This window comes from Actinoplanes sp. NPDC048796 (genome assembly GCF_040650035.1).
Lineage (GTDB): Bacteria > Actinomycetota > Actinomycetes > Mycobacteriales > Micromonosporaceae > Actinoplanes.
Window position 1 is genome coordinate 211,293 of the sequence record NZ_JBEZGO010000005.1, and the last position, 100,594, is coordinate 311,886.

The window sequence follows — 100,594 nt, forward strand, 5'->3', positions numbered from 1 at the left end:
TCTTTAACCATCCCCCTTCCCCGGCCTTGGCTAGGGCCCCCCCAAAACATCAACCAAGCTTGACGGCTCTTTTGTGGCACCCCCTCCCCTCGGCCGTCCCAGCGCAAGAAAGCAAAAAGCAGGAAAGACGCGTCTCACTCCCCAGGCCGAGGCGGCGTAAGAATCGGCGGGAACCCAGGAAGCGCAGGTTTCGGCACGTCCTTGCCATTGCTGGTCTGGATCGTCACGATCCCGCCCTTGATGGTGCGCCCGCTGGGCGCCGTCCCCGCGACAGTCCCCGGTGGGCACTTAGAGTCCACGTCCCCCCCGACATACACCCGGAAGCCCGCATCGCTGAGCCGGTCCATCGCGTCGCCCAGCGAGTCGCATGTGACGTCCGGGATGCGGCGCTGGTCGCCGTACGCGATCTTTCGGTTCTCCGGTTTCTTGAACTGCACGGACGGCTTGCCCTGCATGTAGTCCCCCAGCGTGCGGTACACCGCCGGGTTCACCTGGGCGTGCCGCATCCGGTCGCGGTGGGCCTGGTAGTCCGGGTTGACCAGGTACCCCGCCACCACCAGTGAGGTCGTGCCCGCGATCAGGGATGCCGTGCGGTCGCGGTCCGTTGTTCCCGTCTTGCCGAAGACCGGATGATCCACCACGTCGTGGGTCTGCGGGGCCGTTGCGCCCTCGCAGCTGCCCAGGCGGGCCGAGTCGCCGACCGGGCAGCGCGTCGCGTCCAGGGCCGCCCGGGCCACGTCCGGGCTGGTCGCCCGCTTGCACTGGGGTTTGCCGATGTCGAGTTTCTGGCCGTCCTTGGTGACGATCTGCTCGATCGGTGTGGGTTCGCAGTACATGCCGTCGCCGGCCAGCGTCGCGTACGCGTTCGCCATGTCCAGCGGGGTGGTCGCCGAGACGCCCAGGGTGAACGCCCCCCACTGGTGGGAGTAGCCCGGTGAGGCCAGTTTGGCGTCGCTCGGCGCCCGGAATTTGATGCCGAAGCGTTTCGCCGCGTCGACCACGCGTTCGGCGCCGATCTGTTCTTCCAGCGGTACGAAGTACGTGTTGATCGACTTGCCGAAGGCCGACCACATGTTGAAGACGCCTTCGCCGCCTCCGCCGGCGTTCTGCGGGCACCAGAAGTGGGTGCCGTCGCACGCCGATTCGCTGCGCGAGCTGATGATGTAGTTCGAGCGGTACTGCTTCTCCGTCTTGATCTGGTAGGCGAGGGGCACTCCCTTTTCCAGCGCCGCCACCATCGTGAACATCTTCATGACCGAGCCGGCCTGGTAGCCGGTGATGTCGCCGCCGCCGGTGAGCAGCGGGTTCGTCGTGTTCGGGTAGCTGCCCCGGATGCCGCGTTTGCGTTTCGCCGGGTCGGAGGACATGGAGTTCTTCGACTCGTCCAGCTTGAACCGGCGGTTCGCCGCCAGCAGCCGGACCTTGCCCGTGCCGGGCTGGACCGCCGCCAGCAGGAGCGCGTTCGTGTCCTTCTCGGAGATGAGCTCGGCGATCCGCTTGCGGGCCTGGCTCTGCGCCTTGACGTCGATCGTCGTCGTGATGCGGTAGCCGCCGCTCTTCAGGCGGCGCTCTCGATCGTACGGCGTCGCTCCGAATTGTTCCCTTTCCATCCACCACCGGTAGAAGAAGTCGCAGAAGAAGCCCCACTCGTTGCGGGAGACCGAGACGCAGCCGTTGCCGATCGGCTTGACCTTGCGCGGGATCGGCTCCTTGATCGCCTTGTCGGCCTGGGCCTGGGTGATCGCGCCCAGCTCGACCATGCCGGGGATGACGTACGCGTCGCGGCGCTGCTTGATCGCCTTGTAGCCCTCGGCGGTGGTCGGGTCGAACGCCGACGGCGCCTTGACGACCGCCGCCAGCAGGGCCGCCTGCCCGACGGTGAGGTCTTTCGGCTTCTTGTTGAAGTAGACCTGGCTGGCCGCGAAGATCCCGTACGTCTGCTTGCCGAACGGCGCGATGTTCAGGTAGCGCTCGAGGATCTGGTCCTTGCTCAGCTCCTTCTCGACCTGCATGGCGTACTTCATCTCGGTGACCTTGCGTTTCGGCGTGTCCTCGGTCGCGTCGACGACCTCCTGCGGGCTGGTCGCCGAGTAGGCGAGCGACATGCGTACCCACTGCATGGTGATCGTCGAGGCGCCCTGTTTGGACTTGCCGTTGTTGTTGTTGACCAGCGCCCGGGCCACGCCTTTGAGATCGACGCCGTTGTGGTTGTAGAACTCGCGGTCCTCGGCGGCGACCATGGCGTCGCGCATGGGCTTCGCGATGTCCTTGAGGCGTACGTCGCTGCGGAACTCGTCGTAGAACTGGGCCAGCTGGGTCTTGTTGTCGGACGCGTAGACCCGGGTGATCTGGGGGGAGCTGAACGCCTTGAGCTCGCCGGGCAGGCTGGCGAACGTCTCACCGCCGGCCTTGGCGGCCAGCCCGGACATGGCCACGACGGGGAAGGCGGCCGCCGCCACGACGACTCCGGCGAGCAGACCGCACAGCAGGAACGCGAACCCGTTGAAGAAGATGTTGTGATCGCGCCGCCGCATCCAGGAACTCACAGAACCACCACCCGGAACCACCACCCGTGACTAGGCGTCGAGCCGCGTCAATCAAACCTCATTTTGTCAAGCTGCGCTTCCCCCGAAAAGGAGCAATTCGGCCGGGTCGAGAGGGGAGGGTGCCGGGTTCGCTCGTACGGACGTGGCCCGCCGCAACCACCCGGTCGGGTGATGTGACGGCCGTGACCAGGGTGGTTGTGATCGAAATGCTTTGCGGTACGCCGTGCGGGGCACTGAACAAGCCCATGACGGGGTGGCGGATGGCGCAGCCGGTAGCCGCCGACGAGGTCGGGCGGTGGACGGTCGACGAGCCGGTGGAGTTACGGATCCTGCGGGCCGAGATGCGCAAAGTGGACACGGGGCCGGCGAGCGACACCCTGCTGGTGGTGGCGACCGAGTTGGCGTCGAACGCGCTGCGGCACGCCCGGTCGCGGGCCGTCGTCGCGCTGCTGCGGACCCCGGACGCGGTGATCATCGACGTGGCCGACCGGGACCCCCGGGGACGCCCGGCCGTCGACGCCGCGCGCCCGCGGAGGTCGGGCGGGCTGGGGCTGCCGCTGACCGAGAAGCTGGCGCTCGACGTCGGCTGGTACCCGGCGGCCGGCGGCAAACACGTGTGGGCCAGGTTCGCACTTTCCGCCTCCCGTCGGTGGGGTCCCTCCAACTAGGGTGGCCTCGTGGGGGCGATGCGTGACGACGAGCGGCTGCGCCGCCTGGAAGCGGTCACCGACGCCGCCCTGTCCCGGCTCGAGGTCTCCGATCTTCTCGACGAGCTTCTCGAGCGGGTACGCGATCTGCTCGAAGCCGACACCGCCGCCATCATGCTGCTCGACTCGCACGCGCGGCAGCTCGTCGCCACCGCCGCCAAGGGCCTCGAGCAGGAGATCCGTCAGGGCGTCCGGATCCCGGTCGGCCAGGGCTTCGCGGGCCGCGTCGCCCAGGGCCGCCACCCGGTGGTGCTGCACGATGTGACCGCTGACGACGTGGCCAGCCCGGTCCTGATCGAGAAGGGCATCCGGTCGCTGCTCGGCGTGCCGGTGCTGGCCGCCGGCGAGGTCATCGGGGTGCTGCACGTCGGCACCTGCTCGCCGCGGCACTTCACCGAGGACGACATCCGCCTGCTCGAGGTGGCGGCCGACCGGGCCGGCGCGGCCGGGCAGATCCGGGCCCGCAAACTCGACCAGGCGGCGGCGCTCGCCCTCCAGCGCAGCCTGCTGCCGTCGCTGCTGCCCGAGCTGCCCGAGCTCAGCTTCGCCGCCCGCTACGTCCCCGGTCACGAGTTCGGGCTGGGCGGCGACTGGTACGACGTGTTCCACCTGCCGTCGGGCCCGCTCGGGCTGGTCATCGGCGACGTCGCCGGCCACGGGCTCGCCTCGGCGGTGGTGATGGGCCGCGTGCGGAGCGCGCTGCGGGCGTACACCCTGATGAGTGACGATCCGGCCGAGGTCCTCACCCTGCTGGACCGGAAGGTCCGGCATTTCGAGGCCGGCAGTCTCACCACGGCCCTGTACGCGACCATCTCCCCCGACCACACCGCGGTGCACCTGTCCTCGGCGGGCCATCTGCGCCCGGTGCTGGCCCTGCCGAACGGCGAGAAGGGGCTGGTCGAGATGCCGGTCGACGCCCCGCTGGGCGTCGGCGGCGAGCGTTCGCGGCGGACCACGCGGATCGACCTGCCGCCGGGCGCCCTGATGCTGTGCTACACCGACGGGTTGATCGAGCGCCGCGACCGGATCATCGACGTCGGCGTCGACGCCCTGATCGAAGTGGTGCGCCCGGCCGCGCCCGAGCGGGTCTGCTCCGAGGTGATGGCCGGCATCGGCCCCGACCAGCCGACCGACGACATCGCGGTGCTGGCGGTTCACCGGCGCTAACCGCTCAGCGACGGCCCGCGACGGCCGATGATTCACCGTGAGGCTCGTGCGCAGGATCAGACCCGCGCTGGTCCCGCTGCTGATCTGGCTGGTGCTGGTGGCGGTGGGCACCGCGGTGCTGTCCTGGCAGCAGTACGACAGCCGGCAGTCGGTGGCGCAGCGCTTCAACCTCCGGGTCGGGCTGATCGGCGACTTCGTCACCAGCTACACCGGGGACCTCATGGAGCGCGAGCGCGTGCAGGCCCGCGCCTCGCTGTCCGATCCCGTCGTCGACGAGCGCGACTTCGCCCGGGCGACCGCCGGTTTCGGCTATCCGGCCGCCGTCCTGCTCGATTCCAAGGGCCGGGCGCTGCAGGTCGTGCCGCACGACGCGACGATCGTCGGCAAGGATCTGGCCTCGCGGTACGGGCATCTGTGGACCGCCCTGCACGAGGGCCGGGCCGCGGTCTCGCCGGTCGTGTCGTCGGTCGTGCGCGGCCTTCCGGTGGTCGCGTTCGCCGTTCCCTACCAGACCACCTCCGGGCGGCGGGTCTTCTCCGGCGCCGTGGAGATCCGCGACAGCCCGCTGTCGAGTTATCTGTCCACCGCCCTGACCTACAGCGGCGCCGAGGTGCAACTGGTCGACGGCAACGGCAGCGTCGTCGCCGCGAACGGGACGCTCGACGGCGCGGTGCCCACTCTGGCCGGCAAGAACGAGCCGCTGGCGGCGGCGCTGCGGCAGCACACCAAGGGCCGGTATCAGGCCGGTGGCCGGTGGTGGCGCTATTCGTCGACCCCGATCGAGGGCACGCCGTGGCGGCTGTCGGCCACCGTCCCCGAGGACGTGCTGTTCGCGACGCTGACCGGCAACGAGCTCGCCGGCCGGGCCGGTCTCGGCGGCGCCGCCGTGGTGGGCCTGCTGGTGGTGCTGGCGGCCGGCCGGGTTCGGCGCAGCCGCCAGCACCTGCGCCTCAGCGAGGACCGGTTCCGTAAGGTGTTCGACGGCTCCCGGATCGGCATGACCTTGACCGACACCGAGGGCCGTTACGTGCGGGTCAACCCGGCCGCGGCCGAGCTGTTCGGCCGGTCCGAGGCGGACCTGATCGGCCGGCGCAGCGACGACATCACCCACCCGGACGACGTGGGCCGGGCCGCCGGGTTCATCCGCGACTGCCTGTCCGGCCGCATCGACGGCTTCGACCTGGAGAAACGGTACGTCCACGCGGACGGCCGGATCATCGACGCGTCGGTCACCAGCGCCCTGCTGCGCGACACCGAGGGCCGGCCGCAGTACTTCGCCATGCAGATCATCGACACCACCGAACGCCGCGCCCTGGAACGGGCCCGGCTCGCCGACCGGGCCGAGCTGGCCGAGCGGGCCGAGCAACTTCAGCAGGTCAACGCCCACCTGGGCGACGTCATGGCGATGTTGAGCCACGACGTCCGCCAGCCCCTGACCCGGATCATCGGTCTCGGCGAGCTGCTGCTGGACGACTGGGAGGAGTCGACGTCGGAGGCCAAGCTTCATGACGTACGGCGGATGACCGCGGCCGGGCACAGCGCCAGCGAGCTCGTCACCGACATCCTGACCCTGGCCCAGCTCGACGCGGGGGCGCTGGTGGCCCGGCCGGTACGGGTCGATCTGCCGCACCTGGTCCGCGCGGCCGTGACCGGCGAGCAGGTCACCGTGGTGGCGCCCGACGAGATCTACGGCTTCGCCGACCCCAAGCACCTCCAGCTGATCCTGGGCAACCTGCTGGCCAACGCCGCCAAGTACGGCGAGCCGCCGGTCACGGTGACGGTGGCCAACCGGCGCGATCACGTCGAGATCAAGGTCGCCGACGAGGGTGAGGGCGTTCCCGAGGCGTTCGTCGAGCATCTTTTCGACCGTTTCGCCCGTGCCGAGAGTGGTGTCGCCACGCGGACCAGCGGTACCGGGCTCGGGCTCTACCTGGTGCGCCAGCTGGCTCAGGCGGGCGGCCTGGACGTCAGCTACCGGCCGAACCAGCCGCGCGGCGCCGCCTTCCTGGTCACGGTCCCGCACGCGTACGAGGCCCCGGCCTTCGACCCCCGCGGTGACGAGACGAAGCGCATGACCTCGCCCCGCCGGACCTCGGCCGGCTGAGCTCCGGCCCCACCGGCCGGTGTTGTCATTCCGGGGTCGTCATTCCGGCGTTGTCATTTCAAGATCCTAATAGGATAATTCGCCCATGGCGAGTCCGGGATTGAATTCCTCGATATCGTACGGATTGATCCTCGTTGCCGTTCTGGCCGTTATTCTGTGGGCCGCCAAGCAATTCTTCGGGCGCTTTCTCCAGGAGATGGGCACCAAGTTCTCCGCGTTGTTCGTCCGGCGCATCTCGGCCAGCCGCCTCCTCAGCGCCCGGGCCCTGCGCGCCTACCGCCGCGCGGTGCGGGCCAATTTCGCCCGGCACCGGCTCGGGCTGGTCAGCGACCAGGCCCCCGGCAGCAGCACCGTGGAGATCCTCAAGGTCTACGTCCCCCTGCAGTACGAGAGTGGTGGCGAGCGCTCCGACGTCTACAACTGGCTTCGGCAGCAACCCCGCGTGGTCGTGCTCGGCCTGCCCGGCGCCGGCAAGTCGATGCTGCTCAAGCACTCGATGCTGATCTGGGCGATCGACGAGTCCTCGTCCGGGATGCGCCTGCCGGTGATGGTCGACCTGCACCGGTGCAACGGCGACGAGGCCCCGCTGCCGGAGCTGATCGAGCAGGAACTCGCCCGCAACGACGTCCGCAAGGGCCCGGCCTTCGTCGAGGAGGCGCTGCGCGCGGGCGAGCTCGCCGTCCTGCTCGACGGGCTCGACGAGGTCGGCCGGGACGACCAGGACCGGGTCACCCGGATGTTGCGCGACTTCGCCCAGAACTATCCGCGCTGCCAGGTCGTCGTCACCTGCCGTACCGCCGCGTACTTCGGGCAGCTGGAGCCACAGTTCCCCGAGCGGGTCTACGTCGCCGACTTCGACGACGCGAACGTCCGCCGCTTCCTCAGCAACTGGCCCGGCCTCACCGAGGAGCAGGCGGACAAGCTCTTTCTCGACCTGCAACACAACCAGCAGCTGATGCGCCTCGCGGCCAGCCCCCTGCTGCTGACCATGATCGCTTATCTGTACGGGGTGGTGCTGGCCCGCGACGGGCGCACCCTGCCCACGTCGCGGGTGGCCTTCTACGAGATGGCGGTCGACCATCTGCTCCGCCGGGACATCGTGATGTCCCGCGACCGGCGCATCTCGCAGTACGACTGGCAGGACAAACTGGCCGTGCTCCAGCGGGTGGCGCTCGCGCTCCAGGAGGCGCCGCCCGGCCGCCCCGACCGCCTCTCGATCGACCGGGCCGGCCTGATGACCATCGTCAACGGCATGCTGCCCGACCTCAACCTCGACGCCGAGCACGCCCGGCCGCTCGTCCAGGAGATCGACGAGCGCAGCCACCTGCTGGTGACGCTCGACCGCAGCAATTCCCGGTACGCCTTTCCGCACCTCACGCTCCAGGAATATCTCGCCGCCATGGAATTGGCGGCGCGCCCGGACACGCTGCTGGAGAGGTATTTCGCCGACCCGGCCGGATGGCGCGAGACGGTGAAACTGTGGTGCGGCGGCTCGAGCCGGGAGTGCACCGAGGTCGTACGCACCATCTTCGACACCGGCGCCGACCACGACCGGATCCTGGCCCTGGAATGCCTGGCCGAGGCCAAACGCGTCGACAACCAGCTCGCCACCAGCATCATCGCCCACTTCCTGCGACGGCTGACCGAGCCCAGCGACCGCCAGGGCGCGGTGGTGAACGCGCTGAGCACGGTCGCCTCGGACACCCGCCCGCGCGGCAAGTACGTCTTCACCGAGCTGGTCAAGCGCAGCCAGCGCGGTCAGCCGATGCGGCAGGTCGCCACCACGGCCCTGGCCAAGACCCGCCTGCCGCAGGCGGTCGAGATCCTGGCCACCATGGCCGCCACCGGCGACGAACACGCCCGGCAGGCGCTGCGCTCGATGGGCGAGCAGGCGATACCGGCCCTGCGCACCCAGATCGCCCACGGCGTCCTGCCGGCCGTCGACGACCTGGCGTTCGTGGGCACCCCCGCCGCCGCGCAGGCCCTGGCCGAGTCCCTCTGGTCCGACGACCCCGAGGCGATCCGCGCCGCCTGGCGGCTGGCCGAGCTCCTGCAGCAGGAGGACATCGAGGCCCATCTGCGCCTGCACGATCCGGCCCCCGGCCTCACCGGAGCCTCGGCGGACTGGATATCCGCGCCGTTCCGCGGCCCGGACGCCGGTCACCTTCCCAAAATCATCGGACGGATGGGTTTCCTGCTGGACCGCAGCCCGGACCATCCGCCCGGCATCGCCCACATCGACGCTCGGCTGGCCATCCCGCTGGGCGTCGTCCGCGGGGCGGAACAGGCGAAGGCCTCGCCGTACGCCCCACCCCGCCTGCTGAAGAACCTCATCCGCGACGTGTCGCCGAACATCACGTACCCGACCTGGGAGGACGTCGACCGGGTCCTGGAGAGAGCGGCCCCGGACGCCCCCACCACCCGCGCGATCTGCGCCGAGGTGCTGGCCACGCACGGCGTGAGCGGCCGGCGCCGCGCCATCATCGGGATGCTCGACGACACCTCGCGGGTCGAGGCCGTCCGCCGGGTGTTCTGCCGCCGCGACCCGCGCGCCTCACCTCAACACTGGTCGACGGTGAACAGCGAGCCCCGGCGACCCACCCTGGCCCTGGTGCTGCTCGTGGCCTGCGCCGCGCCGCTGGCCCTGGCCGTGGCCGGGCTCGGCATCGGCCGGCTGCTCGGCACCCTGTTCGGCTTCTGGCCGCTGGGCCCCGACTGGCTGACCTGGACCCTGCTGGCCGTGATGGTCTCGGTGCCCCTCCTGCTGCTGCTCACGACGTTCTCCGACTCGGTCGGCATCTACTCGCCGGCCCTCGGCCGCTGGCTGAACGCGCTGGAGGAGGGCCTGCTGCCCGAGGCGGTGGTGGCCATCTGGGCGCTCGTCTCGATCTGCGGTCTCGGGGTGCTGGCCGGCGCCACCCTCGGCGGCTGGTTCGGCTGGATGTGGTCCCTCGCCGTCGTCCTCGCGCTGGCCACGGGCACCGTGACGTTCTACGTCATCTGGCGCCGCCACGTCGACGCCCTGGAGAACCCGCTACGCCCCCTGCGCGACCTGGCCGCCCTCAACCTGGGCCGCCGCATGTCCATCATCAGCACCGAGGCGGCGCCCACCTAGCTCTCGAACCGCCAGGTCGAATGCGAAAAAGCCTCGTCCGGCGTCATGGGCTGCCGATGATGCGGCTGGCCCAGCTGCCGTACCGCTGGGCGCGCCGTTCTTCGTGTGACTCGACAAGGAACCATCGTGAGCAGTCTTCCCCGCAAGAGCGCCACCGCGCCCGTACTGTCCGTTGTTGCCGTCGTCGCTTTGATGTCCGGCTGCGGCAGCACCGGCTCGAGCGGGGCCGCCGCCGGCTCGTCGGCGGCGCCGTCGGCATCGGGGAGCCCGTCGGCCGCTGCTGCCTCTCCCAGCGCCGCGGTATCCGCCGGCACCGCGGGAAAAGGCATCCTGACCAGCTCCAACTGGAACGGGACCGTGGTCGACGATGCGGCCAGCACCAAGGCGATCTCCGGCTACAGCCGGCCGGTGTTCGACAAGGCGATCCAATTCGCCGACATGTTCGTCAGCCTGGACCAGGGCAACTGTTCCTGGCTGTCAGGTACCGACAACGGGACCGCCGCGATGTACTCGCTGTTCACTCCGAACACCGTGGACGAGGCGATAAGCAAGAAGTACGGCATCTTCTTGGACGTACGAAAGTCCGGGCTCACGTTCCCGAAGGAGAACTGCGCCGGTCCCAGCGTCACGAAATGGAAGGTCGAGTCGGCCGGAAGCGGGACGGCCAAATCTCCACTACGTGTGTCCGGCTCCACCACCACCGTGCTGTACCCGACCGGTAAGCCGAAATTCTCCGTGACGCAGACGACCACGCTATGGCTGGTCCGGTCCACGTCACAAAACGCTCATCTCGGCTGGCTGGCCAATCAAAGCTACTCGACGAAGCCCGTCACCGACTGGGTCAAGTGACCGCGTTTCGCCGACGACCGAGTTCCCGTTGTCTTCATTCACGGCTTGTGGTTGCACGCGTCGTCGTGGCAGCCGTGGATCGATCTGTTCGAGGAGCGCGGCTATCCGGCCACCGCGCCGGGCCGGCCCGGTGACGCCGCCACCGTCGAGCCGATCCTGATCGGGCACTCGTTCGGTGGGCTGATCGCCCAGAAGCTGCTCGGCGCCGGCCTCGGCGCCGCGACCGTCGCCATCGACGCCGCCCAGATCGAGGTAGTGCTGCCACTTCCGCTGTCGGCGCTGCGGTCGGGTTTCCCGGTCCTGGGCAACCCGACCAAGTCGATCCCCGCACCCGGAAAGCCGCTCTTCGAGGCGGCCGCCGCCAACTTCAACCCGCATTCGCCGGCCGAGGTCGCCACCGCCAACGAGTCCCGCGGCCCGCTGCTGCTCATCTGGTTCGAGTGGCACGAGATCATGCCCGCCCTCGCCGCCCGCTACACCGTCGTCGCGCCCGACCTTCCCGGCGCCGGTGAGAGCGACGCCCCCGCCGGCGGCTACGACAAGAAGACGATGGCCGCCAAAATCCATGGCCTGCTCGTCTCGCAAGGGCTGAACAGGGACATCCGGCTGGTCGGGCACGACATCGGCACCATGGTCGCCTACGCGTACGCCGCCGCCCATCCGGCAGAGGTCAAACGGCTGGTGCGCAGTGAAGCCCCGATTCCGGACGAAAGCATCTACTCATTCCCGGCGCTGTCGACGGACGGCCCCGGGCCCCTGGCAGTTCGGGTTCTTCCTGCTGTCCAACGGCATTCCCGAGCGGACGGTGAACGGCCGCGAGGAGCAGTGGGATGCCGGTGCTCGACGTCGGCGCCGACCACAGCCTCAAGGACTTCCTCGCCAAGCAGGTCCCGAGCTACGCCACCCGCGTCACCGCCGTGACGATCGCGAACTCCGGCCATTGGATCTACGAGGAACATCCCGCCGAGATGACGCAGCGCCTGCTCGCGTTCTTCCGTTAGCCCCAGATCCGACTTCCTGAGGCGGCTGCTTGACGAATGACCTGAGCACCACCCGGACGCACCGGTCCGAGTGGTGCTCACGGCGATGCGGTCAGGCGGCGCCGAAGGCGGCGCGATGGTCGCGGGCCCACTCTTCGAGGGTGCGGCCGGGCCGCCCGGTGAGGTCGCGCACGCCGCTCCGGACCCGGTCGGGCTCGGCCACCGTGTCCGACCAGTAGTCGAGCAGCATGGCGACGATGTCCTCGGAAATGAACGGGGCGACGTCCGCACGAAACTCGTCCGGGCTGATCTCTACGAGCCGGATGTCGCGTCCGATGCCAGCACCTATCGCGGCAACCTGGTCGATCCGGGTGAGCGACTGCGGGCCGGTCAACGGGTAGATCTGGCCATGGTGCCCGTCACGCAACAGCGCGGCGGCAGCAGCATCCGCGATGTCCGCCTCATGAATCGGCGCCGGTGCGGAGTGGATGAACGGCGCACGGATCGGCATCCCGGCCTTGATGGGCCAGGCCCACGAAAGCAGGTTGTTGGCGAACGTTCCCGGCCGCAGGATGGTCCAGGCGTCGGTTCGGGCCGTCACCGCCCGCTCAACCGCCACGTGGTGGGTGTGGCTGGCCGAGCCGATGTCCCGTGGAAACTCGCCGGCGGCGGCGAGCGATGACAACACCACGAATCGGCCGACTCCACCGGCGACCGCGGCGGCGACGAGATCGTCGACGCCGTGATCGATCGGAAAGACGAACATCCGGTCCACCCCGTCGAACAGATCCGCGGTCAACGACGAGGATGCGGTCAGGTCAGCACCGACGACCTCGACGCCTTCCGGTAGCTCTGCCTCCTTCGGTTGACGACTCACCGCGCGTACCTGCTCCCCGAAGCTCGCCAGAGCACCGATCAAACTACGCCCGACCGCTCCGGTGGCACCGGTTACCAGAATTGTCATCAACGATCCGATCCTCTTCGATGTTCCGAGCGCGGTGCCCGGCCCGAAATTCACGCTACGGATCGATCAGGTCAGTTTTCGGCCGCAATCATTCGTCACGACGCACTTCTAAGAAGCCGACCGGCGCCACGGGTCGAGATGGGTGGCGGCGAGCGCGCACCAGACGATCGCCGCCATGAGAAGTACGCCGATATAGCAACCCCAGCTGACCGTTCCGGAGTTCAGCGCATCCCGGACCATGACGCCAAGTCTCGGCTGGTTCGTCGTAGAGGGCGTGATCGCAAGGGTCGCGTCGGGGCCGTATGACCGCAGCGCGACGGTCAGCCACGTGCCGGCCGTGGTGAGCGTGGCGGCTGCCGCCAGGACGGCCGCACTGATGTCCCGGGCGCGGCGTGACAGCCGGCGTGGCCAGAGCAGCCATCCGGCCGCCGCGACCAGGGCGAGAACGACCCCGAGCGACCAGCCGGTCGATGCGGTCCAGGCCGACGCGGTGCTCGAGTGCTCGATCGTCTGCCCGGTGCCGTATGTCGTCGATGACCATCGAATGGTGTACCAGGGCAGCAGACTGTCAACGATCAGTGCCGTCGCGGCGGCCGTCATGGCCAGTTGCGATCGCCTCACAGTCACGTAGCCGACGCTACTGTGGACGCGGGCGCAGGTTCAGCTGACCCCGGTCCAGAGGGTCGCCGCAGGCCGTGCAGTGGACCTCGGCTATGAACTCGTGGCCGCAAGTGTGGTCGAACAGGACCGGGTCGGGGCCGTTGCGGACGTGTTCGTGGCCCCAGCGCTTCAAGGTCAGCAGGACGGGGGCCAGGGCTCGCCCGGCGTCCGTGAGGCGGTACTCGTAGCGGGGTGGGTGTTCGCTGTACTGCTTCCGGGCTATCACGCCGTGGTCCACCAGCTTGCGCAGGCGGGTGGTCAGGACGTCTCGGGGGGCGCCGGTGTTGCGGGCGATCTCGGTGAAGCGGCGCTCCGCGTAGAAGAGCTCGCGCACCACGAGCAGGCTCCAACGGTCGCCGACGACCTCGAGGGCGTCGGCGATCGTGCAGTCGCGGGGGGTCTTGTCGGCGGGCGCTGTCGGCATTCTCGAATTCTGCTCCCAGTGGGTTGTGATTTCAAACTGAGTCCTGCGAGGATGCGAGTCAGTTTGATTTGCCGACTGACTGGGAGGCGACCATGACCACCACCGCGGCCGCCGATGAGGTGGCGCCCGGGGCGGCCTCCCGGGCCACAGGTCTGCTGTGCACCGCCGCGTTCATGACGATGCTCGACCTGTTCATCGTCAACGTGGCGTTGGCTTCGATCGGCGCCAGCTACCCCCAGGCCTCCCTGCCGGGGCTCAGCTGGGTCCTCAACGCGTACATCGTGGTCTATGCCGCCTGCCTCATCCCGGCCGGCCGCCTGGCCGACCGGTACGGCCGGAAGGCGGGCTTCCTGGCCGGGCTGGGCGTCTTCACGGTGGCCAGCCTCGGTTGCGCGATCGCGCCCAGCCTGGGTTTTCTGGTCGCCTTCCGGGCCGTTCAGGCGGTCGGCGCGGCGGTGCTGACCCCGGCCAGCCTGGGGCTGATCCTCAGCGTCCTGCCGGGGCCGCGCCGGGCCGGCGCGGTGAAGCTGTGGGCCACCAGCTCGGCCTTCGCGGGCGCGCTCGGGCCGGTCATCGGGGGCCTGCTCGCGCAGACCTCGTGGCGGTGGGCCTTCCTGCTCAACCTCCCCATCGGAGTGATCGCCTTCGGGTACGCCCTGCGCCTGCTCCCCCGCGGCGCGCCGGTGAAGAGCGGGCGGATCCCCGATCCGGTGGGCTCGCTGGCCGTCGCGGTCGCGGTCGGCGCCGTGTCGCTGGGTCTGGTCAACGCCGGCGACTGGGGGTGGGGCTCGCCCGCGATTCTGCTGACGGGCGTGACCGCCGTACTGGCCTCAATGGTGTTGATCCATCGGGTCCGGACCCACCCGGCGCCCGTCGTGCCGCCCCAGCTGTGGAAGGTGCCCAGCTTCACCGCCGCCAACCTGACGATCCTGCTCTTCACCGGCGCCTTCAGCGCTGTCTTCCTGAGCGTGTCGCTGTGGCTCGAGATCGCCGCCGGCTACGGGCCGCTGCGCGCCGGGCTGGCGCTCGCTCCCGGCCCGGTGGCCGTGCCGCTGTTCGCGAGTCTCACCCAGCGCTGGGCCGCCGGCGTGCCGGCCCGGTTCGTCGTGTCCGCCGGGCTCGCCGTTTTCGGGGTGGGCGCCCTGCTGACGGCCGCCCAGGGCGCCGAGCACTACGCCACCGACATCCTTCCCGGCTGGATCGTCATGGGCGTGGGGATCGGGATCGCCATGCCCACTCTCATCGCCACCGCGACCGCCGACCTCGCCCCCGCCGCGGCGGCCACGGGCAGCGCGGTCGTCAACACCGCCCGCCAAGCGGGCTACGCCCTGGGTGTCGCGGGAGCCGTGGCCGTCCTGGGCGAGCAGATCGCCTTCCGGAACAGCACGATCGCCGTCGGCGCGGTGGCGCTGGCCAGCGCCGCGACCGCCCTGCGAATCCGCCACTCGAGAAGTCAGGACTCATGATGACGACCGTCGAAGCGACCGATCCCGATGTCCTCTCGCCCGCCGAGGGCGCGGAACTGCTCGCCGGCGCGCCCTGGCGGCGGTTCGCCGTCTTCGGCGACAGCCTCTCCCTCGGCGTCGGCGACGCCACCCCGGGGTACGACGACCTGGGCTGGCCGGCCCGCGTCGAGCGGGTGCTGCGGCGGGTGCGGCCCGGACTCGCGTACCTCAACACGGCGCGGGTGGGCGCGACGACCGCGCAGGCGATGCGCGAGCAGGCCCAGCGCGTCGAGGACTTCGGTCCCGACCTTCTGCATCTCAACAGCGGCGCCAACGACATCATGCGGCGCACCCCCGACTGGGGCCGGATCGAGAAGGACCTTCGATTGATGTACGCCTGGGCGAGCGCCACAGGCGCCCAGTTGAGCGTCTTCACCCTCGGCCGGGCCTTCGTCATCCCGGGCTTCCCCGACTTCAGCGACCGGGTCGCCCGCCTCAACGACCTCACGCGGGAGCTGGCGGCGGAGCACGGCGCGGCCGTCGGCGACTGCTGGGACCATCCGCTGAACGACCGGCCCGACCTGCTCAGCCAGGACCGGATCCACTTCGCCACCACCGGCCAGGCGGTCATCGCGACCGTGTTGATCCAGGCGCTCGGAGCGGCCGTGCGAGGATGAGGCCGTGATCTCCGGGCGGCCCCGTGTCCTGTACGTCAGCGATCTGGGCTATGAGGCCCGCGGGCGCCGCTACTGCGACGAGGACATCTTCCTGACGTCACGGCTGCGCGGCCACTTCGACCTGGCGGTGTGCCATCCCCTGGACGCCCGGGCGCTGATGGGCGACTTCGACGTGGTGGTGGTCCGCAACAGCGGGCCGGTCCTGAACTACCAGGCCGAGTACGAGGCGTTCCGCGCGGCCGCGGCCGAGGCGGGCGTGCGGGTCTTCACCGAGTTGACCGGTAAGGGGGACATGGCCGGCAAGCAGTATCTGCTCGATCTGTTCGCGGCCGGGTATCCGGTGATTCCCACGGTCGACCGGTTCGCGGACGTGGGCCGGCTGCCGCAGACGGATCGATACGTGGCCAAGCCGAAGTTCGGGGCGGACTCGGCCGGGCTGACCGTCGTCGAACGGTCCGCGCTGGACGGACTCGACTACACGGATCTGCTGGTGCAGCCCCACATCGACTTCACGTACGAGGTGTCGTTCTACTTCGTCGGCCACGACTTCCAGTACGCCCTGTACGCGCCCCGGCCGGACCAGCGCTGGGAACTCGAACCGTATGACGCCGACGAGGCCGACCTAGCCTTCGCGCGGCGCTTCATCGACTGGAACGCCGTCGAGCACGGCATTCAGCGCGTGGACGCCTGCCGCACCCGCGACGGCGGTCTGCTGCTCGTTGAGTTGGAAGACCTCAATCCTTTCCTCTCCCTGGACCGGGTGGGTCCGGCCACGCGCGACCGCTTCGTCGAGGCCATGACGGGCGCGCTTCTGCGCTTCGCCACGAGCTGAGGCCACGGCACGGGGCCGGTGCGGGCAGGCGGCCGGCGAAACGCCCACGACGGTACGGAAATCGGCGATCATGTGGGGCTGGTCGAAGGAGCCGGGGCGGCCGATCTCGAACTTGTTCGGGGACGGCGCCCAGGAAATCGCGGACCCGGCGGATGTGGCGGCCGTGGCCGCGGAGGCGCTCACCTCCGGCGGCCACGATCGCCGAGGCGGCGGTGGCCGGGGCGCTGCTGGTCCGGCGCGGCGGCAACGCGATCGTCAGCCCGGAGGTGGGCCGGCCGCTGCCGGGCCTGGGTCATGAAGAACTGGCAGCGGTTCGGATGAGATCGGCGGCGCGTTCGGCCACGGCCAGCACCGTGGCGTTCGGGTTGGCTGAGACGCCGCCCGGGAACACCGAGGCGTCCACGACGCGCAGGCCGGTCACGCCGCGCACGCGCAGGTCGAGGTCGACGGCGGCGTTCATGCGCAGTGAGCCGTACGGGTGCCAGTACGTGCCGGTGGCGTGACGGACGAAGGACGCGAGCCCGTCGGGGGTGTCGACCCAGGGACCGGGCAGGGTCTCGGGACCACGCCAGGCGGTCAGCCGGGGATCAGTCATCACCTGGCGAGCTGTTTGCAGGCCCTCCACCAGTTTGCTGACGTCACGCACGTCGGTGAGCAGGCCGGGGTCGATCCGGGGCGCCAGGCCGGGGTCGGCGCCGGCCAGGGTGACGCGACCGGTGCTGTAGGGCAGGACCACCGAGACGGCGACCAGGGAACCGGGGGCCACCACCGGCAGGCCGGCGGGCTGATACGGCACGGACATGGCGGTGAGCTGGACGTCCGGGCCGCCGGCGGCGGTCGAGGAACGGAGCAGGGCGGTGATCTCCGGTGGGCGGTATCCGGCGGCGGGCGGGTTCGGCCCGTACGCGTAGTTCAGCCCGGTCATCGCGTGATCCTGAAGGCCGCGGCCGACCGCGGGCAGGTCGGCCTCGACCGGGACGCCGGCCGCCCGCAACTCGTCGGCCGGGCCCACACCGGAGAGCAGCAGCAGGTGGGGTGAGCCGATCGCGCCGGCGCTGAGGATCACCTCGCGCTCGGCGCGGACGGCGACGCCGCCGGCGAGCTCGACCCCGCGGCAGGCGCCGTTCTCGATGATCAAGCGGAGGACGAGGGTGTCGGCCCGCACGGTCAGGTTGGGGCGGGCCAGAACCTCGGGCGTGAGGTACGCGTCGGCCGCGCTCTGCCGTTTGCCGTCCACGATCGCGAGGTCATGATGGATCGCCGTGTAGCGGCCGTCGTCGTTCAGCGCGTCGACCAGGGTGGCGAAGAACGGGTTGTCCGGCGGCAGCGGGGCGGGCCGCACCAGGCCGTCGAAGTAGGGCAGCAGATCGGCGTACCGCCAGCCCGCCGGCCAGGCGTCGTAGTTCTCGGGCACGCCGCGGATGTGCATCATCGCGTTGATCGCGCTGGAGCCGCCGAGCGCCTTCCCGCGCGGATACGGCAGCCGCAGGCCGTGCAGCCCCTCCTGCGGGACGGTGGTGAACCGCCAGTCGAGGCCGGTGCCCCGGAGCCTCGGCCAGATGTTGGGATCCTGTACGGCGTCTCGCGGGTTCCCGGTGCCGGCCTCGATCAGCAGCACCGAACACGCCGGATCCTCCGACAGGCGGGACGCCACCACCGAACCGGCGGTGCCGCCACCGACCACTACGACATCGAATCGTTCCATGACGACAACGGTGGCCGCGGCGCCGCCGGCCGCCATGAGCGATTCGACTGGTCAGTTGGCCCTCATTCGGCCCTCATTCCGAGACGACGCGGCCCGAGGCGAGGCGGACGACCCGGCCGGCGATGTCGATGACGCGCTGGTCGTGGGTGGCCACCAGAACCAGGGTGCCGGTGGCGGTGGACGCGGCCAGGGCGTCCAGGACCAGCTGGACGTGCTCGTCGTCCTGGTGGGCGGTGGGCTCGTCGAGGACGGCCACGGCCGGGTCGAGGACCAGGGCGCGGGCCAGGGCGGTACGTTGCTGCTCGCCCAGGGAGGTGTCGCGGGCGGGACGGTCGGCGATCGCGGTCAGGCCCAGACGGTCGAGGTGGGCCGGGCCGGCGGCCGAGCCTCGGAGGCCGGCCGGGAGGAAGACGTTCTCGGCGACGGTCAGGGTCGGCTCGAGGGCGAGCCGCTGCGGGAGCAGCGACACGGTGGCCCAGTCGGGTGACGGGTGGGCGGGCCGGCCGTCGACGAGCACACGGCCGGAGGTCGGGGTCATCACGCCGGCGATCAGGTGGCACAGCGTGGACTTGCCGGAACCCGACCGGCCGGCCAGGACGGCGGTGGTCGCCGCGTCCAGCGACAGGTCGACGCCGTCGAGCACGCGCGTGCCGCCGCGGGTGTGGCTCACCCCGTGCACTTCGATCAAGGCCACGATCAGGCTCCCGTACGGGGGTGGAGCTCCACGTGACCGTCGACCAGGGTGACGACGACCCTTCCCTCGGGGAACAACGGGAGCGCCTCCTCGGGGAGCTGGATACGGCCGAGGCCGTCGATGGTGGCGGTGTGGTCCTCGCCGGCGCTCTGCTCGCCGGAGAGAACCCCGTGGCGCAGGCGCAGCACAGTGTCGGCGGCGGCGACGGCCCGGGCGTCGTGGGTGGCGAGGACGACGGCGCTGCCCTGGTCGGCGCGGGCACGCAGCAGGCGCAGGACGAGGGCGGCCGACTCGTCGTCGAGTTCCGCGGTCGGCTCGTCGGCGACCAGCAGCGCGGGCGGCCCGACAGCGGCCGCGGCCACGGCGAGGCGCTGCTGTTCCCCACCGGACAGGACGGCCGGCCGGGCGCCGGCCCGGTCGCCGAGGGAGACCTCGGCGAGGGCCGCGTCGACGTCGACCGTGACCCCGCGCAGTTGCGCCATCTGAGCGATCTGGGAGCGGGCGTCCAGTTGCGGGAAGAGGCTGTGCGTGGGCCGCTGCGCGACCCACCCGATCTCCCGCCGCCGCAGCCGGTGCAGATCGCGGCGCGAGAGCCCGGCGACGAGACGGCCGCGATGCCGCAGTTCACCCCCGGCCGGCCGCTCCCGCAGGGCGAGCACGGCCAGCAGGGTCGACTTGCCGCTACCCGAAGGCCCGGTGATGGCACTGATCCGCCCACCGGCGATCGTCACGTCGACGCCCCGCAACGCTTGAGTCGCCCCGGTCGGCGCGGCGTACAGCTGGAGCAGCTCACGCCCCTCGAGCAGCGACCCGTCCAGCGTCGAGACCCCACCCAGCGGAACCGCACCACCTCGCGCGGAGCCGCCCGACGCTGAGCCGCGCGGCCCGGAGCGGCCTGGGCCGGAGCCGGTGCCGGGAATGGGGGGCGGGGGCAGGTCAGTCGTCACGGTAGGCGTCCTCCTCCGCGTGTTGTGAGCGGGCGCTGCTCACCCAGATGGCGAGAACCGCCGCGGCGACGGCCGCCAGGGCGGTGATCAGCAGGGCCGGGACGGGCATCTCGAAGGCGAAGCGTGGCAGCAGGCCGGGCTGATCGTCGAGCAGGCGGGGGCCCACGGTGGCGAGCCCGGCCACCCCGGCCACGGCGGCGGCCAGCGCGACGACCGTCAGCAGCAGGAACTCGATCGCCCGGGCCCGGCGTACGCGGGCGGCGCCGAGGCCGACGCGGGCCAGCATGAGGTCGGCGGGTCGACGCAGCGTGGCCGTGCGCTGGGCGTAGATGCAGAGCGTCAGCACGGCCAGCAACGCCAGGTAACCGGCTACCGCGAGTTGATAGCCGCGGGCTCGCGAGGTGGCGACGTACGCGGCGTCCTTGCGAAGGGTGGCCGCGCTGTCGATGCGTGAGGGTTGCGCCTGCACCGGGGCGGTCACGGCCTGGATGGCGGACATGTCGGTGGCGTACAGGTAGGTCTGGGCGAACAGCGGGTTGGGCTGCTGGTTGCGGGGTTTCAGGCGGGGGTCGTCGATGCCGAGCTCGCCGAGCAGCGGGTCGTGGGCGACGACGTACATGGGACGGCCCTCCATGCCCGGGAAGGCCGGCACCCGGGCCGCGATCGTCAGGTCGGACACGGCGTAACCGACGTTGATCCGTACCGAGTCGATCTGGTTGGTCTCCGGGTCGCCGACGGCGATCGCCCGTGGGTGGCCGCTCGCGTCGGCCGGCGCCCGTTCGAGGGTGGCCAGGGCGGCGCGGGCCTTCGCCAGGTCGGGCCCGCTCCCCCACAGGGCCACCTCGCGGAAGCGGGCCGGGTCGATGATGAGCAGGTCCTTCTGGGTGGAGTCGAGCGGCGTTTCGACGTCGGTGCGCCAGACGACGGTGGAGCCCGGGGGCAGGGACGGCGAGTGCACGCCCGGGACCGGGCCGTCCCATACCGGCTTGTTGGGATCCTCCCGCGGGATCGGGGTCGCCGTGGGGTCGATCTCCCACGAGCCCTCGATGGTGGCCACCAGTTCGGCGCCGGCCGCCACGGCGACCCGGTCGTCCGCCGCGACCTGCGTCGACTCGATGGCGGAGAGGGCGAACAGAAGCATGCCGAGACCCGCGGTCATCACCAGGACGGCCAGCCGGCGTTCGGCGCCGGCCTCCCCCAGCCGGCGCCGGGCCAGCCACAGCACCCCGCGACCCGGCGACCCGGGCAACCCGCGCCCCCGGGAAGCACCGCCGGCCGGAGAAGCCGGCGAAACGGAGCCGCCCGAGCCTGGGGAAGCCGGCGAAACGGGGGCGCCCAGGTCAGGGGAAGCCGGCGAAGCGGGGCCGCCGCCGGGGAAGACAGGCACCCGGCCGGGTGCGGACGAACCGCGGGACAGCCGCAGGCGGGCGCGGCCGGCGAGGAGGCCGGGCAGCCAGGCGGCGAGGGCCCCGATGGCGACCAGCACCAGCATGGGCACGAGAAGGTCCACCCCGCCGGTGGCGTCGCCCGCGCCGGCCAGGCCGGCGGCGGCGGTGAGGGCGACGAGCACCAGCATCGTCGTCCACGGCAGCTTGCGGCGTACGGCGACCGGCGGCGCCGGCCGGACGCGTCGGGCCGCCGAGGCCGCGCCCACCCCCGCGACGGCCAGGACCCCGGCCAGGACCGCCACCGAGGAGCCGGCCGCGGCCGGCGCGAACGACTCGGCCAGGCGCCCGGGTGGGCCGAGGCGGGCCACCAGCTGCCAGGCCGTCAGCCAGCCCAGCGCCACCCCGAGCGCCGCCGGCAGCAGGTGTTCGAGGAGCCACAGGCCACCGACGCGGGCCGGTGCGATGCCGACCGCCACCGCGTGGCGGATCTCGCGGTCGCGGCGGCGGGCGCTGAGCAGGGCCACCGCCAGCACCGAGGCCAGGCCGACGGCGATCGCCGCCCACTCGACCGGCCGGGTGCGCTGTTCGACGGCGCCCGACGTGGCCCGGGCGTCCGTCACGATCTGGGTGATGCCGCTGGCGAACCGCATGCTGCGCGGGCTGTCCGGCCCGAATTCGAGGCCGCTCGCGTAGCCCCGGCGCAGGTCCTCCACCTCGTTGGCGGTGCTCTGGGCCTCGGCCAGGGTCACCCCGGGGGCCAGGGCCGCCTCGGCCGCCCAGAAGATCTCGTCGTCGACCTCGAGCGCCAGCTTCTCGATGGTGGGCACGTCGCCGATCAGCAGATACGCCGGCAGGGTCTCGTACTCGGTGTCGGGCGGGGTGTCGCCGCGGCGCAGCGCCCACGACGATCCGGCCGGCAGCCGCCCGCCCGCGTCGACCGCGTACACGCCGTCGACCCGGGCCTTGGCGCTGCGTGACCGCCCTGAGGTACCCACGGTGACCGTAATGGTGATCGTGTCGCCCGGCTTCACCCGCAGTGACGTCGCCATGGGCTGCGGGATCCACAGCCCTCCCCGCCCGTGCGCCTCGCCGTCCAATTCGGAGGCCGGCGAGGTGACGGCGAAAAGGCGCCCGCGCTCGGAAGCACCGCCGAACGACGCCGTCGAGCCCCAGAAGCTCGGCGCCTTGAGCTCGGCCCCGATCGACCCACCGGTCAGGTCGGGCTCGGTCAGGTGCGGGATCCGGCGCAGGTCGTCCAGCACCTGCTGATGATCGTTGCTGGCCCGGCCCACCGGCGCGGAGAGGCGCACCACCGCGGCGTCGGTCTGCCGGGCCGTGGGTGACACCGCGTCGCGCCCGACCTGGAAGGCGGCGTTGTCGGACGCTTCCGCGAAGAAGGGCCCGGCCGCCCCCGCGGCGCCGAGCACGAGAAAGGCGGCCGTGATCAACAGCGACCACGCCCGTTGCCGCACCCCTCCGAGAAGGGCCGCCCCCGTCAAACGATCCATGTTCACGTTAACTATTCGGCCGATCGGACGATTGGTGTCGATCTCTCAACCTGCTTACGGTCCGCAGCGTACTCGTATCCGGACCGCGCTCGGGCCCCGAGCCGGCCCCGTCTGGGCCGATGGCCGGCCGTCCTCGGCATCGGCAAAGGCTTCGCACCGCCACGCCCGTGGCGGCGTGGCGTCACGCCCGAAGGAACGAGGCACCAATGACAGCCACCGTCAAAATGCTCGTCCGCGCCGGGGCCGTGATGCTCCTGGGCGCGGGCCTCGGCTTGGCCGGGGCATCGTCGTCGCAGGCGGGCGGCAAGCCCACCATCAGCAAGGAGGCGTTCGGCAGCGTCGGCGGTCAAGCCGTCGACCGGTACACGCTGACGAACGGAGCTTTCCGGGTACGCATTCTCACGTACGGCGGAATCCTGCAGACCGTGGAGACACCGGACCGCCACGGCAAGCTGACCAATGTCACGCTGGGATTCAAGACGCTTGACGAGTACGTGACCTCGAAGAACCCCGCGTACTTCGGCGCTCTGATCGGCCGTTACGGCAACCGGATCGCCAAGGGCAAGTTCACCCTGGACGGCACGACGTACCAGCTCGCGATCAACAACGATCCGAACAGCCTGCACGGCGGCAACGTCGGCTTCGACAAGCGTGTCTGGAGCGCGACCCCCGTCAAGGGCGGCGACACCGTCGGACTGCGCCTGACCTACGTCAGCCCGAACGGCGAGGAGAACTACCCGGGGACCCTGCGCACCACCGTCACGTACACGATCACCCGTGACAGGGGCATCCGGATCGACTACCACGCGACCACGGACAAGGCCACGGTCGTGAACCTGACCAACCACGCGTACTGGAACCTCGGGGGCGAGGGCACCGGCACCATCGACGACCACAAGCTCCAGCTCAACGCGTCGCGCTACACGCCGGTCGACGCGACCCTGATCCCCACCGGCACGCTGGCCAGGGTCGCCGGCACGCCGATGGACTTCCGCCGGCCGACCCTGATCGGCGCGCGCAACCGCGGCGACTTCCAGCAGATCGTGTACGGGCGCGGATACGACCACAACTGGGTCCTCGACCGGCGCGACACCTCGTACCGCAAGCTGGAGACGGCGGCCAAGGTCAGCGACGCCGCGAGCGGCCGCACGCTGACGATCGCCACCACCGAGCCGGGCATCCAGTTCTACGGCGGCAATTTCCTGGACGGCACGCTCTACGGGACGAGCGGACGGTCGTACCGCCAGGGTGACGGCCTCGCGCTGGAGACGCAGCACTTCCCGGACTCACCCAACCACGCGAACTTCCCGTCGACCGTCCTGCGCCCCGGCCAGGTCCTGAAGTCGACCACGATCTACCAGTTCGGCACTTCCCGGTAGCACCCGATCCGCCCGTGCCCGAGGGATCGGGCACGGGCATGGAGGCTGACATGTCCACCATTCACCCGAAGGTCGAGGAGGCCGTCGAGACCCTGGATCTCCCCGCCACGACGCGCCGCCGGCTGCTGAAAGGCTCCGGGCTGTTCGGCGCGTCGCTCGCCGCCGGCGCCCTACTCAGCGCGTGCAGCGACGACAAGGCCGCGGCCTCCGGCGCCATCGGCAACTTCCCCGAGACCCCGAAATGGAAGTTCACCTTCGTCAATCACGTGACCACCAACCCCTTCTTCACTCCGACGCAGTACGGAATGGAGGACGCGGCCACCCTGCTCGGGCTGGAGAAACCGCAGTGGACCGGCTCGCAGAACTCGATCGTGGCCGAGATGGTGAACGCGACCAACACCGCGGTCAGCGCCAAGGTCGACGGCCTGGCGATAGCCGTGGTCGACAAGGACGCGTTCCGGGCGCCCGTCGATCAGGCGCTCGGCGCCGGCATTCCGGTGGTGTCCTACAACGCCGACGGGGCGCGGGGCGAACCGGGCACGAATCGTCTCGCGTACATCGGCCAAGGCCTTTACGAATCGGGCTATGCCCTGGGCCAGCGGGCGCTGCAGACGGTCACCTCGGGCGACGTGGTCGCGTTCATCGCCACACCCGGCGCGCTCAACATCCAGCCGCGCATCGACGGCTGCCAACAGGCCTTCAAGGACTCGGGCAAGGCGATCACCTTCACCTCGGTGGCGACCAACGCCGACGTCACCAAGGGCCTTTCGATCATTGACGCGTACGCCGTGGGGCACGCCAACCTGAGCGGCATGCTCGCCGTGGACGCGGGTTCCACGTCGGCGGTCGGGCAGGTGGCGAAGAAGTACAACATGCGGTCGAAGAGCCTGAAGGTCGCCGGCGGTTTCGACCTGATTCCGGAGACGCTGACCGGCATCGCCGAGGGCAGCCTCGATTACACGATCGACCAGCAGCCGTACCTGCAAGGTTTCTTGCCGGTCCTGTATCTCTACTTCTACAAGATCTCGGGCGGTTTGATGTCGCCGAGCGAGACGAACACCGGCCTGCTGTTCGTCACCAAAGACAACGTCGGTCCCTATCAGACGACCAAATCGAGGTACGAGGGATCGACGACCGACAAGGTCCTCGTGCCCCGGTCGGGGCCGATCGCGCATGGCTAGATTCGCCGACGCGTTCCTGCGCCGCCGCGAGGCGAGCGTGCTGCTGGTCGCCCTGGGGTTGATGGTCTACTTCCGGGCGGTCAGCGACGTCTTCCTGACCAAGGACAACATCATCAACATCGCCCAGGCCACGGCGCCCACCGCGATCGTCGCCGTGGGCATCGTCCTGCTGCTGGTCAGCGGCGAGATCGACCTGTCGGTGGGCATCGTGGCGGCGTTCGCCCCGTTCCTGCTGCACTTCGCGATCGACTTCTACCACGTGCCGGCGTTGCTCGCGTTCCTGATCGCGCTGGCCGTCTCGGCGGTCATCGGCCTGATCAACGGCCTGATCGTCACGAAGCTGCACGTGGCCTCGTTCGTGGTGACGCTGGGGACGTTCTTCGCGGTGCAGGGCCTGCTTCTGATCACCTCCCACGCGTACCCGGTGGCGATCCCCGCCGCGATGAAGGGCCGCTTGCAGACCTGGCTGGGCGCGGGACCCTGGGCGTCGATCATCTGGGCCCTGATCATCGTGGCGATCTTCCACGTGGTGCTGACCCGGACGCGGTGGGGCCTGCACACGATCTCGGTCGGCGGCAACCCGGTCGGCGCCACCGAGGCCGGCATCCGCGCCTCCCGCATCAAGATCGGCAACTTCATGATCACAAGCGCGCTGGGCGGCCTCGTCGGCATCATGGAGGCGGCCCGGATCAACACGATCGACCCCAACATCGGCGGCGGCACCACGCTCACCTTCTACGCGATCTCGGCCGCGGTGATCGGCGGCACGGCCCTGGCCGGCGGCTCGGGCACGGTCGCCGGCGCGTTCCTGGGCGCACTGGTGCTGGCCGAACTCCAGAACGGCTTCAACCTGATCGGCTACAGCGCCAACACGATCTACCTGATCCTCGGCCTGGCCATCCTGGCCTCGATGATCGCCAACCAGTACCTGTCCCGGCTGCGGCGAGCGGGGAGAACATGACCACGACAGCCCTGGAAGTAACCGGCATCGCCAAGCGCTTCGGCGCCCTGACCGCCCTGCGCGACGTCACCCTGCACGTGGACAAGGGCGAGGTCCTGGGCCTGATCGGCGACAACGGCGCCGGCAAATCCACCCTGATCAAAATCCTCTGCGGGTACCACCGCCCCGACGCCGGCGACATCGTCGTCGACGGCACTCCCGTGGTGCTCCGCTCGGTGGATCACGCCCGCTCCCTGGGCATCGACACGGTGTACCAGGACCTGGCCCTGATCAACGAGCTGTCCGTCTACCACAACATGTTCCTCAACCGGGAACTCGTCCGCTGGCCGTTGCTGAGCAACCGCACCATGCGCCGCCGAGCCTCCGAACACCTGAAGGACATGGGCGTCAACATCCCCGACGTCACCGTCGAGGTGGCCAAGCTCTCGGGTGGCCAGCGCCAGGCGATAGCGGTGGCCCGCTCGGTGTATTCGGACGCCAAGGTCCTGCTGCTGGACGAGCCCCTGGCCGCGATGGGCGCGAAGGAGGGCGCCCTCATCCTCGACCTGATCCGCGACCTGAAACGCCGAGGCACCGTCTCGGTCATCATCATCGCCCACAACTACGCCCAGGTCCTCGACGTCTGCGACCGCGTCAACCTCCTCCAGCACGGCCGCATAACTTTCGACAAACGAGCCACCGACACCTCATTGGAGGAACTGACCGACCTCGTCGTCGCGGAGTACCGCCGCCCTAGATGAGCCGCACCAGAGACCGCATGCTTCCCGGTCGCGCCGACGGTGTCATAGAGCGCCACTCGGCGCCGGTCGCTCCGCACGGACCCCGGGGCCCGGGTGGGTCTATCGTCGGGATCATGGCTGGTTCTTTCGATGTGCCGCCGGAGATTTTGGGGCGGCTGCGGGTGCTCTTTCGGGAGCTGCCCGAGGCGTACGAGGAGCCGGCCTGGATCGGGGTCCGGTGGCGGATTCGGCAGCGGACGATCGGCCACGTCTACGTGCCCGATGTGGAGCGGTTCCCGGTATACGCGCCATACCTGGCCGGGGGTGAGGAACCGGTCGTGATGACGTTTCGGGTGCCGCTCGATGATTTGGACGGGCTGGTCGCCGGGGGCTTTCCGTATTTTCGCGCGCCGTGGGGGCACAACGTCGCCGCGGCTGTGCTCGGTGAGCACAGCGACTGGGACGAAATCGCCGAGCTGGTCACCGAAAGCTACTGCCAGATGGCGCCGAAATATCTCGTCGCGCGACTCAGGTGAGCTCGAAAATTCCGTACCCGAAGCCCTCGACCTGGTCTTCCCCCACGCCTTGGGCCAGCAGAGCGGTGGCCGGGGGCAGGCTGAAAGGTGCGGGCTCGCGGCGGGGGTTGACGACGACGAGGTGGGTGCCGCCGCGTACATAAGCAAGGGGGTAGGTCTCGTTGAGGACCTCGGCGGTGGCGCGGGAACGCAGGGCCGGGGTCTTCTTGCGGAGGGCGATCAGGTCGCGGACCAGGGCGAGGGTGGCGTTCTGCTGGGCGACCGTCGGGCGATTCGGGTCGGGGTCGATGGGGAGGTAAAGCTTCGACGGGTCGGCCGTGGAGAAACCGGCGTTGGGGGTGTCGTCCCATTGCATGGGGGTGCGGCAACCCGCGCGGTTGTAGAGGGGGTTGCATACGGCGCCCTCGACGTCGGGCATGTCCGGCAGGTAACGCATGCCGATCTCGTCGCCGTAGTACAGGCATGGGATGTTGCCCCACGTGAAAAGGAACGTCAGGGCGGCGCCCAATTGCTCGGCGGTGCGCGGGCCGCAGCAGAGGCGGTCGAAGTCGTGGTCGGCGGTGCTCATGATGATGGGGCGCCGCGGGTCGGTTTCGCGGGCCTTGTGCCAGGCGGTCAGGAACGTACGCGTGCTGCCCTTGCCCTCGGCGTCGAAAAAGGGGTCGCGTGGGGGCTGGAAAGGCAGGATGCCGGCGGCCTGATTGTCGAAGAGGCTGGCGTGCTCCTCCTTGATCACCAGGAAGAAGTCAGCGTCGAAGGCCAATCGCTTTCCGGTACGGGGTTCCACGCCCTCCGGAATCAGAATGGCGTCCGGATAGGCGGCGGCCATCCAATCCCTGATCTCGCGCCAGATGTCGGTGGACGCCCGTACCCCTTCGGTGATCTTGTAGTCCTTGACCAGCGAGAACGCCATGTCGACGCGGAAACCGGAGACGCCCCGGGAGAGCCAGAACTCGATGATGTCGCGCAGCGCCCGCCGGTTGCGCAGCGGGCCGGGGGCGTCGACCGGATCGCCGCCGTCGCCGGCGATCCACCCGAAGTTGAGGGCGGGCTGCTCGTCGTAGAAGTTCTTCAGATACCAGCCGGGGCGCGGGCCGGGCGACGGCACCCAGGCCGGAATGCCGGGAATGTCGACGGTCCAGCCCTCGGCCGGCGGTTCGGACCGCCAGATGTAGCGGTCACCCGCGGGGTCGGGGCCGTCGGCGGCCAGTTCACGCTGGAACCAGGGATGCTCGATCGAGGTGTGGCCGGCGACCAGGTCGAGGATGACCCGAATGTTCCGCTCGCGGGCTTCCCGGACAAGCTCGGCCATGTCCTCGTTCGTGCCGTAGCGGGGCGCGATCCGCAGGTAGTCGGCGACGTCGTACCCGGCGTCGACGAACGGCGACGCGAAGCACGGGTTGAACCAGATGGCGTCCACCCCGAGCGACGCGATGTGGTCGAGCTTGCCGATCACGCCGCGCAGGTCGCCGACCCCGTCACCGTCCGAGTCGGCGAACGACTGCGGGTAGATCTCGTACAGGACGGCGTCGGCCAGCCAGTTCTCGCGCATCCCGCCAGGCTATGCCCTGGTCACGGCTTCCGCGCGACGCCGCCGAAGTGCGGCACCGGGCCGGTGGCGTCGTCGGGGCGCCACTGGGAGCAGCTGACCACGCCCGGCTCGACGAGCTCGAGGTCGCCGAAGAGGGCGCGGACCTGGTCGGCGCTGCGCAGGACCATCGGGGCGGACGGGCCCTCGTTCCAGAACCGCAGCGCCTCCTCCATGGTCTCGCCGTTGATCTCGTTGGTCGGGTGCGAGATCGCCAGGTAGCTGCCGGACGGCACCGCGTCGACGAGCCGGGCCACGAGCGCGGCCGCCTCGGCGTCGTCCGGGATGAAGTTCAGGATGCCCAGCATGGTGATCGCCACCGGCTGCCCGAGGTCGAGCGTGCGGCGTGCGCCCTCGATGATCGCGTCCGGCTCGCGCAGGTCGGCCTGCAGGTAGTCGGTGCTCCCCCGCGGATCGCTGGTCAGCAGCACCTGGGCGTGGGCGAGCACGAGCGGGTCGTTGTCCACATACACGATCCGGCTTTCCGGCGCGACCCGCTGAGCCACCTCGTGGGTATTCTCGGCCGTCGGGATCCCCGTCCCGACATCCAGGAACTGCCGGACGCCGGCCTCCCCGGCCAGCCACCGCACGACGCGGCCGAGATAGGCCCGGTCGGCCCGGGCCGACGCCACCATCTCCGGCACCATGGCCAGAATCTGGTCGGCCACGGCCCGGTCGGCCGCGAAGTTGTCCTTGCCGCCCAGCCAGTAGTTCCAGAGACGCGCCGAGTGCGGCACACCGGTGTCGAGCTTCCCCGCTCCATCCACATCGGACATGGCGGCCAGCGTAGCCCACCACCGTCACCCTCGGTAGCCTCGACCCGTGCCCGACGAACGGTTCTCGGCGAACCCGGCCCGGCTCGACCAGTGACAGACGGTCGCGTTCGCGGCGTCCTGCGTCGAAGTACTCTTCCCCGCCTACGCACGCTTCGCAGAGATGGAGCAGGCCGGCGAAAGCCCGTTCGTCCGATCGACGCTCGACACCGTCCGGGCGCGCCCCGCGGACAGCGCGGGCCTCGCGAACAGCGCGGGCCTCGCCAACAGCGCGCGCCTCCCCAACAGCGCGCGCCTCGCCAACAGCGCGAGCCTCGCCAACAGCGCGAGCCTCGCCAACAGCGCGAGCCTCGCCAACAGCGCGCGCCTCGCCAACAGCGCGCGCCTCGCCAACAGCGCGCGCCTCGCCAACAGCACGGGCCTCGCCAACAGCACGGGCCTCGCCAACAGCACGGGCCTCGCGGACGGGAGAAATGGGGCACTTCCGGCTGGCGACGAGGTGCTTCGGCTGCTGCCGCGGGAAGAGGACTGGAACGACTGGACGGCTCAGGCCGAGAACGCCATCGGCGCCTTGCGCATAACGCTCGACCTTCTGCGCGGCCGAGGATCTGTGGCGGAGGCGGCCTACCCGGCGTAAGCAGCCGCGGATGAGCTCGCCAACCGCTAAAGGGACGGCGCAGCAGATACGCCAGCCGCCGAAGAGGACGACCCGGCGGACGAGTCAGCCGCCCCCAGGAAAACGATGCGGCGGACGAGTCGGCCGCCGAGGAAACGACGCGGCGGATGAGTCGACCGCCAAGGAAACGACGCGGCGGATGAGTCGGCCGCCGAGGAAAAGGATGCGGCGGATGAGTCGGCCGTCGAGAGGGAGGTCAGAGGAAGCGGTGCGGCCTCTGTTTGCGGGGCGCCCGAGGACGCGGAGTTGGCTCGGGCGATTCGGGACGAAGCACGTAAGTGGGTGCTGGGTGGTACAGAAGCGCCCGGCTGAGGGTTCTTGGGGTGCTCGTCACAAGCAGTCGATCTACTGATGCGGTTACTTGACCTTTCAAGTCATGATCCACTCATGAGTATGCCCACGGTGCCCGAGGATCAGCGCTGGACCGGGTCGGCGGTGGTGCCGACGCGGCCGCCCCGGCGTCATTGGCGATGGGTGCTGGGCGTTGTCGCGGCGCTGGTCGTGATCGCTGTGGGGCTGGGGGTCGCGTTCATACGGATGTCACCGGCGGTGGCTGACGAGACGTACGTGGCGGGAATTGCCGTTGGTGGTCTTGATGACGCGCAGCTGACCAGCAAACTCGACGGCGCCGTGCGGCAGAAGATCGAGCGGCCGATCACCGTCGAGGTGGGTGACGACGAGCGGTTCGCCGTCAATCCGGCCGAGGCCGGCATCAAGCTCGACGTGGACGCCACCCGCGACGACGTGGAGATGACGCGGCTGCGGCTGCCGGGCAGCAAGTCGCGGCACGACGTGACGCCGGTCATCACCGTTGACGAGAGCGCGGCCAAGAAGGCGCTCGACGCCAAGGTGAAGCCGTTCAACAAGCAGCCGCGCGACGCCTCGGTCAAGCTGGCCCCGCCGCCGACCGTGATCGACGGCAAGGGCGATTTGTCGTACGAGGCCTCCACCAAGGGCGTGACCCTCGACAAAGGCGAGCCCGGGCGCGGGGTGGACACCAGCGACGCGGTGAAGAGGCTCGTGAAGACGGTCCGTGACGGCGGAACGACATTGAAACTGAGCGTGACGACGTTGAAGCCGGGGAACGCCAACCCCAAGCTGGCCGGGGTCGACCAGCTCATCGGCACCTTCACCACGTACCACCCGTGTTGTGCGCCGCGCGTGACCAACATCCACCGGATCGCCGAGCTCATCGACAACACCGTGGTGCCGGCCGGCGGGACGTTCTCGCTCAACGACGCGGCCGGGGAACGGACCAAGGCGAACGGCTTCGTGGCGGCGCCCGCGATCGTCGACGGCGAGCTCGAGGACCAGCTCGGCGGCGGGGTCTCGCAGTTCTCGACCACGCTGTTCAACGCGGCCTGGTTCGCCGGGCTCGACATCGAGAAGCACCAGCCGCACTCGCTCTACATCAGCCGCTATCCCCCGGGCCGTGAGGCGACCCTGGACTGGCGCTCGATCGACAACGTGATCAAGAACGACACGGACGCGCCGTTCGTCATCCGGGCCCGGACCACCGGCACCTCGGTGACGGTCGGCATCTACGGGCACACCGGCGACCGCGAGGTCTCGTCGGTGACCGGGCCGCGCCAGCCGCGCGGCGACAAGGGCGGCTTCCGGGTGTCGGTGACCCGCACGATCAACCAGGACGGCTCGGTCAAGGGTAAGAACACGATCAGCTGGACGTATCAGGGCCTGGACTGATCCCGTCGGCAGTGGGTAGAAATGTGCCGATGAAGACGATGACGCGCGCGGTGGTGGCCGGATCCCTGGCGCTCTCCCTGGCCGGGTGCAGCTCATCGTCCGGAACAGATCCGGCAAATACGAAATCGGCGGAGGCGAGCGGGTCGGAGGCGGGCGCCGCCGAGGCAAGCGCGCAGGCGAGCGGGGCTGGCCCGGGCGGGGCGGGCCCGGGCGGGGCGGGTCCGGGCGGTACGACGGTGGCGAAGGCGATCCCCCTGGTGGCCACACCAGTCCAGGGCGGGAACGGCGAAGCGCCGTTCAACGAGAACCGCGAGCTGAAAGCGCCCCAGGGCTGGACCGTGAGCGTCTACGCCCGCGTCCCGAGCGCCCGCCTGCTCGCCTTCACCCCGGACGGCAAGCTGCTCGTCTCCCGGCCCAAGTACGGCGACGTCCTGTCGGTGAGCCAGGGCGCGCAGACCACCCTCCTGCGCGGCCTCAACCAGCCGCACGGCCTGGCCTTCCGCGGCGACACCCTCTACGTCGCCGAGAGCGACCAGGTCACTTCCTACGCGTACGCCGGCGGCCGCGCCACCGGGAAGCGGGTCGTGGCCGGCGGCCTCCCCGACGCGAAGAGCCCCGAGCTGCGCGGCGCCTACTCGCACGCGCTCAAGAGCGTCGCCCTGGGGCAGGACGGTGCCGTCTACATCTCCATCGGCTCCACCGGCAACGTCTCGGCCGAGGACCGCGACGCCTCCCCCGAGCGCGCCTCCATCGTGCGGGTGCCGCCCGGCGGCGGGCCGCCGGCCACCTTCGCGCGCGGCGTCCGCAACGGCACCGGCCTGGCCGTCGCCCCCGACGGCTCCGTCTGGACCGCCGTGAACAACCGGGACAACATCGCCTACCCGTACGAGGGTGAGAACCAGGGGAAGGTCTTCACGTCGTACGTCAATGACCATCCCCTGGAACCGCTGGCCCGGCTGACCCAGGGCCGCGAGCTGGGCTGGCCCTACTGCAATCCCGACCCCGATCTGAAGACGCCCAGCTACACGAACCGGCCGTTCGTGCGGGACTTCCAGATGAACCCGGACGGGAGCAAGCTCGACTGCGCCCAGCTGCGGCCGGTCGAGCAAGGCATGGGTGCGCACTCCGCTCCGCTGGGCCTGGCCTTCGGCGAGGCCGGCTCGCTCGGACCGGGTGCGCTGGTCGGCATCCACGGCTCCTGGAACCGGCAGCCGCCGCGTGAGCCCGAGGTCTCGTTCTTCGCCTGGCGCGACAACACGCTCGGTCCCCAGCAGACGATCCTGACCGGCTTCCAGGCCGGTGACGGGTCGCGGTGGGGACGGCCGGTCGCGGCCGTCGCCGGTCCGGACAAGGCGTTGTACGTCAGTGACGACAAGGCCGGCGCCATCTACCGCGTGACCACGTCCTGAGTTTGCCGCGACCCCGATCGGGCACCTGAGGGCGCATGCGAGCTCTGGTGCTGGGTTGTTCCCTGAAGTCGTCCGAGGACGAGTCGAGCAGTGAGCTGCTGGGCCGGGAGGTGCTGGCCGCCCTGGCCGACCACGACGTGGAGGGCGAGGTCCTGCGCGTCGTCGACCTGGGCGTCAAATTCGGCGTCAGCGTGGACGAGGGCGCGGGTGACGGCTGGCCCGGCGTACGGGAAAAGCTGCTGAATGCCCAGATTTTGATCCTGGCCACGCCGATCTGGATGGGTCAGCCGTCGAGCGTGGCCAAGATGGTGCTCGAGCGGCTGGACGCGGAGATCTCCGGAACTTCCATGTACGGCAAGGTCGCGGCGGTGGCGGTGGTCGGCAACGAGGACGGCGCCCACCACGTGACGGCCGAGGTGCTGCAGGCGCTGAACGACGTCGGCTTCACGATTCCCGCGGGCGCGTCCACCTACTGGGTGGGCGAGGCCATGGGCAAGGTCGACTACAAGGACGCCGGCCCGAAGCCGGACACGACGGGCGCCGCTACCAAGACCCTCGCGGCGAACGTGGCCCACGTCGCGCGCCTGCTGGCCGACTCCCCGTATCCGTCCTCTTAACGAACGTTTCCGTCCAGCCAGGAACGCAAGGGCTCGCTGGCGCGGAAGAAGCCGACGACGCGCTTCTTGGCGGCGGGCGTGCCGAGCCAGGGCGCGGGCTCCCAGTCCTGCCACGTGGAGAGGCCCTTGTGGCGCAGGAGCTCGACGCGCGGGTGGTCCTTCGGATAGCCGCGTGGGGCCGTCTTGAGGCTGTCGTGGCCGGCGACGCCGACCTTGAGATCAGCGATGATCTTCGCGAGCTCGGGGCCGGTCAGGTCGTTGGCCACGGCCCGGCGGTAACGGTCGAGCTGCTCGGCCTCCATGTGGTAGATCCCCGAGCCGGCGGCCAAGCCGTCCGCCGAGAGCTGCACATAGCCGCCGAACTCCAGCCAGGCGCCGAGATGCGTCTTGTACGGGGTCTTGTCCGTGCTGAAGCGCACGTCCCGGTACGGCCGGAAGATCTTGCCGGGGCCGAACTCCGGTTCGAGCTCGTCCAGCAACGCCTGCATGGGCCCGCGCACCTGCTGCTCGTAGAACTCCAGGTGCGCGGTCCAGTACGTCTTCGAGTTGTCGGCGCTCAGCCCCTCGTAGAACTCGAGCGCCTCACTCGGCCAGCCGTGGAAACTCACGGCCCCAGTTTTTCACTGAAGGATGCGCGCCTTGTAGTTGGGCGCGGTGGTGGTGCCGACAGCTTCGAAACCGACCGGCAGCGGCGTGGTGGTCGAGCCGATGTTCGTCAGGGCCGCGCCGCCCGACGGGTTCACGTTGAAGCCCTTGTGGCTCACGTTGTAGAGACCGAAGAGCCAGACCTTGTACGTGCCGGAGTCGACCAGCACGCTGTCGGTCCAGCACTGGCCCTGGGGCACCTGGGTGAGCTTGATCGAGCTGCCGGTGCTCGTCACCACCTTGGCGTACGCGGTGTAGTTGCCGTGGGCACACACCTGAATCTTCGCGCGGAGCGTGGCCGGGGCGGCGCCGGCCGGCGAGGCGGCGAGCGCGCCTCCGAGCAGGGCGGCGGCCACGCCGATCGAGGCGGTGAGGGTTGTTCGCATGCCCCGTTACAACGCGGCCGAGGCGGCAGAGTTCACCGCGCGGCGAAGAGGGCGGCGTTCATCACGCGGCCGCTTCACCGCGCGGGCGGCTTCAGCCGGCGCGGCTTCGGTGGGCGGCGGCTTCAGCGGGCGGCGGCTTCAGCGGGCGGCGGCTTCAGCGGGCGGCGCTGATGAACAGCTCGATCAGGTCGAGGGTGGCCTCGCCGGTCCAGATGACGGAGGCGAGGGCCAGGGCCACCGGTAGCGCGTACAGGACGCGCGGCGCCCGGCCCGTGCTCGGCTGCAGCAGGCGGGCCACCCGGCGCGGAACGACGCCGCCGGCCGCCGCCGCGTGCAGGTGGGCCGGAGTGCGCGGGGCGACACCGGCCAGGGCCGCCGCCCCGATCGCCCGGGCCACCACGGTGCGGCTGCCCAGCTCGGCCGCGGCCCGCTCGTCGGCCGCCCGCTCGATCAGGTAGTCGACGTGCCGGCCGACCCACCACAGCGCCGGGTGGGCCGCCACCGCCAGGTCGGCCGCCCGGGCCAGCCGGTGGTGCCGCTCGGCGAGGTGTGCGTTCTCGTGCGCGAGCAGCGCCTCGAACTGCCGGTCGGTGAGCGCGTCCCGCATACCGGTCGTGACCACGATCCGCCCCGGCCGCCCGGGCACGGCGAACGCCCGCGCCTCGTCGTCGTCGACCATGACGAGCCCACCGGCGGTGTCACCGGCCGGGATCATCGCCAGCACCCGGCGGTGGCGCCGGAGCCGCCAGACCAGGGCGATCACGGCGTACGACAGCAGCGCGATGCTCAGCCACGGCACGAACGGCACCCGCTCGGTGTCCTGGTAGAAGACCCGGGTCGACCATCCGAACGCGCGGCCGACGACCGGAATCTCGGCCACGGCGTGCAGCGCGAACAGCACCAGGTTGAACGTGCTGGCCGCCGCCACGGCGAGCGCCGACCAGGCCACGGCCCGCGCGGCCGCCAACGGCGCGAGCCGGTCGGCCAGCCAGCGCACCGCCAGCACCACGAGCGGTGGCACCCCGATCACGGACCAGAGGAAGTGGTCCAGCATGACTCTCTCCCCCTTCGCCGGCTCACCCGACTGTACGAGAGAGCCGGTCAGGCAGCCACTGCCGGGAACGTGAGGTGGAGGTCACCGCCGCAGCTCGTCAACCGTCGACTCGCATGCCGTTGATCTTTCCAGGTGACCCGGTATTGACATGCGTGAATTAAAGGCGTAAACCCTTGTTAACGTTCACAGCCGCGTGACTCCCCAGGTGGCGAGAGCTGCTTCGCGCGTACGCGAAAGGGGATCCCATGAAACTGTGGCGAACGGCGGCGGTGCTGCTGCTGACGGCCGGCGGGCTGGTGGCCGGTGGCGGCGCGGCCAGCGCGGCCGGGACCGGGCCGTGCGACATCTACGCCGGCGGGGGCACGCCGTGTGTGGCCGCGCACAGCACGACGCGGGCGCTGTTCGGGTCGTACGGCGGGTCGCTCTATCAGGTGCGGCGGTGGTCGGACGGCGCCACCTCGAACATCGGGGTGCTCAGCGCCGGCGGCTACGCCAACGCCGCCGCGCAGGACTCCTTCTGCTCGGGCACCTACTGCACGATCGTGCGCATCTACGACCAGACCACGCGGCACAACGACCTCACCATCGCGCCCGGCGGCGGGGCCAACCCGACCGCCGACCAGGGCGCCAACGCGGCCGCCCTGCCCGTGACGGCCGGTGGGCACAAGGTGTACGGCGTCTACATCTCGGCCGGCAACGGCTACCGCAACAACGCCACCAACGGCATCGCCACCGGCAGCGCGCCCGAGGGCATGTACATGGTCACCGAGGGCACCCACGTCAACGACCGGTGCTGCTTCGACTACGGCAACGCCGAGACCAACAACATGGACACCGGCAACGGCGACATGGACGCCATCTACTTCGGCAACCTGTGCTGGTTCTCGCCCTGCTCGGCCGGTCCGCGGGTCGCCGCCGACCTGGAGAACGGCCTGTTCGCCGGCGGCAACGGGTCGTGGACGGCCAACACCGGGCGCAACAGCGCCTTCGTCACGGCGGTTCTCAAGAACAACGGCACTTCGACGTACGCCATCAAGGACGGCAACGCGCAGTCGGGCGGCCTGAAGACGCAGTACAACGGGGCGCTGCCGACGCAGTCCGGATACCGCCCGATGACCAAGCAGGGCGCGATCATCCTGGGCATCGGCGGCGACAACAGCAACGGGTCGGTCGGCTCGTTCTTCGAGGGTGTCATGACCAGCGGCTATCCCTCGGACGCGACCGAGAACTCCGTACAGGCCAACATCGTCGCCGTCGGTTACGGCAAGAGCGTCACGTTCCCGGTCAACGGGGCCGCTTACCGCCTGACCAACCTGGCCGCCGGCAAGGTGCTCGACGCGGTCGACTGCGGCACCGCGAACGGCACCGGCGTGCAGGTGTGGCAGTCGCTGGGCAACACGTGCCAGCAGTGGCGTTTCACCAACGTGGGCGCCAACAAGTGGACGATCACCAACGTCAACAGCGGCAAGGTGCTCGACGCCGTGAACTGCGGCCAGGCCCTGGGCACGGCGGTCAACCTGTGGCAGCCGCTCGGCAACACGTGTCAGCAGTGGGCGGTCATCCCGGCCGGCAACGGCCGTTACGAGCTGGTCGTGGAGAACAGCGGCATGGTCCTCGACGACCAGAACTGCGGCACCGCGAACGGCACGAAGGCCCAGCTCTGGATGTGGCTCAACAACACCTGCCAGCTCTGGGCCATCGCGCCTTAGAGGTTCACGCTGGCGAACCGCTTCCCGGACGTGTTGACCACCCGTACGGCCTGAACCGAAGCGGGATCGATCAGCGCGCTGCCGTTGAGGGTCGTGCCGCCGGCCTCACCGGCCGGCGACACGATCCAGCTGCCGGCCTGGACGGCGTACCCGTCCTTGGCCACGACCTCGAGAACGCATCGCTCACCGGCCGGAATACCGGACACCGCGGCCGTGACCCGCACCCAGCCGGGCGCGGGCGCCACGGCCGCGGTGATCCGGGCCCCGGTGGCGGGGTCCACCGACGTCCCGGTCCGCGTCCCCGGAACGTCGGTGGGGAGAACGGACGGGATCGGCGGTTGCGCGACCGGGGCGTCCGGGGCCGTGAGGCGACCGGCGAGCACCCCGCCGCCGATGATCGCGACCGCCACGACCGCGGCGGCCGACGCCATCAGCGCCGTGGACCGGCGGCGCTGCCCGGCGGATTCCTGACGTACCTGACGCAGCGTGCGCTGGAGCAGAAGGTCACCGCCGTCGGGCGGTCCCTCCATCAGCATGGCCTCGGGCACCGCGGCCAGCGCCGTCTGCCAGTCCCGCAGCGATTCGACCTCGTCGCGGCACTGGCCACAACCGGACAAATGTCGTTCGATGTCCCGGCGCTGCTCCGGGCCGAGCGTATCGACGAGATAGCCGGCGAGATCGACGTGCTCGCTCATGTTTCACCTCCCTGCGGACGCTAGAGACACGACGTGCCGACGGTGCCGGTTCATCCTGATCTCGAACCGGTGGTGCCGTCGCACGCCTGTCCCGCGTTCAGGCAGGTCACGACGCGTTTCATCAGGTCGTCGGGCATGAGGTTGACCATGAAGCCGTGGTCGGTGAGCGGGCTGCGGCGCTGCCCGTCGAAGGCGTCGATGCGGTAGCGGCGGCCGGCCGGCACGGCGTACGTCATCGAGATCTTGAGGTGTGGCACGGCGAACGTGCCGGCCGGGCAGCCGCCGCCCGCGGCCGGGAAGACCACCTGCTGCCGATGGTTGGCGCTGTCCAGCTGGCGCCCGTCCCAGCAGCTCGGGAAATCGAAGATCCTGACCACCTCGGCGCCGTCGTCGCAGATCGGGTACTTCATGGTCGTCCGGTCCGGCGTGTTCGAGCAAGACCATTCCGAGCGGGCGGAACCATTTTTATTGGTGTACGCGTACGCGTCGCCGACGGCCGCGACGAGCAGGCGCGGCATCGCCACGACCGGTCCGCGCGGGTTGCCCAGGTAGGTCAGGGTCAGCGACGTCGGCACCAGCGCCGGCCCGTGGTGCTCCTTCGTCGTGCCGAGCCGCAGCACCGGCCAGTAGTACGTGGACGCGTCCCCGTTCGTACAGCTGGTGGACTGGCCGGGAAGATCCTCCAGGCGGGAGTCGGCGCGGACGCCGAGGTTGCCGACGAAGTCGTGCTCGTGGTGGGCCGGACCGGCGACGCCCGGCGAGACGACCGGATTGCCGGTGTTGCGGTGGCCGTTCTGGTTGCGGCCGCAATCCCAGGTGTACGAGCCGGTGGACGCTCCCTCGACCGGCCTCACCGCCGCCGGCACGCGCGCGGCGTCCGACATGGACGTGTAGAAGGCGCGGTCATCACCTCGTACACCCCAATAAGCCACCGAGGCCCCCAGAACGGCCGTCGCCAGCACGGCCTCGACCGTGAGCCAGGGCCGTCCCATCGACATCCCTCTACGGTACGCAGCGCGCCGCCATGGTCACTGTCCGATGCATAACTTTCTCGATGAGAAAACTTGCACGCTGAGCACGTATTGAGGAAACTTGTCTGTGGCATTCATCGAATCCTCAGAAAGGCACGGGCCATGGACGGCGCCACGCAGGCGGTAGCCGAACGCCTGCAGCAACTGCTCAAGGTCACCCGGCTGTTGAAACACCAGCGGTCGGCGGAACGGCCGGCGGTCCCGGCCGGACTGGTCGGCCTGCTCGCCCAGATCGACCGGGCCGCCACCGGCTGCCACGCCCGCGAGCTGGCCATCCACGCCGCGCTCGACCCGTCGACGATCAGCCGGGCCGTGGCCACCCTCGTCAGCGACGGCCTGGTCGCCCGCGAGCCCGACCCGCACGACGGGCGGGCCAGCGTCCTGGTCGTGACCGAGAAGGGTCACGCCGCGATGGCCGAGGCCATGAGCTGGTACGGCCGCCGGATCGAGCAGGCCCTGGCCGACTGGACCCCCGACGAGATCGCGACGTTCAGCCACGGACTCGACCGCTTCACCCAGGCGCTCGGCGGCGCCACCACCTCGCACGTCACCACGGAGGCCGCGGCATGACCACAGCACCACCCGCACCGTCGAACCACCGGCAGACCCTGGAAGCCCTCAGCGGCCTGCTGCTGGTGCTGTTCGTCGCCATGCTCAGCAGCACGGTCGTCTCGACCGCGCTGCCGAAGATCATCGGCTCGCTCAACGGGTCGCAGACCCAGTACACCTGGGTCGTCACGGCCACCCTGCTCACGGCCACGGCCACCACGCCCATCTGGGGCAAGCTGGCCGACCTGTTCAGCAAGAAACTGCTGATCCAGCTCTCCATCGTCATCTTCGTGGCCGGCTCGGTGGTGGCCGGCTTCAGCCAGTCGGCCGGCGCGCTGATCGGCGCCCGCGCCTTCCAGGGCATCGGCGTCGGCGGCCTGCAGGCGCTGGTCCAGGTGGCGATCGCCGCGATGATCCCGCCGCGCGAGCGCGGCCGCTACAACGGTTACCTCGGTGGCGTCATGGCCCTGGCCACCGTCGGCGGCCCGCTGCTGGGCGGCCTGATCGTCGACACGTCCTGGCTGGGCTGGCGCTGGTGCTTCTTCATCGGCGTCCCGGTCGCGGTCGTCGCGCTGATCCTGCTCCAGTTCACCCTGAACCTGCCGGTCCTGCGCCGCGAGAACGTGAAGATCGACTACCTGGGCGCCTTCCTCATCGCGGCCGGAGTCAGCCTGCTGCTCGTCTGGATCTCCTTCGTGGACGACTCGTTCGCCTGGCTCTCGTGGCAGACGTACACCATGGTCGGCGGCACCATCGTGCTGCTCGCCCTGGCCGTGCTGGTCGAGTCGCGCGCCAAGGAACCGATCGTGCCGCTGCCGATCATCAAGGAGCGCAACACGGCCCTGGCCATCGTGGCCAGCCTCGCCGTCGGCATGGCCATGTTCGGCGGCGCCGTCTTCCTCGGCCAGTACTTCCAGATCGGCCGCGGCTACAGCCCGACCGAGGCCGGCCTGCTGACCATCCCGCTGATGGCCGGCGTGCTCGTCACCTCGATCATCTCGGGCCGCCTCATCACCGCCAGCGGCAAGATCAAGCCGTACATCGTGGCCGGCGCGATCGCCCTGGTCGGCGGCTTCGCGGTGCTGTCGCCGATCGACCACGAGACCCCGCTGTGGTACATGGGCGTCGGCATGTTCCTGGTCGGCGCGGGCGTCGGCATGAGCATGCAGAACCTGGTGCTGGCGGTGCAGAACAGCGTCTCGCTCAAGGACATCGGCGCGGCCAGCTCGACGGTGGCGTTCTTCCGCTCCCTGGGCGGCACGATCGGCGTCTCGGTCCTGGGCGCCGTCCTGGCCCGCCGGGTGGCCGACCAGATCACGTCGGGCCTCACGGCGGCCGGCATCCCGGCCACCGGCGGCGGCGACGCAAGCAGCAGCCTGAACCTGGCCGCCCTGCCCGAGCCGATCGTGCGCATCGTCCGCGCCGCCTACGGCGACGCCACCGGCCACATCTTCCTGATCTCGGCCGTCATCGGCGTCGTCGGCATCATCGCCGCCCTGGCCCTGCGCCCGGTCATGCTCCGCACCAGCATCGACCTGCCGGACGAGCTGAAGTCGGCCGCGGTGGCCGCCGACGCCGCCGACGGCTCGGGTCTCGACATCGCCCGCACCCCCGGTCGTTAGTTCACAGGACGGTGGTGAGCACGCCACCGTCGACACGCATGGATGACCCGTTGATCGCGGACGCGACCGGACTGGCCAGGAAGGTCACCGCGTCCGCGATCTCGGCCGGCTCGATGAAACGCCCCAGCAGCGACGTCGGGTTGGCGCCGATGATCGCCGCTTTCATCTGCTCCTCGGGAATCCCCTGACTGCCGGCCAGCCCCTGAACGGTGGCGGCGACGCCGTCGGAGTAGGTGGGCCCGCCGAGCACCGAGTTGACGGTCACGGCGGTGCCCTTGGTGAGCTTCGCGAGCCCGTTACCGACAGCAAGCACGGCCGTCTTGGAAGCGCCGTAGTGAATCATGTCAGCCGGCACGTCGACCCCCGACTCGCTGCTGACGAACAAGACCCGTCCCCACCCCCGCTCGATCATGGCGGGCAGGAGCCGCCGGGCCAGCCGAACCCCGCTGAGCACATTCACCTCGTGGTACAGCCGCCAGTCGTCGTCGGAGATGAGCGCGAAGGGCTTGAGCTCGAAAAGCCCGACATTGTTGACCAGAATGTCGACGCGCGGAAGCCGGTCGCACAGCCGCTCGACATCCGCGGCCACCGCGAAGTCGGCGGCGACCCCGCTGACGGCCACCCCCGGCACTTCGGCGCGCAGAGTTTCGACGGCCTTGTCCAGCTTCCCCGGATCGCGCCCGTTGAGAATCACGTCGACGCCCTCCCCCGCCAGGGCCTTGGCGGTGGCGTAGCCGATGCCTTGACTGGATCCACTGACAAAAGCAGTCTTACCGGCAAGCCGCAGGTCCATACGTCCTCCTCGAGACAGGCCACCACCAGCGGCGGCTCATTCGAGTTCGAGGTTGCCGCGACCGAATGAGCATCCGATGAGCAGCCCGACGGCCAGAGCCGGTCGCTCCGCTGAGCCGCGACCGGCTCCGCCGTCGACTCCGGCCTGGAGTTCGTGGTCGATCGCGGTCAGAAGCGGTGGGTCGACTCGGCCAGGCGGGTCAGGGCGGGCAGTGCCTGGACGATGGCGTCGCGGTCGGGCTTGTCCAAGTCGTCGAAGAGCTTGTCGATCGTGGCGGCGTAGTGGGCGTGGGTGCGTTCGACGAGGGCGCGGCCGGCGGTGGTGGTCTCGACCAGGACGCCGCGACCGTCGGTCGGGTCGGGGAGGCGCTTGAGCAGGCCCGACCGTTCCATGCGGCCGACCAGCTGGGTCATGCCGGGCTGGGAGGCCCGCTCCTGGCGGGCCAGGTCGGTCAGGCGGATGGGGCCCTCGCGGCCCAGCCGCCGCAGGACCGAGAGCGCCACGGGGCTGGGATTGTCCGGGCCCTCGATCTGGCGCAGGAAGCGAACCAGCTGACCGAGCACCGGCAGTAACTGGGATCCGCGGCTGGTGGTTTCCATAATGACATTATGCATGCCGTGTCGAGTCAGGGGACGACGGTGACCGGCCAATGCCCGCAGCGGACGAGCTTGACCGCGAGCGACCCGGCGATGCGATGCAGCACCTTAGCCGATTTGCCCACGATGACGGCGTCGGCCCTGGCCTCCTTGGCGGCGGCGATCAGTTCGGCGTACGGCTCGCCCGTACGGACCATGAAGCTCGCCTCGACACCCAGGCCGGGCAAATGGGAACGCAACTCGCGCTCGATCTCGTCCTGCGCCTCGAACGCGGTGGCCGCGGCGGCGCCGCTGTCGTCGCCGAGCGGGATCATCGTCGGCGGGTCCTTGCGCACGTACACCGCGATGAGCCGGCAGCGCTGCCGGCGGGCCAGGCCGGCCGCGTAGGCGGCGGCACGCAGGGACGACGTCGAGCCGTCGACGCCGACCAGGATCGCACTCATGGCAACTCCCGTTCACACTTGCGGGCAAGGTTATCCTGACGGAAACCGTTCAGCAATGGACCTGGAGAGACGTGGCCACTTCACCTTCGCCGGGCCGCCCCCGCGACCCGGAGGTCGACCGCCGGATCGCCCGGGCCGCGCTCGACGTCTTCGGCGACACCGGCTGGGCCGGCTTCGCCATGGAGACCGTCGCCCGCCGCGCCGGAGTCGGCAAGGCCTCGCTCTACCTGCGGTGGAGCAGCAAGCAGGCGCTGCTGACGGACGCCCTCGGCGAGGGCCTGCCCCGGATCAGCGACGTCGACACCGGCACCCTGCACGGTGACCTGGTCGAGCTGGCCACTCAGATGCTCGGCCTGTACGCCGGGCCGTCGAGCCGGGCCGCGCTGCGCCTGTCGGTCGAGGCCGGTTCCATCCCCGGCGTCGCCGAGCAGTACGAGGCCCTGCGGCAGGCCCAGATCCTGGCCGCCCGGGCCATCGTGCGGCGCGGCATCGCCCGCGGCGAACTGCCGGCCGCGGCCTCGGTCACGCTGCTGCTCGAGACGCTGACGGGCGGGGCCATGATGCACGCGCTGACCACCCCACCGGACCGGCGCGCGGAGCTCGCGGACGACACGGCGGCGCACGCCCGCCGGCTGGTCGACTTCCTGATGCACTCGGTCACCGCCGGGGCCGGCGCGTGATCGTCACCGGAACCGCCCAGCACCGGGCGTGGCAGCAGCGCGTCCTTCCGCCGGTCGAGCAGGTGCGCCCCGGCCTGTGGTCGATCCCCGTGCCGATCCCGGACAACCCGCTGCGCTACACGATCAGCTACGCCTTCACCGGCGAGGACGACGGCGTCCTGCTGGTCGACCCCGGCTGGGACTCCCCCGCGGGCCGCGCCGCGCTGGCCTCGGGACTGTCGGCGGCGGGCGCCGCGGTCGGTGACGTCGCCGGCGTCGTGGTCACCCACGTCCACCCCGATCATCACGGGCTCAGCGGCTGGCTGCGTGATCAGGGGGCCTGGATCGGCATGCACCCGGCCGAGGCGGCCACTTTGCCGAGCCGGCTGTGGAGCGGCCGACGGCCCGAGCAGGACCGGGCGTGGCTGCGGCGCCACGGCGTCCCGGCCGCCGACGTCTCCGGGCTGGTCGTCAGCCCGGAGCGCATGCGGGGACTGCTGTCGATGGCCGAGCCGGACCGGGTGATCGAGGACGGCGACCTGCTGCCGCTGACCCGTCGTTCGGTGCGGGCGGTGTGGACGCCCGGGCACACGCCGGGCCACCTGTGCCTGCACGACGCGGCCGCCGGCGTCCTGCTCACCGGCGACCACCTGCTCCCCCGGATCAGCCCGACGGTCGCGGTGCACCCGGCGAACGAGGGCGACCCCCTGACCCCGTACCTGGAATCGCTCGAACAGACCGGGAAGTTCGCCGCCGAGGAGGCCCTGCCGGCGCACGAATACCGGTTCCGCGGCATCGACGCCCGGGCCACCGCGATGATCAGCCACCATGGCGACCGCAACCGGGAGATCCTGCGCGCCCTCGACGACCAGGGCGCGGCCACCGCCTGGGAGATCGCGGCCGCGCTCACCTGGTCGCGGGGCTGGGACAGCCTGCGCGGCCTGATGCGCCGCATGGCCCTGGGCGAGACGCTGGCCCACCTGCACCACCTGGAGACCGTCGGCGCCGTCCGCCGAGGCGACGAGGAGCCGACGAGATGGGCACGGTGATTTGTGCGTTTGTGCGGCGAGTACTAGACACGCGGGCCTAGCCCTTCCGTCTCCGTGAAGGCGGTGCGACGGTGCGTGATTGCACGGAAATCGCGTATCCGGGATGACCTGCGGAATTGCATTTCGGGGTGATCAGAAAAGGCGTCCTGGCTAGTCAAGTGCGCCTATTGACCCGGCGTGCATGATGTTTGGCGTGGCAACGGAATCGCGTGTGGGGCGACGACGCCGGGCGGCCCCGATGGACTATGACAGCCGGCCGGTGAATCCGCGTGACTTCATACCCGTGGCGGCCCGGCCGTCGCATGCCGCGCCGGTTTATCCGGGCGATCTTCCCGAGCGCGGTGAGGCCATTCAGGCGCTTACCCGGGAGGTGCTGATCCGGCGGTCGCTCGAGGTGTCGCCGACCGCCTTCATCACGATCATCAGCATCATCCAGGGCGTGGCGCTGGGACTGCTCGCCGAGAACGCCTTCGACCGGCCGGGACTGCTCGTCGCCGTACAGGCCGTCACCATGCTCCTCGTTCTGGTCACGGTTTTCTATTTTTACTTGACTATCAGCATTCTGCTGCGCTGGGCCCCCTCCTTCCTCGACTGCCTGTTGCCGTTCGGGATCGCCGGGATGGAGATCCCGGGCGCGTTCTTTCTCGGCAATGTGCACGCCTGGAATTTGTGGCTCGGCGCGTTCTGGTTCGGCACCTTCATCGGTTTGTGGATCACCAAGAAATGGTCGCCGCCGTCGCACTTCGGGACCGAGGTCGACGCCCATCGCACGCTGCACGACATGTTGCACGAGTTGCGGCTGACCGCCGGTACGGGCGCGCTCGCCGTCGGCTGGTGCGGGCTGTTCGCTCTGCTGATGCCGGCCGGTCAGCTCTTCTGGGGATTGCTGGGAGCCGGGATGGTGCTGGCCACGGTGACCATGGTGGTCGCGCGCACCGAGCTGCGGTCCTCGCAGATCCACGCGCACTACGGCGTCAATCGGCCACCGTTCAATTGAGACGGAAATCGTGTAATGATCGCGGCATGAGGCGGCGAGGCATAGCCGACGTCATCGGCCGGCGTTACGACGAGTTCTTCCGCGAGCGCACCCCCGTACCGTTCGAGGTCGTGGACCGCGACGGCACCACCCACAGGTTCGGCGCCGGCGGCGACGCGCCCCCGCGCTACACGGTCATCGTGCGCGACGACAAGGGCCGCGACGCGCTGACCTCCCTCGACCAGCTCCAAGTCGCGCTGGCGTACCTGCGAGGTCATCTCGACGTCGACGGTGATCTGGCCGCCGCGCTGAGCATGCGCGAGTTCTTCTCCGACATCCACCCGGTCGCCTTCCTCGGGCGCTGGATGCCGTCGCTGTGGCACGGCAAGACGGAGCACGACAACCGGGCCATCGCCCAGCACTACGACGAGGACTCCGAGTTCTTCCTGACCTTCCTCGACACCCGGCACCGCTGCTACACGCAGGGTGTCTTCGCCGCCGACGACGAACCGCTCGAGGAGGCGGTGACCCGCAAGCTGGACCTCGCGCTCGACGCCATCCAGGTCAAGCCGGGCGACCGGGTGCTGGAGGTGGGCGGCGGCTGGGGCGCGTTCTCGGAGCACGCGGCCCGGCGCGGCATCGACGTCACGACCGTCACCCTGGCGGCCGAGTCGGAACGCTTCCTCAAGGACCTGTTCGACCGCGAGCAGTTGCCGGTCACCGTGGTCCGCGAGCACATCCTGCGCTACCAGAACGACCGCCCCTTCGACGCCATCGTCAACATGGGCGTCACGGAACACCTTCCGGACTACCGAGCGACCCTTCAGACGTACGCCCGCCTGTTGCGCCCCGAGGGCAGGGTCTATCTCGACGCTCTGGCGATGCGGCGCAAACACACTGCTTCGACCTTCTTCAAGCAGTACGTCTACCCGGGCCGTTCCGCCCCGCTGCTGCTGCACTCGTACCTCCGGCACGTCGCGCATTCGCCCTTCGAGCTGCTCACGGTCGAGGACGACCGGCACAACTACTTCCTGACGTGCCGGGCCTGGGCCCAGCGCCTGGACGCCCGACGCGAGGAGATCGTGGCCCGCTGGGGCGACGAGCTCTACCGCCGCTTCCGCATCTTCCTGTGGGGCTCGGCCTCCGGTTTCGACACCCGCCTCGTGCAGGCCTACCGCTGGACGTTACGGCTGACTTAGGGAGTGTTCGGAATGTTGATTGTTCGTTGAGCATGCGTGGCGCGTGGTGACCTGACGAACGATCGATGGGCTCAGCTCGAGGCTGTGCTGCCCGAGCTGCGGATGGGACGTCCGCCGAGGGACCGGCGCACGGTGATCAACGCGATCCGGTGGCGGGTGCATACCGGATCGCCGTGGCGTGACATGCCCGAGCGATATGGACCTTGGGACTTTCAGAAATGGCCTGCGCGCAAGGCCAGCGTCCGCTGTCGATGCTGGTCACTGCCGGGCAGGCCGGTGACAGTCCGCAGTTCGGTGCGTGGCATCAGTCGACTCCAGCGGCACCGAGCCGTCGCCACTCGCTACGACAAGCTCGCCGTTCGCTACCTCGCCACCGTCCGCACAGCCGCTATCGGCGAATGGCTCCGATGACTTCCCAAACACTCCCTGGCCGCGGGTGACGTGGCCCGGGTCCGCCCGGCGGCTGGCCGATGCGGGAGTGCCGGGGGTTCACGCCGCGTCAGGGTCGAGCCTGGTCGAGGTGGGCGCGCAGCGCGGCGGCGATCTCGGCGGCCGCGGCGATCTGCGCGGGGGTCAGGGCGTCGACGAAGAGCTCGCGGACAGCCTTCAGGTGGGGGACGGTGGCGGCGTCGAAGGCTTCGGTGCCGGCGGCGGTCGGCCGCACGAAAGCGCCTCGGTTGTCGGTGGCGCAGTCCTCCCGCTGGATCAGCCCGCGGCGCTCCATCCGGCCCAGGTGGTGGGAGAGGCGGCTGCGTTCCCAGCCGATGTGGGCGGCGAGGTCCGAGGAGCGCATCTCCGACATTTCACTGAGGGCCAGCATGACCGCATAGTCGCCCGGCGAGAGTCCCGTCTCGTCGTGCAGCCTTCCACCCACACGCGAGCGGAGCGCCTCGGTGGTCTCGATGAAGTCGCGCCACGCGGCGAGTTGGTCCCGGGTGGGGAGCCTGCGGGTGCCGGGCATAAACCTGGACCTCCTGTAGTTGACGTGTCCAGCATAAGCGATTGACACGTCAATTATTCCTGGGAGCGGTCATGATCTTCGGTCTGGACAACTTCGGCGACGTACCCGCCGGGCTCACCCACGCGGCGGCGATCCGGCAGGTCGCCGACGAGGCCGTGATGGCCGACGAACTGGGCGTGGACGCCATCGCGCTCGGCGAGCACCACCGGCCCGAATACTCCATCTCCACCCCGGAGACGGTGCTTGCCGGCATCGCCGGCCGGACCGAGCGGATCAAGCTCGGCTCCGGCGTGACCGTGCTCAGCTCGGACGACCCGGTACGCGTGTTCCAGCGCTTCGCCACCGTCGACGCGCTCTCCAACGGCCGGGCCGAGGTCATCCTGGGCCGCGGCTCCTTCACCGAGTCGTTCCCGCTGTTCGGCTACGACCTGAGCGACTACGACGTGCTCTTCGAGGAGAAGCTCGACCTGTTCGTGAAGCTCCTCGACGAGAAGCCGGTGACCTGGAGCGGCACGACGCGGGCGCCGCTGGCCGACGCCGACGTCTTCCCCAAGACCGAGTCGGGCCGGCTGAGCACCTGGGTCGGTGTCGGCGGGTCGCCGCAGTCGGTCGTCCGTACGGCCAGGCACGGTCTTCCGCTCATGCTGGCCATCATCGGCGGGCAGCCGGAGCGCTTCGCCCCGTACGTCGACCTCTACCGGCGCGCGGCCGAGCAGCTCGGGACCGTGGCCCATCCGGTCGGCATGCACTCCCCCGGCTTCATCGCCGACACCGACGAGCTGGCCAAGGAGAAGTTCTACCCGTACTACAAGGAGCAGCGGGACCGGATCGGCGCCCTGCGCGGCTGGCCGCCCCTGCGCCGCGCGGAGTTCGACGCCGAGGTCGAGGGCGGTTCGCTGTACGTGGGATCGCCGGATACGGTTGCCCGCAAGATCGCCCGCGCGGTGACGGCCCTCGACGTCGGCCGCTTCGACCTGATCTACACGGTCGGGGCGCAGCCGGTGGAGGACCGTTCGCGCGCCGTCGAGCTGTACGGCTCGAAGGTCGTGCCCATGGTCCGCGACATGATTTCGGAGAAGTGATGACGACAGTAGGCATCCTCGGGGCCGGCAAGCTCGGTACGGTGCTGGCCCGGCTGGCCGTGGCGCACGGGTACGACGTGCTGGTGGCCGGCTCGGGCGACCCCGCGAAGATCTCGCTGATCGTTCAGATCATCACGCCGGGCGCGAAGGCCGTCAGCGCCGTCGAGGCGGCGAAAAAGGCCGACATCGTCATCCTGGCTCTGCCGCTCGGCAAGTACGAGACGCTGCCGGTGGAGGCGCTGCGCGGCAAGACCGTGATCGACGCCATGAACTACTGGTGGGAGGTGGACGGCCTCCGCGAGGACCTCACCGACCCGCGCACCTCCTCGAGCGAGATCGTGCAGGCGTTCCTGGCCGGCTCGCGCGTCGTGAAAGCCTTCAACCACATGGGCTACCACGACGTCGAGGGCGAGTCCCGTACGGCGGGTTCGCCCGGCCGGAAGGCGATCGCGCTCGCCGGCGACAACCCGTCGGCCGTGGCCGAGGTGGCCGGGTTCATCGACACGCTCGGCTTCGACCCGGTCGTGGCCGGGCTGCTGGCCGAGGGCGTACGGATGGAACCCGGAACCGAGCTCTTCGGGGCGAACACCGACGCCGGCGAGGTCAGGGCCATGCTGGCCCGCTTCGAGGAGTCCGAGAGAGGACGGGCGGTCGCCGACGCCCGGCGTTGACGGCGGCTTCGCAACGTTGCGATAGTTTTCGAATGAGCACAGACCAGCAACGGGCCACCCTGGCGGCGGTGGCCCGGGAGGCGCGCGTCTCGCTGTCCACCGTCTCCAAGGTGGTCAACGAGCGGACCGATGTGGCGCCCGAGACCCGGGCCCGCGTCGCGGCCCTGCTGAAACGGCACGGCTACGTGCGCCGGCAGCAGGCGGCGCCGGCCGGTGTCCGTAGCGTCGACCTGGTCTTCGACGGCATGGAGACGCCCAACAACCTCAAGATCCTCAAGGGCGCCATCGACGCCGCCGCCGAGGAGAACGTCGACGTGGTGGTGGGGCTGGCGCCGGCGCGCCCGCACAGCGCCCACCGCGCGGGCATCGTGCTGGTCACCTCGAGCATCACCGCCGAGCAGTGGCAGCATTTCACCCGGCGCGGCGTCCCGATCGTCACCATCGACCCGCACGACGTGCCGTCGGCGGAAGTTCCGAGCGTCGGCGCCACGAACTTCCAGGGCGGCATGGAGGCCACGGCCCACCTCACCGGGCTCGGTCACCGGCGCATCGCCTTCATCGAGGGGCCGCCCGAGCGCGGCGTCAGCATCGCCCGGCTGCACGGCTACCGGGCCGCGCTCTCGCAGGCCGGCGTCGAGCACGACCCGGGTCTGGTTCAGGCCGGCCCGTTCACCTTCGACGCGGGCTTCGCGGCCGGCACAGCACTGCTGAGCTCGGCGAACCGCCCCACCGCGATCTTCGCGTGCAACGACACCCTGGCCCTGGGCGCCATGGAGGCGGCCCGCACGCTCGGCTTGCGCATCCCCTCCGACGTCAGCGTGATCGGCTTCGACGACATGCCGGTGACGCAGTGGTCGGCGCCGCCGCTGACGACCGTACGGCAGCCGTTCTCCCAGATGGGCCGGGTCGCCATGCGGCGGCTGCTGCGCCTGGCCGCCGGCGAGCGGCTGGAGTCGCCGCGGATCGAGTTGGCGACCGAACTCATCGTTCGGAAGTCGACCTCGAAACTTTCGAGTATTGACTGAGAATATTTCGAAAAGTTACGTTGGGCCGGTCCTCCTTCATGAAAGGCCTGACATGACGCTCCTCCATGTGGCGACGACCGGATCCGATGACGCCGAGGGCTCCGAGAAGCAGCCTCTCCGGACCATCAACCGGGCCGCCGAGCTCGCCCGTCCCGGCGACACCGTGATCGTGCACGCCGGCGAGTACCGCGAGTGGGTCAAGCCCCGCCGCGGCGGCCTCAGCGACGCCCGGCGCATCACCTACACGGCCGCCGAGGGCGAGCACGTGGTGATCAAGGGCTCCGAGCGGATCACGAACTGGGTCAACGACGGCGGCCCGGTCTGGAAGGCCGAGGTGCCCAACTCACTCTTCGGAGAGTTCAATCCGTACGCCGAGGAAGTGGCGGGCGACTGGATCGTCTACCCGGCCGGCGCGCCCCACAAGCACCTGGGCGACGTCTACCTCAACGGTCTTTCGTTCTACGAGGCCGCCTCCCGCGCCGATCTCGACAACCCGCCGGCGCGCACCACCGTGCTCGACAACTGGACCGCCGTCGACGACACCGTCCGCAACGTCGAGCAGACCCAGCTCGTCTGGTTCGCGAGCGTCGATGCTGAGATCACCACGATCTGGGCGAACTTCCAGGGCGCCGACCCCAACGCCGAGGTGGCCGAGATCAACGTACGGCGGTCGGTCTTCTATCCCGACGTGCCGCACCTGAACTACATCACCGTGCGCGGCTTCGAGCTGGCCCAGGCCGCCACCCCGTGGACCCCGCCGACCGCCGACCAGCCCGGCCTGATCGGCCCGAACTGGGCCAAGGGCTGGATCATCGAGGACAACGTCATCCACGACGCCAAGACCTCGGCCGTCTCGCTCGGCAAGGAGGCCTCCACCGGCCACAACTACGCCACCGAGCGCCGCGACAAGCCCGGGTACCAGTACCAGCTCGAGTCCGTGTTCTCGGCCCGGCAGATCGGCTGGGACAAGGAGCACATCGGCTCGCACGTGGTGCGCCGCAACACCATCTTCGACTGCGGGCAGAACGGCATCGTCGGCCACCTCGGCTGCGTCTTCTCGACCATCGAGGACAACCACATCTACAACATCGCGCTCAAGCGCGAGTACTACGGCTACGAGATCGGCGGCATCAAGCTGCACGCCGCGATCGACGTGCAGATCCGGCACAACCGCATCCACGACACGTCGCTCGGCATCTGGCTCGACTGGCAGACCCAGGGCACCCGGGTCAGCCGCAACGTGTTCTACGACAACAACCGGGACCTGTTCATCGAGGTCAGCCACGGTCCCTTCCTGGTCGACCACAACGTGCTGGCCTCCAAGGCGTCGTACGAGTCGTTCAGCCAGGGCGGCGCGTTCGTCGGCAACCTGTTCGCCGGCACCCTGCGCCTCGAGGCGGTCATGGACCGGGCCACGCCGTACCACGTCCCGCACAGCACCCAGGTGGCCGGATACGCGTACATCCGCGGCGGCGACGACCGCTACGTCGGCAACATCTTCCTCGGCGGTGACCTCGAGAAGGCGTACGGGCACGGCGGGGACGGTGAGGCGGCCCCGTCGTACGGCCTGGCCGGTTACGACGAGCATCCGGCGTCGTTCGCCGAGTACCTTCAGCGGATCGAGGAGCAGCCGCCGGGCGACCACCAGCGGTACCTCGACGTGCTTCAGGCCGTGTACGCGAAGGGCAACGTGTACGCGAGCGGCGCGCGGCCGTTCGCGGGCGAGACCGACCCGCACGTCATCGGCGACGCGACCGTCCGCGTGGTCACCGACGGCGACGAGGTCTACCTCGAGACCGACCTGCCGGCCGGCTTCGACCAGGCGGCGTTCGTGACGGTCGGCGGTGGCGACTTCGAGCGCGTCCGCTTCGCCGACGCCGACTTCGAGGAGCCGGACGGCACCCCGGCCGTCATCGACGTCGACCTGACCGGCGCCCGGCGCCCGTCCGGTTCGGCGGCCGCGGCCGGCCCGGTGTCGGCGCTGGCCTCCGGCACCGCCCGTACCCGCATCTGGTGATGTCATCGGCCCGGGAGCTCCGGCTCCCGGGCCTCATGCGGCGCGGTGGACGCGGTTGCGGCCGCCGGCTTTGGCGGCGTACATGGCCGAGTCGGCTCGGCGGAGTTCGCCGTCCGGGTCGGCGCCGGTGGCGGCGGTGATCACGCCGATGCTGGCGCCGATGTAGACCGGGCGGGCCGGGGTGTCGAACGGCTCGGCCAGCGCGGCCAGGATGCGGGCCGCCACCTTGTCGGCCGTGGCGTCGTCGGTCCAGGGCAGGATCACCGCGAACTCGTCGCCGCCGAGTCGGGCCACCACGTCGCCGGCCCGGATGACGCCGTTGACGCGTTCGGCCACCGCCACCAGCACCGCGTCGCCCGCCTCGTGGCCGAACGTGTCGTTCACCGGCTTGAAGCCGTCCAGGTCGATGTAGAGCAGCGCGGTCGGCCCGACCGAGTCGTGCAGCGCCGCCCCCCAGCGGTCGTGGAAGCGGCGCCGGTTGGCCAGCCCGGTGAGCTGGTCGGTCGTGGCCTGCTCCTCGACCTGGCGCAGCGCGCCCGACAGCAGCCGCACCAGGCCGTCCAGCCGGGCGATGACCAGCAGGAACAGGACCACGCTGCCGACCACGATCACCGGCACGTCGATCGTGCGGTCGGTCAGCCACTGGATGGCCAGCACCGCGGGCGCGGTCAGGCTCGCCACCGCCAGCCCGATCACCCGCAGGCGCGGGGCCGCCTCCTGACCGGCCGGCGGGCTCGGGCGGGACAGCGCGGCCGCCGACGGGTGCAGGGCCGCCGCCCCGCCCAGCGCCTGCATGGCCAGCCAGCCCAGGTCGACGAGGCCGCCCGGCTGGTAGGCGCCCGTCAGGCCGAGCACGGTGTACGAGGTGTCGGCCACCAACAGCGCCAGGATGCTCCCGACGAACAGGAAGAACGCCGGCGGCCGGTCGCCACGCCCGGTGACCAGGCGGGCCAGCACGGCCAGCACCAGCAGGTCGCCGGCCGGGTAGGCCAGCGACACCGCCCGCTCGGTCAGGCTGAGCGTGTCGTCCCGGACGTACGGAACGATCAGGAAGACCCAGGCCAGCATGGCCGCGCCGGTCGAGAGGACCAGCGCGTCGAGCAGCCCCGGCCGGTCCTTGCCGGGCCGGCGGGAGCGCACCAGGCCGACCACCGCGATCGCCAGCAGCGCCGCGAAGCCCAGATAGAACGCGTCGGCCGGCCCCGGGAGCACCTCGCCACCGGTGACGAAGACCTGGATCCAGTAGACGAGCTCGCCCAGCGCGAACAGGGCCCGGGCGGCCGCCATGAGATACCAGGGCCAGCGCACGGCCGGCCGGTGGACGCGGACGCCGACCAGGATCGCCACCGCCGAGGACAGCCCCAGCGCGCTGACCAGGACGGTCTGCACGGCTTCGACCGGCACGAGGTAGTAGACGGCCGCGACCACCGCCGACACCGCCAGGTAGACCTTCCAGGCCCTCGTCACGTCGGGGACATCGGCCGCCGGGGCGGGCCCTTGAGCCCAGTGTCGGTCAGACGTTTTCAGGTTGATCGACGATCACCCGGGTAGGTGCGAAAGTGATCAGAAATGCGAAAGGGGTTCACAGTGCCGGCAGTGACACACGACATCGAGGACCTTCGTCAGAACAGCCGCATGTACGACGCCGTGATCGAGGAGATCGACGGTCGCCGCATCCGGATCGGCCACGACTGGCTGGTCGACTGGGCGTCCTGCAACTACCTCGGCTTCGACCTCGACGAGGAGGTCATCCAGGCCGTCGAGCCCCAGCTGCGCCGCTGGGGCACCCACCCGAGCTGGTCGCGCATGCTGGGCAGCCCGCAGATCTACCCGGACCTCGAGGAGCGCCTGACCGAACTGCTCGGCGCCGAGGACGTGCTCCTGCTGCCGACCATCTCGCAGATCCACCTGGGTGTCATCCCGGCGCTGATCGGCCAGGGCACCGTCATCATGGAGAGCCGCGCCCACCGCACCATCTACGACGGCTGCGTCTTCGCCCGCGGCCAGGGCGCGACCATGAGACGGTTCCGCAGCGGCGACGTCGAGGAGCTCACCCGCCTGCTCCAGGAGGCCACCGCCCGCCCGGTCATGGTCTGCATGGACGGCGTCAACAGCATGACCGGCGACATTCCCGACCTGCGCGTCTACGCCGAGCTGTGCCGGGAGTACGACGCCACGCTGTACGTCGACGACGCGCACGGCATGGGCGTGATCGGCGAACGCGGCACCGAGGAGACCTCGCCGTACGGCATGCGCGGCAACGCGATCGTCAGGCACTTCGGCGAGACGTACGACAATGTCATCCTGGTCGGCGGCTTCTCCAAGGCGTACTCCTCGCTGCTGGCCTTTCTCGCCCTGCCGACGGCGGTGAAGAACCGGCTCAAGGTGGCCGCGCCGACCTATCTCTACTCCGGGCCCTCGCCGGTGGCCTCGCTGGCCACGGTCTGGGCCGGTCTCGACGTCAACGAGAAGCGCGGCGACGACCTGCGCGGTCACCTCTACCGACTCACCCATCAACTGCTTTCCCATGTACGGGGTATGGGCGTGCACACTCTCAACGTCGACGACACCCCGGTCGTCGAGATTCCCATCTCGCCCGAGCACGACCTGATCGCCGTCTCGGAACGGCTGTGGGCCGCCGGCCAGTACGTGACCCTCGCCCCGTATCCCGGTGTTCCGCGCGACGAGATCGGCTTCCGGGTGCAGCTCACCGCCGCTCACACGACGGAACAGGTCGCCGATCTGAATCGGGTGCTGACCGAATTAGCACAGGACGGCGCGCTCCGTCCGGCCCTCCCGCAGCAGCGCCGCCACGCCTGACACGGCAGGATGCGGGGCATGCCGGTGATTCACGACCTCAGTTCCCTGCCGTACGCGGCCTACCTGCGGCCGCTGGACGAGGAGCTCGGCCACGACGGCGACCACAGCGAGATCCACCTGGACGCCGTCGAGCTGAACGAGGTCGCGGCCGCCGGCTCCCGCTTCTCGGAGAGCGCGATGACCGCGGTCACCTTCACCGGCGGCACCTACGACCAGGTGCGCCTGGACGACGTGTGGCTGTCCCGGTGCCGCTGGATCGGCGGGACCTGGGGAGAGGCCCAGCTGCTCGACACCACGATCCTGGACAGTGCCATCGCCGGCGTCCAGGCCTACGGCTCCCAGTGGCGCCGGGTGACCGTCCAGGGCGGCAAAATCGACAGCCTGAACCTGCGCGGCGCCCGGCTCCAGGACGTCGAGTTCCGCGACTGCGACCTGTCGGAGGTCGACTTCGGCGGCGCCACCCTGATCAACGTGACGTTCCCGGGCTCGGCCGTCCGCCGGGCCCGGTTCGACAAGGTGACCGTGAAGAAGCTCGACTTCCGCGGCGCCCGGGAACTCGACGTGGCCCAGGGCTGGGACGCCCTGCGCGGCGCCGTCATCGACCACGACCAGCTGGCCGAGGCCGCCCCCGCGCTGGCCCAGGTCCTGGGCATCGTCGTCAGGGGTTAGCGGCCGCCTTGGCGTCCTGCTCGATCTCGGCGGTGTCGGCCTTGAGCTGCCGGGACTCGACCTTCTCGGCGTTCTTCAGGGCCCGCTCCACCTTGGCGCCCATGTCCGAGACGGCCACGACCACGAGACCGGCCTGGCCCTCGTCGAGGTGTTCGCCGAGTTCCTTCAGGTCGGACCGGCTCATCCCGGCCGCCGCGTGCCCGGCCAGCGCCCCCAGCACGGCCCCGCCACCGGTGGTGGCGGCCAGCAGCCCGCCCCCGATCGCCGCGAACGGGAAGAGCGCCACGACGAGCCCGGTCGCCAGCCCGAGCCCGCCGCCCAGCACCCCGCCGACCCGCGTCGGCGTCTCATGCCGCTTCACGATCTTCGACTTGCCGTCGGCCCGCCGCTCGATGACCGCCGCGTCGTACGCGTCGATCAGATCGGCCTCCCGGTGCAGCTGTTTGACCACGGCGTAGTCCGCCTCGGCCTGCGCCACCGTGGGATATACACCGACGTACACCATGAACGTATCGACGGCCATCGCCTTCTCCTTCCGGGGTGGTCCCGCCCTAGACGGTGGCGGGACGGCCCCCGGAAATCCTCATCCGCCCGGGATGACGTCAGGGGACGTCACCGGCGGCTGGCCGGCGACGTCCCCCTCGGCTTTCAGTCCACCGGCGCCTTCGGGAGGCGGTGCTCGGTGAACGCCGGCCCCGCGCCGGAGGCGGCGCGGGCCGCGACCCGGCCGGTCGAGATGCCGTCGGCCAGCACCATGTACGGCTGGTTGTTGGCGTCCCGGGCGGCGTAGCCCCACGTGGTGCCGGCGCTGTTCTTGAAGGTCACGATCGTCGGGTCGACGGCCAGCGGGGTCGACGACGCGAGCTGCCAACTGCCCCAGGTGTCACTGCCCACGGCGGTCTCGGCCAGCGCCGACACGGTGCCGTCGGTGGTACGCACCACGATGACCATGCGGCTCGACTTCGGGTCCAGCACGATCGCCGGCGATCCGGCCGCGGCCACGTCCGGCAAGGCGTTCCACTCGGCCTCGAACGTGCCGTCGGCCTTCTGCACCTTGGTCACGAGCGTGCCGTCGGCCGTGCGCATGACGATCCGGTCGCGGTAGCCGGGAAGCACCAGGACCGCCGGGGTGCCGGTCAGCCCGGACCCGCCGAGGCTGGTCCAGTCGCCGAGCTTGCCGTCGGCGTACAGGGCGGTCTGCAACGCGCCCGAGGTGTTCAGAGCGAAGACCCGAAGACCGGTCTGGGTCACCGCCACCGCCGGCTCACCGGCGAGGTTCGTCCCGCCGATGTACCGCCAGCCGCCGTACGGGGTGTGGGTGCCGTCCTGAACCAGATGCCACAGCTGACCGTTGACGATCTCGAAGTCGACGATCCGGCCGTCGGCCAGCCGCCCGGCGATCGGCTGCGACGGGGCGGTGCCACCGACGTCCTGCCCGTCGTAGAAGCTGTCCTTGTCCTTGGCCGTCTGCGTGCTGATGAACAGGTCACCGTCGCTGGCCTGCCGGGCCGCGACCTGCACCCGCCCGTCGGGCTGCTGGGTGATCGTCGGGTGGTTGGTGAACAGCTTCAGGCTCGACGTCGTGGTCCAGGTGAGCCCGTTGAAGTTGTCCGGGTCGGCCTGGTAGCCACGGACGAGCAGACCCCGGTTGTTGACATAGCTGTAGACCAGCGCCCCGACCACATTGGCGGTCCCGGCCTGGGCCACAGCCACGGGCGTGTTCTGAACGACGGGAAGGTCCGCCGCCAGCGACGCCGTAACGGCCGGCGGGAACGAGAACTGGTCGTTCAGCGCCGTCGGCCCCTGGCAGTTGTAGAGCACCACGGGCGTCTTGGGGTCGGTCAGCCCGGTCTTGACGTTCAGGCACTTACCACTCTGCACGGACACGATGTGATACGTGGTCTTGCCGTCGACCGGCTCGAAACGCCACAGGTTGTTGGTGGCGGTCGCGCTGCACGTGTACTGGTGGATCGGCGTGTTGAGGTCGGTGGCGCCCTTGTAGACGTTCAGGCACTTGTTGTCATAGACCACAACGATCTGGAACGTGCCACCGGACTGCGGAACCACCCGCATCGGGCTCTTCGCATCGGAACACGAGTACTGCCCAATCTCGGCGTCGTTGTCCGTCACCCCACCCAGCACGTTCAGGCACAGGTTGGAGTGCGCCGCCTTGATAGTAGTCCCCACCGCAGGCGTAACAGCCGCCTGCGCGACCTGCGGCACGACGCCGACGGTCGCCGCCGTGGCGACCACCGCCACGGCGACAGCTCGGAGCGCCACGAACAGGCGTCCGCGTTTCGTACTTGACACTGCTTTCCTCTCACGAACATGAAGGGGACGCCATGGGGTGACATCCCCGTACATCGGCCGAATCCTCAGTCGGCCGAGGGTCTCGAAAGGTGGTGCTCGGTGAAGCCGGGGCTGCCTTCGCTGCCGCCGATTTGGCGGCCTGGGTCAGCGTCGGCATGTCCACCGTTACGACGAACGGCCGACAACACTCGACCAGCAGCCGAAAGCGATAGTCTATTCGTCTTTCACTCGATCGAAGCCGAATAGGTACCTGTTCTTCTCTTTGTCAAAACCTTCGACTATCTCGCGCCGCGGTAGCCCGAGCTCCTGCTCAGCCCATCGAATTACTGCAACCTCGAGTCCTTCGGCTTGGAAATCGGCCTCATTGTAGGAGATGTCTTCGATCGTCACCAGAGCCTTTGCACCACCCAGCGCTTGAACGATCTCATCCCCAACGGCCGACAATCCTCTTCTGACGTGTCTTTTCAGATTCTCCGGGAGTGATTCCGTCGCGCCCGCGAAGCGAACATCAACGAAACCGTTCCCGCCCTGAGTCGAGGCACGCCCCGCTTGAGGCACGACGCTTGCGGTTATTGAAATCCTGATACCCCAGGCTGACTTGATCAAGCGATAGAGATACGTGCTTGACACGGGCTAGCCTCCGAAGTCCAGAAGATGGAACACCTTGGATGAGAAGTAGTGTTCCGTCCCACGCGCCGTAGGCCGGGAAATGTAGTCTAGTCCGTGCCCTGCATCGCCGTCCCAGAGCAAGCTGTTCTGTTCCATAAATGCGGTTGCTTCGTCGTCTGACATCGACCCAAGATGCGCCTGCTTCAAACCCGCGAGATCATCATTTTTGACCGAGAAGGAAAGAATGCTGGCTCCGGGCTTGTTAGCTGCATACGCTTCAGCTTCCGCGCGCGATCCCCAGGAATATACTCCGGGCCCAAAATGGGCACGATCCGGTTCCGTCGGGAACGGCTTGCCACCGTTAGTGGTCAGGCGGGCAGCGTCTTCTGGACTTTGGACAGTGTGAAACTCCGTTGTTCCGCAATTGTGTACCAGCACCGGCGTTGTGCCGGCCAACACGTAATACGTGTGAAGACCGTCGACCGTGAGGTTGTGGACCTCCTTGTGTTCGGCCTTCCATGCCTTCGTCGCCGTTACCTGGACGTAGGTGCCGGCGCCCGTTTGGAGCAGGGTGCCCGGCTTGAGGTCGGCCGCGTTGACCCACTGGTGCAGGTCGGCGGCCCAGAACGGGTGGCCGTCGGTGGCGTCGATGGTGGCCGTCTTGGAGCCCTTCGAGCCGTCCACGTCGACGGTCAGGGTCACCATGTTCTTCACGCCGACGCCTGTGATCAGGGCGGTGACCGCGCGGACAGCCGTCTTGCCGGTGGTGGGGTCGGTGGCGACGACCTTGTCGCCGATCCGCACGTCCTCGATCCGCTTTGTCTTGCCGTTCGCCATCAGGACCGCTGTTCCCGCGGCGAAGCTGTTGCAGCTTTCGCCCCGGGCCGAGGAGCGGGCACTGGCGCCGGTCGTCTCCACCGCCTCACGGCTGGCGGAGCCGGCCGAGCGGTTGGCCAGGGCCTTGCCGACCACGCCGCCGATCTGGCGGTCGCCCAGGGAGCGCAGGCCGCTGGTCAGCGCCGCGCCGCCCGTCTTGACGGCGCCGCTCAGGCCATTCTGGATGGCGCCTCGGACCGCACCGGTCACGGCGGAGCCGCCGATCTCGGACAGGGGGCCCAGGACCGCGCCGATCGCGGCGCCCTTCAGGGCGTCGGCGGCCATCTCCTTCCAGCCCTTGCCGCCGTCGACCAGGTCGGTGACCAGGGAGCCGACCGCGCCCGCGGCGCCGGCGCAGGCCACCGCGCCGATGCCGGTGATGCCGATGGCCACGCCGCAGCCGATGCCGACCACCGCGCCGGCCAGGCCGCCGATGATTTCGCCCTTGTGGTCGACGATCCAGTCGCCGGCGTTGGACAGGCCGGAGATCGTCGCGTCGGCCGCCGTGTGGTAGAGGTCCGCGGCCGCCTGGCCGAAGTCCTGGACCACGTTGGTGAAGCTCTGCAGGACCTTCGGCAGGTGGCCGAGCGAGACCGTGATCTTCAGGCTCTTCAGCTGGCTGGTCACCATCGCGCCGATGCGCTTCAGCGACACGTGCTGCACGGCGCTCTTGATGCTCGCCTTGGCCTGCGTCATGACGTGCACGCTCGCCCGGTAGGCGGCCTGCGCCTTCTGCTTCGCCACGTTGTACGCGTGCTGCAGTGAGGGTTTGATCGTGTTGTTCCAGGTGCTGACCGCCGCCTGTTTGGCCGAGCTCAGCGCATGCGACACCTTCGTGGAGACGTAGTGGTACGCCCGCTCGATGTGCGACGCCGCCGAGACCGCCTGGTCGACCAGCCAGTTACCGGCCCGGACCGCACCGTGGTAGAGGTCCTTCGCGACCTGGACACCCCCGTGGTACAGGGACTTCGCGGTGTTGACGACCCCGTGGTAGACGGCCTTGGCGGGCTTGACGATGACCGTGTCGATCACCTTGTGGCACCAGCCGCAGGACGGCCAGTTTCCGCTCGGGTCGTTGTTCGCCATCGGGTCGCCGGCCGCGTACGTGTACTTGTTGGCCAGGATCGAGGCGCCACTGCTGTAGCTGGCGCTGTCGCGGGACGTGAACGTGCCGGTGCCGGGCTGGTACCAGCGGGCGCCCATGTCGACCTGGCCGGTGTCCGGGTCGGTCCAGTCGCCCTGGAAGCCGACGTTGGACGCGGTTCCGCTCTGCGCGACCCGGTTGCCGAACGGGTCGTACTCGGTGGAGCTGTCCAGCGAGGTGAGAGAGCCGTCGGCGTCGAAGGCGCCGACCACGTCGTCGTGTTGGTCGGAGACGGTGAGCTTGATGTTGTCGGGACTCTCGGCGACCGAGAGCAGTTCCCCGCCGGGGCCACGGCCGTACTTCTCCATGGTGTCCCCGATGGGATCGGGGCCGGTTCCGGAGTAGGTGATGAGCGCGCCGTTGCGGTTGATCATGCGGTCGAGGCCGTCGTACACGTACGTCTGGCCCTGCGAGCTGACCATCCGGTCGAAGGCGTCGAACGAATACTGGTCGGTCAGGCCGGAGCTGGTCCGCGAGGCGAGGGTGCCGCGCGGCGTGTAGGTGTACGTGTAGTCGCCGTCGCTGAGCAGGCGGTTGCGCTCGTCGTACGTCGCGGTCTTGGCGCCGGCCCTGACGCGGTTGCCGGAGTCGTCCCAGGCGTACGCCACCGTGCCGGCGCTCGACGTCCACGAGGTGAGCCGGTCGGCGTCGTCGTAGCCGTAGGTGTTGCTGCCGGCCCCGGCCGTGCCGGTGGTGTCCTTGCCGATCACCCGGTCGGCCAGGTCGTATTTGTAGGTGATGGAGGAGACGGCGCTGCCGTCGCTGTTCTTGAGGGTGTCGGTGGTGAGCCGGTCGAGATCGTCGTACCCGAACTTCCGGACCCGCCCGGCGCCGTAGTCCACGCCCGACAGCGCGCCCGCGGCGTCGTACGACATCGTCTGCGGCACGCCGGAGACGCCGTCCCGGACGGTGGTGATGCGGCCCTTCTGATATCCGAAGGTGGCCGTGCCCGCGGCGTCGGTGCGGCTGGTGAGCTGGCCCTCGTCGTCGTAGGTGTACGAGGCCTTGCCCGACACCCCGTCGACCGAGAGCAGGTCGCCCCGGTCGTCGTAGCCGAAGGTGTTGGCCGAGCCGCCGGCCCCGGTGGTGACGGCGGTGGTGCGGCCCTCCGCGTCGTAGCTGTAGCCGCGGCTCACCGCGGCCGTCCCGCCGCCGCTGCCCTGTTCGGCGGTCAGCCGTCCGGCCGCGTCGTAGGAGCGGCTACGGACGACCCCGCCCGGAGCGGTCAGCGTGGTCGGGTCGCCGTTGAGGTCGTAGGCGACGGTCCAGGTGCGGTCGCTCGCCGCGGGCTGGGCCGTGGTGGCGGGCTCGACGACGCTCTCGGGCAGGCCGAGGCTGTTCGTCGTGTAGTACGTGGCCAGTCCGCGCCCGTCGGTGTAGCGCGTGCGGTTGCCGGCCGCGTCGTATCCCCAGCTGGTGGTGATCGTCGCGGTGGCGCTCTTCGGCTCGACCTGCCGGATCAGCTGGCCGAGGTTGTCGTAGGCGAAGGTGGTGGTCTTCTTCAGGGCATCGGTACGGCTGGTGACGTTGCCGCTCTCGTCGTAGCCGAACGTCTCCCGGCGCAGCTCGTTCCCGTCCGGGCCGAGGTTGATCTGCGCGACCATCGAGCCGAACGCGTTGTAGTCGAGCCGGGTGGTGCGGCCGGCGGCGTCGGTCTCGCGCACCTTGTTGCCGAAACCGTCGTAGCCGCTGGTCCTGGTCACCCCGGCCGGGTCACGGACGGTGAGCAGGTCACCGGCCTTGTCGTAGGTCATCGTGGTGACCAGCCCGGTCGGCGAGGTCACCTTCACCGCGTTGCTGGCGTCGTCGTACGTGGTGGTGGTCGTCAGCGCCCGCTCGGCCGGCTTGCGCTCGAACGTCGTCGAGGTGACCGGGCGGTCCAGGTCGTCGTAGGTGGCCTGGACCCGGATCCCGGTCGGGGTCGTGGTGGAGAGCATCTTGCCGGTACGGGTGTAGGTGTACCGCGTGACCAGCCGCTCGTCGTCGGTGGCGCCCGGCATGTCCTTCTGAGTCAGCCGGTTGAGCCGGTCGTACGTGTATTTCGTGGTGTGCTGCTTGGCGTCGGTCGACTCGATGACGTTGCCGAGCGCGTCGTACTTCGTCTTCAGGACTCCCGAGGCCGCGGTGCTGGGCGCACCCGGCGCCGTGTATCGCGGTCCCTCGACCGACACGGGCCGGCCCATCCGGTCGTACGTGGAGCGGGTGACGTTGCCGAGCTCGTCCTTGACGGCGACCGCTTCGCCGAAGGCGTTGTAGCCGGTGGTGACGGTCGGGTTCGCCGTCTGAGCCGCGTTCCCACCGCTCTCCACCGAGACGGCGGGAGCGATCGCGGCGATCTGGTCGCCGTTCTCGTCGTACTTGTAAGTGGTCGTGAAGGCCGCCGCGTCGGCGCCGGCCACGTTGCCCCGCGGATCGGTCTGGCTGAGGGTGAGACCCCGCTGGTCGTACGTGTACGAGGTGGTACGCGACGCCGTACCGTCGAGCACCTTCTCCTGGCTCAGCCGGCCCTTGGCGTCGTAGACGTTGCTCGTCACGTTCGTGGCGGTGGCGACCACGGGCCACGGCACGTTCACCGCGTTGCCCGACGTCGTCGTCCGGACCACGTTGCCGAGCAGGTCGTACCCGAACGTGGTGACCCGGTTGAGGCCGCCCGGGTCCAGGGTCGACGACTGCGTACGCCCCAGCTTGTCGATCACGTTGGTGCTGACCTGGGTGCCGTTCGCGGTCGTCTGCCGGGTCACGTTGCCGGCGGCGTCATAGGTGTACTGCTCCATGACGTAGTCGCGGGTGCTGCCGTCCGGGTCGTGGAAGTTCTTGAGCACGGCCTTGGAGAGCAGATCGTCGCCGAGGTACGTGTACTCGATGCGCCGGCCCATCGAGTCGATCTGCGCGGCCATGCGGCCGCCGTAGTCGTACGCGTAGGAGTTGACGACGATGTACCCGAGCTTCGAGTCCTGGCCCGGTCCGCCGTCGGGGTCGCCCTTCCAGTCGTACAGGCGGACCTCGGACAGCTGGTTGCGCGCGGTGTAGGCGTACTCGTAATGGTTGCCGTTGCCGTCGACCACCGAGACGCGGTTGCCGAACCGGTCCCAGCCCTCGGTCTGCTCGTCGCCCTCCGGGTTCACCGTGCGCGTCTGGTGGTTGTGCTCGTCGTACTCGACGGTGGTGACCCGGTCGGCCTCGTTCGCGTCCAGCGCGTCCTTGACCGAGGTGCGCACCACGTTGCCGTCGACGTCGTACGTCGTGGTGGTGACCGCCTGGTGACGGGTGCCGTCGACGGCGTTGACGGTGACCGGTCCGGTGACGACGGTCGGCCGGCCGACATTGTCGTACGCGAACTGGGTGACGACGCCGCTCGGATAGCTGTCCGAGATCTCCTTCTCCTGGGTCTTGCGGCCCAGGGCGTCGTACGTGGTCTGGGTCAGCATGCCCGAGGGCCACGTCACCTGGGCCAGGTCGCCGGCCGCGGTGTAGTCGTAGCGGGTGACCTTGCCGGCGGCGTCGGTCGACGTGCGGATCAGGCCGGTCGGCAGGGTGTCGGTCGCGCTGCCGAAGGCGAACTCGCTGCCGTTGGTGTACGTGGTCGCGGTGACACCGCTGTCCGGGCCGGTCTCGCTGGTGACGTCGCCGCTGGTGTTGTACGCGGTGATGGTCCGGTAGGTGTTGTCGGTCGCGCTGCTCGACCGCGGGTCGCGCACCTCGACCGGCAGGTCGTTACGGGGATCGAGCGGGTTCGCGGTGTTCGGGCTGGTGTAGGACGTGTACGTGGTCTGGCAGTCAGACGGCCCGCGACAGGTCTTACGGGAGGCGACGTTGCCCCGGCTGTCGAAGGTCATCGTGACGACGTTGCCGTTCTCGTCGATGACCTGGTTCTGCCGGCCCTGGGCGTCGTACTGGAACGACCGCACGACCGAGCCGTTGAGCGGGTGCTCGTCGAAGATCGGACCGCCGGCGTCACCGGGAATGACGGTGCAGAACCGCGGATCGCCGGGGTCGGGCGTGGTGCAGACCTCGGACGGGGTGGGCGTCGGCGTCGGCGTGGGCAGCGGCTGGTCGGCGGGCCTGGTGCTGATGCCCAGCGGGGACGCGGAGCGCAGCAGCCGGCCGGCCAGGGCGTCGTACTCGTACAGGTAGGGGTTGTCGGCCGGGTCCAGCACCTGAACCGTGCGGCGCAGGTCGGTGTCCCCGCCGTGGACGACCGGCTTGCCGATCTTCCAGGTGCCGCCGTTGCCGTCGGTGTACTCGGCGATCCGGTCGGCCACGGAGTCGTACGTCATCTCGGCCGCGGTCTTGCCGCTGGGCAGGGTGATGGCCGTCAGCTGGCCCGCCTTGGCCGCCCCGGCGCTGTAGTGCGCCTTGACGCTCTGGTCGCTGAGCGGGTGCCCGTAGACGGCGATCTCGTCGAGCCCGCCCTGGAAGAACCGCTTCGCGGTGCTGCCCCAGCTCGGCCAGGCGGTCGGCGTGGTCGCCCATCCCGCGCCGGCCTGGTTGAAGGTGAGCAGGCTCTGATCCAGGACGCCGTCGGTGGCGGCCTTCGTGCCCTTCTTCACGCCGTCCACGTACAGGGTCTGCACGTCGGCCGCGACGGAGAGCACGACGTGGTGCCACTTGCCGTCCCGCAGGTCGGCGCCGCCGTCGATCGGCTTCGGCGTGGTGGCGGTCGTCTTGAACTGGCCGCGGACATGCCCGTCGGTGCCGACGTAGAGCAGCGGAACTCCGGTCGCGGGCGTGGTGCCGAGCGCGGTGTCCTGATAGCCGAGCAGCGGGCCACCGCTCTGCACGGCCGAGACTGTGAACCACAGTTCCACGGCGGTGTCCCGGCCGCGCTTGACGACACCCTTCGGCAGTTCGGCCACCGAGGTCGTGCCGTTGAACTGAGCTGCGGTGTCGTCACCGCCGGCCAGCGCGCCCGGCTGCTCGAGGGTCACGTTGGCCAGAGTGCCGGCGTCCTTGCCCAGGTTGTTCGGGACGTCGCTGGCGGCGGCGGTGGCGCCGGCCTTCTCCCCCAGGCGCCAGTACGAATCCGGGCCGCTGTCGGTCACGCTGCTGCGGTAGTGCGAGCCATCCGCGTACGAGTAAGTGGTGCAGGCCTGGCCCTCCGGCGCGCACACCTTGGTCAGCCGGTCCCCGTCGTACGTGTACGTCCAGGTCAGGGCGGAGCCGTTCACCGGGTCGGTGGCGACGCTCTGCACGTGCGTCCCGGCGGTGTTCCAGGTGAGCGTGAGCGCCCGCAGGGCCTTGGTGGCGCTGGGCGCCCGCTTCGTCTGCAGCTTGGTCAGGCGGCCGGTCTGCGAGTCGTAGACGAACTCCAGCACCCGGGAGTACTTGTCGGTGATCGAGGCGATCCGGCCGTCGCCGCCGCGGAAGGTGTAGGTCGTGTTCGCCTGGTCCTTCAGGACGTACGTGCTGGACGCGATCGACAGCTGGCCGGTACGGCCGAGCGGGGCCGCGAACGTGCCGTCACTGTTACGGCCGTAGCGGACCTGCTGCCCGTCGGGGTACGTGATCAGCGCGTTGCCGGACCCGTCGGCGTCCAGGGCCACCCGCATGTCCAGTTCGGACATCCAGCCCGCGCCGAAGGCGAGGTCGGCCCGCGGGTCCAGGCTGTTGTAGGTGCGCAGGATGCTCAGGTCGGGGCCGGCCGACGCCTCGGTGGCGTCCACCGCGCTGGTGCTGTAGTTGCCCAGGTCCGGGTCGAAGTCCTTGTCACCCGAGCCGTACGGCGCGTTCGCGACCCGCGACGTGATCTCCGGCTGCGGTACGACGGTGGTCAGCGTGGCGTAGTCGCCGGCGACCTCGGTGGTGTTGTCCTTGACGAACGCCCGCCAGACGTACGGCTTGCTCCAGGCCAGCTTGCCGGCCGGAACGGTGAAGGACTGCTTGGTCTGGTACGCGGTCTGGGTGCACCCGGTCGGGTTGGCCGACGCGTCCACCGCGCAGTACTCGAACTTGTACTGCAGCGTCTGCTTCGGAGGCGCGTCGAGGTCCACGCCCTGCGCCCACAGCTGCGGCGTCAGGTTGGGCGACTCGTAGCCGTTCGGCGGGTAGACCCCGCCCAGCGCCGGCGGGATGTTACGAACCTCGAGCGCGATCCGCGCCGGTGGCACCAGCTCGTCGGTGAAGACCCGCCCCGAGGTGGTCGCCATGCTGAAGTCGAGGATGTACGAGCCGATCGGCAGCGCCTTGATGGTCGCGTCCAGCGTCGTGGAGGAGCCCCGCGCGACAGTGCCCGGCAGCGTGGCGGCCACGTACTGGCCGATCTTGGCCTGGGTCTTCGCGTTGTAGAGCCGGTACACGAGCTGGAAGCCACTGGGCGTCCAGTCCATCGCGCTCTTGTTGGTCACCGTGACCTTGACCTTGCCGGCCTGGTTCTGCAGAACCGCCGGCTTCGGCGTCGGGCTCGGTACGGAGTACTTCGCGTTGTACGGGGTGTGGGTGACGTACAGGGTCGGCGGGTTCGCGCTCCCCGTACCGGCGATGGTCTTCCAGGCGCTCTCGTCGCTGACCGCCGCGCGGAACGAGATGCCGTTGTTGGCCTTGCCGTCGACCCAGCCCTGCACCAGGTCGCGGCCCTTCGTGCCCAGGTCGAGCACGGTGCCGGTGACCGGACAGGCCGAGCTGGACTGTCCGAGGCCGACGTAGCCCTGAGCGAACGAGGCGGAGGCGAGGGCGCCGCCGACCGACGGGCCCGGGTAGCTGGTGTGGTCGTTCGCGGTCCACGACCCGGTCACCGGGTAGACGCCGAGGGCGCGGGGCTTGCAGGACGGCGCGTCGAACGCGGCGAAGCTGAGCTGCGCGCTGAAGATGGTCTCGTGGGCGAGCGACGAGGCAAGCCCGCCGAACTTGACGTACGAGGCGGAGTTGACTCCGTTCTTGCGGCCGACGGACAGATCGCCGCCGCCGTGCGAGGTGCCGCCCTGGACTATGAGGCTCTCGGTGACGGAGCCGTTGCCGAGCACCGGCGGATCGAGCCGTACCGGAAACGCCCGGCCGGCGGCGCGCAGCCACGCCGCGTCGGCGTCGACGGCCAGCGCGGGACGGCCGTCGCGGCTGGTCAGCCGGTAGGAGACACCGCTGGAGACCGCGCCCTCGGCGTCGACCAGATATCCGGCCGGGATGGTGGCCACGGTGGTCTTCTTGGCGTCGCGCAGCAGAACCTGGCCGTTCTCGACCGCCGCGGTCAGACCTGACAGCTGGAGCGGGAAAACGAAGCCGGTGGGGGCGTCCGCCGAACCGAGAACGAGAGTTTCCTTGACGCCGCCGGGCTGGGCACGGAGTTCGACGTCGACATCGGGCCAGACGCCCGGATAGGTGGCGGTGTCACCGGCAACCTTGCCGGCGACGGCGGCGGCACCGGCCGCGCCGTAGGCGAGGACCCCGCCACCGGGGAAGGTCACCCGCACGAGCTCGGAAGCGTCGGCGCGGGCGGCCAGTTTCAGATCGACCGAGTCGGCGCCGCGCCGCCATCCCCCATCGGGATCCGCGGTCAGCTTCGAGTCGATCGGCGCCCAGCTGCCGTCGGGCTTGCGGTAGTTCAGGGGAGCCGCGGAGAACTCGGTCGTCTCGGTGCCGTCCGGATTGCGGTACGCCCGTTCATGAGGCCCCCGGCGTGTGGCTATCTCCGGCCCGGCGCCCGGCCCGAACCGTTTCGCCTGCCCCTGAGGCGCGGTCATCACGCGGGCGGCGTTGGCCGGGAGCGTAGGCGCCTTGACCGGCGGGTACTTCGAACGCTCCGACGTGGGCCGCACGGTGTTGCGGCGCCCGGCGACCACCGGGTCGAGCCCCGCGGCGTCGCCCCAGCGCTGCTCCGGGGCCTTGTCGGAGCCGGCGGGCGTCTCCACTGCCACGAGTCGCGGGTGGAGCTGGACGGCGGTCGTGCCCTGCTCCCCCGCCCACGCGCCGATGAGCAGCACCAGGAACGCGGCGAAGGCCAGCCGTCCCTTGTGGAAGAGCTGCCGTTTCGCGCGCACACGCCTGTTCCGACGGCCAGACACTGAGAAACCCCCGCATGCCGCCTGAGCGACGCTTGTCCATGATTCGATCCGAGCGACGAGACGGTAGGCGCTGACCAACAAGCTGATCAACCAACGAAGCGGGAAATTACCGACCGTTGCGCAGCTCCGGGGTTAATCCGGTCACCCGGCACGCTTCCGCCACAGTCCTGAACTGGGCCGACATCCCACCCGAAACACCGAGTACAGAGCCTTGTTATATATCTCACAGTCACTCACAGCACACGTTTAGTAGTCGCATATGAGCCACCGATCAGCGCGGTTCCGCCGTGAGCACTCAACCAACGAGCCCGTGGGTGAACCGTCTCAAATACGCACTTAGCCCCTGGCGGCGTTCACGGGTGGAGGACCACGATGCCGTCCTCGTCGGAGACGACCTCGGCGCCGGGGTGGAAGTCGCAGCCGCCGATGCGCAGGGGAACGTCGCGGTCGCCGGCGCCGGTCTTGGCGCTCTTGCGGGGATTGGAGCCGAGGGCCTTGATGCCCAGCGGGAGGACGCGGAGCTCGGCCACGTCGCGGACGGCGCCGTTGATGACCACGCCGGACCAGCCGTTCGCGACCGCCAGGCCGGCGATGACGTCGCCCATGAGGGCCCGGTGCAGGGAGCCGCCGCCGTCCACCACCAGGACGCGGCCGGCGCCCGGCTCGCTCAGCACCGACTTGAGCAGGGCGTTGTCCTCGAAGCAGCGGACGGTCACCGCCGTGCCCCGGAAGGTGGCGTGTGCCCCGTACTGAAGGAATTGGGTGTCGCACGAGCCGATGCTGTCGCCGTGGTCGTCGATGAGGTCAGCCGTCTTCGTCATGAGGTCCTCTCAGGAACGCTTCGATCACCGGGGTGAGGTCGGCCGCGAACTCGTCGAAGAAGCCGTGCCGGCCGCGGTCCTGGAGGTGCAGGGTGGCCGTGGCGAGACGCCGCCGGATGTCGTTCGAAAGTGACGACCCGGAAGTGGGGCTCGAAGCGCTCGCGGAGGCCCGTCCACCAGTCGTGCGCATTCGCCTGCCCGGACAGCAGGAGCAGGGTCGGACCCTGGCCGCTCTCCTGAACGGCCAGGGGGAACTCGCTCAGGGCTTGCGGCCCACGGCGGTCCAGACGTTGATGTCGGAACGCTCGGGGATCTCGGCGCCCGGCGCGGGGCGCCACTCGCTGGCCGGGACGACGCCCGGGTCGACGAGCTCGAGGCCGTCGAACAGGGCCGTGAACTCGTCTTTCGGGCGGGTCCAGACGTCGGACTTGCCGGACTCCACCAGCTGACGATAGAGCGCCTGCTGCTCCGGCGTGCCGAAATCGGAGGTGGCGTGGGTGGCGACCAGGTAGCTGCCGGACGGCAGGGCGTCGAGCAGCCGGCTCACGATCGGCTTGGCCGCGCCGTCGCCGTGGATGAAGTGCAGGACGGCGATCAGCATGAGGCCGACCGGCTGCTTCAGGTCGAGAGTCTCGGCCAGCGCCGGGTCGGCCAGGATGCGCTCGGGGTCGTTCAGATCGGCTTCGATGTACGCCGTCCGGCCCTCCGGGCTGCTGTTGAGCAGAGCCCGGGCGTGCACCATCACGAGCGGGTCGTTGTCGACGTACACGATCCGCGACGTGGGCGCGTGGCGCTGGGCCACCTCGTGGGTGTTGTCGGCGGTGGGCAGGCCGGTGCCGATGTCGAGGAACTGCCGGACGCCGGCCTCCTCGGCCAGGAACCGCGTGGCGCGCTGAAGCATCGCGCGGTTGGCGAGGGCGCCGAGGCGCACCTTGGGGAAGAGGCGTTCGAGTTCGTCGCCCGAGGCGCGGTCGGCGGCGAAGTTGTCCTTGCCGCCGAGCCAGTAGTTGTAGCGCCGGGCGGGGTGGGCGACGTTGGGGTCGATGCCGGAGGCGACGGGATCCACAGGGGAACAATAGGTCAGCAGGATTCGTAGTGATAACCCGCCTCGCCCTGTGGGACGACCTCCCGATCGCGCAGAATGACGGAGATACGCGCGCCGTGATCCCGGCATGCCCGACGGTAGGCGTCGATGCCGTTGTCGGTGTACTCGACCTCGTACACCTGGTCGCCGTAGCGGTCGAGATAGGCGCCGCATTCGTCGTACACCGCGCATTCCTCGGTCACCGCGAAGTCGAACCCGAGGCTCCGCCCGTCGAAGTCGGCGGCGTTCTTCTGCCCGGCGGCGAGGCCGCTCTCATGGGCTTTCGAAACCAGAATTCGGGCGTACGCCACGGCGTGCTCCGCGGAGAGCTGACCCCCGGACCGGGTGTACGAGTCGAGGTTGTCCGGCTCGACGGCACGGAACCCTTTCGCCGCGCACCCCTCGAACCAGCCGCCGACGATCTCGCCGAGCGCCGCCCGCTTGGCCGGGGTGGAGATGTCCAGCAGGTATTCGCCGGGCCAGTCCGGGTCCTGCCTCTTCAGTACGAGATCGGGGTGCTCCGCTTGCCACCAGCCGTTCTCGCCGGGCTGAGTCTGGAACGCGTTCACATAACAAATGCCATAGGCATCCGCCGGGGCGTCGGCCGCCCGGTCCCGGTCGACGATCCGCACGCCGGCCGCCGGCGGGTAGGCACCGCCGAGCTGATAGTCGAAGCGCCCGTCGGCCGGCGGCGCCACCCACCCCCGCGGGGACGTGGCGGGCTCCGGCTCGGAGCCGCATCCCGCCGCGGCCAGAACCACGGCAACCGCCACCGCCAAGATCCGTCGCATGTCCTCACGGTAGGCGGGGCGGCAAGCGCCCGTCAGCCGGAAGGTCGGAGCGGCACGCGGCAGGTGATGGTGGTGCCTCCGCGGTATCGGTCACCGAGCGCAGCCGGCGAGCCTCGTCGGCCGCCGCGACCAGGCGGGCGCGGGAGCCGACCAGCTCGGCCCGGCTCTGCGCGTTGGCCACGGCGATGGCGCAGAGCTCCGTGAACGCGGCCATCCGGGCCTCGGTGTCGTCGGGCAGCCGGCCCTCGCTCGAGCCGACCGCGATCATGCCCCAGAGGCGGCCGCCAGCAGGGTGACCGTGCCGTCCAGTTCGTACCGGAAGAGCCGGGCCGTGCTGCCGCCGAAGTGCCGCCAGATCTCCTTGCAGACGGCGGCGAACACCTCTTCCGGTGGCACGCCCTGGGCGACCAGCAGCGCGAGCCGGCGCAACTGCACCAGAGTCTCGGCGTCGTCCATGTGTCCGGGCACCCGTCGGGGCTGCCATTCAGCAGGCGGAACACACAAGATCGGCCGGGTGTCGTACCGTGCCTGCGATGGAGAGCCGACGGGTGGTGAGCGACGACGAGGTGACCCGCGCCGGGTGCCGTTTCTTCCTGGCGCACGGGACCGTCGAGATGAGCCGGCTGGCCGAGGACATGTGCGTCAGCAGGGCAACCCTCTACCGGATCACGCACAGCCGGGACCGGTTGCTGGGCGACGTGCTGTGGCGGCTGGCCGAGCGGATGCTGTCCGACGCGCGCCGCGAATGCACCGCCACCGGCGCCGACGGCGTGCTGGAAGTCACCCGGCGCTTCACCGAGCGCCTGCTCGCGGCCGAACCCTTCCGCCGGTTCCTGACCACCGAGCCGGAGGTCGCGGCCCGGGTGCTGATGACCGGCGCCGGCCGGGTCACCGAGCGGGTGGTGGCGGCCCAGCACGAGATCTTCCGCGAGGCCGGGCTGTCCGAGGCCACCGACGACCTGGCCTACCTCTACGTCCGGATCATCGAGTCGGCCCTGTACGGCGAACTGGTCGACGGGCGGCACGCCGATCTGGCCCTGGCCGAGCGGGTCCTCAAAGAGATCTTGAGACAGCTGTCGCACGATCCTCGGTGACCATGGTGTTACCGATCGACGAACGCTTATGGTTCGGCGTGCCCAAGCCCCGAGCCCTGTGGCTGCTGGCCGTGCCGACGGCCGCGCCCCTGCTGACACCCTTCGTGAACCGGCTCGAGCCCACTCTGCTGGGCGTGCCGTTCTTCTACTGGTACCAGTTCGCCTGCGCCGTCCTGGCCATCGGCGTGCTCACCACGGTCTACGTGATGACGGCGGAGAAGAAATGACCGACGTCGCCGTCTTCGTGATCCTGATGATCCTGGTGCTGGGGCTCGGCTTCGTCATGGCCCACCGCCGCCAGGCCCGACACCGGGAAAGCCTCGAGGAGTGGGGCGTCGCCGGCCGCGCCTTCGGCAACTGGACCACGTGGTTCCTGCTCGGCGGCAGCATGTACAGCGCGTACACGTTCATCGCCGTGCCCGCCCTGACCTACGGCGTCGGCGCGGTCGGCTTCTTCGCCGTCCCGTTCGCGATCGTCACCGCCCCGCTCACCTTCGTGCTCACCACCAAGATCTGGTCGGTGGCCCAGCGGCACGGCTTCCTGACCCACGGCGAGTTCGCCGGCGCCCGCTTCGGCTCGCGGCCGCTGAGCGCGCTGATCGCCGTCACCGGCATCCTGGCCACGATGCCGTACATCGCCGTGCAGCTCATCTCCCTGCAGGCGATCCTGCGCACGGTCGGCCTCGGCGGCGAACTCCCGCTGCTGGCCGCGGTCGGCGTCGTCTCGATCTGCACGTTCCGCTCCGGCCTGCGCGCGCCGGCCCTGCTCTCCATCGTCAAGGACATCCTGCTGGCCTGGATGCTGATGACGGCGGTGCTGATGGTCGCCATGTTCGGCGGCTGGGACACCACCTTCCACCAGGCCGGCCAGCGCCTGCCGGCCGGCCTGCTGCTGCCCGACAACGGCCAGCTCGGCTTCCTCACCCTGGTCATCGGCTCGGCGCTGGCCATCTTCGCCTACCCGCACGCCCTGACCGGCATGCTCGCGGCCAAGGACCGGGCCACGGTGCGCCGCAACGCCGCCGCGCTGCCCGTCTACTGCCTGGCCCTCGCCCTGATGGCCCTGCTCGGCTTCTTCGCCCTGGCCCGCGGCGTCACCCCGCTCGACGGTGACCTCAACACGGTCATCCCCCGCATGATCCACGAGTACTTCCCGCCCTGGTCGGCCGGTGTCGCCTACGCCGCCCTGAGCATCGCCGCCCTGATCCCGGCCGCGGTCATGTCGATCGCCGCCGCGAACTGCTTCACCCGCAGCGTCTACCGCCCGTACCTACGCCCCGGGGCCTCCCCCGGCGAGGAGGCGCGGGTCAGCCGCTGGACGTCACTGGCGGTCAAGTTCGGCGCGGTCGCCTTCATCCTGCTGCTGGACCCCACGTACTCGGTCGAACTCCAGCTGATCGGCGGCGTGATCATCCTCCAGACGGTGCCCGCGGCGGTCCTGGGCCTGCTCACGAACTGGTTCCACCGCACGGCCCTGATCATCGGCCTGCTGACCGGCCTGGCCGTCGGCGTCATCATGCTCTACAACATCGCCCGCGTGGACGCGACGGGCCGCGTCGTCGAGGCCCACTTCGGCGGTTCGAGCTGGTCCCTGGGCGACGGCCGCACCATCTACGTCGGCATCGTCGCCCTCGCGGTCAACCTGCTGGTCACGGTCCTGTTCACCGCCCTGCTACGCCTGGCCGGCGTCCCGTCGGGCCCGGACGCGACCCGCCCGGAGGACTACGACAGCGACGCCGACGACCCCCGCCTGCGCCGCCTGGACGCCCTGCTCGACGGCCTGCCCCGCGACGAGAAGACCCCCATCCCTTAGAGGTACGAGTTCTCGAACAGCACCGCGAAGCTCACGCCGGCGCCGTCGTCCCGCGCGCTCCCGTCGCCCGTTCCGGCCGGTGCGAGCCCTCACCCTAAAACCGGACATACCCCCGCATATACTGACCTCATGCGGAGATCTCTGATGCTGGCCGTGACCGCCCCCCTCCTGGCCACGGCCACACCCGCCCTCGCGATGCCCGCCACCCCTCTCCGCACCACAGCCGAACCAGCCGCCGCCTTTTTCCGCGCCACTGCCGCGCCAGCCGCCGCCCCTTTCCGCGCCACTGCCGCGCCCGCCGCCGTCCCTTTCCGCGCCGCCGCCGCGCCTCTCCGCGCCACCGCCGCGCCCGCTCCCGCGGCCGACGCTCTCCCCGCCGTCTGCCCCGCTGCGGTGCATGCCCCGGCCGCCACCGCCGACCACCTCACCTCGACCGGCGCGGGCCTGCACAAGCAGACCGTCACCGTCGACGTGCCGCCCGGCTGGCGCATGACCCTCGACGGCCGCGACCCCGAATACGTCGAAACCGTCCTGGTCGCCGACGGCTTCTACACGCAGGACTCCCCGCGAACCGTCACCTGGACCCCGAAGCTCCGCTTCATCGGCACCGCCGCCCCCGTGACGATCCGCCTGACCGCCCCCGACGGCCACACCCGCACGCTCACCTACACGGCGACGGTCACCTGCCCGCCCCCGCCGTCCGCGCCAACCCACACCACGACCGGCTCCAGCCGGGCCTTCCAGTCGGTCACGTTCGCCATCCCACCGGGCGGCCACATCGGCCTGGCCGACGGCCAGCCCCTGGAACTCCCCCAGGGCAACCTGGGCCTGGCCATGATCTCCTCGATCTCCACCATCCCCGGCCAGCCCCACGACGACACCCTCATCGGCGCCGCCGGCACCCTGGTCTTCACCCCCACCCGAGGCGCCACCGGCCCGATCCCCCCGGTCCGCTACACGGTCACCGATTCCTACGGCCAGACCTCGGAGGGCGTCTACCAGCCCTCCCTCCGGGGATACGCCCGGCAGTGACATCACGCCTCGGCGAACCCTCCCGGCCTGATGTCCTCGACGCCGGTCACCGCCGGGCAGCCGGCGCGCACTCATGGCCCCACACGCGACCGCTGAACGCCTCCTCGCGGGTCCGGTTCGCTGCGGCCCACCCCTGGCACAACGGCACCGCGCCGCGACCGCGCCGGCGGCGGCCCCCGGCCGCGGTTCCGGCTTGTGCAGTCCCGGCGAGACGACACGAGTTTCTGCTTTGCGGTCGAGCGGACCGTTCCCCGCAGCGCTCTCGGTGGCTCGGGCAGCCGTTCCCGCAGCGCTTCTCGGTAGCCGGGCCGACCGTTCCCTGCGGTGCTCTCAGTCGCCCGGCCAGCTGTTCCCCGCAGCGCTCTCAGTCGCCCGGCCAGCCGTTCCCCGTGGCGCTCTCAGTCGCCGGGCCGACCGTTCCCCGCAGCGCTCTCAGTCGCCCGGCCAGCCGTTCCCCGCACCGCTCTCGGTGGCCGGGCCGGCCGTGTCGGTGAGGGCTTCGATGGTCCCACCCGCGGGACAGGCCGCCGAGCCCGGACCGGCGCGCCGGCAAGCCCCCGCTCCTCCCTCCCGTGACCGACCGCGAGGGGCCTCAAGCTCGACACGGACGTGAGCGGGAAAGGCAGGTCGAGCCCGACACGGATGAAGCCAAAACAGAGGTTGAAGCAAGCAAGGAGCGTGGCCAGGAAGGGCGGCCGAGTCGGGCAAGGGGCGTAGCCGGGACGAGGGGCCGAGTCGGGCAAGGAGCGTGACCGGGAAGCTCGGACGCCGCGGCAGATGCTCGTGTGGTGGGTGCGCGGCTTTTGTGGTCGGGTGGGTGACGCCGCGTACGACATCAGCCTTGAGGATTCAGTCCCCAGCGGGTGAAGCGGGCGCGGGCGTGGCGTTCGCCGCGGGCTATGAGGAGGCGGCGGCCGCCGGGGAGGCGGCTCAGGGACTGGCTGATGAGCAGGTTGGCGGCGACTCGGGTGAGGCCGTACCACGGGAAGCGGTAGGGCAGGCCCAGGTCGTGCATGGCGTGGCGGCCCAGGAGCCAGGAGCTCAGTGAGAGGGCGCGTTCGCGTTCTAGGCTCCGGCGCCGGCGGCCGGGGAACTCCTGGTCGGTCATGGCGATCAGGGCCCGGGCCAGCGCCCGGCTGTTGTCGTCGGGTGGTGGGTCGTACGACAGGAAGTGGTAGAGCAGTCGGCGGCCGCGTTTCTCGGTGTGTGGGAGCCACTGCTCGTTCACGCCCATGAGCCAGCCGATGTAGGACCACAGGTGCATCACGGCGGCCGCGTCCCGGCGTGAGACGCGCACGCCGAGCAGGCGCAGGTGCAGCAGGAAGCTGGTGCTGAAGACGCCCAGGGTGCTGGCCTGGTCGTACTGGTTGATCGGGGTGCCGCGCCGCGCCGTGTCCCAGGTGGGGTCGGCGGCGAGGTGGGCGTTGACCAGGGCGTGCATGATCCGGACGTGCAGGGTCAGGCGGAAGCCCTCGCGGCCGGGATTCAGGCCGCCGGGGGCGGTGACGGCGCGCCACCAGATCGACGTCTCCTTGACGCGGCGCAGGGTTTCGCCGCCGGCCAGCCGGCCGGTGCGGACCAGCGGTTCCAGGGCGGCCGCGGTGCGGTAACCGCCGAGCAGGGAGCCGTACGCGAGGACGAGGCCGGCGTCCAGGCCGAACGCGCGGCAGGCTTTGGCGCCCCGGTCGAGCAGGCGGTCGTCGACCCACGGCGGACGGTCCAGCACGGCTTCGAAGAAGGCCCGGCCGGCGCCGGCGGGGCCGGCCGCGAGGGCGGTGTGCAGCTCGCGGGCGGGAACGGCTCGGACGAGAGCGGCCGCCAGTTCGTCATGCTGCGACAGAGCCGCCTTGAGAGCCGCGAGTTCGGCCTGGTGGGGCCGCGCGCCCCGGCCGGCGAGACGCCGCAAGGGGGCGGCGGCGCGTTCGCCCCAGGCGCGGTCCTGGCCGAAGCGGGTGGGGGTGGTCATTCGAACAGCTTGCGGATCTGTTCGTTGAAGGTCAGCACGGACAGGAAGCCGAACAGCAGGAAGGACCACACCAGCGCGGCGACGCGGCCGGCGCGCGGGCGGATCTCCGGCGGAAGCAGGCGAAGGTTGATGAGCAGCAGGAGGGCCGAGTAGACGAACATCATCAGGCCGCCGGTGACGGCCGAGATGACCAGCAGCACCAACGGCTGGGTCACGCCGGACAGCAGCACGAGGATGCCGACCAGGACGAGGCCCCAGACCAGCGCGAAGTACATCTTGCTTTCGTTGAAGGACTTCAGATACGCGGTCTTGAGCACGTCGGCGGCCAGGCGGCTGGTGTAGTCGACGATGCCGAGCGCGGCCGCGAACAGCGAGAAGGCCCCGATGATCCAGAAGAAGGTGCCGAACCAGCCGCCGACGGCGTCGTTGAGGGCCTCCCCCTCGGCCTTGAGGAACGAGATGTTGTTCGTCAGTCCCTCGTCGCCGAAGACGGTGGCGTAGGCCAGCATCGAGGTGAAGAAGATGGTCAGGAAGGTGATGAGCACGAACGTCGTCAGCTGTTCGATGTTCGCGAAGCGCCACCAGCGGCGCCAGCGGTTCATGTTCTCGCCGGTCGTCTCGAAGATGAAGCCGGTGGACGGCGCCGCCTCGAGCCGACCGGTGACCGGGCTGACGATGCGGGGCACGTACGCGCCCATCCCGAAGCCCTTGTCCCGGATCCAGTTGCTCTGGCACAGATTCTGGCCGCCGCCCGCGCCCGCGAAGGCGAGCGCGCCCATCAGCAGCGCGAAGCCGAGTTCCTCGTACGGAAGCCCGGCCTTGGTGATGATCTGCGGGGCGTCGGCCCACGCGGACGCGCCGATCGCGGCGATCGAGCCGACCACGAACAGCAGCAGGACGGCCGCCACCTTCACCATCTGGATCTTCTCGAGCGCCTGGTAGACGACCGGCGCGAGGGTCAGGATGATGCCGATCAGCAGCAGGAAGCCGATGGCGATCGGCGTGACCCGGCCGCCGACCAGGTACGTGGTGAGGGTGGCCGAGCTCGTCGCCCAGCCCGGCCAGATGTTGGCGAAGTAGGCGAGGATCGCGAAGAACAGTCCCCAGTGGCGCCAATACCGGCTGAAGCCGGTCAGCGCGGTCTCGCCGGTGGCCAGCGTGTACCGCTCGATCTCCATGTTCAGGAAGTACTGCGTGGCCAGCCCCACGAAGGCGGCCCAGACGAAGACCAGGCCCACTTGCGAGGCGATGTACGGGAACAGGATGAACTCGCCGCTGGCCAGGCCGACGCCGGCGGCGATGATGCCCGGGCCGATGACGCGGCGGAAGTTGGCGGGCGGTTCCGGTAGTTCGCGGACCTCGGGCGCGGGAAGGTGCCTGGTCGGAAACACCATGGACACCAATCTATGCTTGTACCCCACGCGGGCGCCACACCTGCCATGCTCTTCAGGCATGACGTCCGCGCGCCGGCCCGAGCTCGACGCCATCCGGCTCGCGGTGGTGCTCGGGCTGGTGTTCTTCCACGCCGCGCTGGTGTTCGACACCCGCGACGACTTCTACGTGAAGAACGCTCAGACGACCGAGGCGGTCACGTGGATCGCCGGGCTCGGCGTCGTGTGGGCCATGCCGGCGCTCTTCCTCATCGCGGGGCTGGGCTCGTGGCATTCGCTGGGCCGGCGCGGCACGGGCGGCTTCGTACGGGAGCGACTGTTGCGGCTCGGGGTGCCGCTGGTCTTCGCCTCACTGACCATCATCCCGATTCCCCAGTGGATCCGGTACGGCGCCTCGGAGCCGTACCTCGAGTTCCTGCGCGACTACTTCGACGTTCACCTGGACCTGTCGGACTTCCCGTTCGTCGTCCAGGGCGAGTTCTTCGAGACCGGCCACCTCTGGTTCGTCGTCCTGCTGCTGGCCTTCGCCCTGATCCTCGCCCTCGTGGCGGGCCGCCTGCCGCCGATCGGCGGCCCGATGCGGCATCGCGGCGTGGTGTTCCTGCCCGCGCTGCCGATCGCGCTGATCGGGGCGCTGCTCGGCATGGAGGAGGCCTTCGCCGGGTGGAGCCGATGGGCCTATCTGCTTTTCTTCCTGTACGGGTTCCTGCTCGCGGCCGACGACCGTTTCCGCGCCGCCATGCGGCGGGACGCCCGGTGGGCCGCCGTGATCGGGCTCCTGCTGTTCGGGGCCTCGGGCGCCGCCCTGAGCACGGCCGGCGACGACCCGTTCACCGCGATGACCGCGCACGCGATCGTGGCCCGGGTGCTGTTCGGCCTGGCTGGATGGTTCTGGGTGGTCGCCATCCTCGGGCTGCTCGACCGGGGGTCGCCGCCACCGCGCAGCCCGGTGATCGGCTACCTCGCGGTGGCCGCCCTGCCGCTGTACATCCTGCACCAGCCGATCGTGGTGGTGGTCGCGTTCTTCGTGGTGCGCTGGGACCTGCCGATGCTGGTCGCCTACCTGGCCATCGTCGCGATCAGCTTCGCCGTGATGTTCGCTGTCTACGATGTGCTGGTGCGCCGCACGAGGGTGACGCGGTTCCTGTTCGGGATGCGGCCGTGAGCATCGTCCTGACCGGGGCCACCACCGGGATCGGACGAGCGACCGCCCGCCTGCTGGCCGGGTCGGCCGGCCATCTCATCCTGCACGGGCTCGAGCCCACCATCGGCGACTTCGCGCCCGGCGACCGGATCACCTACTTCCCGGCCGACTTCGGCGACCTGGACGAGGTCGAGCGGCTGGCCGCGCGCATCCGGGCCGCGACCGACCGGATCGACGTGCTGATCAACAACGCGGCCCGGCCCGGTCCGCCGGCCCGGACGGTGAACGCGGCCGGTCACGAGGTCACCTTCCAGGCCAACTATCTGGCGCCGGTGCTGTTGACGACCCGGCTGCTCGACCTGACCCGGCGGGTGGTGAACGTCGCCTCGGCCACGCACCTGTCGGCGACCTTCGCCGGCCCGGGCCGGCCCTACTCGGCGGCGGGCGTGTACGCGTACTCCAAATTGGCCCTTGTCGCCTATTCCTGCTGGCTCTCGCGGCGCCGGGCCGAGGTCGTCAGCATGCACCCGGGCGTCATCGCGACGCCGCTGCTGCACGCCATGTTCCCGATCGGCGGGGACCGGCCCGAGCACGCCGCCGGGAACGTCCGCTACGTGGCCTCGCGGCGCGGTGACAACGGCACCTATTACGACGAGCGGACGCCCGCGCCGCCCAACCCGGAAGCGCTCGACCCGGCGGCTCAGGAGCGGCTGATCGACCTCACCGTACGGGCCCTGGACGTGTCGGCCCTGTCCGAGAAGCGGTGACGGGCGGCCCGCCGCCGTTGTCACTTGGCCGGGAACCGGCCGCAACCGCTGTCGCCGACACCGTCGATCTTGCTGGCGGTCTCCGGCCCGTACTGGCCGTCGGACGAGGCACCGATCTTGGTCTGGGTGCGCTTCAGGGCGGCCTTCGTGGCCGGGCCGAAGTCGCCGTCGGCGGAAAGGCTCTTCTCGCTGTAGCAGTAGTACATCATCCGCTGGAGGGCGGTGACGGCGGTGTTCTTGGCGCCCTCGGAGAGCGAACAGCGGGTGGTGCCGCCGCCCCACGGGACGGTCATGAAGCCGGCGCCGGCTTCGCTCGAACCCATCACCATGGTGGTCGTGCACTTCGGCGTCGCGGCCGCGGCCGGTCCGGCCGGCAGCAGCCCGGCGATGCTCGCGGCCATGGTGAGGCCGGCCGCGGCGAACGAGAGTTGACGAACGTTCATGGTTCTCCTTTTGACGGCCCGCGAAAGGGCACGCCGATGACGCGATTCCGAGGGCGGACATCGCGAAAGAGGTGATGATTGATCGAGGGAGCGACATTCGCTGGCGCCGATTCCTCCTCGACGGACAGACGCTAACATGGTCAACAACGCCCGAACAAGATCGGAATACGTCACTGGGTGGTGCTCATGCCGGATCCGCACGACACCTACCCGAGCCTGATGCACACGGCGCTGGGCGCCACGGACCATGCACCTCGACTCCCACGTGCCGGCCCGCGACCGTCGATCGGGCAGAGGTGAAAATGGCTTCCCATGACGGTTCAACAGCTGCTCGACACGCTTGTCGCCGGTGGGGCCGCGGGCGCCCTGGCGGAACTGCGGGATGCCGGTGGGACGGCGCGGGCCTCGAGCGGGGTCGCCGAGCTCGGCACCGACCGGCCGGTCGACCCGCGCGGGTACTTCCGGATCGGCAGCGTCACCAAGGTGTTCACGGCGGCGGTGGTCCTGCAACTGGCCGGTGAGGGGCGGCTCGCGCTCGACGAGCCGGTGGACTGCTTCGCGCCGATCACCGTGCGGCAGCTGCTCGACCACACGAGCGGGCTGCACAACTACACCGAAGACCTGACCGCCGACAACATTCTGCGCGACCGGTGGCGGCGGTGGACGCCGCGCGAGATCGTCGAGCGGGCCGGCCGGATGGCCCGGGCGTTCGCACCGGGCACGTCGCGCGCCTACAACAACACGGGCTATGTGCTGCTCGGACTGCTCATCGAGGGTGCTACCGGTCATCCGTACGGCGAAGAGATCGAAGGCCGTGTCCTGCGGCCGCTGGGGCTCCGCGACACGCTGGTGCGCGACGACAGCGCCGCGATGCCCGCACCGCACGCGCGCGCCTACCTGATGGTGGACGGGAAGCCGGTCGACGTCACCGACTACAACCCGTCCACGGCCGGGCCGGCCGGCGGCCTCATCTCCACCGCCGCCGATGTGAACACGTTCTTCCGGGCGCTGCTGACCGGGAAGCTGCTCGGCCCGGCCGAACTCCGCGAGCTACTGACGACGATGCCGACCGGCACGCCCGGCGTCGAAGGCGGCCTCGGCATCACCCGCTACACCCTCGCCGGCGGCGCGACGGTGTGGGGCAAGGAAGGCGGCTTCCACGGATACCGCACATGGTCCTTCCACAACGCCGACGGCAGCCGGCAGCTCACCGTCTCGGCCACGGCCGGGCGGCGCGAACCACCCACCACGGCCGAGGTCGTCAGACTGCTGCCGGCTCTTCTCTGACCCGGGGCCGGTCACGCGAGGGGTGCCTCGTCCCGAGCGGGTTTCACCGATGTGACCAGCTTCTCCACCGCCTCGGCGAAACCCTCGGGCTCGTCGCCGCGCGTTGCGGGCGGCGAGCGCGTCGAGGTCCGGGCCGTTGCCAGGCGCCGTGGCGTACAGGATGATCCCGGCCAGCCGCCCCGGGCGGGTGAGCGCGTACTGCTGCGCCACCAGCCCACCGTGCGAATGACCGAGCAGGTAGGACCAGTCCACACCGGGCCCACCCGAGTGCATCACGCAGACCGGCCCGCGCCCGGCCACATGGAAACGCTGGACGACCCCGCCCACGGTGACCTCGTGCGTGGTGAGTGCTCGCGTCACGCCTTGACCGACGCGCCGAACGGCGGGAAGTTCAGCGTCTTGTCCGGCGAACTCGGCCCGTACCGCCTAATCTGATCGATGGACATTGATGTCTATCGAAGGGCCGGTCGATGCGGAAGACGTTAGCCACCATTGTCAGTGTCATGTTACTGGGCGTGACGCTCGGGTCGACCCCGGGAACCGCTCAGGCGGCGGGGCCGCTCGTGTCGGCGCGGCCCGGGCCGGAGGAAGTCGGGCGGGCGCTGGCGAAGATCGCCCGGGCCAGTGACGGGCGGGTGCGGCTCGGGGTGATCGGGCGCAGCAACGAGGGGCGGGCGCTGCGGCTGGCCAGCGTCGGGCACGGGCCCACGCGGCTGCTCTTCGTCACGCAGCAGCACGGTGACGAGCCGCTGGGCACGCCGGCCGCGATCCGGGCGCTGTGGACGCTGGGGGTGCCGGACACGCCGTGGCAGCGGGCCCTGCTGAAGCGGGTCACGCTCGACGTCGTGGTGCAGGCGAACCCGGACGGCGCGGTGCGCGAGCAGCGCTACAACCATGACCCGAGCGCGTCGGGCGACTACTCCGAACCCGGCGTCGGCTATGACATCAACCGGTTCCACAATCCGCTGACGCCGATCGGGGACAACCCGGTGCCGGAGTCGCGGGCCGTCCTGCGGCTGTGGCACGCGACCCATCCGAAGGCCGTCGTCGACTACCACATGCAGGGGCGCTATCGGCAGCCCGACGGGCGGGAGACGACGGCCTCGATCCTGTGGCCGACCAGCCCGCTGGCCGGGGACGTGACGAGGTCGCGTCAGCTCGCGGTCCACAACTACGACGCGCTGACCAAGCTGGCCGGTGCTAACGTCACCCGCTACCCCGGCGGCGACTACGAGGGCATCGCCCGCAACGCGTACGGGATCCTGGGCAGCGCGTCACTGCTGGTCGAGCTGTCGAACCTGCCGGACGAGCAGGTGGAGTTCCAGATCCGCAGCGCCTACACGTCGATGCTGGCCACCGTTCAGGGCGCGGCCGACGGCTCCCTGTGGCGGGCCGACCCGGCCCGCGCCGACACGATCCCGGCCCGCGGCCCGGCCCTGCCCGGCGTGACCGCCCGCAGCTTGGACGCCGCGGCCTGACCTGACCCACGCCGCGGGTTGATCATGGGCGGCGCAGAATGGGGGCATGCGGATTGATCTTTCGGGGAAGACGGCGCTGGTCACCGGCTCCACGCAGGGCATCGGGCTGGCGATCGCGACCGGGCTGGCGGCGGCGGGCGCGCGCGTCGGCGTCAACGGGCGGTCGGCCGAGTCGGTCGAGCGGGCCATCGGCGGACTCGGGGACGGCGACTTCGTCGCGGTGCCGGCCGATGTGGCGACGGAGGAAGGAGCTACGGCCGCCCTGGAGGCGCTGCCCGAGGTCGACATCCTGGTCAACAACCTGGGCATCTTCGGGGCGCAGCCGGCCCTGGAGATCAGCGACGACGACTGGCGCCGGTACTTCGAGGTGAACGTGCTGGCCGCCGTCCGGCTAACCCGCAATTACCTGCCCGGCATGCGCGACCGTGGGTGGGGGCGCGTCCAGTACATCGCCAGCGACTCCGCCGTGGTCACCCCGGCCGAGATGATTCACTACGGCATGTCGAAGACGGCGCTGCTCGCGGTGTCGCGCGGCTTCGCCAAGGAGGCGGCCGGCTCCGGCGTCACCGTGAACAGTGTCATCGCCGGCCCGACGCACACCGGCGGGGTGGAGGATTTCGTACGGCAGATGGTCGGCGACGACCTGCCGTGGGACGAGGCCCAGCACAAGTTCATGCTCGAACACCGCCCGCAGTCGCTGCTGCAACGCCTGATCGAACCGGAGGAGATCGCCAACATGGTGGTCTACCTGGCGTCCCCCTTCGCCTCGGCCACCACCGGCGGCGCGCTGCGCGTCGACGGCGGCTACGTCGACGCCATCCTCCCCTGACGCGGGTAAAACGCTGGCACGGCGCCGCCGCCCGGAGCAGCATGTCGCCATGGATCCCGAGGTGCGGGGCGCTGAGGAGAGCATGTTCGTGGCGGCGTCCGACGGCGGATTCGTCGCGAAGGCCACCTGCTTCACCGAGCCGCCCAGCGGGTCAGCTCAGGTCGTCGGCTTCTACGTCACTCCGCGCTTTCGTGGCAGCGGCGTCGCCGGCGACCTGATGGCCGTGGTGAAGCGGTGGGCGCGCGAGGAGGCCGGAGCGGATCGGCTCCGGCTTTTCGTCGTCCGGGGAAACGAGCGCGCCACGGCCTTCTACCGGCGCGCGGGCTTCACCGCCACCGGCGTGACCCGCGATGACGAGGACGAGATGGCGCACGACCTCAGATAGCCTACGAGCGGGTCCGCATGCACCCGGTGCCCCGGCAGCGCCATCAGTTGCGCTGGCGCAGGTTTCGGACAACGAGGGCGATCACTGCGAGAACGAGTACGGCCGCCAACAACTGCAAGCCCGGCGAGTCATCGGCTCCCCCGTATACAAAAGCGGCGACGCCGACCACGAAGGCCAGGAAGAAACCAACGTATTTCATGAGTACTCCTCGGTGCGGCAGACTTTCTGTCACCGGGCGAAATCACATCACCTGGCCGTGCGCACCGGGAAGCCACTCGACAGACTTCGCACACGATCTGCACGCCTCGCACACAAGAGGCCAGGTCCGCGCCCGGTACCCGCTGGAGGAGAAACGCGGTCTCGGCTGCATCGTCGAGGGAGGCATCAAGACCTGCCGAACCGGTTGAACGGCAAGTTCAGACGACCGCTTCGGCCGCTCTCCGGACTCCCCTGAGGCCGCCCGCCGCCCAGTCGCGCAGGAACGGCACCGGGGCGCCGGGAAAGAGGTCGTGCTGAGCGACGACCGCCCAGCGCAGGTGCAGGAAGTAGGCGATGCCGTAGGTGACCGGGTCGACGTGGTGGAACGCGTCGATGCCGGCCTCGTCCAGGAAACCGACCAGGTCGACACCGGCCGGGGCGATCGCCGGGAACTGCCAGTCGATCACCCGGTAGCCGTCGCCGGCCGGGAACACGTGTGCGGGCTTCAGATCGCGATGCACCAGACGGGAGTGGGCTTCGACCGTGCCGAGCACCGGCGCCGACAGGATCCACGATTCGATGTCGTCGACGCCGGGGCTGGCCGGGAATCGGCCGTCGGCCGTCAACTGGCGAAGCTTGACGAGGGTGCTGGCCGCTTCGGCCGCCCACTTCGCGGACGTTCCGACGTCCAGGTAGACCGGGAGGCCCGGCTCCAGCTCGCCGATCTGCTGCACGACCCGGGCCGCGTGGGTCAGCAACTCGTTCTCGCTCAGTGGCAGGTCGGCGAGCGACGGCGAGTCGATCCAGTCCACCAGGAGAGCGTTCCCGACGCGGTGGTGGGCCGGGAGCAGGCGGGTTGCTCCGGCCGCCGCGTAGAACTCCGGCTCCATCACGGGTGGCGACGTCGTCTTGTAGGCGAACGACCGGCCGTCGGCCAGCACCACCTTCTCGGTCCGGGACAGCGGCCACTCCGCGACGGTATGGCTCTGCACGATGGTCTCGCCGAGGAGTTCCGGGGGAAGCATCGGCGGATGGTATCCAGGGGCGACGGCGAGCGACATCAATTTTCCGGCAGTGGGGGGATCAGGGCGGCGATCGCGGCCTGGCCGGCCGCGTTGGGGTGGTCGCCGTCGGAGGCCAGCAGCTCCGTCGGGTCCTGAGAGCCGTCGGGGCCGTGGAAGGCGGTGTCGGTGGGGACGTAGGTGGCGCCGGTCTGGGTGGCGGCGGCCCGCAGCGCCCGGTTGACGGCGGCGGTGGCCGACTCCGAGTCGGAGACCTCGCCGGCGCCGTACGTCTTGGCAGCCACCTTGCCGTCCAGGACCACGTTCCAGTAGCCGAGGACGACCACGCGGGTGCGGTGGATGGCCTCGATGGCGTCGATGGTGGCCTCGACGTCGTCCTGGACGCCGGCCGCGACCGGGGCGTATTTCGACGGGTCGTCGAAGTCGCCGGCCATGTCGTTGGCGCCGATCATGATGACCACCTCGGCCGCCGAGGCGAAGACCGTCTTCTGCGCGGACAGGCCGGCCCGTACGTCGGCCGCCGTCGCTCCCGACCTGGCCAGGTTGACGTTCGTCGCGTGCTGCGACGAGGCGTACAGGGCCGGGAAGGGTTGGCAGCCGCACGCCGCGCCGGCCGCGACCGAGTCGCCCAGGGTGACCACCACAGGCGCGGCCGGCGCGTCGCAGGCCGCCAGCAACAGCAGGAGCAGGACGGCGGCGCGCCTCACGACAGCGGCCCGGCCAGGTGGGCGGAGAGCCAGTCGAAGGCGGGCGCCTCCATCTGGCGCCACACGGCGCTGCTGTGGCCGCCGTGCGCGACCACCGCGGTGGTGACCGCGAGCGGTTTGCGGGCGGAGGCGGCCAGCAGGCGCGAGTCGTGGGAGCACTGCTTGTCGTCGGCGGCGAAGCCGAGCCACAACGCGGAAGCGGGCTGCGGCAGGTGTTTCAGGCGCCAGTACGGGTTGTTGGTGGTGTGCTCGGAGCCGTCGCCGATGGTGATGCCGGACGACGCGTACCCGGAAAGGCTGGCCCCGGCCGCGAACAGGGTGGGGTGGCGCAGGGTCAGGTTGATGGCGCAGAACGCCCCGGCCGAGTATCCGACGAGGCCCCAGCCGGCGCGGTCGGTGCGGATGCGGTAGTGCGCCTTGGCGTACGCGGGCACGTCCACCGTCAGGAACGTCTCGGCCTGGGGGCCGTTCTTCAGGTTGGTGCACTCGGTGTCGAGGGTCGGGTTGGTGGTCTGCTGCGGGAACAGCACCACGGTGGGCGCCATCCGGCCCGAGGCGATCTCGGCATCCAGTGTGGACTTGACGTCGAGTTTGCGCACCCAGTACTGCGGGGTGCCGGGTACGCCGTGGAACGCCTCGATGACGGGATAGCGGGTGGCGCCCTCGTGGTAGCCGGCGGGCAGGTACACGTACATCGGCAAGGTGAGCTTGCTGGCCGGGCCGTGCACGCTGACGCCGAAGAACTGGCTCGCGCCGACGTCGTGCGAGACCGGCACGGCGTCCGCGGCCGTCGGGAACGCCTCGGTGAGGGCGTTCAGCTGCACGCCGACGGCGGCGATCACGCTCACCACGGAGCCGAGGACCAGCAGGCTCCGCCAGGCCCAGTGCAGCCGGTTCCAGAAGACGGCCAGGGCCACCGCGAACACGAACACGAACGCGAGCGCCACCCAGAGCAGGCTGTTCACGCGGCCGCCCCCTTCAGGGTCTTGGGTGCTTTCAGGGCCGGCGGCAGGGTGTCGGCGGGCTGGTCGAGGACGGCGAGCCCGGCCGGCACGGCCCTGACGAAGGCGGCGGCCAGCGGGGACGGGCCCCGCACGTCCCAGCCGATCGCTGTCACCCGCAGGTCGCGGCCGAGCTGGGCGGGCAGCGTCAGCAGGGCGCCGGCCGTCGTGGCCGCTGTGGGGTCGACGGTCACGGTCACCGCTTCGGGGGTACGCCGGGAGGTCGCGCCGAAGGTCAGCACGACCGGGAAGGCGACATCGGGCCGGCTCGCGTAGTCGGCCGGCAGCGTGATCCGCGGGGCGCGGGCGAGGTGCCACGCGTCCCAGCCCGGCGGGCGCCACTCGATCGCCCCGGTCCCGGCGCGGCCGTCGAGCAGACCGGCCCGAACCTCGCCGGCGACCGCGACCGAGCCGGTGTCGCCGCGCAGCGCCTGCCACGACGGGTAGAACTGCTCGTGCCGGTTGTACTCCAGGCCGGCCGTGAGCACGACGAGCACTTCGAGCAGCAGGATCCCGGCGGTACGGGTGACCGGCCGCAGCCGGCCGCCCCGCTTCCAGAAGAACACCGTCGCCACGCCCACCACGACCGTGAGGGTCGCCGCCAGCACCAGCAACGGCCGGCCGGTGAGGCTCACGCCGCCACCTCGGCCTTCGCGCGCGGGGCCCGGCGCAGGCTGGGCATCCGCGGTTCGGGCAGGAACGCCTCGGCCCGCATCGCCGCCACCGCGATGCGCGGCAGGTCCCGGGCGGTCGGGAAGCAGAGGTAGCGCGGCACCCAGGACGGCAGGTACTTGGCGTTGGAGCGGTAGAGCGACTCGATCTGCCACAGCTTCGAGGCGGCGCGCAGCAACCGGGCCCACAGCCGCAGCACCGGGCCGGCGCCCAGCTCCTCGGCCCGCGCGAAGACCGAGCGCAGCACGGCGAAGTTGAGCGACACGCGCCGTACGCCCAGGGCCGGCGACTCCTCGAGAACCGAGACCACCATCAGCTCGGTGAGGCCGTTCTCGGCGGTGCGGTCGCCGCGCATCAGGTCGAGCGACAGCCCGTCGGCGCCCCACGGCACGAACTGCAAGAGCCCCCGCAGCTTGCCGTCCTCGTCGTGGCAGAGCACCAGCAGGTTGTCGCCGTCGCACGGGTCGCCGAGGCGGGACAGGGCCATCGAGAAGCCGCGCTCGACCGGGCCGTCGCGGAAGGCGTCGGCGGCGTGGATGGCGCCGGTCAGCTCGGCCTCGGTGAGGTCGCGCTGGCGGACCACCCGGCACGTGTAGCCGGCGCGCTGCATCCGGTTGACCGCCTGCCGCACGCCGCGCATGGGCCGGCCGTTCAGCGAGAAGGCGGTGGTGTCCACAATGGCCTCGTCGCCGAGCTCGACGACATCGAGACCCGCTTTCTTGTACGCCTTTCCGGCCGCGTTGCCGCAACCGAGCACCGCCGGGGTCCAGCCGTGCTGCTGGGCGTCGGCCAGCCAGGCCCCGATCGCCTCGGGCCAGGCCGACTCGGGACCGATCGGGTCACCGGCGGCCAGGCTGACACCGTTGACGACCCGGTACGCGATCACGGCGGCCCGGTTCTCGGACCACATCAGGGACTTGTCGTCGCGGGTCGCGAAGTAGCTGAGCGAGTCGGCCTTGCCGTACCGCTGAAGAAGCTCACGCAGGCGCGCCTCGCCCTCGTCCGTCCGCTCGGGCCGGCGTGAGCCGGGCCGCAGCAGCACCACCAGGGCGACACCGACGGCCAGCAGACCGCACGCCCCGGTCGTGTAGGCGACGATGTCGCCGCCGAAGCGGTGACGGAACTCGATCGGGCCGTGCACGCCGATGAGGCCCAGCGCCGCCTGCTCGGCCCACTGGGAGACGCCCGGGGTGCCGACCAGGCGGTTGGCCCGGACCGCGATCTCGATGAAGCCGAGGACGAAACCGGCCGCGCCGAAGCCGACCAGCGCCTGCAGGGAACGCCAGCGGTTGGGCCGGTCGGCGAGGATGGTGAACCGGTCCTGCGTGGCGAGCAGCATCACGAACAGGACGCCGCTGACGCCGGCCGCGTAGAAGTCGAGGCCCTTGAGCAGATGAAGGGCCACGGCCAGGGCCGCGAGGCCGGCCGCCACCTGCCACGCGCGGCGCTTGCCCCGGCGCAGACCCGCGCCCAGATAGATCAGGAGCATACCCACCACCACCGTCGCCGCCCGGGCGGAGAACACCCCGAAGGCGGGCACGAACTCCATCAGCAGCGACATGTGGTGCCCGCGCCGGTGCGGAGCGATGGTGGAGAGGACATCGAGGAGGCCAACCACTTGGACCAGCCGGGCGATCGTCCGTCTGGAGAGCGGTGGACTCGCCAACCGGGTCTGCTTCATAGGGCCATCTTCTGTGTCTGGGCTGTGTAATGCCCGTGAAGTTTGCTGTGCGCTTGCTCAAGGGTGGCGAGCGGCACAAACTCGTTTTGCCAAGTCACTGACCGCACGTGCAGGCACTACTGCCCGTGCGGACATCGGCGGCCCACCGCGCGGCCGTTTCGCTGTGAGCTAGGCCGCATGTCTCCCGGGTTGTTTCCTCGACAATGACCGGCGAAAGGTGCGGTGCGCGCCCGTGTCCGACACCGGTCGCGTACCCCGGTGATCGTCGTCACGTCGTTTAATCGGCTGATGAAGTTGGTTGTCATCCGTGGGAACAGTGGGTCCGGAAAGACCAGCGTGGCCCACGAGGTGCGCAGGCGGTACGGGCGCGGTTGTGCCCTGGTCGAGCAGGACTACCTGCGCCGGGTCGTGCTGCGTGAGCACGGCGGCGACGGGACGCCGGCCGTGGCGCCCGCCTTCATCACGACTGTCGTGCGGGCGGCTCTCGGGCACGGCTACTACGTGGTGCTGGAGGGGATCCTGCACTCCGGCCAGTACGCGGAGCCCCTGCGCGAGCTCATCGCCTCCCATCCCGAGACCAGCGTCTACTGGATGGAGGTGAGCTTCGACGAGACCGTACGGCGGCACGGGCGGCGCCCCACGCCGATTCCGGTCACCGCCGGCCAGATGCGTGCCTGGTACACCCCCATGGACCTGCTCGGTGTTCCCGGCGAGCAGATCATCCCCGAGTCGTCCAGCTTCGAGGAGACCGCCGCCACGGTGCTGCACGACAGCGGCCTGGCCGGCGCGGCTCCGCGGACTCCCTGCCCGGTCCGGTGCCCGCGCTGCGCCGAGAAGGGGCGGCCGGCGTGACGCGGCAGCGGGTGCTCGACGAGCTGGCCGACCGGATTCTCGCGCTGGAGCCGGGTCATCCCGTGCGGGTGGGGATCGACGGTCACTCGGCCGCCGGTAAGACGACCCTCGCCGACGATCTGGCCGGGGTTCTGGGAGCCCGGACGGCGCGGCCCGTGCTCCGGGTCATGCTCGACCACTTCAAACGCCACATCGATCTGCGTACGGGATATCCGGCCGGCTCGCCGCGAAGCTACTACCACGAGATGTTCGACGTCGAGGCGATCCGGGACGTGCTGCTGGCGCCGCTCGGACCGGGTGGCGACCGCCGGTACCGCACCCAGGTCATGGACCTGCGCGGGCGGACTCCGATCGACTCCGAGGTTCGGGTGGCCGCGGACGACGCGATCCTCGTGGCGGACGGCGCCTTCCTGCAGAAGCCGGCCCTGGCGGCGTACTGGGATCTGGTCGTCTATCTGCACATCGAGGTGGACGAGGTGCTGCGCCGGGGCACGATCCGCGACCAGGCCTGGATGGACTCGGCGGAGGCGGCGGCCGAGCGTTACCGGAACTACTACATTCCCGGCGAGCAGCTGTACCTGGCCGAGGTGCGCCCGGCCGAGCGGGCGGAGGTGGTCGTCGACAACAGCGACTTCAGCGCGCCTCGCGTAACGCGTGGAGGTAACGCTGACGGTAGACCCGCTGCGCCACCGGCAGAACCGGGAAAGCCCTCCCCCACCAGCCGTCGGAGGGGCGGGTCAGCGAGCGCAGGGTGAGCCACACGCGGCCGTCCGGGGTGCGGTGGGCGATGAAGGCCTCCTCGCCGCTGACCGGATGGCCGGGCCGGGTGCCGTAGGCGAAGCCGCACCGGTCCGGGCGTTCCACGACCGCGGTTACCCGTACGGGCTCGCGCACCCGCAGCGGGCCGATCCGGGCCAGCAGTTCGTAGTCCGCGCCCAGGCGGGCCCGCACGTCACCCTCGGCCGGGGTGCTGGCCCGGCTCCGCCGGGACCGGCGCAGCGTCCTGGAACTGGTGTCGCGGACCACCACCACGACCCGGAGACGTCAGGCGGCGGCCAGCTCCGTCCGGTAGAAGGCGTCGATCTCGTCGACGGCGGGACCGACGTACTCCGGCTTGTCGTACAGGTCGACGTGGCTGGCGCCCTCGACCCAGAAGACGCGCTTGGGCCCGGTGTGGCGCTGGAAAGCCTCGATGCCCATCCACGCGGTGACGGCACGGCGGCCGATGACCGACAGCAGCGGGCGGTCCCCGATCAGCGGCACCGCGGCCCAGGCGTCGAACAGGGCCAGATGGTCGATGCTCTCCCAGGGCAGGAACTTGGTCGAGCGGGGGTGCTCGGCGCGCGGGGTGCAGTAGTACTCGACGCCCTCGAAGCCGTGCTCGCCGCCGAGCTTGCGGCCCAGCTCGAGGGTGGCCGGGAAGAGCGGGAAGGTCTGGGTGTCCTGGCCGCGCGCCTGGGCCGTACGGGCGGCCGCGGCCAGGTCGAGCATGCCCTGGAAGACGGCCGGGTCCTGGTCGCCGTCGGCACCGAAACGGAACTGGCGGGCCACGTCGACGCCGCTGACCGTGGCGATCGCCTTGATCCGGTGGTCGCTCGCGGCCGCGTTGAGCACGTAGCCGCCGGAGGCGCAGATGCCGAGCACGCCGATCCGCCCGGCGTCGACCTCGGGGCGGGTGGTCAGGTAGCTGACGGCCGCCTTGTGGTCCTCGATGCGGTGCGCGGGGTCCTCCAGGCCGCGCGGCAGGCCTTCGGACTCGCCCTGGTACGCGGCGTCGAAGGCGAGGGTGACGTAGCCGCGCTCGGCCAGCCGGCGGGCGTACAGGCCGGCGGCCTGCTCCTTCACGCCGGTGCCGGGGTGGCCGACGACGACGGCCGGGAGGTTGCCGCCCTCGGGCAGGTAGAGGTGGCCGGCGATGCGCAGGCCCTGACTGTCGAAGGTCACGTCGATTTTCTGCATGGCCGTTGACGCGGTGCTCGGCCCACCACGTACGGAAATCGGCGTCGCGGACGGCGAGCTCGCCGACCAGCCGGGCCAGTTCGGGGTCGTCGGGGCCGGCCGCGGCCCGGGTGCGCAGCGCGGCGACGGCGTCCCGGGCGTCGTGCGGCCAATCGGCGTGCAGGGCCCGCATGCCGGGATCGGTGAACAGGAGACGGACGTAGTTGCGCTCCCTCTCGGGCACGGCGGCGAAATCGGTGAACAGGGCGGCGGCCGCGCTGTTCCACGCGAGCACGTCCATCCGCCGGCCCAGCACGATCGCGGGCGACTCGGCCAGCTGGTCGAGCAGGCGCCGCATGGCCGGGCGCAGCCGCTGCGCGGACCGGCGGCGCCGCGGGCGGGCGTCGGTCTTGCCCGCGACCTCGTACAGATAAGCCTCCTGGTCCTCGTCGAGCCGCAGAGCGCGGGCCAGCGGCGCCAGCACCGAGGCCGACGCCGCCACCCGCCCCTGCTCGAGCCGCGTGTAGTAGTCGACGCTGATCGCCGCCAGCGCCGCCACCTCCGCACGCCGCAGCCCGGTGACCCGGCGGCGGTCGTCGTACTCGGGCAGCCCCACGGCCCGCGGCGTCAGCTCGGCGCGCCGTGCCTTGAGGAAGTCGCCCAGCTCGGAGGGGGTCATGAACCCATACTGCGCGCCCACCCGTCCCTCCGGCAGGGCAGAAACCTTCCCCCTTTGGTTTCGATTTTCACGAGCCGTCCACCGAGGCCGCCCGGCGACTCGCGGCCGAGCGCGGACTGTCGGAGCTGGTGAGCTTCGAGGTCGCGACCGCCGACGGTTTCCCCGGCACCGGCTACGACCTCGTCACCTTCTTCGACTGCCTGCACTTCCTGGGCGACCCGGGCGCGGCGCTGCGTCACATCGAGCGGGCCCTGGCCCCGGACGGCAGCCTGCTCATCGTCGAGCCCACCACGTCGGGCGACCCGGCCGGCAGCGTCGACCCGATCGGCCGCTCCTTCGGCTCGACCTCGGTCGTGCTCTGCCTGCCGGCCGCGCTCGCCCAGAAGGGCCCGTACGCCCTCGGCAACCACGCCGGTGAGGAGGTCATGCGGGCCATCGCGGCCGAGGCGGGCCTGCGTGCGACGTCACGCGCTAGGGGTTCATCCCGGGCACACCGGTTCCGGCCCGTGGTGGGGCCAGGGATGACGACGGGCTCGGTGGGACCGGCGGCCGGGGCACGCTACTTCACGACACAGATCATGAAGGGACCATCCCATGGCTTCTCCCACTCCCACCCGGCGCACCGTTCTCCAGGGCGGCCTCGCGGCCGGCGTCGCCGTCGCCGCCACCGCGACCGGCGCGCTCGGCGTCAGCCCGGCCGTCGCGGCCACCGGCTCGGCGCCGGCCGCCTCGGGCCGGATCCGGCCGTTCCGGGTCTCCGTCGCGGGCAGCCGGCTCACCGAGCTGCGCCACCGGATCGGCTCGACCCGGTGGCCCAGCCGGGAACTGGTCAAGGACCGCGAGCAGGGCGTGCAACTGGCGGCGGCGCAGGCCCTGGCCACGTACTGGAAGACCAGGTACGACTGGCGCCGGTTCGAGGCCAAAATCAACAAGCTGCCGCAGTTCATGACCGAGATCGACGGCGTCGACGTGCACTTCATCCACCTGCGCTCGCCCCACAAGGACGCGCTGCCGCTGCTCGCCACGCACGGCTGGCCCGGCTCGATCGTCGAGTTCCTGGACGCGGCCGGCCCGCTCACCAACCCGACCGCGCACGGCGGGCAGGCGTCCGACGCGTTCCACCTGATCATCCCGTCGATCCCCGGCTACGGCTTCGCCAGCCAGCCGACCGTGACCGGCTGGGACCAGAACCGCATCGCGAAAGCCTGGGCCGAACTCATGAAGCGCCTCGGCTACACCCGGTACGTGGCCCAGGGCGGCGACGCCGGCGCCGCCGTCACCGACGCCCTGGCCCGCCAGGCGCCCACCGGCCTGGCCGGCATCCACCTGAACCTGCTGCTGTCCGCGCTCGGCGGCGCCCCGGTGCCGACCACCACGGCCGAGGAGCAGGCGGCCAAGGCGGCCCTCACCGTCTTCCAGACGACCGGCAGCGCCTACCTGACGGAGCAGTCGTTCCGCCCGGAGACGATCGGCTACGCGCTGTCCGACTCGCCGGCCGCCCTCGCGGCCTGGATGCTCGACCACGACACCGACAGCTACCAGAAAATCGCCAGGACGTTCCTGGGCGCCTCGCCGTCCGGCAACCTCACCCGCGACCACGTGCTGGACAACATCAGCCTGTACTGGCTGACCGGCACCGGCGTCTCGGCGGCCCGCCTCTACTGGGAGAGCGCCCACCCGCAGAGCGCCACCGCCCCGGCCGCGATCACCATCCCGGTCGGCTTCAGCGCCTTCCCCGGCGAGATCTTCCAGGCGCCGCGCAGCTGGGTCGAGGCCACGTACCCGACCCTGAAGTACTACAACAAGCCGGCCAAGGGTGGCCACTTCGCTGCCTGGGAGGAGCCCCTGCTGTTCACGAACGAGGTCCGGGCGGCGTTCCGCTCCCTCCGCAAGTAAGGGAACCCACGCGGCGAGGGCCGCGCGCAACTGGGTGCCGGCTTCGTAGGCGCGGCCCAGCTCGGGTACGGCAAGTCGCCGTACCCGAGCTGGGCCCTGTCTTGTTGCCGGCGCAACCGGTGCGGGTGCGCAAGCTCGATGGCTCCCCGGTAGCAGCCCTCGGCCTCGGCCCCAGGGCCGGCCTGTGTCTCAGGCGACGGGCAGGGCCTTGGGCAGGTCGCGGCGGGAGGTGACGCCGACCTTGGTGAAGACCTTGCGCAGGTGCCACTCGACCGTGCGAGGGCTCAGGAACAGCTCGGCGGCGATCTCCGCGTTGGTCCGGCCGGCCGCGGCCAGCTGCGCGACGGCCGCCTCCTGACGGGTCAACTGCTCCCGTACGCCGGTGGGCCGCTCCTGGACCACGGCCTGGCCCATGAGGGCGAGCTCGCGGGCGGCCCGCTCGGCGTAGCCGGGGGCGCCCATCGCGGTGAAGGCGTGGTGGGCGGCGCGCAGCTCGGCTCGGGCCTCCTCGAAGCGGCGCTCGCGACGCAGGTAGGAGCCGAACAGCAGGCGGGCCCGGCACAGGGCGGCGGTGATGTCCTGGCCGGTGAGGAGTTCGATCGCGGTGCGGTAGTGCTTCTCGGCGGCCGGCGCGGGAGACGTCAGGGCGTCCATCAGGGCCTGGATACCCAGCGCCAGCGGGGTCGGCGTCTCGGCCGTGATCGCGGCCAGCCGGTCGCGGGCGGCGGTGGCCACCTCGGGCCGGCCGGCGAGGGCGGCCGCCTCGATGAGCTCGTGCAGCGGCCAGTTGCCGAGCGCGAAATCGCCGTGGGCCACGGCTTCCTCGGCCGCGGCCAGCGCCGCCCGGTGATCGCCGCTTCCATTGTGGAGGATGGCGAGCGCGTGGCAGGCCAGCGCGTGCAGCCGGCCGTCGCCCTGGGCGGCCGCCTCGCGCTTACGTTCGTCGAACAGCGCGGTGGCCGTCTCCACCGGCCCTGTGTACGCCGCGAGGACCAGCCGGGAGAATTGGTAGACCGACGCCCCGGTGGCCCGGATGACCTCGTCGATCTCGCCCATCATGCCGGCCGCCTCGCCGAGCCGGCCGGCGTAGATCATGATGTTGGCCCGGATCGCGAGCGCGTTGGGCAGCAGCGAGAGCGCCCCGCTGCCGACCGCGGCCCGGATCGCGGCCTCGCTCATCTGCTTGACCAGGTCGAGGCGGTAGACCTCGTAGCCGACCAGCGAGCTGAGCCAGATGAAGCGGGAGTCGGCGACGGCGAGCGCGCGGTGCAGCAACGGCAGGGACGCCGTACGCCCGTCGAGCACCCAGGAGACGAGCCCGGCCAGGAGCAGATCGGGGAACGTCTCGCCGGCCGGGGCCAGCTCGCGGGCCGACAGGGCGGCCCGGCGCAGGTCGTCGCCGCCGAACCGGCCGGTGTACATGGCGGCCGTGACGGCCAGCAGGAAGGTGTCCCGCGAGGCTTCCGGGTCGGCCGCCGCCAGCCGTTGCGCCGCGGCCAGCAGCGGCGCGAAGGCCTCCCGCTTGGAGCGCAGCGCGAAGTCGACCTGGGCCCGCAGCCGGGAGACCAGCGTCTGCCGCAGGCTGTCGAGCGGCGCCATCTCGGCCGCCGACAGGAGCCGGGTCACCCGGTCGTACGAGCCGGCGTACGCCGCCGCGTCGGCCGCCGACACGAGCAGCGTCCCGCGCCGGGCCGGGTCGGTGGCCAGCGACGCGGCCCGTTCGAGGAAGGCGGAGGCGGCCGACCAGCCGCCGCGGGCCCGGGCCCGGTCGGCCGAGCCCTCGAGCTCGGCCGCGACCTCGTCGTCCTCACCGAGGACGGCGTGGGCACGGTGCCAGGCCCGGCGGTCCGGGTCCCGGGCCGGGTCGGTGACCTCGGCCAGGGCGGCGTGGACCTGGCGCAGCTCGTCCGGCTCGCCGGAATGCCAGGCGGCGGCCCGCACGAGCGGGTGGCGGAACCGGATTCCGGTGCCGATGTCGAGAAGCCGCTCCTGCTGGGCCGGGACGGCCGCCCAGGCGCCGACACCGAGCCGGTCGAGGGCCCGCCACAGCAACTGGGCGTCGCCGACCGGCTCGACCGCGGCGGCCAGCAGGACCGTGCGGGTCTCGGGCGGCAGGGCCGCGATCCGCCGGCGGAAGCCCTCCTCGACCCGGTTCTCCAGCGGGGCCCGGCTGTAACCGCCGAAGCCGAAGGCCAGTTCGGCCGGGGTCAGCCCGCGCGGCAGTTCGAGGATCGCGAGGGGGTTGCCGCGGGTCTCGGCCACGATCCGGTCGCGGACGCGAGGATCGACCGGCCCGATCAGCACCGAATCGAGCAGCGCCCGGGCATCCGGTTCGGCCAGGCCCTCGACGGCGAGCTGAGGGATGCCCTCGAAGCCGGTGGCGTCGCGGGCGGCGAGCACCAGCCCGACCGACTCGCTCGACAGCCGGCGGGCCACGAAACCGAGCGTCACCGCGGACGCCCGGTCGATCCACTGGATGTCGTCGACCACGCACAGCAGCGGTTGTTCGGCCGCCGCCTCGGACAGCAGCCCGAGCACCGCCACGCCGACCAGCAGCCGCTCCGGCGGCGGTCCCGCGGCCAGCCCGAACGCCGTGCTCAGGGCTTCGCGCTGCGGGACCGCGAGCCGGTCGAGATGGCCGAGCAGCGGCACGCAGAGCCGCAGCAGCGCCGAATAGGCGATCTCCGACTCGGACTCGACACCGGCCGCGCGCAGCACGCGGACCGAGCCGGCCCGGCCGGCCAGATATTCCAGCAGGGCGGTCTTGCCGCTGCCGGACGGGCCGAGCAGCACCAGCGCGCGGCTCTGACCGGAGCGGACCGCGCTCAGCAGCGCGTCGAGCTCGTCCTGCTCTCGGCGGCGTCCCACCAGATCGGTCGTGTCGACGGCCTCGACGAGTTCCTCGACCCCCCGCGCGGACAGGTCGATCTTCGACAGGAAGCCGATCGCCGGGCTGGCCGCGATCAGGTCGGCGTAGTCCTCGCCGGAATGGGTGGAAATCATGATCACCGGGGTCGGCGCCAGGCGCGCGGCCAGGTCGAAGCCGCTCTCGCTGCCCAGGTTGATGTCGACCAGCGCCACGTCGGGGTGCAGCTCCGCGGTCCGCTCGAGGGCGCCGGCGATGTTCTCGGCCGTGCCCGCGACGGTCAGGCCCTCGCGCTGCAGAAGGTCACGGGCAGCGAGCAGGAATTGCCGATTGTCGTCGACGAGCAGGCAGCGCAGGGTCACCCGGCCAGCGTGCCAGTCGCGGCCCAGCCCCCGCATTCCTGCCAGCCGGTAGTTGAGGGTGTCCCGTTCGGCCCGGTCTCGCTGTGAGCAGACCCACCACGTCGCCGGCTGAACCGAGCGGGCGTGGTTGCGTGGACAAGGTCGTGATCTGGAGGCTGGGAGGTCGGCTGCGGTGCCGAGGGAGGGCTCGGCGACGCGCCGAGCGGGAGCGGGCCGCCCTCCAGCGGATCGCCACCCTGGTGGCGCGGAGGCCGCCGCGCTCGGCGTTGTTCACCGTCGTCGCGGAGGAGGCCGGGCGCCTGCTGGACGCGGCCGAAACCCGGCTGTCCCGTTTCACCGGCGACCGGAGCGCGACTGTCGTGGGGCACTGGGGTTCGTCGAGCTCCCCACTCGGTGAGGAGCTGATCGCCAGGATGGCCCGCAGCGGCCGGGCGGTGGGGGGGGGGGGGGGGCCGGCGCGGGGGGGCCCCGGCGGCGCGGGGGGGGGGGGGGGGGGGGTGGGCGCGGGCGCGGCCGCCCCCCGCCGCGCCCGGCCCCCGGCCCCCCGGCCGACCCG

Annotated in this window: 84 protein-coding genes and 3 pseudogenes; 44 read left to right on the plus strand and 43 right to left on the minus strand. The window is 70.6% G+C overall.

Annotated features, from left to right (window positions below; genetic code table 11):
- Positions 1-134: 134 nt before the first annotated feature.
- Positions 135-2,546, minus strand: a complete 2,412-nt coding sequence (locus tag AB0C26_RS22655) for a transglycosylase domain-containing protein (protein WP_360250640.1) — start codon at positions 2,544-2,546, stop codon at positions 135-137.
- A 260-nt stretch (positions 2,547-2,806) separates the two neighbouring features.
- Between AB0C26_RS22655 and AB0C26_RS22660 the strand changes: the two genes are divergently transcribed.
- The 6 genes from AB0C26_RS22660 (at position 2,807) to AB0C26_RS22685 (ending at position 11,409) form a co-directional block, all read left to right on the plus strand.
- Positions 2,807-3,214 carry an ATP-binding protein gene (locus AB0C26_RS22660; protein ID WP_360250643.1) on the plus strand — a complete coding sequence of 136 codons (408 nt, stop codon included), beginning with the start codon at positions 2,807-2,809 and terminating at the stop codon, positions 3,212-3,214.
- A gap of 18 nt (positions 3,215-3,232) precedes the next feature.
- The gene (locus AB0C26_RS22665) at positions 3,233-4,420 is read left to right on the plus strand and encodes a GAF domain-containing SpoIIE family protein phosphatase (protein WP_360251641.1); all 1,188 of its coding nucleotides are present in this window, start codon (positions 3,233-3,235) and stop codon (positions 4,418-4,420) included.
- A 46-nt stretch (positions 4,421-4,466) separates the two neighbouring features.
- Positions 4,467-6,524, plus strand: a complete 2,058-nt coding sequence (locus AB0C26_RS22670; RefSeq protein ID WP_360250646.1) for a PAS domain S-box protein — start codon at positions 4,467-4,469, stop codon at positions 6,522-6,524.
- Between the two features lie 124 nt (positions 6,525-6,648).
- Positions 6,649-9,639 (plus strand): NACHT domain-containing protein, encoded by a 2,991-nt coding sequence (locus AB0C26_RS22675; RefSeq protein WP_360250649.1) that lies wholly within the window; start codon positions 6,649-6,651, stop codon positions 9,637-9,639.
- A gap of 126 nt (positions 9,640-9,765) precedes the next feature.
- Entirely contained in the window at positions 9,766-10,488 is a 723-nt protein-coding gene (locus tag AB0C26_RS22680; protein WP_360250652.1) for a hypothetical protein, read from the plus strand.
- Positions 10,489-10,533: 45 nt separating this feature from the next.
- Positions 10,534-11,409 (plus strand): alpha/beta hydrolase, encoded by an 876-nt coding sequence (locus AB0C26_RS22685; RefSeq protein ID WP_360250655.1) that lies wholly within the window; start codon positions 10,534-10,536, stop codon positions 11,407-11,409.
- Positions 11,410-11,580: 171 nt separating this feature from the next.
- Here AB0C26_RS22685 and AB0C26_RS22690 read toward each other — a convergent pair whose 3' ends face one another.
- From AB0C26_RS22690 to AB0C26_RS22700, 3 genes are read right to left on the minus strand one after another with little or no spacing between them, the layout of a single operon-like run.
- Entirely contained in the window at positions 11,581-12,486 is a 906-nt protein-coding gene (locus AB0C26_RS22690) for an NAD(P)H-binding protein (protein ID WP_360250658.1), read from the minus strand.
- Positions 12,487-12,540: 54 nt separating this feature from the next.
- The gene (locus tag AB0C26_RS22695; RefSeq protein ID WP_360250661.1) at positions 12,541-13,059 is read right to left on the minus strand and encodes a hypothetical protein; all 519 of its coding nucleotides are present in this window, start codon (positions 13,057-13,059) and stop codon (positions 12,541-12,543) included.
- A 10-nt stretch (positions 13,060-13,069) separates the two neighbouring features.
- Positions 13,070-13,516, minus strand: a complete 447-nt coding sequence (locus tag AB0C26_RS22700) for a helix-turn-helix domain-containing protein (RefSeq protein WP_360250664.1) — start codon at positions 13,514-13,516, stop codon at positions 13,070-13,072.
- Between the two features lie 92 nt (positions 13,517-13,608).
- Here AB0C26_RS22700 and AB0C26_RS22705 point away from each other — a divergent pair, with 92 nt between their 5' ends.
- From AB0C26_RS22705 to AB0C26_RS22715, 3 genes are read left to right on the plus strand one after another with little or no spacing between them, the layout of a single operon-like run.
- Positions 13,609-14,982: an MFS transporter gene (locus AB0C26_RS22705; protein WP_360250667.1), complete on the plus strand. Its 1,374-nt coding sequence runs from the start codon at positions 13,609-13,611 to the stop codon at positions 14,980-14,982.
- Entirely contained in the window at positions 14,982-15,638 is a 657-nt protein-coding gene (locus tag AB0C26_RS22710) for an SGNH/GDSL hydrolase family protein (RefSeq protein ID WP_360250670.1), read from the plus strand. The genes AB0C26_RS22705 and AB0C26_RS22710 overlap by 1 nt, the downstream gene beginning before the upstream one ends.
- A gap of 4 nt (positions 15,639-15,642) precedes the next feature.
- Complete coding sequence (locus AB0C26_RS22715; RefSeq protein ID WP_360250673.1) at positions 15,643-16,470, plus strand: hypothetical protein; 828 nt, start codon at positions 15,643-15,645, stop codon at positions 16,468-16,470.
- A gap of 292 nt (positions 16,471-16,762) precedes the next feature.
- On the opposite strand, the gene AB0C26_RS22720 is transcribed toward AB0C26_RS22715, so the two are convergent.
- The 4 genes from AB0C26_RS22720 to AB0C26_RS22735 all read right to left on the minus strand — a co-directional run bounded on the left by AB0C26_RS22720 (position 16,763) and on the right by AB0C26_RS22735 (position 22,712).
- Positions 16,763-18,175: a GMC oxidoreductase gene (locus AB0C26_RS22720; RefSeq protein WP_360250676.1), complete on the minus strand. Its 1,413-nt coding sequence runs from the start codon at positions 18,173-18,175 to the stop codon at positions 16,763-16,765.
- 73 nt (positions 18,176-18,248) lie between these two features.
- Complete coding sequence (locus AB0C26_RS22725) at positions 18,249-18,869, minus strand: ATP-binding cassette domain-containing protein (protein WP_360250679.1); 621 nt, start codon at positions 18,867-18,869, stop codon at positions 18,249-18,251.
- Between the two features lie 2 nt (positions 18,870-18,871).
- Positions 18,872-19,816: an ATP-binding cassette domain-containing protein gene (locus tag AB0C26_RS22730; protein WP_360250682.1), complete on the minus strand. Its 945-nt coding sequence runs from the start codon at positions 19,814-19,816 to the stop codon at positions 18,872-18,874.
- A complete protein-coding gene (locus tag AB0C26_RS22735) occupies positions 19,806-22,712 on the minus strand; it encodes a hypothetical protein (RefSeq protein ID WP_360250685.1) in 2,907 nt (968 codons plus the stop codon). Before AB0C26_RS22735 ends, AB0C26_RS22730 begins: the two co-directional genes overlap by 11 nt.
- A gap of 206 nt (positions 22,713-22,918) precedes the next feature.
- Here AB0C26_RS22735 and AB0C26_RS22740 point away from each other — a divergent pair, with 206 nt between their 5' ends.
- The 5 genes from AB0C26_RS22740 (at position 22,919) to AB0C26_RS22760 (ending at position 27,488) form a co-directional block, all read left to right on the plus strand.
- The gene (locus AB0C26_RS22740) at positions 22,919-24,091 is read left to right on the plus strand and encodes an aldose epimerase family protein (protein WP_360250688.1); all 1,173 of its coding nucleotides are present in this window, start codon (positions 22,919-22,921) and stop codon (positions 24,089-24,091) included.
- Between the two features lie 50 nt (positions 24,092-24,141).
- Complete coding sequence (locus AB0C26_RS22745) at positions 24,142-25,272, plus strand: sugar ABC transporter substrate-binding protein (RefSeq protein WP_360250691.1); 1,131 nt, start codon at positions 24,142-24,144, stop codon at positions 25,270-25,272.
- On the plus strand, positions 25,265-26,233 hold the full coding sequence (locus AB0C26_RS22750; protein ID WP_360250694.1) for an ABC transporter permease: 969 nt from the start codon (positions 25,265-25,267) through the stop codon (positions 26,231-26,233). Before AB0C26_RS22745 ends, AB0C26_RS22750 begins: the two co-directional genes overlap by 8 nt.
- Positions 26,230-26,973 carry an ATP-binding cassette domain-containing protein gene (locus tag AB0C26_RS22755; protein ID WP_360250697.1) on the plus strand — a complete coding sequence of 248 codons (744 nt, stop codon included), beginning with the start codon at positions 26,230-26,232 and terminating at the stop codon, positions 26,971-26,973. Before AB0C26_RS22750 ends, AB0C26_RS22755 begins: the two co-directional genes overlap by 4 nt.
- 113 nt (positions 26,974-27,086) lie before the next feature.
- Positions 27,087-27,488, plus strand: a complete 402-nt coding sequence (locus AB0C26_RS22760) for an MmcQ/YjbR family DNA-binding protein (protein WP_360250700.1) — start codon at positions 27,087-27,089, stop codon at positions 27,486-27,488.
- Here the strand turns inward: AB0C26_RS22760 and AB0C26_RS22765 are convergent.
- Together AB0C26_RS22765 and AB0C26_RS22770 are read right to left on the minus strand one after the other, a co-directional pair.
- Complete coding sequence (locus AB0C26_RS22765; protein ID WP_360250703.1) at positions 27,481-29,040, minus strand: alpha-amylase family glycosyl hydrolase; 1,560 nt, start codon at positions 29,038-29,040, stop codon at positions 27,481-27,483. The genes AB0C26_RS22760 and AB0C26_RS22765 overlap by 8 nt on opposite strands.
- A 20-nt stretch (positions 29,041-29,060) precedes the next feature.
- A complete protein-coding gene (locus tag AB0C26_RS22770; RefSeq protein ID WP_360250706.1) occupies positions 29,061-29,852 on the minus strand; it encodes an SAM-dependent methyltransferase in 792 nt (263 codons plus the stop codon).
- A 160-nt stretch (positions 29,853-30,012) separates the two neighbouring features.
- On the opposite strand from AB0C26_RS22770, the gene AB0C26_RS22775 reads away from it, so the two are divergent.
- From AB0C26_RS22775 to AB0C26_RS22790, 4 genes are all read left to right on the plus strand, one after another.
- Positions 30,013-30,486, plus strand: coding sequence for a hypothetical protein (locus AB0C26_RS22775; RefSeq protein WP_360250709.1), 474 nt, complete (start codon positions 30,013-30,015; stop codon positions 30,484-30,486).
- A gap of 426 nt (positions 30,487-30,912) precedes the next feature.
- On the plus strand, positions 30,913-32,229 hold the full coding sequence (locus AB0C26_RS22780) for a VanW family protein (protein ID WP_360250711.1): 1,317 nt from the start codon (positions 30,913-30,915) through the stop codon (positions 32,227-32,229).
- Between the two features lie 29 nt (positions 32,230-32,258).
- Positions 32,259-33,638 carry a gluconolaconase gene (locus tag AB0C26_RS22785; protein WP_360250714.1) on the plus strand — a complete coding sequence of 460 codons (1,380 nt, stop codon included), beginning with the start codon at positions 32,259-32,261 and terminating at the stop codon, positions 33,636-33,638.
- Positions 33,639-33,673: 35 nt separating this feature from the next.
- On the plus strand, positions 33,674-34,255 hold the full coding sequence (locus AB0C26_RS22790) for an NAD(P)H-dependent oxidoreductase (RefSeq protein WP_360250717.1): 582 nt from the start codon (positions 33,674-33,676) through the stop codon (positions 34,253-34,255).
- Here AB0C26_RS22790 and AB0C26_RS22795 read toward each other — a convergent pair.
- The 3 genes from AB0C26_RS22795 to AB0C26_RS22805 form a co-directional block, all read right to left on the minus strand.
- Positions 34,252-34,863 carry a DUF2461 domain-containing protein gene (locus AB0C26_RS22795; RefSeq protein ID WP_360250720.1) on the minus strand — a complete coding sequence of 204 codons (612 nt, stop codon included), beginning with the start codon at positions 34,861-34,863 and terminating at the stop codon, positions 34,252-34,254. The two genes, AB0C26_RS22790 and AB0C26_RS22795, sit on opposite strands and share 4 nt — an antisense overlap.
- A gap of 12 nt (positions 34,864-34,875) precedes the next feature.
- The gene (locus AB0C26_RS22800; RefSeq protein WP_360250723.1) at positions 34,876-35,286 is read right to left on the minus strand and encodes a hypothetical protein; all 411 of its coding nucleotides are present in this window, start codon (positions 35,284-35,286) and stop codon (positions 34,876-34,878) included.
- A 154-nt stretch (positions 35,287-35,440) separates the two neighbouring features.
- Positions 35,441-36,340, minus strand: coding sequence for a M48 family metalloprotease (locus AB0C26_RS22805; RefSeq protein ID WP_360250726.1), 900 nt, complete (start codon positions 36,338-36,340; stop codon positions 35,441-35,443).
- Between the two features lie 245 nt (positions 36,341-36,585).
- On the opposite strand from AB0C26_RS22805, the gene AB0C26_RS22810 reads away from it, so the two are divergent.
- The gene (locus AB0C26_RS22810; protein WP_360250729.1) at positions 36,586-38,049 is read left to right on the plus strand and encodes an arabinofuranosidase catalytic domain-containing protein; all 1,464 of its coding nucleotides are present in this window, start codon (positions 36,586-36,588) and stop codon (positions 38,047-38,049) included.
- Here AB0C26_RS22810 and AB0C26_RS22815 read toward each other — a convergent pair.
- Together AB0C26_RS22815 and AB0C26_RS22820 are read right to left on the minus strand one after the other, a co-directional pair.
- A complete protein-coding gene (locus tag AB0C26_RS22815) occupies positions 38,046-38,744 on the minus strand; it encodes a zf-HC2 domain-containing protein (RefSeq protein ID WP_360250732.1) in 699 nt (232 codons plus the stop codon). The genes AB0C26_RS22810 and AB0C26_RS22815 overlap by 4 nt on opposite strands.
- Before the next feature lie 50 nt (positions 38,745-38,794).
- Positions 38,795-39,742, minus strand: a complete 948-nt coding sequence (locus AB0C26_RS22820) for a DUF1996 domain-containing protein (protein WP_360250735.1) — start codon at positions 39,740-39,742, stop codon at positions 38,795-38,797.
- 135 nt (positions 39,743-39,877) lie between these two features.
- Between AB0C26_RS22820 and AB0C26_RS22825 the strand changes: the two genes are divergently transcribed.
- Together AB0C26_RS22825 and AB0C26_RS22830 are read left to right on the plus strand one after the other, a co-directional pair.
- Positions 39,878-40,345 carry a MarR family transcriptional regulator gene (locus tag AB0C26_RS22825; protein WP_360250738.1) on the plus strand — a complete coding sequence of 156 codons (468 nt, stop codon included), beginning with the start codon at positions 39,878-39,880 and terminating at the stop codon, positions 40,343-40,345.
- Complete coding sequence (locus tag AB0C26_RS22830; RefSeq protein ID WP_360250741.1) at positions 40,342-41,946, plus strand: MFS transporter; 1,605 nt, start codon at positions 40,342-40,344, stop codon at positions 41,944-41,946. The genes AB0C26_RS22825 and AB0C26_RS22830 overlap by 4 nt, the downstream gene beginning before the upstream one ends.
- A 1-nt stretch (position 41,947) precedes the next feature.
- Here AB0C26_RS22830 and AB0C26_RS22835 read toward each other — a convergent pair whose 3' ends face one another.
- The 3 genes from AB0C26_RS22835 to AB0C26_RS22845 all read right to left on the minus strand — a co-directional run bounded on the left by AB0C26_RS22835 (position 41,948) and on the right by AB0C26_RS22845 (position 43,778).
- A complete protein-coding gene (locus AB0C26_RS22835; protein WP_360250744.1) occupies positions 41,948-42,739 on the minus strand; it encodes an SDR family oxidoreductase in 792 nt (263 codons plus the stop codon).
- A gap of 167 nt (positions 42,740-42,906) precedes the next feature.
- A complete protein-coding gene (locus tag AB0C26_RS22840) occupies positions 42,907-43,338 on the minus strand; it encodes a MarR family transcriptional regulator (RefSeq protein ID WP_360250747.1) in 432 nt (143 codons plus the stop codon).
- A gap of 26 nt (positions 43,339-43,364) precedes the next feature.
- Entirely contained in the window at positions 43,365-43,778 is a 414-nt protein-coding gene (locus tag AB0C26_RS22845; RefSeq protein WP_360250750.1) for a universal stress protein, read from the minus strand.
- 71 nt (positions 43,779-43,849) lie between these two features.
- Here AB0C26_RS22845 and AB0C26_RS22850 point away from each other — a divergent pair, with 71 nt between their 5' ends.
- The 5 genes and pseudogenes from AB0C26_RS22850 to AB0C26_RS22870 form a co-directional block, all read left to right on the plus strand.
- Complete coding sequence (locus AB0C26_RS22850) at positions 43,850-44,458, plus strand: TetR/AcrR family transcriptional regulator (RefSeq protein ID WP_360250753.1); 609 nt, start codon at positions 43,850-43,852, stop codon at positions 44,456-44,458.
- Positions 44,455-45,486 (plus strand): MBL fold metallo-hydrolase, encoded by a 1,032-nt coding sequence (locus AB0C26_RS22855; protein ID WP_360250756.1) that lies wholly within the window; start codon positions 44,455-44,457, stop codon positions 45,484-45,486. Before AB0C26_RS22850 ends, AB0C26_RS22855 begins: the two co-directional genes overlap by 4 nt.
- A 181-nt stretch (positions 45,487-45,667) precedes the next feature.
- A complete protein-coding gene (locus AB0C26_RS22860; protein WP_360250759.1) occupies positions 45,668-46,483 on the plus strand; it encodes a hypothetical protein in 816 nt (271 codons plus the stop codon).
- Positions 46,484-46,509: 26 nt separating this feature from the next.
- Entirely contained in the window at positions 46,510-47,661 is a 1,152-nt protein-coding gene (locus tag AB0C26_RS22865) for a class I SAM-dependent methyltransferase (RefSeq protein ID WP_360250762.1), read from the plus strand.
- Positions 47,662-47,697: 36 nt separating this feature from the next.
- Positions 47,698-47,868: pseudogene (locus AB0C26_RS22870) on the plus strand (transposase); the annotation flags it as partial.
- Positions 47,869-48,160: 292 nt separating this feature from the next.
- On the opposite strand, the gene AB0C26_RS22875 reads toward AB0C26_RS22870, so the two are convergent.
- Positions 48,161-48,622, minus strand: coding sequence for a MarR family transcriptional regulator (locus AB0C26_RS22875; protein WP_360250765.1), 462 nt, complete (start codon positions 48,620-48,622; stop codon positions 48,161-48,163).
- Positions 48,623-48,693: 71 nt separating this feature from the next.
- Between AB0C26_RS22875 and AB0C26_RS22880 the strand changes: the two genes are divergently transcribed.
- From AB0C26_RS22880 to AB0C26_RS22895, 4 genes are read left to right on the plus strand one after another with little or no spacing between them, the layout of a single operon-like run.
- The gene (locus tag AB0C26_RS22880) at positions 48,694-49,704 is read left to right on the plus strand and encodes an LLM class flavin-dependent oxidoreductase (RefSeq protein WP_360250768.1); all 1,011 of its coding nucleotides are present in this window, start codon (positions 48,694-48,696) and stop codon (positions 49,702-49,704) included.
- The gene (locus AB0C26_RS22885; protein ID WP_360250771.1) at positions 49,704-50,375 is read left to right on the plus strand and encodes an NAD(P)-binding domain-containing protein; all 672 of its coding nucleotides are present in this window, start codon (positions 49,704-49,706) and stop codon (positions 50,373-50,375) included. Before AB0C26_RS22880 ends, AB0C26_RS22885 begins: the two co-directional genes overlap by 1 nt.
- Before the next feature lie 32 nt (positions 50,376-50,407).
- Positions 50,408-51,400: a substrate-binding domain-containing protein gene (locus AB0C26_RS22890; RefSeq protein WP_360250774.1), complete on the plus strand. Its 993-nt coding sequence runs from the start codon at positions 50,408-50,410 to the stop codon at positions 51,398-51,400.
- Between the two features lie 52 nt (positions 51,401-51,452).
- A complete protein-coding gene (locus AB0C26_RS22895) occupies positions 51,453-53,417 on the plus strand; it encodes a right-handed parallel beta-helix repeat-containing protein (RefSeq protein ID WP_360250777.1) in 1,965 nt (654 codons plus the stop codon).
- 33 nt (positions 53,418-53,450) lie between these two features.
- Here AB0C26_RS22895 and AB0C26_RS22900 read toward each other — a convergent pair whose 3' ends face one another.
- Positions 53,451-54,884 (minus strand): GGDEF domain-containing protein, encoded by a 1,434-nt coding sequence (locus tag AB0C26_RS22900; RefSeq protein WP_360250780.1) that lies wholly within the window; start codon positions 54,882-54,884, stop codon positions 53,451-53,453.
- Between the two features lie 129 nt (positions 54,885-55,013).
- On the opposite strand from AB0C26_RS22900, the gene AB0C26_RS22905 reads away from it, so the two are divergent.
- Together AB0C26_RS22905 and AB0C26_RS22910 are read left to right on the plus strand one after the other, a co-directional pair.
- Positions 55,014-56,237 (plus strand): pyridoxal phosphate-dependent aminotransferase family protein, encoded by a 1,224-nt coding sequence (locus AB0C26_RS22905; protein WP_360250783.1) that lies wholly within the window; start codon positions 55,014-55,016, stop codon positions 56,235-56,237.
- A gap of 18 nt (positions 56,238-56,255) precedes the next feature.
- The gene (locus tag AB0C26_RS22910; RefSeq protein WP_360250786.1) at positions 56,256-56,906 is read left to right on the plus strand and encodes a pentapeptide repeat-containing protein; all 651 of its coding nucleotides are present in this window, start codon (positions 56,256-56,258) and stop codon (positions 56,904-56,906) included.
- Here AB0C26_RS22910 and AB0C26_RS22915 read toward each other — a convergent pair.
- From AB0C26_RS22915 to AB0C26_RS22960, 10 genes are all read right to left on the minus strand, one after another.
- Positions 56,896-57,429, minus strand: coding sequence for a DUF1269 domain-containing protein (locus tag AB0C26_RS22915; protein ID WP_360250789.1), 534 nt, complete (start codon positions 57,427-57,429; stop codon positions 56,896-56,898). The genes AB0C26_RS22910 and AB0C26_RS22915 overlap by 11 nt on opposite strands.
- 125 nt (positions 57,430-57,554) lie before the next feature.
- A complete protein-coding gene (locus AB0C26_RS22920) occupies positions 57,555-59,186 on the minus strand; it encodes an RICIN domain-containing protein (RefSeq protein ID WP_360250792.1) in 1,632 nt (543 codons plus the stop codon).
- A 243-nt stretch (positions 59,187-59,429) separates the two neighbouring features.
- Complete coding sequence (locus AB0C26_RS22925) at positions 59,430-59,822, minus strand: hypothetical protein (protein ID WP_360250795.1); 393 nt, start codon at positions 59,820-59,822, stop codon at positions 59,430-59,432.
- Between the two features lie 27 nt (positions 59,823-59,849).
- Entirely contained in the window at positions 59,850-69,815 is a 9,966-nt protein-coding gene (locus tag AB0C26_RS22930; protein ID WP_360250798.1) for an RHS repeat-associated core domain-containing protein, read from the minus strand.
- 377 nt (positions 69,816-70,192) lie between these two features.
- A complete protein-coding gene (gene rraA, locus AB0C26_RS22935) occupies positions 70,193-70,660 on the minus strand; it encodes a ribonuclease E activity regulator RraA (protein WP_360250801.1) in 468 nt (155 codons plus the stop codon).
- Positions 70,644-70,850, minus strand: a complete 207-nt coding sequence (locus AB0C26_RS22940; RefSeq protein ID WP_360250804.1) for a hypothetical protein — start codon at positions 70,848-70,850, stop codon at positions 70,644-70,646. The genes rraA and AB0C26_RS22940 overlap by 17 nt, the downstream gene beginning before the upstream one ends.
- 69 nt (positions 70,851-70,919) lie before the next feature.
- A complete protein-coding gene (locus AB0C26_RS22945) occupies positions 70,920-71,726 on the minus strand; it encodes an SAM-dependent methyltransferase (protein WP_360250807.1) in 807 nt (268 codons plus the stop codon).
- A gap of 14 nt (positions 71,727-71,740) precedes the next feature.
- Positions 71,741-72,535 (minus strand): endo alpha-1,4 polygalactosaminidase, encoded by a 795-nt coding sequence (locus AB0C26_RS22950; RefSeq protein ID WP_360250810.1) that lies wholly within the window; start codon positions 72,533-72,535, stop codon positions 71,741-71,743.
- Positions 72,536-72,539: 4 nt separating this feature from the next.
- Entirely contained in the window at positions 72,540-72,803 is a 264-nt protein-coding gene (locus AB0C26_RS22955; RefSeq protein ID WP_360250813.1) for a hypothetical protein, read from the minus strand.
- Positions 72,800-72,991, minus strand: coding sequence for a hypothetical protein (locus AB0C26_RS22960; protein WP_360250816.1), 192 nt, complete (start codon positions 72,989-72,991; stop codon positions 72,800-72,802). Before AB0C26_RS22960 ends, AB0C26_RS22955 begins: the two co-directional genes overlap by 4 nt.
- Positions 72,992-73,068: 77 nt before the next feature.
- On the opposite strand from AB0C26_RS22960, the gene AB0C26_RS22965 reads away from it, so the two are divergent.
- The 4 genes from AB0C26_RS22965 to AB0C26_RS22980 all read left to right on the plus strand — a co-directional run bounded on the left by AB0C26_RS22965 (position 73,069) and on the right by AB0C26_RS22980 (position 76,474).
- On the plus strand, positions 73,069-73,629 hold the full coding sequence (locus AB0C26_RS22965) for a QsdR family transcriptional regulator (RefSeq protein ID WP_360250819.1): 561 nt from the start codon (positions 73,069-73,071) through the stop codon (positions 73,627-73,629).
- Positions 73,630-73,667: 38 nt separating this feature from the next.
- Entirely contained in the window at positions 73,668-73,856 is a 189-nt protein-coding gene (locus AB0C26_RS22970) for a DUF3311 domain-containing protein (RefSeq protein ID WP_360250822.1), read from the plus strand.
- Complete coding sequence (locus AB0C26_RS22975; RefSeq protein WP_360250825.1) at positions 73,853-75,442, plus strand: sodium:solute symporter; 1,590 nt, start codon at positions 73,853-73,855, stop codon at positions 75,440-75,442. The genes AB0C26_RS22970 and AB0C26_RS22975 overlap by 4 nt, the downstream gene beginning before the upstream one ends.
- Positions 75,443-75,571: 129 nt before the next feature.
- Entirely contained in the window at positions 75,572-76,474 is a 903-nt protein-coding gene (locus AB0C26_RS22980; protein WP_360250828.1) for a hypothetical protein, read from the plus strand.
- An 835-nt stretch (positions 76,475-77,309) separates the two neighbouring features.
- On the opposite strand, the gene AB0C26_RS22985 is transcribed toward AB0C26_RS22980, so the two are convergent.
- Positions 77,310-78,440 (minus strand): oxygenase MpaB family protein, encoded by a 1,131-nt coding sequence (locus tag AB0C26_RS22985; protein ID WP_360250831.1) that lies wholly within the window; start codon positions 78,438-78,440, stop codon positions 77,310-77,312.
- Positions 78,437-79,834, minus strand: a complete 1,398-nt coding sequence (locus AB0C26_RS22990) for an Nramp family divalent metal transporter (RefSeq protein WP_360250834.1) — start codon at positions 79,832-79,834, stop codon at positions 78,437-78,439. The genes AB0C26_RS22985 and AB0C26_RS22990 overlap by 4 nt, the downstream gene beginning before the upstream one ends.
- A gap of 58 nt (positions 79,835-79,892) precedes the next feature.
- On the opposite strand from AB0C26_RS22990, the gene AB0C26_RS22995 reads away from it, so the two are divergent.
- Together AB0C26_RS22995 and AB0C26_RS23000 are read left to right on the plus strand one after the other, a co-directional pair.
- Positions 79,893-80,996 (plus strand): acyltransferase family protein, encoded by a 1,104-nt coding sequence (locus tag AB0C26_RS22995; protein WP_360250837.1) that lies wholly within the window; start codon positions 79,893-79,895, stop codon positions 80,994-80,996.
- Positions 80,993-81,742, plus strand: a complete 750-nt coding sequence (locus AB0C26_RS23000; protein ID WP_360250841.1) for an SDR family NAD(P)-dependent oxidoreductase — start codon at positions 80,993-80,995, stop codon at positions 81,740-81,742. Before AB0C26_RS22995 ends, AB0C26_RS23000 begins: the two co-directional genes overlap by 4 nt.
- 20 nt (positions 81,743-81,762) lie before the next feature.
- Here AB0C26_RS23000 and AB0C26_RS23005 read toward each other — a convergent pair whose 3' ends face one another.
- A complete protein-coding gene (locus tag AB0C26_RS23005; protein ID WP_360250844.1) occupies positions 81,763-82,185 on the minus strand; it encodes a peptidoglycan-binding domain-containing protein in 423 nt (140 codons plus the stop codon).
- 312 nt (positions 82,186-82,497) lie between these two features.
- Here AB0C26_RS23005 and AB0C26_RS23010 point away from each other — a divergent pair, with 312 nt between their 5' ends.
- The 4 genes from AB0C26_RS23010 (at position 82,498) to AB0C26_RS23025 (ending at position 86,164) form a co-directional block, all read left to right on the plus strand.
- Positions 82,498-83,472 carry a serine hydrolase domain-containing protein gene (locus AB0C26_RS23010; protein WP_360250847.1) on the plus strand — a complete coding sequence of 325 codons (975 nt, stop codon included), beginning with the start codon at positions 82,498-82,500 and terminating at the stop codon, positions 83,470-83,472.
- Positions 83,473-83,975: 503 nt separating this feature from the next.
- Positions 83,976-84,950, plus strand: a complete 975-nt coding sequence (locus AB0C26_RS23015) for a M14 family zinc carboxypeptidase (protein WP_360250850.1) — start codon at positions 83,976-83,978, stop codon at positions 84,948-84,950.
- A 46-nt stretch (positions 84,951-84,996) separates the two neighbouring features.
- Positions 84,997-85,779, plus strand: a complete 783-nt coding sequence (locus tag AB0C26_RS23020; RefSeq protein ID WP_360250853.1) for an SDR family oxidoreductase — start codon at positions 84,997-84,999, stop codon at positions 85,777-85,779.
- A gap of 49 nt (positions 85,780-85,828) precedes the next feature.
- Positions 85,829-86,164 carry a GNAT family N-acetyltransferase gene (locus AB0C26_RS23025; protein WP_360250856.1) on the plus strand — a complete coding sequence of 112 codons (336 nt, stop codon included), beginning with the start codon at positions 85,829-85,831 and terminating at the stop codon, positions 86,162-86,164.
- 43 nt (positions 86,165-86,207) lie between these two features.
- Here AB0C26_RS23025 and AB0C26_RS23030 read toward each other — a convergent pair whose 3' ends face one another.
- The 6 genes from AB0C26_RS23030 to AB0C26_RS23055 all read right to left on the minus strand — a co-directional run bounded on the left by AB0C26_RS23030 (position 86,208) and on the right by AB0C26_RS23055 (position 91,445).
- Positions 86,208-86,363, minus strand: a complete 156-nt coding sequence (locus tag AB0C26_RS23030) for a hypothetical protein (protein WP_360250859.1) — start codon at positions 86,361-86,363, stop codon at positions 86,208-86,210.
- Between the two features lie 217 nt (positions 86,364-86,580).
- Complete coding sequence (locus AB0C26_RS23035; RefSeq protein ID WP_360250862.1) at positions 86,581-87,387, minus strand: phosphotransferase; 807 nt, start codon at positions 87,385-87,387, stop codon at positions 86,581-86,583.
- Between the two features lie 35 nt (positions 87,388-87,422).
- Entirely contained in the window at positions 87,423-88,091 is a 669-nt protein-coding gene (locus tag AB0C26_RS23040; protein ID WP_360250865.1) for an SGNH/GDSL hydrolase family protein, read from the minus strand.
- Positions 88,088-89,056, minus strand: a complete 969-nt coding sequence (locus tag AB0C26_RS23045) for an alpha/beta hydrolase-fold protein (protein WP_360250868.1) — start codon at positions 89,054-89,056, stop codon at positions 88,088-88,090. Before AB0C26_RS23045 ends, AB0C26_RS23040 begins: the two co-directional genes overlap by 4 nt.
- Positions 89,053-89,727, minus strand: coding sequence for a hypothetical protein (locus AB0C26_RS23050; protein WP_360250871.1), 675 nt, complete (start codon positions 89,725-89,727; stop codon positions 89,053-89,055). The genes AB0C26_RS23045 and AB0C26_RS23050 overlap by 4 nt, the downstream gene beginning before the upstream one ends.
- Positions 89,724-91,445: a phosphatidylglycerol lysyltransferase domain-containing protein gene (locus AB0C26_RS23055; RefSeq protein ID WP_360250874.1), complete on the minus strand. Its 1,722-nt coding sequence runs from the start codon at positions 91,443-91,445 to the stop codon at positions 89,724-89,726. The genes AB0C26_RS23050 and AB0C26_RS23055 overlap by 4 nt, the downstream gene beginning before the upstream one ends.
- A gap of 288 nt (positions 91,446-91,733) precedes the next feature.
- Between AB0C26_RS23055 and AB0C26_RS23060 the strand changes: the two genes are divergently transcribed.
- A complete protein-coding gene (locus tag AB0C26_RS23060) occupies positions 91,734-92,297 on the plus strand; it encodes an AAA family ATPase (protein WP_360250877.1) in 564 nt (187 codons plus the stop codon).
- A 633-nt stretch (positions 92,298-92,930) separates the two neighbouring features.
- Here AB0C26_RS23060 and AB0C26_RS23065 read toward each other — a convergent pair.
- The 3 genes and pseudogenes from AB0C26_RS23065 to AB0C26_RS23075 form a co-directional block, all read right to left on the minus strand.
- A complete protein-coding gene (locus tag AB0C26_RS23065) occupies positions 92,931-93,329 on the minus strand; it encodes a DUF1990 family protein (RefSeq protein ID WP_360250880.1) in 399 nt (132 codons plus the stop codon).
- 12 nt (positions 93,330-93,341) lie between these two features.
- Positions 93,342-94,256, minus strand: coding sequence for an alpha/beta hydrolase (locus AB0C26_RS23070; RefSeq protein WP_360250883.1), 915 nt, complete (start codon positions 94,254-94,256; stop codon positions 93,342-93,344).
- Positions 94,257-94,290: 34 nt separating this feature from the next.
- Positions 94,291-94,914 (minus strand): annotated as a pseudogene (locus AB0C26_RS23075) (helix-turn-helix domain-containing protein); the annotation flags it as partial.
- Positions 94,915-95,027: 113 nt separating this feature from the next.
- Here AB0C26_RS23075 and AB0C26_RS23080 point away from each other — a divergent pair.
- Positions 95,028-97,043: pseudogene (locus AB0C26_RS23080) on the plus strand (methyltransferase domain-containing protein); the annotation flags it as partial.
- On the opposite strand, the gene AB0C26_RS23085 reads toward AB0C26_RS23080, so the two are convergent.
- The gene (locus tag AB0C26_RS23085; protein WP_360250886.1) at positions 97,000-100,038 is read right to left on the minus strand and encodes an AAA family ATPase; all 3,039 of its coding nucleotides are present in this window, start codon (positions 100,036-100,038) and stop codon (positions 97,000-97,002) included. The pseudogene AB0C26_RS23080 and the gene AB0C26_RS23085 sit on opposite strands and share 44 nt — an antisense overlap.
- Positions 100,039-100,594 lie beyond the last annotated feature (556 nt).

What these genes read in the sequence shown, in the direction of transcription:
- AB0C26_RS22890 (WP_360250774.1), top strand. Translation starts at nt 50,408, where the DNA reads ATGAGCACAGACCAGCAACGGGCCACCCTGGCGGCGGTGGCCCGGGAG.
- AB0C26_RS23030 (WP_360250859.1), bottom strand. Translation starts at nt 86,363, where the DNA reads ATGAAATACGTTGGTTTCTTCCTGGCCTTCGTGGTCGGCGTCGCCGCT.
- AB0C26_RS23060 (WP_360250877.1), top strand. Translation starts at nt 91,734, where the DNA reads ATGAAGTTGGTTGTCATCCGTGGGAACAGTGGGTCCGGAAAGACCAGC.
- AB0C26_RS22985 (WP_360250831.1), bottom strand. Translation starts at nt 78,440, where the DNA reads ATGACCACCCCCACCCGCTTCGGCCAGGACCGCGCCTGGGGCGAACGC.
- AB0C26_RS22750 (WP_360250694.1), top strand. Translation starts at nt 25,265, where the DNA reads ATGGCTAGATTCGCCGACGCGTTCCTGCGCCGCCGCGAGGCGAGCGTG.
- AB0C26_RS22760 (WP_360250700.1), top strand. Translation starts at nt 27,087, where the DNA reads ATGGCTGGTTCTTTCGATGTGCCGCCGGAGATTTTGGGGCGGCTGCGG.
- AB0C26_RS22835 (WP_360250744.1), bottom strand. Translation starts at nt 42,739, where the DNA reads ATGGACCTGCGGCTTGCCGGTAAGACTGCTTTTGTCAGTGGATCCAGT.
- AB0C26_RS22915 (WP_360250789.1), bottom strand. Translation starts at nt 57,429, where the DNA reads ATGGCCGTCGATACGTTCATGGTGTACGTCGGTGTATATCCCACGGTG.
- AB0C26_RS22960 (WP_360250816.1), bottom strand. Translation starts at nt 72,991, where the DNA reads ATGGACGACGCCGAGACTCTGGTGCAGTTGCGCCGGCTCGCGCTGCTG.
- AB0C26_RS22790 (WP_360250717.1), top strand. Translation starts at nt 33,674, where the DNA reads ATGCGAGCTCTGGTGCTGGGTTGTTCCCTGAAGTCGTCCGAGGACGAG.
- AB0C26_RS22845 (WP_360250750.1), bottom strand. Translation starts at nt 43,778, where the DNA reads ATGAGTGCGATCCTGGTCGGCGTCGACGGCTCGACGTCGTCCCTGCGT.
- AB0C26_RS22975 (WP_360250825.1), top strand. Translation starts at nt 73,853, where the DNA reads ATGACCGACGTCGCCGTCTTCGTGATCCTGATGATCCTGGTGCTGGGG.
- AB0C26_RS23025 (WP_360250856.1), top strand. Translation starts at nt 85,829, where the DNA reads ATGGATCCCGAGGTGCGGGGCGCTGAGGAGAGCATGTTCGTGGCGGCG.
- AB0C26_RS23035 (WP_360250862.1), bottom strand. Translation starts at nt 87,387, where the DNA reads ATGCTTCCCCCGGAACTCCTCGGCGAGACCATCGTGCAGAGCCATACC.
- AB0C26_RS22665 (WP_360251641.1), top strand. Translation starts at nt 3,233, where the DNA reads ATGCGTGACGACGAGCGGCTGCGCCGCCTGGAAGCGGTCACCGACGCC.
- AB0C26_RS23005 (WP_360250844.1), bottom strand. Translation starts at nt 82,185, where the DNA reads ATGAACGTTCGTCAACTCTCGTTCGCCGCGGCCGGCCTCACCATGGCC.
- rraA (WP_360250801.1), bottom strand. Translation starts at nt 70,660, where the DNA reads ATGACGAAGACGGCTGACCTCATCGACGACCACGGCGACAGCATCGGC.
- AB0C26_RS22780 (WP_360250711.1), top strand. Translation starts at nt 30,913, where the DNA reads ATGAGTATGCCCACGGTGCCCGAGGATCAGCGCTGGACCGGGTCGGCG.
- AB0C26_RS22825 (WP_360250738.1), top strand. Translation starts at nt 39,878, where the DNA reads ATGGACGGCGCCACGCAGGCGGTAGCCGAACGCCTGCAGCAACTGCTC.
- AB0C26_RS23015 (WP_360250850.1), top strand. Translation starts at nt 83,976, where the DNA reads ATGTTACTGGGCGTGACGCTCGGGTCGACCCCGGGAACCGCTCAGGCG.
- AB0C26_RS22765 (WP_360250703.1), bottom strand. Translation starts at nt 29,040, where the DNA reads ATGCGCGAGAACTGGCTGGCCGACGCCGTCCTGTACGAGATCTACCCG.
- AB0C26_RS22940 (WP_360250804.1), bottom strand. Translation starts at nt 70,850, where the DNA reads ATGCGCACGACTGGTGGACGGGCCTCCGCGAGCGCTTCGAGCCCCACT.
- AB0C26_RS22840 (WP_360250747.1), bottom strand. Translation starts at nt 43,338, where the DNA reads ATGGAAACCACCAGCCGCGGATCCCAGTTACTGCCGGTGCTCGGTCAG.
- AB0C26_RS23070 (WP_360250883.1), bottom strand. Translation starts at nt 94,256, where the DNA reads ATGCAGAAAATCGACGTGACCTTCGACAGTCAGGGCCTGCGCATCGCC.
- AB0C26_RS22885 (WP_360250771.1), top strand. Translation starts at nt 49,704, where the DNA reads ATGACGACAGTAGGCATCCTCGGGGCCGGCAAGCTCGGTACGGTGCTG.
- AB0C26_RS22980 (WP_360250828.1), top strand. Translation starts at nt 75,572, where the DNA reads ATGCGGAGATCTCTGATGCTGGCCGTGACCGCCCCCCTCCTGGCCACG.
- AB0C26_RS22770 (WP_360250706.1), bottom strand. Translation starts at nt 29,852, where the DNA reads ATGTCCGATGTGGATGGAGCGGGGAAGCTCGACACCGGTGTGCCGCAC.
- AB0C26_RS22875 (WP_360250765.1), bottom strand. Translation starts at nt 48,622, where the DNA reads ATGCCCGGCACCCGCAGGCTCCCCACCCGGGACCAACTCGCCGCGTGG.
- AB0C26_RS22815 (WP_360250732.1), bottom strand. Translation starts at nt 38,744, where the DNA reads ATGAGCGAGCACGTCGATCTCGCCGGCTATCTCGTCGATACGCTCGGC.
- AB0C26_RS22720 (WP_360250676.1), bottom strand. Translation starts at nt 18,175, where the DNA reads ATGGAACGATTCGATGTCGTAGTGGTCGGTGGCGGCACCGCCGGTTCG.
- AB0C26_RS22880 (WP_360250768.1), top strand. Translation starts at nt 48,694, where the DNA reads ATGATCTTCGGTCTGGACAACTTCGGCGACGTACCCGCCGGGCTCACC.
- AB0C26_RS22820 (WP_360250735.1), bottom strand. Translation starts at nt 39,742, where the DNA reads ATGTCGATGGGACGGCCCTGGCTCACGGTCGAGGCCGTGCTGGCGACG.
- AB0C26_RS22860 (WP_360250759.1), top strand. Translation starts at nt 45,668, where the DNA reads ATGATGTTTGGCGTGGCAACGGAATCGCGTGTGGGGCGACGACGCCGG.
- AB0C26_RS22910 (WP_360250786.1), top strand. Translation starts at nt 56,256, where the DNA reads ATGCCGGTGATTCACGACCTCAGTTCCCTGCCGTACGCGGCCTACCTG.
- AB0C26_RS22990 (WP_360250834.1), bottom strand. Translation starts at nt 79,834, where the DNA reads ATGGTGTTTCCGACCAGGCACCTTCCCGCGCCCGAGGTCCGCGAACTA.
- AB0C26_RS22895 (WP_360250777.1), top strand. Translation starts at nt 51,453, where the DNA reads ATGACGCTCCTCCATGTGGCGACGACCGGATCCGATGACGCCGAGGGC.
- AB0C26_RS22660 (WP_360250643.1), top strand. Translation starts at nt 2,807, where the DNA reads ATGGCGCAGCCGGTAGCCGCCGACGAGGTCGGGCGGTGGACGGTCGAC.
- AB0C26_RS22805 (WP_360250726.1), bottom strand. Translation starts at nt 36,340, where the DNA reads ATGCTGGACCACTTCCTCTGGTCCGTGATCGGGGTGCCACCGCTCGTG.
- AB0C26_RS22950 (WP_360250810.1), bottom strand. Translation starts at nt 72,535, where the DNA reads ATGCGACGGATCTTGGCGGTGGCGGTTGCCGTGGTTCTGGCCGCGGCG.
- AB0C26_RS22735 (WP_360250685.1), bottom strand. Translation starts at nt 22,712, where the DNA reads ATGGATCGTTTGACGGGGGCGGCCCTTCTCGGAGGGGTGCGGCAACGG.
- AB0C26_RS22775 (WP_360250709.1), top strand. Translation starts at nt 30,013, where the DNA reads ATGGAGCAGGCCGGCGAAAGCCCGTTCGTCCGATCGACGCTCGACACC.
- AB0C26_RS22800 (WP_360250723.1), bottom strand. Translation starts at nt 35,286, where the DNA reads ATGCGAACAACCCTCACCGCCTCGATCGGCGTGGCCGCCGCCCTGCTC.
- AB0C26_RS22865 (WP_360250762.1), top strand. Translation starts at nt 46,510, where the DNA reads ATGAGGCGGCGAGGCATAGCCGACGTCATCGGCCGGCGTTACGACGAG.
- AB0C26_RS22955 (WP_360250813.1), bottom strand. Translation starts at nt 72,803, where the DNA reads ATGATCGCGGTCGGCTCGAGCGAGGGCCGGCTGCCCGACGACACCGAG.
- AB0C26_RS22700 (WP_360250664.1), bottom strand. Translation starts at nt 13,516, where the DNA reads ATGCCGACAGCGCCCGCCGACAAGACCCCCCGCGACTGCACGATCGCC.
- AB0C26_RS22830 (WP_360250741.1), top strand. Translation starts at nt 40,342, where the DNA reads ATGACCACAGCACCACCCGCACCGTCGAACCACCGGCAGACCCTGGAA.
- AB0C26_RS22965 (WP_360250819.1), top strand. Translation starts at nt 73,069, where the DNA reads ATGGAGAGCCGACGGGTGGTGAGCGACGACGAGGTGACCCGCGCCGGG.
- AB0C26_RS22740 (WP_360250688.1), top strand. Translation starts at nt 22,919, where the DNA reads ATGACAGCCACCGTCAAAATGCTCGTCCGCGCCGGGGCCGTGATGCTC.
- AB0C26_RS23010 (WP_360250847.1), top strand. Translation starts at nt 82,498, where the DNA reads ATGACGGTTCAACAGCTGCTCGACACGCTTGTCGCCGGTGGGGCCGCG.
- AB0C26_RS22705 (WP_360250667.1), top strand. Translation starts at nt 13,609, where the DNA reads ATGACCACCACCGCGGCCGCCGATGAGGTGGCGCCCGGGGCGGCCTCC.
- AB0C26_RS22710 (WP_360250670.1), top strand. Translation starts at nt 14,982, where the DNA reads ATGACGACCGTCGAAGCGACCGATCCCGATGTCCTCTCGCCCGCCGAG.
- AB0C26_RS22995 (WP_360250837.1), top strand. Translation starts at nt 79,893, where the DNA reads ATGACGTCCGCGCGCCGGCCCGAGCTCGACGCCATCCGGCTCGCGGTG.
- AB0C26_RS23020 (WP_360250853.1), top strand. Translation starts at nt 84,997, where the DNA reads ATGCGGATTGATCTTTCGGGGAAGACGGCGCTGGTCACCGGCTCCACG.
- AB0C26_RS22755 (WP_360250697.1), top strand. Translation starts at nt 26,230, where the DNA reads ATGACCACGACAGCCCTGGAAGTAACCGGCATCGCCAAGCGCTTCGGC.
- AB0C26_RS22745 (WP_360250691.1), top strand. Translation starts at nt 24,142, where the DNA reads ATGTCCACCATTCACCCGAAGGTCGAGGAGGCCGTCGAGACCCTGGAT.
- AB0C26_RS23055 (WP_360250874.1), bottom strand. Translation starts at nt 91,445, where the DNA reads ATGAAGCAGACCCGGTTGGCGAGTCCACCGCTCTCCAGACGGACGATC.
- AB0C26_RS22810 (WP_360250729.1), top strand. Translation starts at nt 36,586, where the DNA reads ATGAAACTGTGGCGAACGGCGGCGGTGCTGCTGCTGACGGCCGGCGGG.
- AB0C26_RS22785 (WP_360250714.1), top strand. Translation starts at nt 32,259, where the DNA reads ATGAAGACGATGACGCGCGCGGTGGTGGCCGGATCCCTGGCGCTCTCC.